A 115343-nucleotide genomic window follows, 5' to 3' on the forward strand; every position below is an offset into this window, starting at 1 on the left:
GACGTGGTTCCTGTGGGACGGCGATGCGATGGCCGGCGAGGTGCGGCGCACGGCGCGTCATGCGAGGGAAGCGCGGTTTTATGTGTATCGGCAGGATGGATTCGAGCCACTGGCGATGCAGGTGGATGATGGGGCGTGTAAGCGGGTTTATTTCTATCAGAATGATCCGAATGGTGCGCCGGTCAGGTTGAGCAGCGCGGACGGTGACATCGTTTGGGAAACGCACTACAGTGTGACGGGTGGGGTCGAATGGGTTGAAACGCGGAAGGTCGAGCAAGCGATTCGGTTGCAGGGGCAGTATTTCGACGAAGAGTCAGGGCTGCATTACAACCGATATAGATACTTCGATCCGGGTACGGGTATCTTTGTATCGCAGGATCCGATTGGATTAGTGGGGGGGCTGAATCCCTATCAGTTCGCGCCGAATATATGGGCGTGGTTCGACCCTCTCGGGTTGAGTAGAAGGAAGGGCAAAAACAAGGGAGCTAGACTGCCCACCAAATGTGAATTAGAAAAAGGTGTAGAAAATGAGCATGCTTTTGAATCATTCAATGCTGCACGACAAAACGCTAAGGTCATGTCAGGCATACAAGACAACGCTGTGAATTTTATTCAGGAAATTGGACCCTTTAAGGGACGGGTGACGGGTCGAATGTCCCCTGATGGTTTGCAAGGATGGCGTATTGATTTTGATGATAAAAAGAGCTTTCATGTTAATTGGTGGGACCGGACTGGCGGAGCTAAACGCCAGGATTGGTTGTTCGGTGCGAATAAAGTTAGCGGTGGGACGAAAAATACTTACTTGGATTTGTTGCAGCATTTTCCCTGAATGAGCAAGCGCGTGAATTACATAGATTATCCACATTTAAAAGCTTGGATTGATTGTGGCGCATCGATTTTATCGGTCAGTGATTCGAATGCTTTTGATGACTACTTGTCTAGTCTCGAATGGAAGATTGACGGAGGGTTATCCGAAGAGTTTTATTTCATTGAAAATAAATTGTCAGATTTCGAATTGGATGGTTTTTTTGATTCGATTGCTGCTGTCAAATGGCTTGATGGATCGAAGATAGGCGGCGATTCGCATATTGTATTCTGGTATGTGAGAGGGCAGCCAGGACTGATCTGTGATAAAGAATTTGCAATCAAAAACGTGGATGTTGCTTATTGGAGGGCTCCTGGGAAAAGAGTTATGTTTGGCGCGACATTTGTCGATGGAAAATTTAAATTGTCTTTTGATGATTTTTTGATTTACAGTGGGGCCGATAAGATAAGCGCGCTTGTTTAATGTGAGATAGGTTGCAGGGGCAGTATTGGGATGAAGAGTCAGGGCTGCATTACAACCGATATAGATACTTCGATCCGGGTACGGGTATCTTTGTATCGCAGGATCCGATTGGACTGCGGGGAGGGGTTAATCCATATCAACTAGGCCTAAACACAATTGCATGGAGTGACCCCCTTGGTCTGATTAAAATATTTCGGGCAATGAAAAAAGAGAATGGGAGTTTTATATCCAGCCCGTTGTTTGGGTCTCCAAACATGAATCAGAAAGGCGCCAGAACAAAATTCAGCAACCCGAAGCATAACGACTTCAAAGGTGTAATGAGCCCGGATGATATGGTAGGGCCGTCCGCTACAGGAAAGTGTGGTTTAAGCTCTAGTCAGATACCCAATGATTTGCGCGAAGGACAAGTAGATGCGGTGTTTGATACGAATAAACTGCCCGCAGGCTTGGCATGGTTAAATGACCATGATGAACATGTTTCGATCTATCCGGCAAGAGATATGAAATTCTCAGAGTATCAAACCTTGCTTAACGGCCTTGGCTGGGAGGGCTAAATGGATCCCAATCGATATCAGAGTGCGTTGATCACCTTGAACGATATTCTGAGAAATTGGTCCGCTGGATCGCAGGAAGCAGTTGACCTGTTTCTGATGAGATTAGTTGAATCTCAATGGCAGAGAGGATGCGTTTATAAACTGCTTATGGATTCGGGAAAGAATGACAAGCGAATTTCCGAAGAGGCCAATAATTACATCGACGATGTCGTAACAAGCGTTACGGGTTTCTGTTCGCGCGATTCAATAATGACATTTCCTAATGATCCGACCGAACCGGATTCGCTCTTGAAGTATGTGCGAGGAAATTCATGGCGAATTAAGTGAATTAGGGCCGCTGGAAAAGCGGCCCCCCGCATGTTTATTCGGAGGTAATCACAAGCTTACCGTGCTCAACGTTAATCTTGACGCGCTGTCCTGCATGGAACCCGGCTTGCTCGATCCATCGTCCGGCGAGCTTGAGCCACGGATAAATCGGCGGTTCTTTGCGTTGCCAATGCGGCTTCTTCGAACGGCTGTCGCGTTGGATCTGCTGAACGGTCACGAATCGTTCCGTGACGATCGGGCGTGCTTTAAGATTGGCGTCAGCCATAAAATCAAGGGTCCACAAAAGCGACCCCTTGTTTTTCTATTCAGCCGTAATCACAAGCCGTCCGTGCCCAACGTTGATTCTCACGCGTTGCCCTGGGCTGAATCCGGCTTGCTCGATCCACCGTCCGGCGAGCTTGAGCCACGGATAAATCGGCGGTTCCTTGCGCTGCCAATGCGACTTCTTTAAACGGCTGTCGCGTTGGGTCTGCTGAATGGTCACGAAACGTTCCGTGGTGGTGAACGTGATTGAGGATTGGAGTCAACCATAGGTATCGCTACGATCCGCTGAAAGAATCGTCGCGCATACGGATCCCGGGGCAGCGGCTGCGGCGGTACGCGTATGACGCGCAAGGCGATCGGTTCTCGCAGGTGCGCGCGACTGAGCAAGGCCGGGAGTGGCGCCCTCCGGACGGCGCGCGCTGGTGGCCTGATGCACTGGTGTTTTCTTCTCATCTACCATCGCGCGGTGCATGCCGTCAGCCCCAGAGAGGAGCCGGCGGAAAATCAGACAAACCAACTGGTTTGTGGTGGGGCTGCTCGGCTAGACTTACGTCCATATACAGATTTGCGAAGAACGATCGGGATTTAGTGCGCAAGAAGCAACTTCCTCCTACTGTCTATGAGGTATTGTAAGAATGGATAAACTGAAACTCCGTTTCGACACTCTCAATGCTCAAATGAAAGAGTTTCATGAGCTGAAGTTTGCTTCAGATGCTGACGAATTAGAGAAGAATAAAGAGATAAAATCAAATATCGCTCAATTGCTTATCGATGCAAAGAGTCATGGAGATTACAAGATTTTCGAGGACGGAGTTAATTTGCTCTTCGATAACACTGTGCGTGAGCAAGATTTTGATATTCTAGGGGATCTACTTCGCCAGCTGTTGGACATGGGGGTGATTGATAGACAATTACTTGGGGATCAACTAAGACAGGCTCAACTGTCTCGATTGAATTGAGTCAGGAAGCGGCTGAATCGGCCCTTGTTCTTAGCAAGTGGCCGTTACACATCGCTCATATCGGGCCTGTCAGCAATTTCGTGTTTGAGGCATAACATGCTCACAAGGAGAATTTATGCCTCGCAAACCGAAAACGCAGCCGGCGGATCTGCTGACGATTCCAGCCGAGCTGCTTGAGCAGTTTGGCAGCGGTCCAATGACGGCTGAAACCATCAATTCAGCAACGATGGCGCTCAAGAAGGCTCTGATCGAGCGCGCTCTGGGCGGCGAGATGAATCGCCATCTCGGCTACCTGTCCGGTGCAGCCAAGCCAGCCAACGTCACGAATCAGCTAAACGGCCGGGGTGCCAAGACGGTCCTTACTGAGGACGGCCCGATCCGTATTGAGGTGCCGCGTGACCGGGATGGCAGCTTCGAATCCATCCTGATTCCCAAGCACGAACGCCGCTTTACTGGCTTCGACGACAAGATCGTCGCCATGTATGCCCGGGGTATGACCGTACGCGAGATTCATGGCTTCCTGTTGGAGCATTACGGCACCGAGGTCTCGCCGGACTTCATCAGCTCCGTGACCGATGAAGTCATGGCCGAGGTGACAGCCTGGCAAGCGCGGCCGCTCGAGCCGATGTATCCGGTCGTGTTCTTCGACGCACTACGGGTCAAGATTCGCGAGGATGTCGTGGTGCGCAACAAGGCGGTATATCTGGCGTTGGGCGTGCTGCCTGACGGCACGCGCGATATCCTGGGGCTGTGGATCGAGAGTACCGAGAGCGCCAAATTCTGGATGAAGGTGTTCAACGATCTGAAGACGCGCGGCGTTCACGACATCCTGATCGCCGTGACCGACGGTCTGAAAGGCATGCCCGAGGCACTGGCAGCCGTGTTTCCGGCGACGACGCTGCAAACCTGCATCGTTCACCTGATCCGCAACAGCCTTGATTACGCCAGTTGGAAAGACCGTCGTGGATTGGCTGCGGCGATCAAACCGATCTACGCGGCCGCCAGTGCGGAAGCTGCGCAGGCTGAACTTGATGCCTTTGCGGATGGTCCATGGGGGCAGAAATTTCCCACTGTCAGTCTCGGGTGGCGCAACGCCTGGGATCGCGTGATCCCGTTCTTTGCCTTTCCCCCGGGCGTGCGCAAGATCAAGACCCATTGGGGCAGTGCTGCCCATGACTGGAAGACGGCCATGAACCAATTCGCTATCCTTTATGCAGGTCGATTCGTTCGACCTTCCGTGTAACTACTCAATCTGCCTCGAACACGGAAATACCGACACCCCTCTCATATCTGACGCGGGTTCGCACGTAGTGCCCTACAAAGTTGAACGCCCATGACCGCGAGCCTGAGCCTCGAATCAGCGGTCTTTGCAAAGCTCGTACCGCCTCTTCAAGCGGCTGTCCTCTTCCATTCGCGGCTCCCTTTGCACGCGCTTCGCGCAGGTCGCTCTCGCATTCGGGCACGCGGCCTATTGTGCATTGTGCCGCACTCTGATGATTGATGATCAGGCCATCAATTACATAGACACGACTTGCTGCTCCGACATCCGCGCGACGGAACGAACTGATAGCGCAGTACCCCATCAGGGCCGCCCACCTCCCGCAAAACCTGACGTACCTGAATCAACCGAGCGTCGCCGCGAAGCGACAAATGACGTCGAGCATGGCCTGAGAGTCAGCGGCGGATCTGAAACTCGGACAAGCCCTAAGGGTTAACGATCCGCGCGGTTCAGATTAGTCGTGTATTCGCCGTCCGAGCCGACTCATAAAATCACGCTCATAAGAAAAGCTTTGAAGGCAGAGCGCGTGTTGGTTTGAGAGGCGAACCAACTAGGGATAGCGCCCCGCATAAGCGGGGCGCGCGTCCTGACCATTGATGGAATGAGCATCTGGAACAATCACCAGCGCCATTCGCAAAAAGGATGGCTACGTCGCAAGAGCTGCCTCGCTGAGATAACTGTCCAAAAGAACGTGAACGGACCTCACCCCAAACCCAGGACTCAAGCTTCCTGACGCAGCTTCTCCGCCGCCGCGACCATATTCCTGAGCGCCGGAATGACTTCATCCCATTGACGCGTCTTGAGCCCGCAATCCGGATTCACCCACAGGCGTTCCGCCGGAATCCGCTCCGCCGCCTTCCGCATCAGATTGACGATATGTTCCTGGCTCGGAATGTTCGGCGAATGGATGTCATACACACCCGGTCCAATCTGATTCGGATACTTGAAGTCATCAAAGGCATCGAGCAGTTCCATATCCGATCGTGACGTCTCAATGGTGATCACATCGGCATCCATGTCCGCGATCGAGGCAATGATGTCATTGAACTCCGAGTAGCACATATGCGTGTGAATCTGCGTTTCATCCTGCACGCCATTGGCAGTAATGCGAAACGCCTCTACCGCCCAACGCAGATATTCATCCCACTGCGCGCGCCGCAACGGCAAGCCCTCACGAAGCGCCGCCTCGTCGATCTGAATGACTCGCACACCCGCCCTCTCAAGATCAAGCACTTCCTGACGAATAGCGAGCGCCAACTGCTGACACGACACCGAGCGAGGTTGATCGTCGCGCACGAAAGACCAGTTGAGAATCGTGACGGGCCCGGTCAGCATGCCTTTCATCGGCTTGCTGGTCTGCGATGCGGCGTACCGCGTCCATTCCACCGTCATGGCCTTCGGACGGCTGATGTCGCCAAACAGAATAGGCGGCTTGACGCAGCGCGACCCATACGACTGCACCCAGCCAAACTGACTGAAGGCATAGCCATCCAGTTGCTCGCCAAAATATTCGACCATGTCGTTGCGTTCGGCTTCGCCATGCACCAGCACGTCCAGCCCCAGTGCTTCCTGCTCACGCACGGCGCGGGCGATTTCCTTCTCCATCGCCGCGCGATATTCCGTGGCGTCGAGCTCGCCGCGCTTGAAAAGGCTGCGCGCCTGACGGATCTCTACAGTTTGCGGGAACGATCCGATGGTCGTCGTCGGGAACGCGGGCAGGCCGAGTATCGCGGCCTGCTTCCTTGCCCGTTCTTCATAGCCGTGTTGACGTTTGCCGAGCGTCGGGTCGATGCCTGCCAAGGCCGCCTTCACCGCCGGCTTGTTCACGTGCGGAGACCGATGCCGGCTGTCGATAGCGGCGGCGTTCGCGCGAAGTTCATCGGCGACGGATTCACGGCCATGATTCAGCGCGCTGGCGAGCAGCTCCAGTTCGACGAGCTTTTGCAGCGCGAAGGCGAGCCACGACCTGATCTCCGCGTCGAGTTGAACTTCCGTACCGAGGTCGACCGGCACGTGCAGCAGCGAGCAGGACGGCGCGATCCACAAGCGATCGCCGAGTTGCTGATGCAGCGGCGCGAGCCATTCGAGCGTGGCGTCAAGGTCGCTTTTCCAGATGTTGCGTCCGTTGATCACGCCGACGGACACCACAGCCGCGTCCGGCAACTGAGCGGCCGCGGCGGCGATTTCTTCACGTGCGTTGATCGCGTCGAGATGCAGTCCGTCGATCGGCAATCGGCATGCGAGCGAGAGGTTCTGCTGCAACTGACCGAAGTACGTGGCGAGGAGTAGTCGCACGCGGCGGGCGGACAGCGCGTCGTAGGCGGTGACAAAAGCGGCGCGCCACGCCTCGTCGAGTTCGGTGACGAGCGCGGGCTCGTCGATCTGCACCCAGTCCACGCCCTGCGCCGCGAAATGATCGAGCAGCGCGGCATAGACCGGCAGGATTCGCGGGAGCAGCGCGAGCCGGTCGCTGTCGTCCTTTGCTTTGCCAAGCCACAGATACGTCACCGGCCCGATGATGACCGGCTTCACGTTCACGCCGAGCTTGCGCGCTTCCGCGACCTGTTCGACGAGGCGCGCGGGATCGAGCCTGAAGCGCGTGTTCGCGTCGAACTCAGGGACAATGTAGTGATAGTTGGTATCGAACCACTTGGTCATTTCGCCGGCGGCGACGCCCGCGCAGCAGGCGGCGTGAGCCTCGTCGCCCGCCGCCGAGCGGCCGCGCGCCACGCGGAAGGTGTTGTCCAGCGTGTCGCCGTGGAAGTCGCGCACGCGCTCGGGCAGATTGCCCAGCGTGAAGCTCATGTCGAGCACTTGATCATAGAACGCGAAATCGCCTACCGGTACATAGTTGAGACGCGCTTGCTCCTTCCAGTGATGCTCACGCAACTGCGCGCCGGTCGCCTTGAGTGCCTCGCGCGACGATTCGTTCTTCCAGTACTTCTCGAGCGCGAACTTCAATTCGCGCCTGGCGCCGATGCGCGGAAAACCCAGGTTATGTGTCGTGACCATCGTGCGTGTCGTCCATGAATGTGTCGGTAGCGGCGATGATAAAATTTCCGATGTATGAATAAAAATGGTAATTTTTCATACAACGATTAGATTTGTTCATGGAGAGCGTCATGCTGGAGCGCAGTCATCTGCTCGTGGTGCGTGAAGTCGAGAGACAGGGGTCGCTAACCGCCGCAGCGGAGGTCCTGAATCTCACGCAGTCCGCGCTGAGTCACACGGTCAGGAAACTCGAACAGCACCTGGGCACGGCGGTCTGGACGCGTGAAGGCCGTTCCATGCGGCTGACCCAGGCGGGTCAGTACCTGCTGAGGCTTGCGAATCGCCTGCTGCCGCAGTTCGAACATGCTGAGGCGCGCATGAAGCAATACGCGCAGGGCGAGCGCGGCACCTTGCGCATCGGGATGGAATGTCATCCCTGCTATCAATGGCTGCTGCGCGTCGTCTCGCCGTATCTCGCAAGCTGGCCCGACGTCGATGTGGATGTGAAGCAGCGCTTCCAGTTTGGCGGTATCGGTGCACTGTTCGGATTCGACATCGACATTCTGGTGACGCCGGACCCTCTTAAAAAAGAAGGTTTGCGCTTCGTGCCGGTGTTCGATTACGAACAGGTTCTCGTGGTCCCGGAGGACCATGCGCTGGCATCGGCGGCCCATGTCACGCCTGAACAGATTGCATCCGAAGTGCTCATCACCTATCCGGTGGAAACCGACCGGCTCGACATCTATACACAATTCCTCACGCCGGCCAACGTCGTGCCGCGCCGGCACAAGGTGATCGAGACGACCGACATCATGATGCAGATGGTGGCAAGCGGCCGGGGCGTCGCGGCGCTGCCACGCTGGCTCGCGGAAGAGTACGCGGACCGGATGCCCCTTGCGCCGCTCAAGCTCGGCAGGAAAGGCATCGCGAAGAAGATCTATCTGGGCATGCGCGAGTCGGACCGCGGCATCGATTATCTGGCTGCATTCGTCGAACTGGCGCGCGGGGCCGACGGTGCGCGCGCACGCATGCGGGCGTGAGCCTCGGCTTCACGCATCGATATGAAAGCTCACCACCTCTTGCACGCGTTCCAGCGCGAGCCGCAACGTCTCCACATCCACTGACCCCAGCGCCAGCCGCAATGCATGCGGCACGTGCGCCGTCGTGCAGAAGGGCTCGGCCGTCGATACCGAGATTCGCTCCTGCATCAGCGCCTTCGCGATCCGGTCCGCACGGACGTCTTCCGGCATCGGCAGCCAGATGAAATAGGAAGCGGGATGCGCCAGGCGTTTCAGACGGCTCAACGCGCGGGCCGCCACTGTCTGGCGCATCGTGGCATCGGCTCGCTTTTGCGCTTCGAGTCTTTCAACCGTACCGTCTTCGAGCCAGCCGCAGGCCAGCGCTGTCATCACACCGGGCGTGTTCCACGTCGTCACCCGGATCGCGCGTTCGATCTTCGCCACCCAGTCGCGCGGCGCCACGACAAAACCGACGCGCAATCCCGTCGCCACGCTCTTTGAGAAGCCTGAAACGTACACCGTGATGTCCGGCGCGAGGGCCGCAAGCGGGGGCGGCGCGTCATCGGCGAGAAAGGCATAGGCGGCGTCCTCGATGATGAACAGCCCATGCTTGCGCGCGATCGACACCAGTTGCCTGCGTCTGCTCGCCGACATCACCCAGCCGAGCGGATTGTGCAGCGTGGGCATCGTGTAGATGGCGCGCACGCGACGCCGCTTGCAGAGCGCGTCGAGCGCATCGAGATCGGGCCCGGCGCCAGACGCGGCGAGCGGCGCGAGTTCGAGCCGCTGCGACTGCGCCAGCAACTTGAAGCCGGTATACGTGAGCGCGTCCAACGCCACCACGTCGCCGGGTTTGAGCAAGCCCATGACGGTGGTTGCCAGGCCGTGCTGCGCGCCATCGACGAGCAGGACCTGTTCGGCGTCTGCCGAAAGCCCGCGGCGTTCGAGATGACGCGCCACGCACGCGCGTTCGTGCATGCGTCCGGCATGCGGCTGATAGCGCAGCAGCGCCTCCAGATTGCCCGCCGATGCCAGTTGTCGCAACGCCGTGCGCAGCAATTCCGTCTGGCCGGCAAGCGCGGGATAGTTGAAGTTCAGATCGACCGTATCCGAGGCGATGGCGACCTGATCGATGCCCAGCCCGTTCGGCAGACCGGCTTCCTTCACGAAGGTGCCGCGCCCGGTCTCGCCGCTGACGAGTCCCATCGCGTCGAGTTCGGCATACACGCGCGTAGCCGTGACAATGCCGAGGCCCTCGCGCACAGCCAGTTCGCGATGCGTCGGCAGACGCGTGCCCGGCTTCAGCCGGCCCGAAGCGATGTCTTCAGCAAAGCGGTCGACAATCTGTTTGTAGCGTGCAGGCTGCGGCATAAAATCAGTCCGGAACAGGATGTATCCATGACAATCGTTTGATTGTATTCGAGATTGACCGTAGCATGCCTGAACGCTCCCCGCCATGAAAGGTCGTCGCCATGCATATCGCCATTCTTACGTTCGATGGGTTCAACGAACTCGACTCGCTGATCGCGCTCGGCATTCTGAATCGCATCAGGAAACCGGGCTGGAAGGTCTCGATTGCGTGTCCGTCGGCTGAAGTGACCTCGATGAACGGCGTCATCATCCGGGCGCAGGCCACGCTTGCGGAGGCAAGCGCGGCGGACGCCGTGATCGTCGGAAGCGGCATGCGAACACGCGACGTCGTGGCCGATGCCGATCTGATGGCGCGCATCCGCCTCGACCCGAGCCGCCAGTTGCTGGCGGCCCAGTGTTCGGGAACGCTGATCCTTGCAAAACTCGGCTTGCTCGACGGCACGCCCGCCTGCACCGACGTCACCACGAAGCCGTGGGTTCAGGAAGCCGGCGTGCGCACGCTGGATCAGCCTTTCGTCGCGAAAGGCAATGTGGCGACAGCAGGCGGATGTCTTGCATCCCAGTATCTGGCTGCCTGGGTGATCGCGCGTCTTGAAGGACTGGATGCGGCATGCTCGGCGCTGGACTATGTCGCGCCGGTCGGCGAGAAAGACGAGTATGTGGAGCGCGCGATGAAAAATATTCTGCCCTTCGTGAACGCTGCCGCGCCGGTCTGAAGCTTCAGGAATCGTGCACTGCAAAGCCCGTCGCCATGGGCGCGACGGGCTTTTTCATGCTGCATCCGCGCATGGGGTACAACTCCGCGGAAGCGAAGAACCGTCCGGGAAAGTCCCGAGAGAAACATCAGACGTCTGATGTACATTTCAGTGACTGCCAACCGGGAAACCGTCATGCGCCTGAGCGTCGAGCGTTCGATGAGCGACAAGATCCAGGCGTCGCTTCTCGACATGATCCATGAGCGCAAGCTCAAGCCCGGCGATCAGATTCCCACTGAAATAGAGCTTTGCGAGCTGCTCGGCGTTGGCCGGTCCAGTCTGCGCGAAGCCGTGGCGCAAATGATCTCGCATGGGCTGTTGTCGCGTCTGCAAGGCAAGGGCACCTTCATCAGACAAATTTCGCTGAAGCTGCATGGCGGGCTGGATGATCTGATGTCGGTGACGGACATGATCCGCAGCGTCGGCGCCGTGCCTTCGACGAGCCGCAAGCAGATGGAGCATGTGGCGGCGTCGGAGAGCCTGGCGGAGAAGCTGGGCATCCAGCCCGGCGATCCGTGCGTGCGCATCGAGCGCGTGCGGCGCGCGGACGACGCCATCGCGGCGTATTGCATCGATACCATCCCGAAGCACGTCTTCGACGGCGCGGAGGGCGAGTTGGGCGAATCGCTGTTCGGCATGCTGGAGCGCACCGGACGCCGGCTGTCGCATACGCATACGTCGATCCAGCCGACCATCCTGACGCCGCGCGACCTGCCCGAACTTGGCGATGGCTTCGGCTTGTTCCTGCTGCTGGACGAAGTGGATTTCGGTCAGAGCGGCGAGCCGCTCTGCTACAGCAACGACTACTACAACACGAGCATCTTCAAGTTCGATCTGGTGCGCAAGCGTCGTTGAGCGCGCGGGCCGGAACACATCGGAGGAGGCACCGATGGAGTTTGAAGCTTTCACGGCGCAGGAACTGACCGCGTATCTCGGCGGCGTGCCCGATGTGCGCGCGCTGCTGGGCGATCCCGCGGATCTGGCTGTCGCGGAGGTCGGTGACGGCAATCTGAACTATGTGTACTTCGTGACCAATACGAGGACGCCGCAGCGCAGCGTCGTCGTGAAGCAGGCGCCGCCGTTCCTGCGTCTGGTCGGCAAGACCTGGCCGCTGTCGTGTCAGCGGATGGAGCATGAAGTTGCCGCGTTGCGGCGCTTCGGCGCGCTTTGTCCGCAACATGTGCCCAAGGTCTATCACGCCGACAGCACGCGCTTCCTGATGGTGATGCAACATCTCGCGTCGCATCGGATCCTGCGACAGGGCCTGATGGACGGCACGGTCTATCCGTTGCTCGCGCAGCATCTGTCGGCGTATCTCGCGCATACGCTGTTCTACGGTTCCGACCTCTTTCTTGCGCCCGATATCAAGAAGCAGGCGGCCGGCGCGGCTGTCAATCCGGAGCTGTGCAAGATCACCGAGGATCTCGTCTTCACGTTTCCGTTCGAGGCGCATCCTTCGAACGTCTACAGTCCCGCGCTGCCACAGCCGGCGATTGAAAGGCTCAGGACGCACGAACCGTTGCGCGCGGCCGCCGCCGACATGAAGTGGGCCTTCATGAACCACGCCGAAACGCTGCTGCACGGTGACTTGCATACCGGCTCGATCATGGTGAACGCGGAAGACACCTTCGTGATCGATCCTGAGTTCGCGTTCTATGGCCCGATGGGCTTCGACATCGGCGCACTGATTGCGAACCTGCTGCTCGCCTACTTCTCGCGCGACTGGCACGGACGTCTCGAAGGACGTGATCCACTCGACTATCAGGAATGGCTGCTCGACCAGATGACGCGCATCTGGAACGGCTTCAGCGCGCAATTCGTGGCGCTGTGGCGCGATCACGAAAGCCGCAGCAAGCGGCCGTTCATCGGCGGCGGCGCGGAGAGCCGGGCCGTTGCGGCCTATCGTGCGCACTTCATGCGCCGGTTGCTTGCCGAGTCGCTCGGCTTCGCGGGTTGCAAGATGATCCGGCGCATCGTCGGCATGGCGAAGGTCGCGGAGATCACGCGCATCACCGATGCCGAAGCCCGGGCACGCATCGAAATGCGCTGTCTGCGCTGCGCGGAGACCTTGCTCGTGCAGCGCGCGGCGCTGAGCGATATCGAACAGGTGGCGACGCTGGCGCGCGAGCTTCAGCGCGATGCAGTGTCAATGTAACGGCGGCTTGTTTCGCACAGGGAGAGTTCATGGTTTCGCAGCGCTTGTTCAGCACGCTTCCCCCGACAATCGAATGGCGCGACGGCGATCTGCTCCTGCTCGATCAGACGCGTCTGCCGCATGAGATCGTGGTGGAGAACGTGGCGGACGTGCAGGCCGTCTGGCGTGCCATTCGCGAGTTGCGCGTGCGCGGTGCGCCGGCCATCGGCGTGGCGGCGGCGTACGGGCTGTGCATTGCGATGCGCGACTCGACCGCACTCTCCATCGCGGAGTTTCGCGCGGCGCTCGAACGTCAGGCGGTGTGGCTCGAATCCGCGCGGCCCACGGCGGTCAATCTGAGCTGGGGGCTGCGGCGCATGCTGAACCACGCTCGCGCGACGGACGCGCACGATGCCGCGACGCTGTATCAGGCGCTGGTCGAAGAAGCGCGGCGCATCCACGAAGAAGATGTGGCGCTGTGCGAGGGCATCGGCGTGCATGGCATGCCGCTCATTCGCAAAGGCAGCGGCGTGCTCACGCACTGCAATGCCGGCGCGCTTGCAACTACCGGTCTCGGCACGGCCACCGCGCCGATCTACGCGGCGCATCGCGCGGGCCGCGCCTTCAAGGTCTATGCCGACGAAACCCGCCCGCTGTTGCAGGGCGCGCGCCTCACGGCGTTCGAATTGCAGCAGGCGGGCGTCGATGTCACGCTCATCATGGACAGCGCGGCGGCATCGATCATGTCGCAAGGACTCGTGGATCTGGTGATCGTCGGCACCGACCGCGTCGCGGCGAACGGCGATTTCGCCAACAAGATCGGCACGCTCGGGGTCGCCATCGCGGCGCATCACTACGGCATTCCGTTCTATGTCGCGTGTCCGTCGTCCACGCTGGACCTGCATACCGCGGGCGGTGCGCGCATCGAAATCGAGGAACGCGCGGCGGAGGAGGTCACGCATCTCGCCGGACGGCGCGTCGCGCCCGAGGCCATCCAGACGCGCAATCCCGCTTTCGATGTCACGCCGCATGCGCTCGTGACCGGCTTCATCACGGAGCGCGGCATCGTGAAGCCGCCGTTCGAGCATGCGCTGCGCAGACTGTTCGCGGCCGAGGGGAATGCCGCATGAGCGCGGCGCAGGAAGACGCGCTGCGGCGGGGCATCGTCGAGACGGCGCTCGAGATGGAACGGCTGGGCATCAATCAGGGCACTTCCGGCAACGTGAGCGCGCGGCATGGCGACGGTTTCCTGATTACGCCGAGCGGTGTCGCCGCGCGCGATCTCGACGCGGGACAGATCGTCCGGCTTCCACTCGATATCGCTGACGACGCCGAGGTGCTGCGCACCGCGCGGCCTTCTTCGGAATGGCGCATTCATCGCGACATCCTGCGCGCGCGGGACGACGTGCACGCGGTTGTCCACACGCATTCGATCGCGGCCACGGCGCTCGCCATTCACGGCCGCGAGATTCCCGCGCTGCACTATATGGTGGCGGCAGCAGGCGGCAACTCCGTGCGTTGCGCGCCCTATGCGCTGTTCGGCAGTCAGCAACTGTCGGATCACGCGCTCGCCGCGTTGCAGGACCGCCGCGCGTGTTTGCTCGCGCATCACGGCGTGATCGCGTTGGGAACGGACCTGTCGCGTGCCGTCTGGCTCGCGCATGAAATCGAAGTGCTCGCGCGGCAGTATCTGCTGGCGTTGCAGATTGGCGCACCGCCGGTGCTTTCGGATCAGCAGATGGATGAAGTGCTGGAGAAGTTCAAGACTTATGGCAGGCGCAGCAACGAAGCTCGCTGACCGCAACCTGGAGCAAAAAAGCCAGCGCAGCGCTCACCGCAACGTCATCGCATTGAACCACTTGTACAACGGAGACAACCATGGCCTGGAGTTCAGCAAGATTCGACAGTTGGGGCACGTTCGGCAAATCCACGGGCGCCGTCGTGCTGTGCGCGGCCGCCGCGTTGACCGGATGCTCGAAGAGCGACAACTCATCGTCCACAAGCAGCACCAGTTCAGCGGCGAGCGCGAGCGCGCCCGCCAGCGCACCCGCGAGCGCGGCGACGACGAGTTCGGCGGGCGGCAAGCCGAAGATCGGCTTCTCGATCGCGACGCTCAACAACGCGTTTTTCGTCGGTTTGAAGGCGGGCGTCGAGCGTGGCTCGAAGGAGCAGGGCTTCGAGCTTGTGCAGACCAACGCGAACGGCGACGCCCAGCAACAGGTCAACGACGCCCTCAACCTGCTGAGCCAGGGCGTGACGGCGCTCGTGCTGAATCCGATCGATTCGAAGGCGATCATCCCGGCCGTGCAAAAAGCGAACGAGATGAACGTTCCGGTCTTCACGCTGGATCGCGGTTCGGACGGCGGCAAGGTGACGTCGTTCGTCGCGTCGGACAACGTGGCGCTCGGGCAGACCGGGGCCAAGTGGATCGCCGAGCAACTGAAGAAGCGCTACGGCGAGGAGAAGGGCAATGTGGTGGATCTGATCGGCCTCGTCGGCACGACAGCGGCGACGGACCGTGAGAAGGGTTTCAGCGAGGAGATCGCCAAGTATCCGAACATCAAGGTCGTCGCGCGTCAGGAAGGCGCCTTCGACCAGGAGAAGTCGCTCAACGCGATGACCAACATCCTGCAGAAATTCCCACAGATCGATGCCGTCTTCGGCGCCAACGACGACAACACCGTGGGCGCGGAAAAGGCCATCGACAATGCCGGGCGCTACAAGCCGCTCGGCGACAAGGAGCATATCCTCGTGATCGGCGCCGACGGCACCGCGCAGGCGCTCTCCGCGATCCGCGCGGGCAAGCAGGACGCCACCATTTCGCAGAATCCGATCATGATGGCGGCGAAGTCGCTGCAGTTCATCGCGGATTACAACGCGAAGAAGGACGTGCCCGCGAACTATGCGTGGCCGACGATGCTGATCGACAAATCCAACATCGACTCGGATGAAGTGAAGAAGTACGGGCTGTGGTCCGAGGAAGTGAAGCAGTAAGGGCAACCGGCGGCCGTGTGTCCTTCCGGGACATGCGGCCCGCACACGGAATGCGGATCATGACAGTCGAAACACAGAGTCACGCGCGTGCCCCCGCCACTTCGGCCAAGCCGTTGTTGCGCATGCAAGGCATTGTGAAGAGCTTCCCTGGCGTGAAGGCGTTGCGCGGCGTCAGCCTCGAACTGCACGCGGGCCACGTGATGGCGATCGTCGGCGAGAATGGCGCGGGCAAGTCGTCGCTCGTGAAGACGCTTTCAGGCGCCTACGAGCCCGATGAAGGCGCGATCGAGATCGACGGCATGCCGCTCGCGCGCGGCACGAATGCCGCCATCGAAGCAGGCGTGGCCGTGATCTATCAGGAGCTTTCGCTCATCAACGACATGACGGTCGCGGAGAATCTGTTCCTTGGCCGCATGCCCGCGCGCAATGGCTTCGTGAGGATGCGCGAAGCGAATCAGATGGCGCGCGAAGCGCTCGCACGCGTCGGGCTGGACAACGTGCCGCCGTGGATGCGCCTCGGCGATCTGCCGCTGAACAAGCGTCAACTGGTCGAAGTCGCGAAGGCGATTGCGCGCGACGCACGCATTCTCGTGATGGACGAACCCACCGCCGCGCTCCAAAGCCACGACATCGCGAATCTGTACGCGGTGGTGCGGCGTCTGCGCGCGGAAGGCATGGGAATCATCTTCATCTCGCATCATCTGGAAGAGGTGTTCGAACTCGCGGATTCAGCCGTGGTGATGCGCGACGGCGCGACGGTCGGCGCGCGCCTGATGTCCGAATGGACCGAGGCGGATCTGGTGCAGGCCATGGTCGCGCGCAATCTCGAATCGTTCTATCCGTGGGAGCCGCGTGGATACGGTCCCGTGGTGCTCGACATTCGTAATCTCGCCAGCGCGCCGCTGCTGCGCAATGCGAGCTTCTCGGTGCGTGCGGGGGAGATCGTCGGCATTGCGGGGATCGCGGGCGCGGGGCGCACGGAGTTGCTCAAGACCATCTTCGGCGCGCTGCCCGTAACGGGCGGCGAGATTCACGTACGTGGCAAGAAGGTGACCAATCACTCGCCGACGCAAGGCGTTCGACATGGTCTCGTCTATACGTCGGAGGACCGCAAGCTCGAAGGGCTGGTGCTGGAAGCGAACATCGAGGAGAACATCGCGCTGTCGAGCCTGAAGGCGCTGGCAAGCGGCGGCTTCGTTAGCCGCGCGAAGAAACGCAAGCTCGCGCACGACGCCAGCGCGCGTTTCGGCGTGCGGGCTTCGTCGGTGTTGCAGATCACCGGAACGCTTTCCGGCGGCAACCAGCAGAAGGTGATTCTCGGCCGCGCGACGGCAACGAGCCCGTCCGTCATCATGCTCGATGAACCGACGCGCGGCATCGACGTCGGCGCGAAGTCGGAAATCTACGCGCACATGGTGACGATGGCGCGCGCAGGCGCAGCGGTCGTCATGGTGAGTTCGGAACTGCCGGAACTGCTCGGCATGTCGGATCGCGTGCTGGTGATGTATCGCGGCAATATCGTGACCGAGATTCCGCGCGAGCAGGCGAACTCGGAAACCGTCATTCAGTGGGCAACGACAGGAGCAGGCGCATGACCTCCACAGCAGCCGATCGTGCGGATTCGGAGGCGCTCTCGCGCCGGGTGATCCGCCAGTTGCGCAGCGGCATCGGGCCGTTGTTCGCGGCGCTCGTCATCATATGCGTGGCGCTGTCGATTGCGTCGCCCGAGTTTCTCACCACCAACACGCTGACCAACATCATGGTGCAGGTGTCGGTGGTAGGCATCGCGGCGGTGGGCGGAACCTTCGTCATCATCACGTCGGGAATCGATCTCTCGGTCGGCTCGCTCGTGGCGCTGAGCGGCATGGTTGCCGCCACCGTGATGGCCGGCTCCAGTCCCGGCGCGGTGGGTCTCGGCGTCGCGGGGCTGTGCGTGGCGCTCGCAGTCGGCGCGGGCGCGGGCGCGCTCAACGGCCTCGCAGTCTCGTGGCTGCGGCTCGTGCCGTTCATCGTCACGCTCGCGGCCATGGCCATGGCGCGCGGCCTCACGCTCGCCATTTCCGATGGCCGCACCAAGTTCGATTTCCCGAGCGCGTTCACGCTGTTCGGCGCGAAGACCGTCGCCGGCCTGCCCATGCCGATGGTCGTCATGCTCGTGGTCTTCGTCATCGGTCACGTATTGCTGCGCAAGACGACCTTCGGACATCAGGTGTTTGCCGTCGGCGGCAATCAGGAAGCGGCGCGGCTCGCGGGCATCCCGGTGCGGCGCGTGGTGTTCTTCACCTACATGCTGGCCGGCGTCACGGCGGCGATCGCAGGCATCGTGCTCGCCGGACGGCTCAATTCCGCGTTGCCTTCCGCTGCCAATGGACTCGAGTTGCAGGTGATCGCGGCCATCGTGATCGGCGGGACTTCGCTGGCGGGCGGGCGCGGGTCGATTGTCGGCACGTTCATCGGCGTGGTGCTGATCGGCGTGATCAATGTCGGCCTGTCGCTGCTTGGCGTGAATCCCTTCTGGACGCAGTTCATTCAAGGCGGCGTCATCTTCGCCGCCGTGCTGCTCGATGCGCTGAGCCAAAGGCGCAAGCCCTGAACATATTGGAGACGCCCCAAATGAAGAAGATCATCAACCAGCCCGACGTGTTCGTCGATGAGATCATCGAGGCGCTGCTGCTCGCTCATCCGCACTGGATTCGCGCCGCCACCGCCGATCAGCGCGCGCTGGTCCGCGCCGATGCGCCGGGCGAAGGGCGTGTCGGCATCGTGACGGGTGGCGGCTCGGGTCATCTGCCGGGCTTCCTGGGTTATGTAGGCGAGGGCTTGTGCAGCGGCGTCGCGGTGGGCAACGTATTCTCGTCGCCGTCGTCGGAGCAGATTTTCGAAGCCACCAAGGCCGTGAGCGGCGGCGCGGGCGTGCTGTATGTCTACGGCAACTACGGCGGCGACGTGCTCAACTTCGACCTCGCGGCGGACCTGGCGGAAGCCGAGGGCATCGACGTGAAGACGGTCGTGCTTACCGACGACGTCGCCTCCGCGCCGAAAGACCGCGCAGCCGACCGGCGCGGCGTCGCGGGCATGGTGTTCGCGTTCAAGTGCGCGGGCGCGGCGGCCGAGCGCGGCGATTCGCTCGACGACGTGACGCGCATCTGCGCGAAGGCCAATGCCAACTCCCGCACGATGGGCGTCGGCCTCTCGCCTACCATCCTCCCCGCTGCCGGCAAGCCTACCTTCACGCTGCCCGAAGGGGAAATGGAGATCGGCATCGGCATTCATGGCGAGCCGGGCACGCATCGCGGCAAGCTCGAATCCGCCGATGCAATCGCGGAGCGCATCATCTCGCAGATCACCGGCGATCTCGCCGCGCCGAAGGGCTCGCGCGTCGCGCTGCTGGTGAACGGTCTCGGCGCGACGCCGCTGGAAGAACTGTATCTGCTATACCGGCGCTCAGCGAAGCTGATGGCGGATCAGGGGCTGAAGATCGTGCGCTCGTATGTCGGCGAATATGTGACGAGCCTGGAAATGGCGGGCGCGTCGATCACCGTCATGCTGCTCGACGACGAACTCGAAGCGTTGCTCGACGCCCCCGCGCGCTCGCCTTTCTTCCGCGACGGCACCGAATCCTGAAGGAGCGAGCCATGAGTGTGACGAGCCAGCAACTCCGCGACATCCTCACGCGCACGCTGAACGCGCTGCCTGCCCACGCCGACGAACTGCGCGATCTCGACGCGGCGCTCGGCGACGGCGATCTCGGCATTACCGTGCAGTCGGGATCGGTGGCGGTGGTGAAGACGCTGGCCGCGCTGCCTGCCGAAGCGACGCTGAACGAAACGCTGCTGGCGGCCGCAAAGGCGTTTTCGACGGCGAATCCGTCGACGTTCGCGGCGCTGGTCGGCGGCGGGTTGATTGCGGCGGCGAAGACGGTGACTGGCAAGGACGCATTGAATCGCGATGACGTACTCGCGATCGGTCAGGCGATGGCCGGTCGCATTGTCGAGCGCGGCAAGAGTCAGGTCGGCGACAAGACGGTGCTCGATGCGCTCGTGCCGAGTCTCGACGTGCTGGCCGCGTCGCAAGGCAGCGCCATTGACACGCTCGACGCGATGATCGCGAAGGCCGACGAGCAGGTCACCGCAACGGCTGCGATGCAGTCGAGGAAAGGGCGCGCGGCGTGGGTGCAGGAACGCAGCATCGGTCATGCGGACCCGGGCGCGACCGCGTATCTGCGCTTTCTCCAGTCCTTGCGACAGACCCTCGCAGCCTGAGCGAGAGCCAACCTAAGCGCGCTTCTTCTTCAGCACGACTTCGCCCTTGCCCGAATGCACGACCTTGAGTTTCGTGCGGGCGAGGGCAAGCGCTTCTCCCTGCGTGCCGACACACGGCCCCGAGCCGGGCAACGGCTTGCGCGCGCTTTCGCGCAGCGCGAACACGGACAGCATGCCGATCACCGACGCCGCCATCAGATAGTAGGCGGGCATCATCAGGTTGCCGGTTGCATCGACGAGCCATGCGGTGACCAGCGGCGTCGTGCCGCCGAACAACGACACCGACACATTGAAGCCGATGGCCAGCGCGCCGTAGCGGATGCGCGTCGGAAAGAGCGCGGGCAAGGACGAGGGCATGACGCCGGTGAACGTGGACAGCAGCGCGCCGAACATCAGCAGGCCGAGAAACACCAGTGAAGGCGCACCTGTGCGCACGAGCAGCAACGCCGGAATGGAGAGCGCGAACAGGCCGATGCAGCCCGCCATCATCACGGGCCGGCGGCCGAGACGGTCGGAGAGATGGCCTGCACAGAGCGTCATCGGGATCATCAGCAGCATGACGAGCAGCACGAGCAGCAGGCTGCGGGTCTCGGCGAAATGCAGCGTCGCCGACAGATAGCTCGGCAGATACGAGAGCGCCATGTAGTCGGTGACGTTGAAGATCAGCACGAGGCCGACGCATTGGAGCATCGGCTTCGCCTGATGCGACAGCAATTGCACGAACGATTCCTTGGGACGCGAGCGCTCGTCTTTCTCGCGCGCCTGTGCTTCCTTCTTGAACGCGGGCGTTTCCTCCAGCTTCATGCGGATGTACAAGCCGACCAGACCAAGCGGCCCGGCGATCATGAACGGCACGCGCCAGCCCCACGAGAGCAGCGCTTCGTGCGGGAGCAAGGCTGTCAGCAACGCGACGGTTCCCGCGCCGAAGATATAGCCCATCAGCGTGCCCACTTCGAGGAAGCTGCCGAAGAAGCCGCGCCGCGCATCGGTGGAGAACTCGGCGATGAAGGTCGCCGCGCCGCCGTATTCGCCGCCGGTGGAGAAGCCTTGCACGAGCCGCGCGAGGAGCAGCAGGACGGGCGCGAAGATGCCGATCGACGTATAGGCCGGAATGAGGCCGATGCAGAAGGTGCCGACGGCCATCATGATCATCGTCATCGCGAGCACGCGCTGGCGGCCGATGCGGTCGCCGAGCGGGCCGAACACCATGCCGCCGATCGGCCGCACGAGGAAAGCTGCCGCGAAGGTGCCGAAGGTCGCGATCAGCTGCGCGGACGGACTGCTCGACGGAAAGAACACCTGGCCCAGCACGACGGCGATATAGCTGTAGACGCCGAAATCAAACCATTCCATGGCATTGCCCAGCGCCATCGCGCCGACCGCCCGTTTGAGCAGCGCGTGATCGACGACGGTGATGTCGTCCAGCGTGACGGGCGGTGACGGCTGCAAGGCGGGATGGCGTTCGTGCGTGATGCTCACTTGTCTCACTTCTTTAGTGCAGGCTAGGGAGTGTGCGGATCATCGGCCTTGCGTGCCTTCGCTCACGCGTCTGGAAACCGGCGGGAAACGACACGGCGCGTGGCGGTGTTGGAGGCGCGCGAACAGGGGCGGCTTTGGAGCGTCGCCGTGCAACCGACAGACGGGGCAGGCGGCCGGCGCGTGCGCTGACGCGCTCGCCCTTTCATGGCGGGCTTTGCGGGCATCCGCCGAGCGAACTGGCATAGGCCATGCAATTCGGGCCGTGTGACGTCATCGACCCGCGAAGGAAGCCGCCATGAAATCCCAGATCATCATCATTCTTCTCACCGCGAACGTGGCATGGTCCGCCGTGCCCGCGCTGGCGGGCGATTGCAGCACGTCGAAACGCGTCTGCCGGATTTCGCATGCGGAGCGGACCGCCGGCCCCAAGGCGTCGCCGCGCGCGGTGCGCGGCGTCGACGCCTACCGCACGCCGCCCATCAAGCGCGAGCAGCGCGACAGCATCGACGCCTGGTATCGCGGAGGCTGAACTCCGCGTGCGGCGCTCAGTCGAGCGTGATGCCGTCGAAGCGGTGTCCGCCAAGCGGGCTGATCAGATAGCCGTGAACGCGCTTCGAGATCGGCTGGAAGATGTTGGCATGCGCGAGCGGCGTATAGGGCACCTGATCCTTGAACACCACCTGCGCTTCCTCGTACAGCTTCGTGCGCGCGTTCTGGTCCGTGATGAGCCGGGCCTTCGCGAGCAGGTCGTCGAATTGCTTGTTGCACCACTTCGCCATGTTACTGCCGTGCACCGCGTCGCAGCCCAGCGTGGTGCCGAGCCAGTTGTCCGGGTCGCCGTTGTCGCCGAGCCAGCCATAGAGAATGGCGTCGTGTTCGCCGTTGGTCTTCGCGCGCTTGTTGTACTCGGCCCACTCGTAAGTCACGATGTTCGCCTTCACGCCGATCTTCGCCCAGTCGGACTGGATCAGCTGCGCCATCAGGCGCGCGTTCGGGTTATAGCCGCGCTGCACGGGCATGGCCCACAGCGTGATCGTGAAACCGTCGGGAAAGCCTGCTTCCTTCAGCAGCGCCTTCGCCTTCGCGGGGTCGCGCGGCGCGTCCTTCAGCGCCTTGTCATAGGACCATTGCGAAGGCGGCATCGGGTTGGTCGCGACGGTGGCCGCGCCTTCGTAGACGGTCTTGATGATCGCCTGCTTGTCGATGGCCATGTCCAGCGCGCGGCGCACCTTCACGTTGTCGAGCGGCTTGTGGGTCGTGTTGTAGCCGACATAGGCCACGTTGAAGCCGACGCCCGACAGCACCGTCAGTTTCGCGTCCTGTTTCGATGCGGCGATATCGGCGGGGCGCGGGAACGACGTCACCTGACATTCGCCGCTCGCGAGCTTCTGCTGACGCACGGCCGCGTCGGGGGTGATCGAGAAGACGAGCTTGTCGATATGCACGTCCTTGCGATTCCAGTAAGTCGGATTCGCTTCGTAGCGGATGGTCGAATCCTTCTGGTAGTCGCGGAACGCGAATGCGCCCGTGCCCACCGGCTTCTGGTTGATATCTTCCGGCTTGCCTTGCTTGAGCAGTTGCGCCGCGTATTCGGCCGAGACGATCGACGCGAATTCCATCGCGACGTTGCGCACGAACACCACGTCCGGCGTCTTCAGCGTGAAGCGCACCGTGTTGTCGTCGAGCTTCTCCACCGAGGCGATGTTCTTGTCGTAGCCGAGATCGGTCAGATACGGAAAGCTGACCGGATGCGCCTTCTGGAACGGCTCGTTCGGATCGATCATGCGCTTGAACGTGAACACCACATCGTCCGCATTGAAGTCGCGTGTCGGCTTGAACCAGGGCGTCGACTGGAACTTCACGCCGCGTCGCAGATGGAAAGTGAAGGTCTTCGCATCCGGCGATTCGTCCCATTTCTCGGCAAGACCCGGCGTGAGGTCCAGCGTGCCCCGCTTGAATTCGACCAGTGTGTCGTACACGGCGTGAGCGCCCGCGTCGAAATCGGTGCTGGTGGTGTACTGCGCGGAATCGAAGCCGGCGGGGCTGCCTTCGGAACAGAACACGAGCGTCTTGCTCGCAGCCGATGCGGCCTGCGAAGACAAGGCGAGCGCGGCGAGAAGGGATACGGCGAGAGTGCGTCGTCGGTCGATCATTGTTCTTGTTGCCCGGAAGAGTTGGCAGGCCGCCTGGCGGCGGACGCGAACCCTACTCTACCCGAGCAAACTTTTTTTCTCGCGACGCGGCCCTCATGGTCCTACAAGGCCCGCAATGCGAAACGCTTGAGCTTGCCGGTTTCCGTGCGCGGCAAGGCGGCGAGGAAGGTCACCAGACGCGGGTATTTGTAAGGCGCGACGTTGCGCTTCACGAAGGCCTGCAACTCGGCGGTGAGCGCATCGTCGCCGATGAAGCCCGGATTGAGCACGACGAACGCCTTCACGATCTGGCCGCGCGTCTCGTCCGCCACGCCGATCACGCCGCACTCCGCCACGGCTTCATGCTTCATCAGCACGCTTTCCACTTCGGGCCCGGAGATGTTGTAGCCCGCCGAGACGATCATGTCGTCGGCGCGCGCCTGATAGAAGACATAGCCGTCTTCGTCGATCACGACGGCATCGCCGGGCAGGTTCCAGCCGTCGCGCACGAAGTTCTGCTGACGCGGGTCCGACAGATAGCGGCAACCCGTCGGCCCCCGCACCGCGAGCTTGCCGAGGGTGCCGGGCGGCACGGGCTGCGTGGCGTCGTCGACGGCCTGAACGACATAGCCGGGCACCGCGCGGCCGATAGCCTGCTCGCGCACCTCCGCACCCGCCGACGAAATGAAAATATGGATCATCTCCGTGCCGCCGATGCCGTCGATCATTTCGATGCCGCTCGCGTCGCGCCATAACGCGCGGGTGGAGGCGGGCAAGGCTTCGCCGGCGGAGACGGTCTTGCTCAGGCTCGATACATCGAAGCGGCCGATCAGCGGCGCCATCTGCCGATAGAAGGTCGGCGCGGTGAACACGATGCTGGCCTTGAAGCGCTCGACCGTATGCAGCAAAGACTCGGGCGTGAGCTTTTCGAGCAGCACGGTAGATGCCCCGGCACGCAATGGAAAGCACAACAGCCCGCCGAGACCGAATGTGAACGCGAGCGGCGGCGTGCCGCAGAATACATCGTCGGGTGTGGGCTTGAGGATATGGCGCGGGAACAGGTCGCACATCGCGAGCACATCGCGATGAAAATGCATGCAGCCCTTCGGCGGGCCCGTCGTGCCGCTCGTGAACGCGATGAGGCAGACATCGTCGGCGGCGGTGTCGCAGGCGTCGAAATGATCCGGCTTCGATGCCGCCAGCACGTCCAGCGCGTTCGGCGCGTCGTCGTGGAAAGTGAACACCTGCGCGAGCGTAGCGCAATGATGTTCGCCCGGCTCGCGGCAGCGCGCGAGTTCTTCGGTCAGGCGCACGTCACACAGCGCGGCCGAGATGCACGCCTTGTCGATGATCTGCTTCAGTTCCTTTGCACGCAGCAGCGGCATGGTCGGCACGACCACCAGACCGGCCTTCAGCGCCGCGAGGAAGGCGACCGCCATCTGCAAGGTATTCGGGCCGCGCAGCAACAGCCGGTTGCCGGGGCGCAGGCCCATGTCATCGACGAGCACATGAGCGCTGCGATTCACGAGCGCGTGCAGTTCACGATAGCTCGTTGCGCGCGGCTCGCCGTTCACCCCCGACCAGATGGCGGGACGCTCGCCATGTCCGGCTTCGATGGCCCGGTCCAGCAGTTCGGTCGCGCAATTCACGCGCGCCGGATAGGCGACATCGGTATTGTCCAGCAGAAGTACGGGCCATTGATCCTCTGGCGGCAACGAATCGCGCGCGAAGGTATCGACGTGGGCTGACGGTTCCATGGCGCGCTCCGCTTAGTCGGGAATGACAGCCGTTGCTTCGATTTCCACCAGCGCATCGTCTTCGATCAGCGCAACGACCTGCACGGCGCTCATCGCGATGTCGTAGTCGCCGATATGCTCGCGAAACGCCGCGCCAATCTCCTTCGCCGCCGCAAGATACGCGCGCTTGTCGGTCACGTACCAGGTCATGCGCACGATGTGCCGCGGCTCGCCGCCCGCCTCGCGCAGTACGGCCGCCACATTGCGCAGCGCCTGCGCGGCCTGCGCGCCGAACTCGCGGCTGACGAAGCGCGCCTGTTCGTCCCAGCCAATCTGGCCGGCGATATACACCTGCGTGCCGCGCACGGCGACGCCGTTTGCATAGCCGCGCGGCTTGATCCAGCCCGGAGGCAAGAGCGTTTTCTTCATGTGTCCGATTCCTCCTGCAAGGCGCGGCTCGTGCCTGGCGCGAACTGCTCGATGGCGCGGGCGATGTCGCCGGGAATGTCGATTGAACGGCCATCGTCGAGCGACGTGGTAACGAGAACCTGTCTGGAGCGGAAGCGCACTTCGCCGTTGCACTGGCAGACGATCTCGATACGTATCGAACGCTGCCCCACCGAATCGACACTCAGCGAGAGCGTTACGGTTTCGCCGAGGCGGCTCGGCCGCGCGAACTCGCAGTTGAGCTTCACGATGGGCAATCCGACCCGGCGCACCGAAATCATGTGCGCGTACTCGATGCCGAGCGCGTCGTCGAACCAGTCTTCGACCAGCGCGTTCGTCATCACGAGGTATTGCGGGAAGTAGACGATGCCGGCGGGGTCGCAGTGTGCGAAGCGGATGCGTACCGGCATCTCGAAGGTTCGCGTCATCGCGTGCTGTCTCCTTGCGCCTTCAGCAGATCGCGTCCGACAATCAGTTGCTGGACTTCGGTGGCGCCCTCATAGATGCGCAGCGCCCGGATCTCGCGATATAGCGATTCCACCGTCGTGCCGCGCTTTACGCCCAGCCCGCCCCATAGTTGCACGGCCGCGTCGATGACCTGCTGCGCGCCTTCGGTGGCGTGCCATTTCGCCATGGCGGCTTCGCGCGTGACGCGCTCGCCCTGATCCCGCAGCCACGCCGCGCGATAGACAAGCAGCGCGCTCGTGTCGATGGTCAGCGCCATCTGTGCGATCTTGGCTTGCGTCAGCTGGAAGTCGCCGAGGGTCTGGCCGAACATCTGGCGTGATGTCGCGCGTGCCAGTCCTTCTTGCAGCGCGCGGCGAGCAAAACCCAGCGAGGCCGCCGCGACCGAGGTACGGAAGATGTCGAGCGTGCGCATCGCCAGCCTGAAGCCTTCGCCGGGCGCGCCCAGCATCTGGCTGCGCGGTACTTTTAGCGCGTTGAAACGCAGTCGCGCGAGCGGATGCGGCGCAATCACGTCGATGCGCTCGGCGATCTCAAGCCCGGCCGTGTCCGCATCGACGATGAACGCGCTGATGCCGCGCGCGCCTGGCGCCTCACCCGTGCGCGCGAACACGATATAGAAATCCGCGATGCCGCCGTTTGAAATCCACGTCTTGTCGCCGTTCAGCACGTAGGTGTCGCCATCGGCGTGGGCTTGCAGCGACATCGCCGCGACGTCCGAGCCGGCTTCAGGCTCGGAAAGCGCGAAGGCCGCCAGCGCCGTGCCGGCTGCGACACGCGGCAGATAGCGCTGCTTCTGTGCATCGGTGCCGGCGAGCGTGATGGCGCCCGAGCCGAGCCCTTGCATCGCGAAGGCGAAATCCGCGAGACCGTCGTGCTTCGCGAGGGTCTCGCGCAGCAGACAGACGGCGCGCGTATCGATCGTGTCGCCCGAGGCGCCGTAGCCCGTGCCGCCGATGCAATGCTTGAGCCAGCCCGCCTCGCCGAGCATGCGCACGAGCTGTTTGCAAGCGGTGTCGGGATCGGCGTGATCGATATGTTTCAGATGCGCCGACGCCCAGGCATCGGCCTCGCACGCCAGCCTACGATGACGGTCCTCGAAGAAAGGCCATGCGAGCGCGCTGTGCGGATCGACGTCCAATTCAGTCTCCCTCGAACACGGGGCGGGACTTGGCGGCGAAGGCGCGGTAGGCGCGCTCGAAGTCGCGCGTGCTCATGCAGATGGCCTGCGCCTGCGCTTCGGCTTCGATGGCTTCATCGATGCCCATGTTCCATTCCTGATGCAGCATCTTCTTCGTGATGCCATGAGCGAAGGTCGGTCCCGCGACGAGATCGGCGGCGAGTCGCGCGGCTTCGTCGCGCACAGAATCCGGTTCGCACAGGCGGTTGTAGAACCCCCAGGCTTGCGCTTCCTCGCCCGACGCCGAGCGGCCCGTAAACAGCAGTTCCGACGCGCGTCCCTGCCCGATGATGCGCGGCAGAATGGAGCACGCGCCCATGTCGCAGCCCGCGAGCCCGACGCGCGTGAACAGGAACGCCAGCTTGCTGCGCGCGGTGCCAAGACGCAGGTCCGATGCCATCGCGAGAATGGCGCCCGCGCCCGCGCAGACACCGTCCACCGCCGCGATCACCGGTTGCGGGCAATGGCGCATGGCCTTGACGAGATCGCCGGTCATGCGCGTGAAGAGGAGCAGTTCGGGCATCGGCAGATCGATCAGCGGCGCGATGATGTCATGTACATCGCCGCCGGAGCAGAAGTTCTCGCCTGCGCCCTGGATCACGACCGCATGCACGTCCGTTGCATACGCCAGCTGGCGGAACAGGTCGCGCAGCTCGGCATACGATTCGAAAGTCAACGGATTCTTGCGTTCGGGCCGATTCAGCGTGATCGTCCCGACGCCGCCCGCCACGGACCAGAGGACATGTTGCGCGCGATACCCCGCGAGTTCGACGCGATTGCCGGCGAGAAGCGCAGCGGCGGCGGATGAGGTCATCGATTGCTCCTTCATTCCTTGAATGTCTTCAACAGATGCTGCTTGAGCTTGCCGAGGCGCTGATGCGTCTGCGACTTCTCGTTCAGTTCGAGTCCGCCAAATAGCTCGACGACCCATTGTTCGTGAGCGGCAGCCATCTTGTCGAACGATGTGCGGCCTTGCGGCGTCAGGCGAACGCTGATCGAGCGACGGTCGTCGGGATCGGCGTAGCGCGACACGAGCCCTTCCTTTTCGAGCTGATCCGTAATGCCGGTCACGTTCCCGCCTGTCACCATCATGCGGCGCGAGAGTTCGGTCATCCTGAGCCCTTCCGGATGCCGTTCGAGTTGCGCCATCAGGTCGAAGCGCGGCAGCGTGGTGTCGAATTCCGCGCGCAGGCGCTTGCGCAGTTCTGCCTGGACCAGATTGGTCGTGGTCAACATGCGCAGCCATAGACGCAAGCCCATGTGGCTGTCCGCGCCGGTGCTCATCTCAAGGTCGACGACATTGTCAGCCGGCTTTTCGACGCCCTTGCGCGGGGTCTTCGCGTCGCTCGATGCGGGCGCCTTTCGGTTGCGTGCGGCTTGCGTCACGTCACTTCTCCACCGGAAACGGACAGGGACTGACCGTTCATCGAAGCCGATGCAGGCGCGCAGAGCCACAGCACGGCACTCGCGACTTCTTCGGGCTGGATGAAACGGCGTTGCGGGTTGGTGCGCATGAGTGCCTCGCGTGCGTCGTGCTCGCTGCGCGAGGTCTTCGTCATGATCTGGTCGAGCGACGAACGCAGCAAGTCCGTCTCCGTATAGCCGGGACAGACGGCGTTGACCGTGACGCCTTTGGTTGCCACTTCGGCGGCCAGCGCGCGCGTGAGGCCAATGACGCCGTGCTTCGCGGCGCAATAGGCGGCGACATATGCATAGCCGGTCTGTCCCGCCGTGCTCGCGACGTTGACGATGCGGCCGAAGCCGCGTTCGAGCATCGAAGGCAGCGCGGCGCGGGTGCAGAGGAACACGCCTGTGAGGTTCACGTCGAGCATGCGTTGCCACAACGCGGCATCGGTTTGCGCGAAGGGCGCGGCTTGGGCGTGGCCCGCGTTGTTGACGAGCACATCGACCGGGCCGTGGCGTTCGACGGCCCGCGCGAAGGCAGCGGCGACAGCGGCTTCATCGGTGACGTCCACCGGCACGCAGGCTATGTCTGCGTAGGCGCGCATCGCATCGCGCTGGGCTTCCAGGCGCGCAAGGTCGCGGCCCATCAAGGTGATGCGCGCACCGGCTTGTGCCAGCGCTTCCGCGCAGGCCGCGCCGATGCCGCTGCCGCCACCGGTCACCACCGCATGTTTGCCGTTCAGAGAGGACATGGTCAGACGCTTCCTTCGGCGCGTTGCGCGCGTTCTTGCGGACTGAGGCGCGCGTTTTCGGCGGCGCCGGCGCGCTCGCGTTCCAGATTGCGTTCGAGTTGCGACTTCGCGGCGACATATTGCCGGGGCCACGCGATATCGAAATAACCGATCTTCGCGGCTTCGTTCAAGGTCCACGACGGATTGGCGAGATGCGGGCGCGCCACCGCGCACAGATCGGCGCGTCCGGCAGCGATGATGCTGTTGACGTGATCCGCCTCGGAGATCGCGCCCACTGCGATGGTGGCAATGCCCGCTTCGTTACGGATGCGATCGGCGAAGGGCGTCTGGAACATGCGGCCATACACCGGCTTTTCGTCCTTGCTGACCTGGCCCGAGGAGACGTCGATCATGTCGGCGCCCGCAGCCTTGAAGGCGCGTGCGATCTGCACGGCATCGTCCGGGGTCGTGCCGCCGTCAACCCAGTCGTGCGCCGAGATGCGGACCGACATCGGCTTGTCCTGTGGCCAGACGGCGCGCATCGCGCTGAACACCTGCAACGGGTAGCGCAAGCGGTTTTCGAGCGAGCCGCCGTATTCATCGGTGCGACGGTTTGTCAGCGGCGAAAGAAAACTCGACAGGAAATAGCCGTGCGCGCAATGCAGTTCGAGCCAGTCGAAGCCTGCTTCAGCGGCCATGCGGGTGGCGCGCACGAATTGCGCCTCGATCTCGCGCAGGTCGTCGTGTGAAGCTTCGCGCGACCACTGGCTCACGTCGCGCAGATATTGCTGCGGCGATGCGGAGACGAGCGGCCAGTTGCCGTCCGGAAGCGGTTGATCGATCCCTTCCCAGGCCACTCGCGTCGATGCCTTCGCGCCCGCGTGGCCGAGTTGCATGCCGATCTTCGCGTCCGATTGCGCATGCACGAACGCGACGATGCGCTGCCACGCCGCAAGATGCCCGGGCGTGTATAGGCCCGGGCATCCCGGCGTGATGCGGGCCTCGGGCGACACGCAAGTCATCTCCGTCATCACGAGCGCGGCGCCGCCCATGGCGCGCGCGCCGAGATGCATCAGATGGTAGTCGCCCGCGATGCCATCGACGGCGGAATACTGCGCCATCGGCGATACGACAATGCGGTTCTTCAGCGTGACGCCGCGCAGCGTGAAGGGCGTGAACATCGGCGGGATGGCGCGCTGGTTGGTGTCGCGCACGATGCCCGAGCGTTCCGCGAGCCAGTCTTCGAAGGACGCGAGATAGCGTGCATCGCGTTCGCGCAGGTTTTCGTGCGAGATGCGTTGCGAGCGGGTCAGCAGCGAGTAAGCGAATTGCTCCGGCTCGAAGGACGCGTAGCGATCGACGTTTTCGAACCATTCGGTCGAATTGCGCGCGGCGTTCTGGATGCGCAAGACATCCACGCTGCGCACCCGGGTGTAGTGATCCAGCGCGCCTTCGAGATCGCCTTCCCGCGTGGCGAACGCGGTGTCGATGCTGTTCGCCAGTTCAATGGCATCTTCCAGCGCGAGCTTCGTGCCCGAGCCGATGGAAAAATGCGCGGTGTGCGCGGCATCGCCCATCAGGACGACGGGCGTGCGCTTGCCGTTCGCGTCGTCTCGCCAGTGAACCCACTCGCGATTCACGACGCGCGGAAAGCGTATCCATTGCGCGGAGCCGCGCAGATGCGACGCGTTGGAAATCAGCGGATGGCCGTCGAGATAGCGGGCGAAGAGCTTTTCGCAGAACGCGATGCCTTCTTCCTTGCTCATGTCGGCGAGGCCTGCCGCGCGCCATACGCGTTCCGGCGCTTCGACGATAAAGGTCGAGGTGTTTTCGTCGAAGCGGTACGCATGCGCCTGGAACCAGCCCCATTCGGTCTTTTCGAACGCGAACGTGAAGGCTTCGAAGCATTTGTTCGTGCCGAGCCAGACGAAGCGGCAGTCGCGCAAGTCGATATCCGGCTGATACGTCGACGCGTATTTCTGACGGATCGCGCTGTTGGCGCCGTCGCAGGCGACGATGAGATCGGCCTCGTAGTCTTCGTCGTTGACCACGTGCGTTTCGAAGACGAGCTTGACGCCGAGTGCTTCACAACGCGTCTGCAGGATATTCAACAGACGTTTTCTTCCAATGCCGCAGAAGCCGTGACCCGACGAGCGGACCGTGCTGCCGTTGATACGGACCTCGATGTCGTCCCAGTGACTAAACGCATCGAGGATGGCTTCGGCGCTTGGAGTGTCCGCGGCGCGCAGGTTGCCCAGGGTTTGATCGGAGAAGACGACGCCCCAGCCGAAGGTGTCGTAAGGGCGGTTGCGCTCGACCACGATGACCTCGCTGGCGGGATGCCGGCGCTTCATCAACAAGCCGAAGTACAGACCCGCCGGGCCGCCACCGATGCAGACAATGCGCATGCCGGGTTCTCCAGTTCGCGTGTGCTCGTGGAGATAATTTAGAATCGAATAGTTTAGATGTCAAGTAAATGGGCGGGAGGGGTTTCCCGGTACGAACGCGTCGAGCGCTCAGTCCAGCCGTTCCCTCGTGATGAGGCCACTCGCCGCATCCCACTCCTTCGGCGTCATCCTCTTCACCAGCACGCCGATCACCCAGATATGTCCTTCCGGATCTTTCGCACGATACGTCCGCTCGCCGTAGAACTGTGTTTCCGGCTCCGCGACAACCCGCGCGCCTGCCGCGCGGGCGTGTTCGCAATGTGCGTCCACGTCCTCGCCTTCCTCAAGTTGCACATGGACCGATTGCGTATTCTTGCCGTCGATGGAACTCGGGCTGCGATGATCGTCGCTCCATTCCCGGCCGATCATGACAACCGAGTCACCAAAGGTCAGTTCGCCGTGCACGAAGTCATCGTTGGCATCAAGGATCACGAATAGCGGTTTGAAACCGAACGCCGCTTCGAGAAAGCGAAAGCCGAGCGTCGGATCGCGATAGGACACCGCGCTCGACAAACCTTTGGGGCGATAGAGTTCGTCCATGTCGCTGCTCCCGGGTGAGGGTTGAATGGAAAGCGTGAACGCTTGCTCATTCTATGCCTCGCGGCCGGGAGGTTTTTCGTTGGTCACCGCCGCGCATAGTCCCTTGCGGAACACAGCGAAGCAGCGAGGGCGAGCTTCGTTTCATCCTCGCCACGCAGACGAGCGAGCCAGCGGTTCGCGTCTTTCGTCATTGCCGTGATGGGACTGGTCAGATGTTGCATGAAGGCTTGCCCCTTGGAAACCACTTGCACGTTTTCCATCATGCCGCGGTCTTCGTGATCGAGGATATGGCAATGCATGACGAACTCGCCGGTGTAATCCTCGTAGACGGTCCGCATGGTGAGCGTATAACCCGCCTTGATGAACAGCGTATCCCGCACCACGCCCTTCAGATGGCAATACTCGGTATCGGTGCCCTCCGAGGCGTTGCAGTCGCCGTTCTGATCGAAGATGGACGTCGTGCCATTCTTGATGTCCATGATCTTGAACTTGTTGATATGGATATGGAACATGTGCGGGGCAAACGTAGAGGCCTTGATATTCCATTCATCGATCGTGCCGAGCGTACCTGTCACAGGGATGTCGGCGGGATCATAGCCTGCGCCATTGATGGTGAAGCCCGTCGGAAGCGTGATCTCGAACGTTGCATTGTTCACCTGTTCGATTGGCCCATCCACTTCGGCAGTCGGCGCGAAGGCGGTCAATTGAAGCGAATTCAACTGGCTCTTGACCGTGGACGGCAAGCCCGGATTGGCCGCGACAAGTTGATTGCGGATGTAGACCCAGTACTTCGAGTGACTGCCTTCCGTTGTGTTCGGGATGTTCACGCCGGGGCCCACCCGCGCGAGGGACAACAAGCGGCGATCCTTGACCTTGGTCGCGGTAGGGCGGAAGTTGATGGTCTGCGAACTGGGCGCGGCTTCATCGAGAATGCAATAGAGTCCCGGCGATGGAAACGCCACGAGCACGTCGCTGCGATAGCCGGGATTCATCGCGTTGACGTCTTTTTCCAGCATGTTCGTCATGGTGATGCCGTCTTCGGCGAATTCCAGTTGCTTGACGACTTCGCCGCTGCACACCTGATCGAGCGTGATGGTTTGCGATGCCTTGGTGCGCGAATTGGAAAGCGCGTTCGCCGCAGTGTTGGTGGCGGTGTTGACTTGCGCGGCGCTCACCGAAGTCGAGTCTGCGACACCGAGCACCGCCAGATTCGCACGCACGATCTTCACGTTGATCGTGTCGCGATTGCCGCCATGAACCATGCGGAAGCGGCGCACCTCGCCCGCCGGGACGAAGGTCAGCGCACTGGGAAAGACCGGCTGCACCACGCCGTTGATCTGCGTGTAATGCCCCGAGACGATCCACGATGAATTCGCGCCGGGCGGCTGGCCCACGCGCGTATCGAAGATAAAGCCGAGTTGATTGTTATAGCCGCGAATCTGCCCGATCTTGCCCGCCGGGCAGGTCCACTCGCCGGTCGTCGAATCGAGCAGGGGCGTGGTGGAGGTGGCATCGGAGAAGCACGCGTACTCGATCTGCTGGAACAGCAAGACGTGTTCACGCAGCGGCAGCGGGAGCAGACGCCGCTTGAGTATCGTGTCGATATCCGCGCTGCCCGCCTGAGTGCTGCGCGCCTGCCGCGAGCCGCGCACGATCAGCACGCCGGCCATGCCGCTCGATACGTCGATTGCCGTCGAGCCATGCAGGTGCGCGTGATACCAGAACGTCCCTGACGGATGATCGGAAGGAATCTTGTACACGTACTTGTGCTGATAGGCGCCCAGCGAAGGATTGGCCTGTACATCGGCTTTCGGATGGACCGTGAGCAACACGTTGTCGGCGGGGTCCATCGGCGAGACATGCAGGCCGTGCGTGTGGATGTTCGTGTCGTTGAAGCAATGCGGCGTGATGTGCTCGGTCTTCGGATCGGTGCTCGCCGGGCACGTGTCGGTCGGATTTTGCGGAAGGTTGTTCGTGAAGTTGAGCGTGAGTGTCGACCCGGTCTTGATGCTGATGGTCGGTCCCACCGGACAGCCGTTGTACGAGCGCATGTTCACCGTATCGAATGCGTTCGTCGACGGGTTGTAGAGCGAGTAGGTCGCCATTTGCGCCGTCAGCGAAACGCTTGCTGTATTGCCCGAGGGATTCAGCCCCGCTGCGCATTGCAGGCGCTGGATGATCGAAGCGAGTCCGCTCGAGGTCGATACGGCGGTGTTGTCAGCCGTGCTGTCGGCGGAGTCGTCGACATCGGTGAATGAACGTGCGTTCAGGTTAGCTTGGGCGAAACATAAGCCGGGTATCACCAGGAGCGAGAAGATCAGAGCGTGACATGCCCGGAACATCGACAGTACGGTTTTCATCACCCTCTCTCCTCGTTGCGATTCATTGCGATCGCTCAACCACGCAAGTGGAGATTAGGTAATTACAAAATCGATCGCGGGGCTATCGAATCGCTAACGTGGGATACCGCACATAGCTTTTTCGTGCACCGCGACGCGGCTATGTTTTCACTCTTTTAGTGCCATCTTTTTTGCGCGTGCGTTGTCCTCATGAAGCTTCTCAACTGCCTCCCCGATAAAGCTCGCGCATCTCCGCAGCCTGGGCGCTGTTTTGAAAGTCGGCCAGTTCGTGCATGACCTGCTCACGAGTGAGGGGAGCGGGGGTGTCGGATTGCATGGAGGTAGCCGTCGAGGGGGCGGGCTGATCCGTCGCGGACTGGGCCAGGCACGACACTGCCGTGACCATTGCCACGAATGCGATACCTGCGGCGATGATTCGATTGCATTGCATGATGTTCTCCCGGGACGTTTGCTTCGTCGCCCTGATTGGCCCGTGCCGATCAGGTTCTGTGAAGTGTCGGCCGATGCCGCCATGCTTTGAAGCCACACAGGTAGGCGTATCGCGCTTCCGGGCGCGAAAGATGTAGATATCAGCAATCGAAAGGGCTCATTCGGATCGCTACATTTGTGTATGTCCCTTCGAATGGCAGGCTGCTATTCTGGTTTGATCGGCATGCGCCCGCATTCGCGGACAGTGGAATTTCTGACCGGGCATCGTCATGAAATCGTCAGGTTTCGGGGTGCGCAAGTTCAGATCGGCGGCTCAGGAACGGGCGTTCCGGAAAGACTATGCGCGCCGCTTCTCTGCGCAGCGCCTGTTGGCCATTGCCATCTTTACCGCGTTGTGGATCGTGTTCTCTTTCATCGATTCGCGGCGCCTCGACGTGCTCGATCCCGCGCATCTGCACCATGGAGAAATTCTGCTGCTGAGGGCAGGCGGGGCGATCGGCATGTTGATTCCGGTCCTGGCGTGGACACCGCGCGCACTCGACGAACGCTGGGCCGTAGCGCTGCTCAGCCTCTGGACCTTCAGCGGGTGGTTCTCGGTCGTGAGACTGCTGCAAATCTATCCGGGTGACTTTCCCTGGCGAGAGGCGTATTCCATTCTGACGCTCTCCCTTTTCATGGTGTTCACGGCGTTCCGGCTGCGCGCCATCACGGCCGCATGGCTCATCGGAACATGTGTGGCAACGTATTCGTTGATGCTTCTTTTTGCGCCTCCTGGCCGGCAGCCTGGCTGGCATCCCGATGCCATGTTGGGCCACGGCGCGAACATCATCATGACCTATGTGATCGGCGTGGTCGTGAGCATTCCGCTCGAACGCGCGGCACGGCGCGAATTCATCTATCGGCGGAACCTGCGCGCGGCCCGGGCGCGTGTCGAAGCGGCCTCGCGTGCGGTGAACGAGCAGAACCAGCGCATGCAGGCGTTGCTCAAGGAAAAAGAACGGTTCTTTTCAGCGGCCTATCACGACATTCTGCAGCCGCTCGCCGCGATCAATCTCTTCATACGCAGTGCGCGATCCCGGATCAAGGACGGAGAGGCGGCAGCGCGGGATCTCGCGGTGGTGGAGGAAACGGCTTCCGACATTCTCGGCATGTTCAAGGACATCCAGGACTACAGCGAGCTGGGACTGTATGTGCCGCGACTGGCGCCCGTCAGCACGCACGACCTGCTGACCGAAGTAGCCGGGCAGTTCCGCGAAGCGGCGCGTGTGCAGGGCATCGGCCTTGCCATCGCCGCGCGCCGGGAGCATCCGCCTTTCATCGAGACCGACCGGCTGCTGTTCAAGCGCGCCCTGTCCAATCTCGTGTCCAACGCGATCAAGAACACGAGGTCGGGCGGCGTCGTGCTCGGCTGGGTACGGCTCGGCGACCGGTTGCGCATCGATGTGCGGGATACCGGAATCGGTATCGCGCTCGTGCATCGCGAGGCGATCTTTTCCGAGTACTTCCAGATCAACAATCCGGGTCGCGACCGCTCGAAGGGATTGGGTTTGGGGTTGTCGATCGTGCAGCGTGTGATCGGCATTCTGCCGGGCCATGAGATGAGCTTCGCATCGAGGGAAGGGCGCGGGTCGCGCTTCTCGCTGTACGCAAACATGTCCGAAGCGACGCCCACAGCGTGCGCGAGCGAGGCGGCCATCTCCGCCGATGCGCCCGATCTCGACGGCCTCTACGTGCTGCTGTGCGACGACGAACCCGCCGTGCTCGAAGGTCTGCGACGTCTGCTGTCGAGCGCGGGCGCACGCGTGCATGCCGCCGAATCGATGGCGGGCTTCGAAGCCATCCTCGCCGATGACACCCGCATCCCCGATCTCATCGTGACCGATATCCGTCTGCGCGACGGCGTCACCGGTACGGACGTGGCGCGGCGGATCCGTCGCCACTTCGCATGGACGGGCTCAATCCCGGTTGCGTTCATCACTGGCGAACTGCTGTCCGATCACGTCCTCCAGGACTTCCCGCAACCGTTCGTGCTGTTGCGCAAGTCGACCGCGCCAGCGGCGCTGCTGGCCTCGATCAGCGAATACGTCGCGGCCCGGCGGCAGGTCAAGTTCGATCTTGCGAAGGATGCGTGACGGGCGGCAGGCCGAGCGTGATGCCCTTGTCGGCCATCATCACGATAAGTTCGGTCCGCCGCCGCACGTCGAAGTGCGCCAGCAGGTGACTGATGTATTTGCGCACGGTGATGTCTTCGAGTCCCATCTTCGCCGCAATGGCTTTCGACGGCAGGCCGCGCACGAGCCACGCGAGCGTTTCGAATTCCCTGGGCGTGAGTCCGAGTCCGGGCGCGTTCCACGGCGCGTGTGCTTCCCGCCTCGGCGGAATCGGCTCCTGACCGGCTTCGAACGCGCGTCTCATCCCGGCGATGCTCATGGCCGGCAGGAACACGCCCCCTGAGAGCACGGCGCCGATCGCGGCATGCAGCGCCGAAGGCGAGGACGACTTCGGGACATAGCCCATCGCGCGCAGTTCGATGCAGCGGCTGACTGTCTCGACGCGTTCATCGGCGGAGATCACGACGACGGGCAAAGCCGGCCGCGCGTCCTTCAACCGGACGAGACCGTCGCAGCCGTGGCCGTCGGGGAGTTCGAGATCGAGAAAGACGATGTCCGGATGATCCTGCGTCGCGAGTTGCATGCCTTGCGCCAGGGTGCTGGCGTGCAGCAACTCGACATCCGGAAAGCGCTCCGTGACGAGCAGCGCGAGTCCGGCTCTGAAGAGCGCGTGATCGTCGATGAGCAATACGCGCATCGCATCGTCTCCCGTTCACACGTGCGAGTTATCCCGACGCTCGAAGCATGGTACACGCGCATCGTCCTCGCAGCAGGACGATGCGCCGCATGCTCAAGACTATGCCGAATTCGTCAACCCTTGCGAGGCGATCGCGCAAGACGGGGTCAATTCGGCTCCTTACTATCCGTTTTCATCGAAGGACATCCGTCCTGAATCAACATCCCTATTCGAGACCATAGGTTATGGCAAACGGTATTTCGCAGAAGCCGCACGATGAGAAGGCGCTCGCCTCGTATCGCCGTCGCGCCATCTTTGCAACGATCATCGGCAATGGCTTCGAATGGTTCGACTGGACCGTCTACAGCTTCTTCGCGGTGACCATCGCCAAGCAGTTCTTTCCCACCGGCGACGATTTGTCCTCGCTGCTGATGGCCGTCGCCACGTTCGGTGTGGGCTTCGTGATGCGTCCGGTGGGCGGCATCGTCCTCGGCGTGCTGTCGGACCGGGTCGGCCGCAAGTTCGCGCTCTCGCTGACCATCGCGCTGATGGCGCTGGGCACCGGCATTCTTGGGCTGACGCCTTCGTATGAATCGATCGGCATCGCGGCGCCGTTGCTGATCGTCGTCGCGCGGCTGCTGCAAGGCTTCTCCGCAGGCGGGGAAATGGGCGGCGCCACCGCGTTCCTCACCGAATATTCGCCGCCCGGGAGCCGCACCTACTATGCGAGCTGGATTCAGGCGAGCATCGGCTTCGCGGTGCTGGTCGGGACGGGTATCGGCACACTGGTGACCTCCTTGCTCGAACCCGCGGCGCTCAATGCATGGGGCTGGCGCATCCCGTTCCTGCTGGGCATCCTGATTGGTCCGGTCGGCTACTTCATCCGCAGCCGTCTGGAGGAAACGCCGGTCTACAGCGCGATGAGCGAGAAGGAAAAGACCCATTCGCCGCTCACCGAGATCGTGCGCACCTATCCGCGCCAGACCTTCGCCAGCTTCTCGATGGTCATCCTCTGGACTGTCAGCAGCTACGTGTTCCTCTACTACATGCCGACCTATTCGGTGCGTGCGCTGCATCTGCCGCAATCGGCCGGGCTGATCTCCGGCATGCTGGGTGGACTCGTGTTGTTCGTCGCGTCGCCGATCGTCGGCAAGCTCGCGGACCGTTTTGGCCAGCGCCCGTTCCTCGCCGGCGCGGCCTTCGCGATCATGCTGCTCGCCTATCCGATGTTCGCCTGGGTGGTCAACGCGCCGAGCCTCGGTTCGCTGCTCGTGTTCCAGGCGGTGTTCGGCTTTCTCATCGCGGTCTATACCGCGCCAGTCCTCACGGCGATGGCCGATCTGTTCCCGGCACGCGTGCTTTCCACGGGGCTTGCCGTGGCCTACAACTTCGCCGTGATGATGTTCGGCGGCTTCGCGCCGTTCTTCATCACCTGGCTCATCGCGAAGACGGGCAGCAGCATGGCGCCCGCGTTCTACGTGATGTGCGCCTGCGCCGTCAGTCTGGCGGGAACGTTTTATCTGGGCGACAAGCGCGACCGCTTGGCCGTCGCAAACTAGGAGAGTGCATGTCCATTACGGTGTTGAAGAACGGTAACGTCCTCGATCTGGAGAAAGGGACGTACCTGGAAGGGTATTCGGTGGTCATCGAGGACAATCGCATCGTCGAGGTTACCGATGGCCGCGCCGAATTCAACGATGCGCAGGTCATCGACGTGAAGGGCAAGACCGTGATGCCCGGCTTCATCGATTGTCACGTGCACGTGCTGGCGTCGAACGCGAATCTCGGCAGCAATGCCGCGCAGCCGAACATTCTCGCGACCATTCGCGCATTGCCGCTGCTCGACGCAATGCTCACGCGCGGCTTCACGACCGTGCGCGACGCGGGCGGCGCGGACTGGGCGCTCATGCATGCGGTCGAATCGGGGCTGATTCCCGGGCCGCGCATCTTCCCGTCGGGCAAGGCGTTGTCGCAGACGGGCGGTCACGGCGACTTCCGTCCGCGCAGCGACTCGTTCGAGCCGTGTTCGTGCTGCTTCCGCGCGGGCGCCATTGCGCGCGTGGTGGATGGCGTGGACAACGTGCGGCTCGCGGCGCGCGAGGAAATCCTGCGTGGCGCGACGCAGATCAAGATCATGGCGTCGGGCGGCGTGGCGTCGGAGTTCGATCCGATTGCCAACACGCAATACTCGGAAGACGAAATCCGCGCCATTGTCGCCGAAGCGGAGGCGGCCAATACCTACGTCATGGCGCACGCCTACACGGGTCGCGCGATTGCGCGCGCGGTGCGCTGCGGCGCGCGCACGATCGAGCACGGCAATCTCGTCGATGAGGCCGCGGCCAAGGTCATGAAGGAACACGGCGCGTACGCGGTGCCGACGCTCGCCACCTATGACGTGCTGGGCGTGTATGGCGAGAAGCTCGGGCTCTCGGCGGATTCGATCGCCAAGGTCGAAGGCGTGCGCGTGGCGGGCCGCGAGTCGCTGAAGATCTTCCGTGACGCCGGCGTGCCGATGGGCTTCGGCTCTGACCTGCTGGGCGAGATGCAGGAGTTCCAGAGCAACGAGTTCCGCATTCGCTCGGAGGTCATCGGCAATCTGGAAACGCTGCGTTCGGCGACGATCATCGGCGCGCAAGTGCTGAACCGCGTGGGTCAGCTGGGCGTGATCGCGGCAGGCGCGATTGCGGACGTGCTGGTGGTCAACGGCGATCCGCTGGTGGACATCGAAGCCGTCGCGAACGGCGCCGAGCGCATCGAGTACGTGTTCCAGAACGGCAAGCTGGTGAAGCACGCGCCGCCGATGTAACGCGGCCATCTACGTTTGCCGCAAGGCCTGCGCCGCCCGCATCGTCCGATCTCGTCGGGCATGCGGGCGGCGCAGTTTGAAGGATGCCGTGCGGCGTCGCCGCTGTGCCGAAATCGTTATCGGCGCGGGTGTGTTCGGCCAAGACCGCGCGCTGGCCGTTGCTTATGATTTTCGCCATGAAAACACTCTCTCACATCGACATCGTCGATTCGCATACCGGCGGTGAACCCACGCGCCTCGTCATCTCCGGCGGTCCTGATCTCGGTCAAGGGCCGCTCTCCGAACGGCTCGCCCTCTTTCAGCGCGACTTCGACCGCGTGCGCGAAGCTGTCGTCAACGAGCCGCGCGGCTCGGACGTGATGGTCGGCGCGCTGCTGTGCGAACCGCACGATCCATCATGTTCGGCGGGCGTGATCTTCTTCAACAACGTCGGCTATCTCGGCATGTGCGGGCACGGCACCATCGGCTTGATTGCTTCGCTCGCGCATCTCGGCAGGATCGCGCCGGGCGTGCACCGGATCGAGACGCCGGTTGGCGTGGTCGAAGCCGAGCTGCATGACGACGCCAGCGTGACCGTGCGCAACGTGCCTGCGTATCGCTATCGTGCCGACGTGGCGCTCGACGTGCCGGGCGTCGGCCGCGTGCATGGCGATATCGCGTGGGGCGGCAACTGGTTCTTCCTCGTCGCCGATCATGGCCAGGCGCTCGATTACGCGCGCGTGGAAGCGCTTACCGAAGTCACATGGGCCATCCGCGCCGCGCTCGAAGCGAACGGCGTGACGGGCGAAGGCGGGGCGCTCATCGACCACATCGAATTGTTCGCGGACTCGTCCACGCCTGGAATCGACAGCCGCAATTTCGTGCTCTGTCCCGGCAAGGCCTACGACCGTTCGCCCTGCGGCACGGGCACGAGTGCGAAGATCGCCTGCCTCGCGTCGGACGGGCTGCTCGCGCCGGGCGTGTCCTGGCGGCAGGAGAGCATTGTCGGCAGCGTGTTCGAGGCGCGTCACGAACCCGACGACACGCTCGCGCCCGGCTTCATCCGGCCCAGCATTCGCGGCGCCGCGCACGTCAATGCCGAAGCCAGGCTGATCTTCTCGAACGACGATCCCTTTGCATGGGGCATCCGCACGTGAACATGAGTGCCGGCTTGGGGCGTCAGCATCCGGATGTGATCGTGGTGGGCGCGGGCATTGTCGGCGCGGCGTGCGCGCATGAACTCGCGCTGCATGGCGCGAATGTGCAGGTGCTGGATCGCGCGGGCATCGGCGGCGGCGTGACTGCGGCGGGCATGGGCCATGTCGTGGTCATGGACGATACGCCGGCCGAATTCGCGCTGTCTTCGTGGTCGCGGCGCTTGTGGCTGGATCTCGCGCCGCGCCTCGATGCGCGTCAGGCCTTCGTGCGTTGCGGCACCGTCTGGGTTGCCGCCGATGAAGAGGAATATGACCTCGCCGCCGAACGCCGGGATGCGTTGATGCGGCAGGGCATCGCGTGCGAGATGCTCGATGCGCAGCAGTTGCGCGAGGCGGAGCCGTTCCTGCGGGACGGCTTGCGCGGCGGCATGATCGTTCCGGACGATGCCGTGGTCTATGCGCCCTCGGCGGCCGCGTGGCTGCTTGCCAATGTGCCGGACGGGAATGCGTCGGGACGCGGGCGTATCACCTGCCGGCTCGGCGCGCATGTCGCGCGATTGACCCGCGACGGCGTGATGCTCGCCGATGGCGAACAGCTTCGCGCGGGCGCGGTGCTGCTTGCCAACGGCTTGCAGGCCATGGAGCTGCTGCCCGGTCTGCCGATGCAGGCCAAGAAAGGGCATCTGCTCATCACCGACCGTTATCCCGGCACCATCCGGCATCAAATTCTCGAACTCGGCTACATCAAGAGCGCGCACAACACGACCGGCACCTCGGTGGCGTTCAATGTGCAGCCGCGTCCTACCGGACAGTTGTTGATTGGCTCCTCGCGCCAGTTCGACAGCGTCGATCCGGCCATCGAGCCGGCCATTCTGGCGCGCATGCTGCGGCGTGCGAGCGAGTTTCTGCCGCAACTGCCGTCGCTCAACGCGATCCGCGCGTGGACTGGTTTTCGGCCCGCCACGCGCGATGGCTTGCCGTTGATCGGCCCGGTGGATGGCGCGCAGAACGTGCCGCTATGGCTCGCGACGGGTCACGAAGGACTTGGCGTGACCACCGCGCTCGGCACCGCGAAGCTGATTGCCGCGCAGATGACGGGCGCGCAGACAGACGTGACCATCGACGCGACGCCTTTCCTGCCGGCGCGCTTTGGCGATGCGCGTTCGGTGCACAGCACGAGCGAAGGAGTCGCGCATGTCTGACACGCAGTTGACGGTGCTGATCGACGGACAGCGGATCAGCGTCGCGCGCGGCAGTTCAGTTGCGGCGGCGGTGGCGCTCGCGGCCGGCGGTGCGAATGGCGTCACGCGACGCTCGGTGAGCGGCACGGCGCGAGGTCCGCTGTGCGGCATGGGCGTGTGCCAGGAATGCCGGGTCACGATCGACGGCGTGCGGCACAGACTCGCCTGTCAGACCGTGTGCATGCAGGACATGTCGATCGAGACGGGACACTCACTGGGATGAAGGTTGACATTCTGATCGTCGGCGCGGGGCCGGCGGGATTGCAGGCTGCGCGTGTGGCGGGCGAGGCGGGCGCGAAGGTCGCGCTCGTCGATGACAATGCGTTGCCCGGCGGGCAGATCTGGCGGCAAGGTCCAAACCATTCGGCGAAGGGCGCGGCGCGAACGGCCATCGAGGCGGTCACGCGCTCTGGCAACGTCACGCATCTCGGCGGGACGCGCATGGTGCAGGCGTTGCCGAAACGACAGCTTCTCGTCGAGGATGCGTCGAACGGATACCGGATCGGCTATGAGAAGCTGATCGTGGCGACGGGCGCGCGCGAGCGCTTCTTGCCATATCCCGGCTGGACGTTGCCGGGCGTAACGGGTGCAGGCGGATTGCAGGCGCTCATCAAGGGCGGCATGCCGGTGCGGGGCGAGCGGATCGTGATCGCCGGGACGGGACCGCTGCTCTGGGCGGCGGCAGTCACCGCACGTGAGCAGGGCGCGCAGGTGGCGGCCATCATCGAACAAGCCGCGTTCGGCGACGTGAGACGTTTCGCCATGGGACTGGCGAGCACGCCGGCGAAGCTCGTTCAGGCGTTGCGCATGCGCTTCGATCTGCGTGCGACGCCTCATTATTGCGGCGCTCATGTTGCGGAGGCGGAAGGCAAGTCGCACGTCACACACGTGCGCGTCCGGCGTGGCGACAAAGACATTAGGATCGAATGCGACCGGCTTGCGTGCGCCTATGGCCTCATGCCGAACACGCAGACAGGAGTGGCGCTCGGTTGCGAACTGACTGCCACGATGGACGGCGCAACCGCGTTTCGCGTCGACGAATGGCAGGCGAGTTCGGTGCCGCACGTCCATGCGGCAGGCGAATGCACGGGCGTGGGCGGCATGGAACTGTCCGCGCTCGAAGGCCGTATCGCGGCGTATGCGGCGCTCGGTCAACGCGATGAAGCACGTGCACTGTTCAGGCAGCGCGAACGCTACCGACGTTTCGCACGGCGCCTGCACGCAGCCTTCGCGCTCGATCCGGCACTGCGCGCACTCGCCGCTCCCGATACGATCCTGTGCCGCTGCGAGGATGTCCGCTTCGGCGAGGCGGCGCAGCATCGGACGTGGCGGGACGCGAAGTTACAGACCCGCTGCGGCATGGGGCCATGCCAGGGCCGGATCTGCGGCGAGGCCGCCGCGTTCTGCTTCGGCTGGGGACCGGAGGGACAGCGTCCGCCGTTCTCGCCCGCGCGCATCGCGACCTTGCTCGAGCATGATGACCGAAGGCATAATCGCCGCTCACTGATTCGTCCATAAGCGCAATGCCCGACATGCTTCTGCCCGCCGCCACGGAACACCACTCGATGCAGCAGATGGTGGCGCATTTCTCACTCCTGGAGCCGCTCTTTGACGCAATGCCCGACGTCGTGTTCTTCGTCAAGGATAACGAGGCGCGCTATCTGATCGTCAACACCACGCTGGCGGTGCGTTGCGGCCTGAAGAAAAAGGACGCCTTGCTCGGCAAGACCGCCGAGGAGGTGTTTCCGGCGCGCTTCGGCGAGATCTACACGGCACAGGACGCGAATGTCGTACGTTCGCAAAACCGCCTCGTCGATCAGCTCGAACTTCATCCTTACCCGGGTCGGCGTCCCGGCTGGTGCCTGACCTCGAAGGTGCCGCTGCACGATACGCATGGCCGCATACTCGGCGTGGCCGGTATTTCGCGCGACTTGCGGGCGGCGGAGGACACGCATCCCGCGTATCGCCGCCTCGCCGTGGCCGCGCAGCATATCCAGGAAAACTACGCACAGCCTCTGAGACTCGCCGATCTGGCGACGCTCATCGACATGTCGGTCGCGCAGATGGAACGCTACTTCGACAAGATCTTCCATCTCACGCCACGCCAGATGCTGCTCAAGACGCGTCTCGATGCCGCATCGAGACTGCTTGCAGGCGACGACAGCATCACCGGCGTCGCCACGCAATGCGGCTACAACGACCACAGCGCCTTCACGCGTCAGTTCAAGGCGACGGTGGGCATCACGCCGAGTCAGTATCGCGCGCTGCTGCGCACCGCCGAGCGTCGCTAGGGGCAACGAAGGGCGTGCGCCACTGTGCCGATTTCGTCTTTTCGTGGCGCGAATGCACGCAAGCCGCAGGCGTTCTGAATGGCGATACTTCAGATCATGGCGGAGCGCATGAACACCCCGCCGAATCATCACGCGGGCATGCCCGCCATGCAGAATCATTCAACGTCCAGAGGAAGCACATGAGCACAAACATTTTCACGGGCGCCATTCCGGCTCTCATGACGCCGTGCACGGCCGAGCGCACGCCCGACTACGACGCACTCGTCGCGAAGGGGCGCGAACTCGTCGGCCTGGGCATGAACGCCGTGGTCTACTGCGGCTCGATGGGCGACTGGCCCCTCCTGACCGAAGCGCAGCGCCAGGAAGGCGTCGCGCGCCTCGTGGCCGCGGGCGTGCCGACCATCGTCGGAACGGGCGCGGTGAACTCGAAGGAAGCGGTGTCTCATGCGGCACACGCGGCCAAGGTCGGCGCACACGGCCTGATGGTGATTCCGCGCGTGCTGTCGCGCGGTGCGTCGCCGGCCGCGCAGAAGGCGCACTTCTCCGCGATTCTCGAAGCGGCTCCCACGCTTCCGGCCGTGATCTACAACAGCCCATACTATGGCTTCGCCACGCGCGCGGACCTGTTCTTCGAACTGCGCGCAAAGTACCCGAATCTGATCGGCTTCAAGGAATTCGGCGGCGCTGCGGACATGCGCTATGCCGCCGAGCACATCACCAGTCAGGACGACACCGTCACGCTGATGGCAGGCGTCGATACGCAGGTCTTCCATGGCTTCGTCAACTGCGGCGCCACGGGTGCGATTACCGGTATCGGCAACGCACTGCCGCGTGAAGTGCTGCTGCTGGTGGAACTGTGCGGCAAGGCGGCGAAGGGCGACGTCACGGCGCGTCGCCAGGCGCGGGAACTCGAGGCGGCGCTTGCCGTGCTGTCGTCGTTCGACGAAGGCACCGACCTGGTGCTGTACTACAAGTATCTGATGGTGCTCAACGGCGACAAGGAATACACGCTGCACTTCTACGAAACCGATGCGCTCAGCGAAGCCCAGCGCCGTTATGCCGAAACGCAGTACGATCTGTTTCGCAAGTGGTTCGCGGGGTGGTCGAAGGAAGCGATCGCCTGACGCGTGTTATTCGTGCGGGCCGCGTGGTGTGTCCACGCGGCCTGCCGCTTCGACAGGAGCCGTCTCTTGAACACGACCATCAAGGCAATTGCACTCGGCATCGCTCTGCTACCTGTGGTGTGCCACGCGCAGACAGGCGGCTGCGACGCCAAGCGCCGTTCACTGGAGCAGGAAATCGCCTACGCACAGGCGCATGGCAACAAGCAGCGCGTCGATGGACTGGAGACCGCGCTCGCGCAAATGAACGCGAATTGCACTGATGCGCTGCTGCACGACGAGGCACAACGCAAGGTGACACAGGCTCAACGGAAACTCGCTGAACGCGAGCGCGATTTGCGCGAGGCGAAAGCCGACGGCAAGAGCGCGAAGAAAATCGCCGAGCGCCAGAGAAAGGTCAATGACGCGCACGCGGATCTCGAACGCGCGCAGGCAGAGGCCGCGCAGTAACGCTCGCTGCCAACGCCTGACAAGGCCACCGTCATTCGGGCGCCTTCATATCCAGATCGAAATGCGGCGCGTTGCGGCTTTCGAGCAGATGCAGGAAGCGATCCTGCGTCGCCCGCGCATGCACGGGCAGGTATTGCACCAGCGCCGCGCGATCCTTGCGCTTCACGATATCAATGATCTGTTCATGCTCGCGCAGGTTCAGATCGAACTGTGCGTTCTGTTCGTCCGGCGTCGCTTCCGCTTCCATCTTGTAGAGATGCACCAGCAGCCGTCTGACATGACGGTGCGTCGATTGCGCGAACTCATAAAAGAAGCCGTTGCGCACCGCCTGGTTCATGCGCATATGAAAGCGCTCGTTCAACGCAGTGATGTTGAGAAACGCGCGCGCTTCCACCTGCTTCACATACTGCTCCTGGATGGCTGACAGATCGTCGGCCAGTCCCGGTTCGAACCGCATCAGTTGCGCGAGGATGTTTTCCGCCAGTTGATGCGCGACCAGAATCTCGCCGATCTCCTCGAAGTCCAGCTTGCGCACAAAGGTCCCGCCGCGATTCGGCAGGATGTTCACGAAGCCTTCCGCCACCAGCCGGCTGACCGCCTCGCGCGCGGGCGTGCGGCCGAGCATGAAGTCGTTGAGCAGCATCGGTTCGTCGATCCGGCTGCCCGGTGGAATCGACAAGTCGATGATGCGCGACCGGATGGCGTTCACCGCGGCATCGGTCTGACTCATCGACGCTTCTCCGGCCGCGCCGTCGACGGCGTCTTCCGCCAACGCTTGCGCCTTCTCATCGCCCTTCTTTCGCGTGGTGGTTTTACGCGCGCTCTTGACCGTTGCGGCACGTGTTCTCGGCATGACCTTGCTCTCCTCCACTTAATTGTCGGAATTTACATATACGGCAAGTATATAGAAATTCTGTATCGATCCGAAATCCTCGTCCCAAAAGCGTTATGGCAGAGTTAGAGCACATGATTTTGAAAAGTATACGCCACGTATATTAGCGTGCTATGTTTGTTCCGACGGTGCTGCGGAGCGGCCTTCCAGTTCGCTTCAACACCGCAACCACGACTTGAAGAACAGGGACATCGCATGAGTGAAATCATTGAAGGCATCGAAACGCTCGTCGGACAAAAGGTCCGGCGCGACATCAGCCGTCTCGTGGCATTCGCGAAGGGCAACCTCGCCCGCGCCGCGGAATCCATCGCGACGCATGCTTCGCCGCATGTCGGCATCGTGTGCGGGTTCTTCGTGCGCCACGCCGAGCCGCCTTCGCCGGAAACCGACGGACTCAACGGCATGGCGCAACTGGCCGCGGGTCTCGTGGAAGCGGGCATTCGCGTGACGGTCATTACCGACGCGCCCTGCGCAAAAGCCGCATGGGCCGTGACGAAAGTGCTGCCGGGCAAGGTAGGCCTGGAAGTCGTGGCGGTTGACGATACGGCCGTGCGGGAACTCCGCGCGCGGCTCGAAGCGGCGGACCATCCCCTCACGCACCTGATCGCGATTGAACGCTGCGCGCTCGGCTCGGACGGGCGCGCGCATCGCGAGCATGGCTGGGACATCTCCGACGACACCGCCGCGCTCGACTATCTCTTCACCGATGAAGGCTGGACCGCGCCGTGGAAGACCATCGGGATCGGCGACGGCGGCAACGAGATCGGCATGGGCGTGTTGCCGAAGGAGATCGTCGAGCAGGACATTCCGAACGGGCCGCTGATCGCCGCGCGTACGCCCGCCGACTATCTGATCGTGTCGGGCGTCGCCAACTGGGGTGCCTACGGACTGCTGGGCGCGCTTGCGGGCTTGCGGCCCGAACTCGCCACGCGCCTGCTGACGCACTTCAACGGCGCCTTCGAACATCAGGTGCTGGAGGCGGCGGTGCAGATCGGGCAGGCCATCGACGACAGCCGTGTCGACCGGCTCGGGCAGTTGCAAATGACGATCGATCGCCTGCCGCTGGAGGATCACGTTGCGATCATCGACGGCATCAGCGCATTGGTCGCGCGCGGTGCGGCGCCGCGAGCTTCCGTCTGAGGCGACGTTCATGCGACCTGACCCGTCCATTGTCCTGCTGCACGCCACGCCGGTGGCGATCGAGCCGATCGTGCGGGCGTTTGCGTCGGCGTGGCCGGAAGCGCGCCTGTCGAACCTGCTCGACGACGGCCTGACCACCGCCCGCGCGCAATCCGAAGAACTGACGCCGGCGCTCGCGCAGCGCTTCGTCGATCTCGTGCGTTACGCCCACGACACCGGCGCGGACGCGATCCTCGCGACGTGTTCGGCGTTCGGGCCGGCCATCGAGGCCGCTGACCGTGCGCTGCCGGTGCCGGTCTGCAAGCCGAACGACGCGATGTTCCAGGATGCGCTCGCGTGCGGACGCCGCTTCGCGATGCTCGCCACGTTCGCGCCCGCGTTGCCGACGATGCAGGCCGAGTTCGCGGAGGAGGCCGCGCGGCTCGGCGTGAAGGCGACGCTGGACACCTTCGTCGTCGCCGATGCAATGACCCGCCTGCGCGCCGGCGATGCCGACGCGCACAACGAACTCGTGACGCGTGAAGCTGCGAAGCTCGAAGGCTACGACGCCGTGTTGCTCGCGCACTTCTCAACGTCGCGCGCGCTGGAGCAGGTCAGCGCAGCGGTCCGCGTGCCGGTGTTCGCCGCGCCGGAGAGCGCGGTGCGGCGTCTTAGAAGCCGTCTCGGACTGTAGGGGAGGCATCGCCATGACGAACCTGACCCGTTCTCGAACGCCGCTCGTGCTGATGAGCACGCTGGCCGTGCAGGGCGCGCTGGCGGCGGAGGTGCTGCCGGCGTTCGCAGCGCATCTTGGCGCAAACGTCGAGCCTGTCTTCGACCCGACCAACGTCCTGATCCAGCGCATCGCGCAAGGCCAACGCGCGGACGTGATGATCGCGGTGAGCGCATGCATCGAGGATCTGATCGCGCAAGGGGTGTTGAGCCCGCATGGCGCGCGAGAGATCGTGCGCACGGGCATCGGCGTCGCGGTGGCGGATGGCGCGCCGTTGCCGCCGCTCGGCACGGCCAGCGATCTTCGTCACGCACTGCTGGACGCGCGTTCCGTGGCGTACTCGCGTACCGGTGTGAGCGGGGTGTACTTCGCGGGCTTGCTCGAACGTATGGGCATCGCGGAACGCATCAATGCGACGGCGACGGTGATCCCGAAAGGCTTGACGGGTGAATGCATCGTGCGCGGCGAAGCGGACCTCGCCATTCAGCAACTGAGCGAACTGGCGATCGTGAAGGGCATTCGCCTGGCCGGCCCGTTGCCCGACGAGGTCCAGTCCCATACCTGCTTTTCCATCGCCGCGTTCGCGAACCCGACGCGGCGACCGGAAGCCGAAGCCCTGCTGAACTGGCTGGATGCGCCGCTTGCGCGCAGCGCCTATGTCCGTTACGGCCTCGAATGTCTCGACCGATCTTCATCGGAGCGTCCATCATGAACTATCACTTCGACTTCAGTTTCCTGCATGAGTATTGGGGCGATCTGCTCTACGGCGTCTGGCTCACGATACGCATGACGCTGATCGCCACCTTGCCCGGTTTCGTGCTCGGCATCGTGCTGGCTGTGGGGCGCCTGCACGGAAGCGCGGCGGTCTCGCGTGCGATCCGCGCCTATGTCGAAGTCATCCGCAATACGCCGCTCGTGCTGCAAGTGTTCTGGATCTTCTTCGGACTGGCCGCGATCCGTCTGCACGTTCCGGCGTTTGGTGCGGCCATCGTGGCGCTCGTCGTCAACGTCAGCGCCTATACCGCCGAGATCATGCGCGCAGGGCTCGAAGCCGTGCCGCACGGTCAGATCGAAGCGGCCTCGTGTCTGGCGATGTCGCGCCGCCAGGTGCTGTGGCACGTCGAGATTCCGCAGGCCATCGAGAAGATGTATCCCGCGCTGGTGAGCCAGTTCATTCTGATGCTGCTGGCCACGTCGATCATGTCGCAGATTTCGGCGGAAGAACTGACGGGCGTCGCCGATCTCATCCAGTCCATCACCTTTCGCGGCTTCGAGGCGTATATCGTTATCGCCGTCGCTTATCTTGCGCTGGCCAGCGCGCTGCGCTGGCTGCTGCTCGCGGCGGGCGGCGCGCTGTTCCCGCGCCTGCGCATGACCGGCGCGCGGGGAGCACGCTCATGAGCTTCTTCAATCTCACCGACGCGCAACTGGCCTTCATGCTCAAGGGCGCACTTTCCACGCTCGAACTGTCGGTCGCGGGTGCGCTGGGCGGCGCGCTGATCGGGCTGCCGGTGGCGTTGATGCTGGTGTCGTCGCGCGGCGTGGTGCTGGGATTGAGCCGCGCTTACGTTCACATATTGCAGGGCATTCCCTTGCCCGTGGCGATGTTCGTCGCGTACTTCGGCATCGGGCTTTTCGGCTTCGACGTGCTGCCGGTGATCGCGGCTTCGGTCGCGCTCGCCATCAACGCGGGTGCCTATCTCGCGGAGATCTGGAAAGGCGCGATTCTCGCCGTGCCCGCGACGCAGTGGGAAGCAGGCGAATCGCTCGCGCTCTCGTACATGCAACGCATGCGCTACGTGATCCTGCCGCAGGCATTGCGCATCTCGGTGCCGCCAACAGTCGGCTTCATCGTGTCGCTCATCAAGAACACGTCGTATGCGGTGGTGATCGGCATGGGCGAGCTGACCTATTCGTCGCGCATGGTCAACAACACCACGTTCGAACCGTTCCTCATCTTCACGCTCGCGGCGGGCGTGTATTTCCTGCTCTGCTATCCGGTCGCGCGCATCAGCGTGCATCTGGAGCGTGCCGGCCGCTTCGGCGCGCGCTCCACGGGAGACTCCACACAATGAACACCATGGTCAGTTTTCGCGGCGTGCGCAAGGCGTACGGCTCGACGGAAGTGTTGAAGGGCATCGATCTCGACGTGCAACGCGGCGAGGTGATCGCGCTGATCGGCCGCTCCGGTTCCGGCAAGAGCACGGCGCTGCGCTGCGTCAACGGCCTGGAGCGCATCAGCGGCGGTTCGCTCGACGTCTGCGGGCACCGGCTCGATGCTGCCGATGTGGATCTCCGCGCGCTGCGGCTCGATGTCGGCATCGTGTTCCAGAGCTACAACCTGTTTCCTCATCTGACGGTGCAGCAGAACATCACGCTCGCGCCGCTCAAGGTCAGAGGGACCGCACGCGCGGAAGCGAACGAGCTCGCGGCGCACGTGCTGGATCAGGTGGGACTCGGCGCGCGCGGGGCGGCGTATCCGCATGAACTGTCGGGCGGTCAGCAGCAGCGCGTGGCCATTGCACGGTCGCTTGCCATGCAGCCCGCGGTGATGCTCTTCGACGAAGTGACCTCGGCCCTTGATCCGGAATTGACCGGGGAAGTGCTGCGCGTGATGGAGCGGCTGGCCCACGACGGCATGACGATGCTGATCGTCACGCACGAGATGGCCTTCGCGCGCTCGGTGGCGCGCAAGGTGGTCTTCATGAACGACGGCGTGATCTGGGAGCAGGGCGGTGCGGAGATGCTCGCTTCGCCCCGTTCGACCGAGCTTCGGTGTTTCGTCGGCAACGGCTTGTAGTTCCTGTTTATCCCTCTTTTATAAGGCACATGAAATGACGTTCAAAAGCAATCTCAAAGGCCTGTTGACGATCGCGCTGGCCGTGTGCGTGACGGCTGGCGCGGCTCGCGCGGACACGCTCTCGGACATCAAGTCGCGCGGCACGATCAATGTCGGCATTGACTTCACGCATCCGCCCTACGGCATGATCGACAAGAACGCCGTGCAGACCGGAACCGACCTCGATATCGCGCGCCTGATCGCGAAGGACCTGGGTGTGAAGCTCAATGTCGTGCCCGTCAACGGTCCCAACCGGATCCCGTTCCTGCTGACGGGCAAGGCGGATATCGTGGTCGCCTCGTTCTCCGTGACCGACGAGCGCAAGAAGGTCATCGGCTTCAGCCGCGCCTATGCAACCGAGCCGATCTTCGTGGTCGCGCCTGGCAAGAACACGCTCAAGGACGTGTCGAGCCTGTCCGGCAAGACAGTGGCGACCGCGCGCGGCACCACCGCCGATCTCGATCTCGTCGCGGCCATCAAGGACAAGAACGTCAAGGATGTCAACATCGTGCGTTATCTCGACGAAGCAACGGAACGCACCGCGGTTTCATCGGGCCAGCAGAGCATCTTCGTGGCCGCGCTGGCGGACGCGCTGGCCGTCAAGCAGGCCAGCCCGGTTGCCAACTTCGAATATCAGTTCCAGGTGGCGGAAGATCCGCTGGCCATCGGCCTGAAGAAGGATGACGCGGCCATGCAGGGATGGCTCGATACATGGGTCGCGAGCAATCTCCAGAACGGCAAGCTCAACGCGATCTGGAAGCAATACTTCGGTATCGACCTTTCACGCTCCGTCTATTGAGGCCCGACGCCATGACAGCTTCGAATGCGCAGGCGCCGAGCACGCTGCTCGCGCCGGTGAGGGTCGTCGGCACGCTTGCGTTCGTCAGCGGGCAATTGCCGCGCGAACAGGGCGAGTTGAAGTTTCGCGGCAGGGTGGGCGATGCCGTGAGCCTGGAGGACGCCGAGTCCGCCGCGGCGCTTTCGGCGAGAGCGTGTCTTGCCGCGCTCGAACGCGCGTTGGGCTCGCGCGAACGCATCGCGGCGATCGTCAAGCTGACAGGCTTCGTCGCGTGCACGAGCGAGTTCACGGCGCAGGGCAAGGTGATCGATGCCGCATCGCGCGTGTTGATCGACGAACTCGGCAGCACGATCGGCGCGCACGCGCGCAGTGCGATCGGCGTGCAGCAGTTGCCGCATGGCGCGCCGGTGGAGATCGAGCTGATCGTCGCGCTGCGTGAGGCAGCATGATGGTGGCCGCGAGCGAAGCAGGCGTCTTGCGATTCTGCGCGAATCTCAAGTGGCTGTTCACCGAGCTTCCTTTCATCGAGCGCTTCGAGGCCGCGGCCAAGGCGGGCTTCGCCGCGGTGGAGTACGCGTCGCCTTACGAATTCGATGCCGCCACGCTGCGCGCGAAGCTCTCCGCGACCGGCCTCGAACAGGTGCTCATCAACACGCCGGCCGCGATGCCGGGCCAGCCAGGCGCCAATGGCTTCGCGTGCATGCCGGGAGAACGCGAGCGCTTTCGCGAGGGCGTGCGGCGGGCGCTGTGTTATGCATCGGAGCTGCGCTGTCCGCTCGTTCATGTGATGGCGGGACTCGTTCCCGCAGACGTGTCGCGCGAACAGGCAGGCGCTACGTTTCGCGAGAACCTGCGCTGGGCGTCCGATGCCGCGCAAGGCAGCGGTGTCACGCTATTGCTCGAATGCCTCAACCAGACCGATGCGCGGGGCTATGTCCTGCGTGACCTCGATCATGCGAGCCAGATGATCGAAGAGAGCGGGGCAGCGAACGTGCGTCTGCTCTTCGACGCCTATCACTGCCGCATGATGGGCCAGGATGTGGTGGAGCAGTTCGCGCTTCATGCGCGGCATATCGCTCATGTTCAGTTCGCCGACGTGCCGGGCCGCCACGAACCCGGTTCCGGCGACATGCCGTGGAAGGAACTGACGGCGTGCATCCGCGGTCACGGTTATGGTGGCTGGATTGGTTGCGAGTATCGGCCTCGGGGATCGACTGTCGAGGGTCTCGGATGGCGCGCCGCGCTTTCTTGCAGTCCGTAACGAGGATGACATGAACGTACGTGCTGGCGTCGACACGGCGCTTGCGTCAAGTTCGGTATCCAAGCCGAAGCGGCGAGAAACGAATCGCGCCGCGCGCAGTCCATCGTTTCAATCGACCTCGTAAATTTCACAATACGCGTACTCGAGCGTGCATGGGCGGAACGCATCTGTTTCGCCCGTGCTGCCCATTGCGCGCTTCACGCAACGCCCACGCAACAGCGGTTCACAATTCTTCGTATGAAATCCGGTGCGCCCGGGGTGGCAAACGTTTCAACTCGTGCCCGATTGTTGCTTCCGAACTCGCCGCGCCACGAAGCAGTGGGCATCCTCAGAACTGATGAATACGTCATCCAGGAGTCTAGATGGAGAGACCATCCGCCAGCGCGCCGCGTTCGCCTGAACTTGCACCGAACGCTTCCATGCCCGTTTCGTCCGGCCGTTCCGGTACCTTCATTCAAGCGTTCCTGTGTGGAAGCAGGCCGTTGTCCCGCCGTACGTTCTGGGGCATCTGCATCGCGATCGGCCTGCTTGCGCTTGCCTTGCGTCTGATCACGCTGGGAAGCCGCTCATTGCAGATGGACGAGGCCTACAGCGTATGGTTCGCCGCGCGGCCGTGGTACGAGCTCTGGCATGTCGTCCCGCTGTATGAGATTCACCCGCCGATGTACTACTCGCTGCTCAAGATATGGATCGGATGGTTCGGCGACTCCGAATTCTCGGTCCGTGTGCCATCGGTCATCATCAGCGTGGCAACGGTGCTGGTTGTTGCCGTGAGCGGCAGGCTGTTGCGGGCCGGGGCCGTGATCGAACGCGCGGGGCTCATCGCGGGTCTGCTCATCGCAACCAACAAGGGCAGCATCCTGTATGGCGAACTGGCGCGTCCCTATGCGTTCGAAGCCTTTGCGGCGACGGTCGCCATCCTGTGCTCCGTCATCGTGCTGCGGCAGCTCACCGACAGCCGCGCACCCGATGAAGGCAACGCTGCACCTCAACGGGGACGGCTGTTGCCCGCGCTGGTGGGGCTGTCGCTTGCCGCATGCGCAACTTTGTGGTCGCACAACACGGCGGTGCTTGTTGCGTTCGCAGTCGGACTCGGACTGCTGGTCGCGACGCTCGGCTGGGCGCGCGGCAACCGCCTCATGGCGGCCTCGATCATCGCGGCGCCGTTCGTGGTGGCGCTGGCGCTCTGGTCGCCATACGTTCACTTCCTGATTGCAGCGACCAAGTATGTGCAGTCGTCGTTCTGGGTCAAGCTCGAATGGATCGACTTCCTCAAGGCATGGTCGCTGGCCGCCGGCGCCCGGCTCACGCTGCTGCCCGTACTGCTGCTCTGTGCCGGGGCCTGGCTGATCCTGTGGCGTAGATGCCGCGCAGTGGCGGTGCATGTAGCGATCGTTCTCGTGTTGCCCTTCGTGTTCATCGTTGCCTACAGCGTGCTGGTACGGCCCATCTTCATGGACCGCCTGTTCGAGTGGATGGCCGCGCCCATCATGTTCCTGACAGCGCTTGGCATCGTGTGGGCATTGCCGCGCAATCGCAGCCGACTTGGCGTGCTCGTGCTGTTGTTGCTGCTGTCGGGCGTGCAGGCAATGCAGCTTTATCGCGGCGTACAGGAAGACTTCCGGGCAAGCGTGGCGGAAGTCGCGAATCATCGCCGCAGCGGCGACCTGCTGATCGTCAGTCCGAATGAAGTCGATGTGGCCGTGCAGTATTACGCGAAAAACTATCATGACTTCCCGGACGTGCTCGTCATGCCTTCGCCGTTTCCTGCGATCGGACTGAAGCGGCCGTATATGAGCAATGTCGCCGCGCCCGGGATCATCCCGGCGGATCGCGAGATTGTCAGAGCCGCGCTCGCGACGCACGGACGCGTCTGGCTGATCCAGCGCAATCCCGCCGGCTTCGATCCCGACTCCGTGGTGCGCAATGAAATCCTGTCGCTGCGCAAGCCGGTTCAGGTTCACGACGAGCATTCACCCGAGCTGCAACCCGAGCTGTTTCAGTGACTTCGAAAGAAGCGCGAGTTATGTGCGACAACGCACATAACTCGCGAGACACATTCGCTTTCCGCCGACAGAGGCTAGCAAACGATAGTGCGGGAATGAGGATTGCAAAGATTCGCAGCGCGTGAATCGTCGCCATGCGATGAACGTTTTCATTTCGTGGGTGTCTTGTAAGACAGCCCATCAGGACGAGCCAGTATTGCTGATGAAACTGCAACGCAAGGCAACCTGAGCCATTGCAGGTTCGCCAACTTACCGAATAGCACGCGCGAGCTTCTTTCAGCGCTGCTCATGATCGGTCATCAGCCACGGTAAAGGAAAGTCATGAACACTCCTGTTTTCGAGGCCGTCCGGCTGGACGATGTTTTGCTGAAGCCCGATCCGATCGATCCGGCCTGGATCATAGAAGGACAGCCGGTCGCGCGCAGCGGCCAGTGGTCGCGCAGCCGCGATACCACCACATCGTCGTGGGTCTGGGATTGCACGGCCGGCCGTTTCAGATGGTATTTCGATGCCGACGAAACCATCTACGTGATCGAAGGCGAAGTCATCGTCACATCGGAGGGGCAGGCGCCGCGTTCACTGCGCGCCGGAGATGCTGCGCTGTTTTATGCAGGCACCTGTTCCGAATGGTACGTGCCTAAGTACGTGCGCAAGCATGCCATCCTGCGTCCGCATATTTCGAAGCCGGTGTTGCTTGCGCTCAAGATGAGCCGCAGGCTCAGGCGCAGGCCAAGCGGTTATCTGCCGCGCTCATCGCTCTGAACGAAGGTGCGTTGCAAGCGACCAGGCCGGACCCTGTACAGGTCCGGCCTGGTCCATCACTGGAAGTGCTTCAACGCAAGCGTCAGAAGTTGAACTCGGCGGACAACAACACTGTGCGCGGCGCGGCATTCGAGATATACGTACCTTGCTGGATCCAGTAGCGGCTGCCGAACAGGTTCTCGATGTTCGCGCGGAAGATCACATCCTTGCTCGCAATGCGCGTGCTGTAGCGAAGGCCCGCGTCATAACGCGTCCATGAAGGCAGACGCAGCGTGTTGGTCGCGTTGTAGTACTGCGCGCCGGTGTGGATGATGCGTCCGTTCACGCTCAGGCCCGGCACCCACGGCAGGTCGTAGTCGGCGCCGAGATTGAGGGCGAACTTCGGCACGCCGGCCGGATCGTTGCCGTCGTTGGCGCCGCCAGCCGTGCCTTCGAGCTTCGGATCGTAGAATGTCGCGCTCGCCATCAGACGCAGGTTGCGGAACACTTCGCCATACGCCGAGAGCTCGAGACCGCGCACCTTGGTGCGGCCGTCATAACCGTAGACCAGCGTCGTCGGGTTCAGGACGCCATTCGGTTGCGAGATCTGGAAGACCGACACCGAGGTCATCACGCGTCCCCAGTCCGCCTTCACACCTGCTTCGTACTGGTTCGACTTGTACGGCGCGAAGACCTGGCCCACGTTCACCGCACCGGCAGGCGCGCTGCCGCCGTTGGTCAGCCCCGAAGTGAAGTTGCCGTACACCGAGATATTGTTGAGCGGCTTGAACACGATACCCGCGAGCGGCGTGATCGCCTGCTGGTCGATCGTGCCGGTGCGCGAACCCGACGATACATCGTAGTTGTCGAGGCCGATGGTCTGACGGCGGAGGCCGCCCGTGATCAACAGACGGTCATTGAAGAACGACATCGTGTCGATGACCTGCTGGCTGTTCAGACGCAACTGCGCGCTGCGTTGCGCGTCGCCGCGCGGCGTGGTCATCGGCGGGAGCGGCGTCGGGTTGTACAGGCTCGACGGCACCGCCTGGGCCGCCGTCCCGAGTGCGTAGAAGTAGCCGTCTTCCTTGTTCAGGCTCGTGATGCCGGTGACGAGCGTGTGCTTCACGCCGAAGGTGTCGAAGTGGAAGCGCAGGCCCGCATCGATCGTTTTCGTGCGGTTGTAGGCGTCGTAGTAGCCGTTGCGAACCGAGAAGTTGCCCGCGTTGGTCATGCCGCTCGCCGACGGAAAGTTCTGCGCCGATGTGCCGTAGTGCTCGCCTGCCGCGCCGTAGACGGTCACATGCGGGTTGATGTCGTATTCGAGGCGCGTCATGACGGCCGAATCGCGCAGCTTGAGCTTCGAGCCGGGATAGAGGTTGGCATAGCCGGACGGCACGGCGGGCACCGCGGTGGCCGTGCCCAGGCCGATCTGCGAGCGGAGCTCGTCCGTGTTCTCGGAGACGTTGTAGGCATCGAACGACCAGCGCAGGTTCTTGCCGCGATAGTCGAGGCCCACGGCGCTGTCGCCCTGCAACTGATTGCCGTGCGCGATGCTCGTCTGGCCATCCTTGATCTGGCCGTTCACGCGAATGCCGAACTGCCCTTCGTCGCCGAAGCGCCGGCCGACGTCAGCGGCAACGCCAAACTGTCCTTTCGACTGATACAGCGCGGTGAGACGCGTGATCGGGGTGTCGTCGGCGCGCTTGGTGACGATGTTGATCGCACCGCCGACGCTGCCCGACGGTCCCATGCCGTACATCAGCGAACCCGGGCCCTGCAGCACTTCGACGCGGTCCAGCAGGTTCACCGGCACGCGCGCCGTCGAGACCATGCCGTAGAGGCCGTTCAGGGCGACATCGGTGGCCTGCACCGCGAAGCCGCGAATCTCGAACACGTCGCCGAAGCCGCCGCTGCTTTGCTCGGTACGCACCGACGCGTTGTTCACGACGACGTCGCCGATCGTGCGTGCCTGCGTGTCCTGGATGAATTGCTCGGTGTAGTTGGTCGTGTTGAACGGCTGGTCCATCACATTCGACGTGCCCAGCACGCCGATGCCGCCGCCCCGCGCCACCTGGCCGCCGGCATAGGGCGCGGGCAGGTCGCTGGTGGACGTGCCCTTGACCACGACGGCGGGCAGCGAAGTCGGCTGAACCGACGAAGCCGCCTCCGCGCTTTGCGCGTGAGCGATGCCCGCTGTTGCCGAGGTGGCGATGAAACCGAAGAAGAGATGCTGGACCGCGCGGGATACGGCGGTGCGTCGGCAATTCGACGCCTGGCTTTGGCGATGAGACATGACGTGCTGGATCTTCTGGCTGGAGGGGTGAGGGCGACGCAACGTGAAACGTTCCGAATGAGAATCGTTCGCAAGTGTAAGTTAAGCGTTCACTGGAGGAAACGGTTTGTTACGAATTTTCTGAGGAGAATGGATTTGTTTCGGAGGAAAACGTTTGCGCGCAGAAAATCTGTTGCGCCGTGATTACACCCGATGTAATTGGCACGCCGCGCCCGCGTCATTACTGTGGGGTCATCGCGTGGCCATTCCGGTCGCGCCGGCCAACAGGAGAGCTTCATGTCCAGCCATGTCATTCACACGCCGGCATCCGCACCGGCCCAATTGCGGCCCGTGCTCGAGCAACTGCAACAACGCTTTGGCCTGATTCCGAACATCGCGGGGGCGATGGCCGCATCGCCGGTATTGATCAACGGCTTTATCGGGCTGTTCGAGCGCGTGCACGCGAGCAGCCTGACCGAACCGCAGATCCAGACGCTGCTGTTGACCAATGCGGTGGTGAACGCGAGCGAATGGCCGGTTGCGTTTCACACGGCGCTCGCGCTGAAGGAAGGCGTGCCGCCCGCCGATGTCGACGCCATCCGCCACGGCGCCTTGCCCGCCGACGCCACGCTTGCCGCGCTGTCGGGGCTGGCGCGGGCGCTGATCGAAAGGCGTGGGCGGATCAGCGCGCACGACCAGGAACGCTTCCGCGCAGCAGGTTTCAGCGACGAGCAGATACTGGAGGTCATCGCGGTGGTGGCGGCATCGACGATCACGAACTACGCGGGCAGCATCGCGCAGCCGCCGCTCGAAACGCAGTTCGAAGCATTTGCATGGCATCCGACCCCGGAGATTCGATGAACGACACGCGTCCCGACCGCCCCCCGCCGCCGTCCGGCCTCGGCGACCTGCTGCGCTACTGGCGCGACGTGCGTGGCGTCAGTCAGCTCGATCTGTCGCTGGAGGCGGGGATTTCGCAGCGGCAGATCAGTTTCATCGAGAGCGGACGCAGCGTGCCGGGCCGCGACACGCTGCTGACGCTCGCCCAGACACTCGATGTGCCGCTGCGCGAGCGCAATGCATTGCTGCTCGCAGCGGGCTATGCGCCGATGTATTCGGAAGCGCCCTGGAGTGCGCAGGAGATGCAGGGCGTGATTCGCGCGCTTGAACGCGTGGTGCGCCAGCACGAGCCGTTTCCGGCCATCGTGATGGACCGGCACTGGAACGTGCTGATGACCAATGACGCGGCGCCGCGCTTCTTCAGCAGTTTCATCGACATGGCTGCGCGCAAGGGGCCGCGCAACATGCTGCATCTGATGTTCGATCCGCACGGCATGCGGCCGCACATGATGCACTGGGAGGAGCTTGCGCGGAGTCTGCTCCAGCGTGTGCAGCGTGAATCGGTGGGCCGCGTGCTGGACGCGGGCACCACGCGGCTGCTGGATGATCTGCTGGCCTATCCCGGCGTGCCGCAGGACTGGCGCACGCATCACGAGCCATCCGCCACGCCGGGCGCGCCGGTCATTCCGATGGTGTTTTCACGCGGCGCACGCGTGCTGCGCTACTTCTCGCTCGTCACGACGGTGGGCACGCCGCAGAGCGTGGCGGCGCAGGAGTTGCGCCTGGAATGCATGTTCCCCGCCGACGATGAAACCGAGGCGCATCACCGGCAATTCCTGGCCGATGATGCGCATCATCGCGGGACCACTACCAGCGCACGTTGAACGTGCTGCACAGCTCGTCGATGGCGGATTGCTCGAGCGGTGCGGGACGCGGCGTGGTCATGAGCCACAGGCGCGCGGTTTCTTCCAGTTCTTCCAGCGCCCACGACGCGTGCGAGACGCTGCGTTCCCATACCACAGGACCGAGACGCTCCAGCAACACGGCGCGCACCGAGGCCGCGCGCGCCGCGATCTCGGCGGCCACCTGCGGATCGCCCGGACGCCGATAGCGCACCAGCGGCACATGTCCGACCTTCATCACGTAGTACGGCGTGATCGGCGGCAACACGTCTTCATCGCTCCACACGCCCGCGAGCGTCAGCGCGACCAGCGACGTGGAATGGGTATGCACGACGCCGCGCGTGTCCGCATTGCCCGCATAGATGCGCCGATGCAGCTCCAGCGTCTTCGAAGGCCGGCCGCCGGAGACGTGCTGACCTTGCGCGTCGACCTTCGCGATATCGGCGGGATCCATGCGGCCGAGACAGGCGTCGGTCGGCGTGATGAGCCAGCCGTCCTCGCAGCGCGCGCTGATGTTGCCCGCGCTGCCCACCGTATAGCCGCGCGCATAGAGACTCGCGCCGACCGTGCAGATTTCCTCGCGCAGCTTCGCGTCGCTGCCGGTGTTGATCATCGCGCTGCTCATGAACGTTCTCCCTCGGCATAACGCAGCGCCTTCGCGAAGAAATCGCGTGCGCCGAAATTGCCCGACTTGAGCGCGAGCACCAGCGGCGTCTCGCCCAGCGCGACTGTCACGGGGACGCCCGGGTCGATCGGCGGTCCGATCTGCAGCATGTTCACGTCGAGCGCCTGCACCACTGCACCCGAGGTCTCGCCGCCCGCCACCACGAACTTGCGCACGCCGCGCGCTTTCGCTTCACGCGCGATGGCCGCGAGCGCGTCTTCCACGAGCTTGCCCGCCGCCGCGACGCCGAGTTCGCGTTGCACTTCGCCCACTTCCTCGGGCGCGGCCGTCGCGTAGATCAGGACGGGCTGTCCGGCGTTGCTGTCGATGAAAGCGAGCGCCGCTTCAACCACCGCCTCGCCGCGCGCGAGCGAACGCGGATCGACGCGGAAGGCGGGACGCGCGGCCTGCCATTCGGCCACCTGCGCATTGGTCGCCTTCGACGCGCTGCCGGCCAGTACGAGCGCCGGCCCGCTGACGGACGGCAGGTCGGCGGCCTGTTCGTTCGGTTCGATCAGCCCCGCGCGGCGGAAGTTCTCCGGCAGCCCGATGGCGACGCCCGAACCGCCGGTGACGAGCGGCAGGTCGGCGCAGGCTTCGCCAAGCGCGCGCAGGTCGGCGTCCGTGAGGGCGTCGGCGATGGCGAGGCGCACGCCGTCCGCACGCAGCCGCGCGATGGCTTCACGCACCGCCGCAGCGCCGGCCACGACGGTGGCGCTGCCGATCAAGCCCACTTTCGACTTCGACTGCCGCTGCAACACGCGCACGAGGTTGGGATCGCGCATCGGCGTGAGCGGATGGTTTTCCATGCCCGACTCGTTCAGCAACGCATCGCCGACGAACAGATGCCCGCGATACACGGTGCGCCCGTTCTCCGGAAAGGCCGGACAGGCGATGGCGAAGTCGCCCTCGCTGCCGTTTTCCGCGAGCGCATCGAGCAGCGCTTCGGCGACCGGGCCGATATTGCCCGCGTCGGTCGAATCGAAGGTCGAGCAGTACTTGAAGAAGAACTGGCGGCAGCCCTGCGCGCGCAGCCAGTCGAGCGCAGCGAGCGATTGCGCGACGGCGTCTTGCGCGTCGATGGTGCGCGATTTCAGCGCGACCACCAGCGCGTCCACGTCCTCGACCACGGCGGATGCGGGCACGCCGATGGTCTGGATCGTGCGCATGCCGCGGCGCACGAGGGTGCTGGCGAGGTCGGTGGCGCCGGTGAAGTCGTCTGCGATGCATCCCAGTACGGGACGGCGTGTGCGTGTGTGCATGGTGTTCCTCCGTGCATCGATTGTACGGCGCGATGAACGGTTCGTGTTAATCGGTGTTAAAAAAATTGACGTGAATGGTAAAGAGCGTTAACGTCTGCGGTATTCGACGTAGACGATGTCCGCGTTCCTTTTTTCCCTTTATTTCCCGTTCGTCGGCGGAAAAATCTGCCGGCCACGCTTTTTTTGCGCGGATCCCAAGATGAATTTCGAGCTTCTCTTTGCCTCGCCGTCGTCGGCCCAGACAGTCCAGCCGGTGCGCTATGCGCTGACCGGCGCCAAGGGCGGTTTTGCCCGCACGCTGCTGGCGCAGACGCGGCTGATCGAACGGCTGGTGCCCGCCGCACTGTGCGATCTCGACGTTCCGGGCCTGCGCGCGATGTGCCTCGAACTGGGCTTCGCCGAGGCGTCGCTCGTCGACTGCACCGACGCGGCCAGCGTGGCAGCGCTCGCCGCCGGTCAGATTGCGCTGGTCGCGGATGTCGCGCTGCTGGCGTCGTCGGAGTGGGACATTCTTGTCGAGGCGACTGGCAATCCGTCGGTGGGATATCGCGTGGCGGTGGCGGCGCTCGAAGCGAAGCGCCACGTCGCGATGGTCAGCAAGGAAGTCGATTCGGTGGCGGGCGTCGCGCTCGCGCGGCTCGCGGAACGCCAGGGCGTCGTGTACACCACGGCGGACGGCGACCAGCCGTCGAACCTGATCGGCTGGGTGACGTGGGCGCGCGTGCTGGGGCTCGACGTGGTCGCGGCGGGCAAGTCGAGCGAATACGACCTCGTGTTCGATGCCGACACCGGCAACGTCACGCAGCTCGACCAGACCTTTGCCGCGCCGGAACTGGCTGGGCTGATGACGCTCGGCGACGACATCGCCGCGACGCTCGCCGCACGCCGCGCGGCATTGCGCGGCCGCAAGACCTCGGCGACGGCGGATTACTGCGAGATGAGCGTGGTCGCGACCAACACGAACCTCGTGTCGGACGTCGAACTGCTGCACTACCCGGTTGCACGCACCACTGAACTCGCGGACATCTATGCGCTGCGCGAAGACGGCGGCGTGCTGTCGCGCGGCGGCGTCATCGAAGTGTTCAACATGCTGCGCCGTCCTGACGAAGCGAGCTTCGCGGGCGGCGTGTTCGTCGTCGTGCGCACCTTCGATAAGCCGACCTGGGAACTGCTCGCGCAGAAGGGCCACGTGGTGAGCCGCAACGGCCGCTACGCGTGCATGTATCTGCCGTATCACTTCATGGGCGTCGAAACGCCCATTTCGCTGCTCGACGCGGTGCTGCACGGCCGGCCCTCGGGCGCTGCGAAGCCGGCGCAATGCATTGTGCTGGCGGGCCGCGCGAATGTGGACATCGCGGCGGGCACGGTGCTGCACATGGGCGGCCATCACCACGACGTGACCGGCGTGCAGGCCGTGCTGCTCGATCGCAGCAGCGCGCCGGGCGACGTGTCGCCGCTCTATCTCGCGGCCCACACCACACTGGCCCGCGATGTGAAGGTGGGCGAACTCATCACCATCGCCGACCTGCGCAATCCCGACGAAGCGCTGCTGCGCGCGTGGGAAGAGGGCTGCGAATAAGCGCAGCGGGCTACGACACACACTGAAACAGAAGGAAGGGGAGACCATGCGGGGAGAATTTGGAACGATCACGATGGCGGTGATCGCGATCATCGTGCTGATCGTATTGATTGCGCGATTCAAGCTGAGTCCGTTCATCGCGCTGACGCTGACGGCGCTCGGACTCGGACTTGCGGCAGGCGTGACGCCGGAGCATGCCATCGACAGTTTCACCAAGGGCTTCGGCGGCGCGCTGGCGCGTACCGGTCCGGTGGTCGGACTGGGCGCGGTGCTGGGCGGCATCATGATCGGCACGGGCGGCGCGGACCGCATCGCCAATGCCTTCGTCGGCAAGCGGCCGCTGTGGCTCGCGCCGTGGACGGTCTGCGCGGCGGCGCTGCTGATCGGCATGCCGCATCTGTTCGACGTGAGCTTCATCATGCTCGCGCCGCTGGTCTATACCATCGCGCGCCGCACCGGCAGCCATCTGCTGTATATCGGCCTGCCGCTCGCCGCCGGCCTGTATGTGTCGCACGGTTTGCTGCCGCCGCATCCGGCGCCGACGCTCGCCGTCAACGCCTATCACGCGAACACCGGCCTCACGCTGCTGTACGGCCTGATGATCGCGATTCCGGCGGCCGTCATCACCGGCCCGCTTTTCACGACGCTCGCGCGCCGCTTCTTCGGGCCGGCGCCGGATCTCGCGAAGGGTCCGGGCGGCACGCGCACCGACGCGGAAAGCAACGGCGAAGTCTCGCTCGCGTTGTCCGTGCTGTGTCTGCTGATTCCGCCGGCGCTGATGCTGATCGGCACCGTCGGCATGGACTACAGCGTGAAGGGCAGCGGGCAGTATGTATTCTTCCAGTCGCTCAACGACCCGATTCTTTCGCTGCTCGCCGCCGTGATCTTCGCGTTCTTCGCGCTGGGCATCAAGGGACGCTTCCCGCTGGCGGATATGCAGAAGATGATCAGCAAGGGCATCGCGCCGCTGTCCGCGATCCTGCTGATTCTCGGCGCGGGCGGCGGCTTCAAGCAGATGCTGACGTCGATCCATCTCGACACGATCATCGTTTCGCACACGTCGACGTGGGCCGTGAGCCCGCTCGTGCTGGCCTGGTTGATCGCGGCGCTGCTGCGCGTCTGCGTCGGCTCGGCGACGGTCGCGACCGTTGCGGCGTCGGGCATCGTTGCGCCGTTGCTGATGTCGCATCCGGGCGTCTCGCCGGAACTGATGGTGCTGGCCACGGCGTCCGGCGCGGTGATGCTCTCGCACGTGAACGACTCCGGCTTCTGGCTCTTCAAGGAGTATTTCCAGCTGACGGTGGCGCAGACGCTGCGCACCTGGACGCTGATGCTGTGCGTGCAGTCGCTGGTGGGACTGGGCGGCGTGCTGCTCATCAATATGTTCATCGGCTAAGATAGGCGACCCGCGACCCGCCGCGCACGCTGCGTCGCGCGGGATGCCTAACCCAGAACTCTTCATGTCGAGCCAAGCCAAACCCGATGCCGCCGAAGTCCCGCTGATTCCCGATCAGCGGCGCGAGGCCATGCTGCGTCAGTTGCGCCGCGACAAGGTGCTCTCGGTGCATCAGTTGATGGAATCGTTCAACTGTTCGCACATGACGGTGCGGCGCGACATCGCCGCGCTGGAAGAAGCCGGCTTCGTCTATACGGTGCCGGGCGGCGTGCGCATTGCCAGTCACCTGAACACCGAGCCGAGCCATCAGTCGAAGGCGGTGGTCGAGCAGCCGCAGAAGCAGGCCATCGCGCGCCGCGCCTGCGAAGGTCTGCGCCCCGGCATGTCCATCTATCTCGATGCGGGCACCACGATGCTGTCGTTCGTGCCGCATATCGTCGAACTCTCGAACATGACGGTCGTGACCAACGACTTCGAGATCGTGCGCGAACTCGCGAGCGCGCAGCATGTGAACGTCATCCATATCGGCGGCCAGCTCGATCACAAGAACCTGTCGAGCGTCGGCACGCTGGCCGCGGCCACGCTGCGTCAGGTCGTGCTCGACGTGGCCTTCATCTCGGCGAGTTCATGGGATCTGCGCCGCGGCGTGACTACACCCTCGGCGCCGAAAGTGGAAGTGAAGCTCGCGGCCATGGACGCCGCATCGCGCACCGTGCTGACGGTCGCGAGTTCCAAGTACGGCACGGTCGGGCTGTACAAGGTCGCGAGTCTCGAGCACTTCGACCAGGTCATCACCGACGACGGCCTCGCGCCCGCCGCGGCGACAGGCATCCGGCAATCGGGCATCGATCTCGCGCTGGCTTCGGTGGCGTGACACGCTGCGTTCGCCGCATTCTCTGCTTCAATGCGGCCTGGCGCGCTCCGCACGCCTGATTAACCCCACTACAATGACCGCCGCACCCGGCGCGTCGATTCGAATGGCCTGAGGAATCGGGCGGACGCGCCGCGCATGGCGACCGCGTTCGCCCCCTTCCTGGAGCGTCCATGTTCGGTAACTTGCGTATCGAAAGAGGCCCTGACTGGCAGGTCCACGTCTCCACGGACAGCTGGATGGTCGCGACGCTGCTGGTCGTCGCGTTGCTGCTGGGCATCCTGCTCGCCAGCGCCGTCTGCTATTACCTGACGCGCTGGATCATGCTGATGATCGTCAGCCGGCTCGCGCGCAAGGAAGGGCGCAAGTGGCTGGTCGCGGCGGAGCGGCATCGCGTGTTTCACCGGCTCGCGCCGCTCGTGCCTGCCGCTATCGTCTTCTGGGCGGCGCCGCTGCTCACCGGGCTGACCTTCCCGGTCATCCCGGCCCTCGGTCAGCCGCTCGCCATCCTCGCTGCGTGCTTCATGGTCGTGACGCTGGTGCGCGCCGCGCTCGCGCTGTGCGACAGCATCGAGGAACGCTATAGCCACGTTCCATCCGCGAGCGAGCGGCCCATCAAAAGCTTCCTGCAGATCGCGACCATCGTGGTGTATCTGGTCGCGCTGATCGCCATCGTCTCGATCGTGCTGGAACGCTCTCCGGTGTATCTGCTGACGGGCCTCAGCGCGATCACCGCGCTGCTCATCATCATCTTTCGCGATTCGCTGCTGGGCTTTGTCGCCAGCATCCAGCTCACGGCGTACGACATGCTGCGCGTCGGCGACTGGATTGAAGTGCCCGGCTTCGTCGCTGACGGCACGGTGATCGATATCGCGCTGAACACCATCAAGGTCCGCAACTTCGACAACACCATCGTGATGTTGCCCAGTCAAGTCCTGCTGACGAACAGCGTGAAGAACTGGCGCGGGATGACGGAAGCAGGCGCGCGGCGGCTGCGGCATGCCATCCATTTCGATGTGGACACGATTCGCTATCCCGACGATCGCCTGCTTGCGCAATTGCATGAAGCATTCGACCTGCCGCTCGCCGTGCCCGACGGCGAACGCCGCACCAATCTCGGGCTGTACCGCCGCTACCTCGGCGCATGGTTCAGGGCGCATCCCGCGGTGCGGCGCGACATGCCGGTGGTGATCCGCCAGATGCAATCGTCGGCGCCCGTGCTGGCGCTGGAAATCTGCGTGTATATCGCGGAAATTCGCTGGGAGCGCTACGAGGCGCTTCAGTCCGACATGCTCGATCACGCCTATGGCGTTGTGCCGATGTTCAGCCTGCGCTGCTGGCAACCGGAACGCGGCGTTGCCGCTCCGCAATGAGATAAAGCTCGCTTCAGTCTTGCGACGCATGTCATTGCGGCAGTGCGGCATTTTAAACGGCGCCTTATCGGGTCATGTCGCTCGATTAAAACTTTGAATCGAAGCTTATCAGATCTGGGAAAGCGAATTGCTGACGCTAAATAAATTGCCGATCGCATGATTATCCCGGGTTATTTTTTCTGCATGTTGTCTTTTACTCAAGTTTCTAGCCGTTAAAAAAACGGGGATGCAAAAAGAATGAAACTGGATGATTAAAAGAGAAATGGGTCGGACGATTTCGTTTATTGAAACAATATCAAGGTTTGATTGATATGATCATTGGATTGAGGAGAATAATTTTCCTCTTCAAGGCGTCGGTTGAGAGACAACCAGGCTTGAAGGCGAAAGAGAGGGTGGCCTATGCTTGCGCTAAGCCGTTAAGAGAGAAGCTCGACGAAACAGGAGTCCTGGCTTGTTTTGAAGCGGGTGTGAAGCGAAAGCGCCGTCAGCCTGAGGAACGACGCAAACGTTTCCACAACCCGTGCTAAAAGGACCCGTTTGTCGGCTCATAACCTGAGAGAACTGCGTGCGCCTGAAAACCGCTCCCGCCATGTCGGGAGCGGTCGACGATGCGCGCAAGCCGGAGCTGACGATGGCCGTCGAAAACAGCTTTGCAAGAAAAAATGATTTGGTCGCACGCACCCGTTTCGGTCGATTTAACTCCCTTCCCTTATTCATCTCTTTTTCCCTGGCGATTATCGCGGGCCTCGCGAGCACCAGCGCGCAAGCGCTTTGCCTCGGCACGACTTCGGTGTCCTGCACGGGCGTGAATGGCGCCTTTGTCGGCACGACGCCCCAACAGACAGTGACGGTCCAGCCGGGCGCGACGCTCACACCAGGCCTCGGCACGGCGCTGAGCATGTCCGGCGCGAATCCGACGCTCGTCAACAACGGCACCGTCGATCCTTCGCTGCTCGGCGTGCTAAGCGTGCTGGCGACGGGCGCGGTGGTGGGCAATTCGTCGGCGAACACGGTCGGGATCACCAACACCGGCACGATCAGGGGTACCACCGGTCTGCTCGGCCTCAATCTCGCCGACCTGACCGGCCTGGCGCTGGTCGCACAGAACGGCACGGGCGGCACCACGACGATCAACAACAGCGGCACGCTGGGCTCGGCGGCGCTGCTGGGCATCACTCTGATTCCCAACGATGCGGCCGTGGCTGCGTCCTATGGCGGCGCGCGCACCGACTTCACCAACACGGGCACCATCAACGGGCGGGTCGCGCTCCAGGCGCCGACCTCGGGCCCGGGCAACACCTTCGTCAATGGCGGCACGATCAACGGCAGCGTGTCGATGGGCGCGGGCACGACCAATACCTTCACGGCGCAGACCGGTTCGTCCGTGAACACCGCGCCCGGCGCGAGCCTGAACGTGCTGGGCATCGCGGGGCTGTCGCTGGGCTTCGCCGTGCCGGGCATCGTGGACGGCGGCGCGGGCGGAAACAACACGCTCTTGCTGACGCAGGCGGGGGGCGGTCCGACGGCGGGCACCATCAATACGTCGAACTACATCAACTTCCAGCATCTCGGCTTGAACAGCGGCACCTGGACGCTCAACGGCGCCTCGACGGTGCTGGACACGACGCTCCTCGGCGGCTCGACGGCCATTTTCAACGACGGCGGCGCGTTCGGCACCGGCACGATCACCTCGACCGGCGGCACGATCCAGGCGGGGACAGCGGGCCTGACGGTCGGCAACGCGGTGACCCTCGGCACGGGCGGCCTCACGGTGCAGGGCGCGAACGGCACGACGCTCTCAGGCGTGATGTCGGGCACCGCCGGCCTCACGAAAAACGGCACGGGCACCTTGACCCTTTCGGGCGCGGATACCTACACCGGCGGCACCAGCATCAACGCGGGTACGCTGGCGCTGGGCGCGGGCGGCAGCCTGGCGCCGGCCGGCGCGGTGACGCTCACGGGCGCGGGGGCGGGCTTCAATATCGCCGGGGCGAGCGGGCCGCAGACCATCGGCGGGCTGAACGGCGTGACGGGTTCGTTGATCGGACTCGGAGCCAACACCCTGACATTCGGCGATGCCAACAACGGCGCGTTCGGCGGCACGATCAGCGGCACGGGCGGCATCGTCAAGAATGGTGCGGGGACCGAAACCCTGACCGGCGCGAACACCTACACCGGCGGCACGACGATCAACGCAGGCGGCATCGCCCTGGGCGCTACCGGCAGTCTCGCTCCGACAGGCGCGATCGATCTCGCCGGAACCGGCGCATCGCTCGACCTGACAAACGCAACCGGCGCGCAGACGATTGGCGCGTTGAGCGGCGTCGGCGGCACGTCGGTGTTGTTGGGCGCGAACCCGCTGACCTTAGGCGATGCGACCAACGCCACCTTTGGCGGCACGATCAGCGGCACGGCCGGCATCGTAAAGAACGGTACGGGTACCGAAACACTGACCGGCGCGAACACCTTCACCGGCGGCACCAACGTCAACGCGGGCACGCTGGCCATCGGCGCGGGCGGCAGTCTGGCCGCGACCGGCGCGCTCACGCTCGGATCGAACACCGGCTTCGACATCAGCGGCGCAAGCGGACCGCAGACCGTGGCAGCGTTGAACGGCGCAGCAGGCTCGGTCATCGGCCTGGGCAACAACACGCTCGCATTCGGCGACGCCGCCAACGGCACGTTCGCCGGCACGATCAACGGCGCGGGCGGCATCGTCAAGAATGGCGCGGGCACCGAAACGCTCACCGCCGCCAACACCTTCACGGGCGGCACCGCCATCAATGCCGGCACGCTCGCATTGGGCGCGGGCGGCAGCCTGTCGCCGACCGGCATCGTCAACCTGGTGAACGCGGGCGCGGCGCTCGACGTGAGCGGCGCCACCACGGCGCCGGCCATCGGCTCACTCGCGGGCGCGGCCGGTACCAACGTGACGCTGGGCGCGAACACGCTGCAACTCGGCGACGCGAACGACGCCACCTTCGGCGGCACGATCTCCGGCACCGGCGGGCTGGTCAAGACCGGCACGGGCACCGAAACCCTCACCGGCGCGAACACCTTCACCGGCGGCGCGACCATCAACGACGGCACGCTCGCGCTGGGCGCGGGCGGCAGCCTCACGCCGACGACGTCCGTCACGCTGACCGGCCCCGGCGCAGGCTTCGACATCGGCGGCGCGAGCGGACCGCAGACGATCGGCGCATTGAACGGCGTGAGCGGCTCCGTCGTCGGCCTCGGCAACAACACGCTCGCCTTCGGCACCGCCGCCAACGGCACCTTCGCGGGCGCCATCGACGGCGCGGGCGGCATCGTCAAGAACGGCGCAGGCACCGAGACGCTGACCGGCGCGAACACCTTTACCGGCGGCACGACCGTCAATGCCGGCACGATCGCGGTGGGCGCGGGCGGCAGTCTCGCTCCGACCGGCGCGGTGAACCTCGCCAACGCCGGCACCGCGTTCGATGTGAGCGGCGCAGGCGCGCCGCTGACGATCGGCGCGCTGAGCGGCGTCGGCGGAAGCTCGGTCGCGCTCGGCGGCAACACGCTCGGCTTCGGCGATGCAGGCAACGCCACCTTCAACGGCACCATCGGCGGGACGGGCGGCATCGTCAAGCTGGGCACGGGCACGGAAACGCTCACCGCCGCGCAGACCTTCACGGGCGGCACGAACATCAACGCGGGCAGGCTGGTGCTCGCGAGCGCGGGCGACCTCGCGCCGGGCAGTGGCGTCAATCTGTCGGGCACGGGCGCCGAACTGGACCTGAGCGGCGCGAACGGCGCACGCACGATCGGCGCGCTGAGCGGCGTCGGCGGCACCGCGGTCACGCTGGGCAACAACGCGCTGACGCTCGGCGACGCCAACAGCACCACTTTCGGCGGCGCGATCAACGGCGCCGGCGGCGTCACCAAGAACGGCAGCGGCACGCTCACGCTCACCGGCGGCAACACCTTCAACGGCGGCACCACGGTGAATGCGGGCACCGTCGCGGTCGGCGCGGGCGGCAGCCTGGCATCGACCGGCGCGGTCAACCTCGCGAACGCCGGCACCGCGCTCGATGTCAGCGGCGCGGACACGCCGCAGACCATCGGCGCGCTGAGCGGCGTGGGCGGCACTTCCATCGCGCTGGGCGACAACACGCTGGCTTTCGGCGATGCGAACAACACCACGTTTGGCGGCACCATCGGCGGCACGGGCGGCATCGTCAAGCAAGGCAGCGGCACGCAGACGCTCACGGCCGCGCAGACCTTCACCGGCAACACGACGATCAACGCCGGCACGCTCGCACTCGGCGCAGGCGGTTCGCTGGACAGCGCGAGCGTCGTCGATATCGGTCAGCCCGGCGCCGTGCTCGACGTGAGCGGCGCGAGCACGAATCCGACGCTCGGCGGCCTGTCCGGCGTCGCGGGCGGCAGCGTGCTGCTGGGTTCGCACAGCCTGTTTCTGGCGGTCAACGGCGACTCGGTCTATGGCGGCACCATCAGCGGCACGGGCGGCATCGTGAAAACCGGCGCGGGCACGCAGACGCTCGACGGCGCCAACACCTTCACCGGTGGCACCTCGCTCGCGGGCGGCACGCTCGTGCTCGGCAATGCCGGCGCGCTCGGCTCCGGCGGCCTGACAGTCGATGCCCCCTCAACGCTCGATACCTCCACGGCGCTCACCATCGGCAACGCGGTCACGCTGAACACGGGCGCGACCTTCGGCGGCAGCAACGACCTCACGCTGACCTCGCCGGTCACGGGCGGCGGCGGCATCACCAAGGACGGCGCCGCCAACCTGACGCTCGCCGGCAACAACAACTACAGCGGCGGCACCACGCTCAACAGCGGCACGATCACCGCGAACACGGGCACCGCGCTCGGCAGCGGCACCGTCACCCTCAACGGCGGCGCGCTCAACACGGGCACCACGCAAGTGGCCATCTCGACGCTCAACGGCGTGTCCGGATCGGCGGTCAATGTGGGCACGGGCGGCATCGCGGTGGGCGGCGGCGACTACGGCGGCACCATCGGCGGCGCGGGCGGCGTCACCAAGACGAGTCCCGGCACGCTCACGCTCACCGGCGAGAACACCTACACGGGCGGCACGACCATCAACAGCGGCACGCTGCAAGTGGGCAACGGCGGCACCAGCGGCAGCATCACCGGGCCGATCAACAACAACGGTTCGCTGGTGTTCAACAGCTCGGACAACGTGACCTATGGCGGCAGCATCAGCGGCAGCGGCACGGTGACGAAGGTCGGCGATGGCACGCTGTCGCTGACCGGCACCAACACGAGCACGGGCCCCGTGGCGGTGGGCGGCGGCACGCTCGACGTCTCCGGCGCGATGCCCGCCGCACCCGTCACGGTGGGTTCAGGCGGCACAGTGTCGGGCAGCGGCACGATCGGCAGCGTCGTGGTCCACAACGGCGGCACGGCAGCCGCCACGACGCCCGGACAGGCGCTCAACGTCGCCGGCAACGTCACCTTCGAACCCGGCTCGAACTACAACGTCGGCGCGAATCCGCAGCAGCAGAGCGGCCAGATCCTGGCGGGCGGCACGACCCAGATCCAGGGCGGCACCGTCAACGTGCAGGCAGGCGGCGGCAAGTGGGGGCTCGACAACAACTACACCATCCTCACGTCGCAGGGCGGGGTGAACGGAACCTTCACCAACGCGACGTCGAACCTGGTGTTCCTCACGCCGACGCTCGGCTACGACGCCAACAACGTGTATCTGTCGCTGGTGCCGAACGGCGTGCTGTTCCCGTCGATCGCGGCAACGCCGAACCAGCGCGCGGCCGCTACGGCCATCGCTCAGCTCGGTGTCGGCAACCCGGTGTTCAATGCCATCTTCCTGTCCGACGCGCCGAGCGCCCGCTGGGGCTTCGCGACGCTCGCCGGCGAGATCTACGCGAGCACGCGCAGCATGCTGGTCGACGACAGCCGCCTCTTGCGCGACGCCGTCACCGACCGTTTGCGTCGCGGCTTCTCGGTGGAGGACGGACCGCTGGCGGCATTGTCGTCATCGCAAGGCGCGATGTGCGACGACACTTCGACGAGCGCGGGCGGCACGACGCACCGCGGTTCCAGCGCGGCTTGCGCCGAGCGCGCGCCGTGGCGGCCGACGGTCTGGGCGCAAGGTTACGGCGCGCATGACCGGCTGAACGGTTCGAATGGCGTATCCGATGTGACGCAGACCACGAGCGGCTTCTTCGCCGGTGTCGATACGGCCGTGAACGATCACTGGCGCGTGGGCGCGGCCGCGGGCTTCGGTCACGGCTCGATCAGCGACGACCTCAACGCCAGCGCGTCGGTGGACAGCTATCACCTCGCGCTGTACGGCGGCGCGCAGTACGGCCCGCTGGGCGTGCGCATGGGCGGCGGCTACTCGTGGAATCATGCGGACACGGATCGCACGATCGGTTTCTCGGGCTTCAACGCGAAGGAAAGCTCGGGTGAGACGACCAAGATCGGACAGGTCTTCGGCGAAGTGGGTTACGGTTTCGCGGCGGGACCGGTCGCGGTGGAACCGTTCGCCGCGCTGGCCTACGTGAACGTGTCGTCGGACGGCTTCGAAGAAAGCGGGCCCGCTGCGCTCAAGGGCGATTCCGACAACCAGGGCATCACCTATTCGACGCTCGGCGCCCGGGCCGCGTGGCGCTTCTATCCCGGCGCGCACGGCATGCTGACCGCGCGCGCGATGGCCGGCTGGCGGCACGCGATGGGCGACACCACGCCGGTCTCGCGCGTGGCGTTCGTGGCGGGCGGCAGCGGGTTCGACGTGACGGGCGTGCCGATCGCACGGGATGCCGCTGTGGTCGAACTGGGCGTGGATGCCGCGATCACGAAGAACCTGAGCTTCGGCGTGCAGTACTCCGGCCAGTACGGCGGCGGCGCGCAGGATCACACGCTGACGGGCAACCTGCAGTGGAAGTTCTGAAGCATGGAGGCCGCGCGTCCGGCGCGCGGCCTGTCCGGTACGCAGGACGCCCTACAGCGCCACTTCCGGCGGCGCCTGCCGGAAGAACTTCGTGATCCAGCACAGGTAGGCGATCCCCACCACGAACCAGACGCCGCCGAGCACGAGCGCCCGCGTTTCGAGGCTCGCGAGCAGCCAGATATCGGCGATTGCGCCAATGGCCGGAAACACCAGCCCGCCCAGCATGCCGATACGGCGCTCGCCATGATTCCCTGACAGCCAGATGCGGATCACGCAGAGATTGACCGCCGTGAACGCGAGGAACGCGCCGAAGTTGATGAACGACGTGGACGTCGCGACATCCATTTTCAACGCGATCAAACCGACCACGCCTGCAATGGCGATGTTGAACGCCGGCGTCTTGAAGCGCGGATGCACGAAGCCGAAGATGCGCCGCGGCAGGATCTCATCGCGTCCCATTGCATACAGCAGGCGGCCGACGCTCGCCTGCGCCGAGATGCCCGAGGCGAACTGCGCGAGAATCAGGCCCGCGAGGAACACGCTCACGAAGAGATCGCCGCCGATCATCTTCGCGACTTCGAACGCGGCCGAGTCCGTATCCTTGAACTCGGCACCGGGATGCGCGAGCTGCATCGTCCAGGCCGCGATCACGAAGATGGCGCCGCCGATCAGCGCAATCAGCACGATGGCGCGCGGCATGTTCTTCTTCGGATCGATGGTTTCCTCGGTGAGCGTGGAAACCGCATCGAAGCCGAGATACGAATAGGCGGCAATCGCGGCGCCCGCCATGGTTACGCCGAGCGGCACGTGCGGCTTGAAGAACGGCTCGGCCATCGCGATGCCGCCCGGTCAGGCAACCGCCGCCGCGTAATGCCAGCAGAGCGCGACGAACAGCGCGACGATCACGAGCTGCACGATCATCAGCACGATGTTGAAGCGCGCGGCCAGTTCGATGCCGACGATGTTCAGTCCGCTCGTCAGCACGATGAACGCGACGATCCACACCCACGACGGCACATGCGGGAACGCGGCGTTGAGATAGGCCGCGCCGATCAGCCAGATCACCATCGGCAGGAAGAAATAGTCGAGCAAGGTCGCCCAGCCGATCATGAAGCCGAGATGCGCGTTGAAGGTCTTGCGCGTGTAGGTGTAGGCCGAGCCCGCCACCGGAAAGATCCGGGCGAGCTTGCCGTAGCTCAAGGCCGTGAAGACGATGGCGATGAGCGCGAGCAGATAGGCGAGGGCGGCCGTGTCGCCGCTGGCTTTCGCGAGCACGCCATAGGTGCCGTAGACGATCAGCGGCGCCATGTAGGCCAAGCCGAACAGCAGCACCGACGGCAGGCCGAGCGTGCGTTTCAGATGCGTGGGTTCGGAGGATGAAGTCGACATGATGTCTCCTGGCCGCAGCGGCGGCCGGTGGTGTTGTGTTTCGATTGGAGCGCGGTGCCTTCAGCCGGCTTTACGGGCGCGCGCGTCGATCAGCAGCGCGCGCGTGCCATCGGTTTCCTGCACGGCCGTCAGGCCCAGCGGAACGCGCGCGTCATGGTGATAGTTGTAGTGCTCGCGGCTGGCTTCGAGACGCTTCAGGTCGATGTCCGCCTTCGCCACGGTCTCCGCGCTGCCCAATTCGGTGACGATCTCGCCGAAAGGATCGACGAGCGCGGACAAGCCTGGAAACGTCAATGCTTCGTCGCCGGAACCGCAGCGGTTGACCATCAGCGCGAACATCTGGTTTTCCATCGCGCGCGCGGCAATGGCGCGTCGATGCATGGGACCGAACGGATCCATGTTGCCGTTCGTCACGAGCAGCAGGTCGGCATCCAGCGCGCCAATCGCACGCGCGGTCTCGGGAAACTCGATGTCGTAGCAGATCAGCAGCCCCACGGTCAGGCCGTTCCACATGCAGGTGCAGAAGCGGTCGCCCGGCGTGTAGATGCCGATGTCCGACGCCCACAGATGCGTCTTGCGATAACGCAGAGCAATCTCGCCGCGTTCGTCGATGAGCACCGTCGTGTTGTGAAAACGCGCGCCCTCGCGCTCGGTGAACCCCACCGCTGCGGCCACGCGCCGTTGCCGGGCGGCGTCGCGCACCGCGGTCAGCGCGGGGCCGTCGAGCGCCTGCGCCAGTTGCGCCACGTTCTCGCGCACCGGAAAGCCCGACAGCGTGGTCTCGGGAAACACGATCAGCTTCGTGCCGCCGGAGGTGTCGGCGTTTGCGATCGTCTGCACGACCTTGCGCGTGTTGTGCGCGAGATCGCCGTCGATCAGTTGCAGTTGCGCCAGTTCCACTTGCATTGCCCGTCTCCTTCCATATTCCTTTCAGACGCTCTCGATCCAACGGATGCGTCGCGCCATGGGATGATTCGCGCCTGGACTGCCGGCGTCACGGCCGATTATCAAGGTAATATTTTTGGCGAGAAATTACCCATCCGGGGTACCCCACAGGAGCACTGCATGGAGTTGGAATGGCGGGATCTCGCCTTTCACCGGGAGATCGGCTCGGCCATCGAGGCCCTCGACGGCCCGCAATTCTGGGCGCGTCTCACGCGCGTGCTCGAACGTCACGTCGCGTTCGACAGCTGGGTCGCGCTGCGCTTCCTGCGCGATGACACGCCGCAGGTGCTGGCCGAGCAGGCTTTGCCCGACGGCAAGATCGACGTGCTGTTCCAGCACTATCTGGCCGCGATGTATCAGCTCGATCCGTTCTATCTCGCCGCCTTCGAGATGCGCCAGTCGGGCTTCTATACGCTTGCCGACGTCGCGCCCGACAACTTCCGCATGACCGAGTACTACCAGCGCTACTTCAAGCGCAATATCGTCGGCGATGAAGTGCATTTCAACGTGTTCATCGGGCAGAACGAGACGATGGGTCTGTCGCTGGGCAAGACGAGCCGTTATGACGATCGCGAGACCGCGCTGCTCACGCTCTATGCGCCGTGGGTGCTGGCGCTGATGCAGCAGCGTGTACGCTTCGAGCGCGGCGCGGCGCACGATGCACCGGCGGCCGTCGAAGGCGATGACCAGCACATGGCCGCGCGCTTCGGCACGCTCGGCAGCCGGAGTGGACGAAGCGTGCTGACGGCGCGCGAGACCGAAGTGGCGATGCTGATCCTGCGCGGCTTTTCTTCACGCGCGATCTCCGGGAAACTGGCAATCTCGTTCGAAACCGTGCGGGCTCACAAGAAGCATATCTATGCGAAGCTCGGCGTGAGTTCACAGTCCGAACTCTTCGCGATGTTCTATGAGTCCGAGATGGATGCGAAGTGAGCCTTGATGATCAACCCATTGCACACGACACCCGTCGCGCAGGCGCAGCTGCGCTTGCAACAGGCGCGCCGCCTGCTCGCGATTGCCCAGACCGGACTTCACTACGCCACCGGCGATTTCGACCGCGAGCGTTACGAGGAAATCGCGCAGATCGCGCATGCGCAACTCGCGGAACTGGCGTCGATGGACACGCAGCATGTCGCGCAACTGTTTGCGTTTGAGTCTGGCTACGCGAATCCGAAGCTCGACGTGCGCTGCGCCGTGTTCGATGACGGCGGGCGCATTTTGTTGGTGCGCGAAATCGCGGATGGCCGGTGGTCGCTACCGGGCGGATGGGCTGACATCGGCGTGTCTCCGGCTGCGAACGCGGCGAAGGAAGCACGCGAGGAAAGCGGCTTTACCGTCGATATCGTGCGCCTGCTCGCTGTGTGGGACATGAATGCGCATGCGCACCCGCCGTCCGTGTTCCATATCTGGAAGCTGGTGTTCCTCGGGCGCATTGCGGAGGCGGGCGAGATCATCGGCAGCGAGACGAACGAGACCGGCTTCTTCCCGCTGGATGCGCTGCCGCCGCTTTCACTGGGCCGCATCCTGCCCGAGCAGATCAGGCGGCTCGATGCATTGCGCCGCAGCGATCAGGTGGACTTCGACTGAAGCGTCTGCGCACCCGGACCCACTCTATGGATGTTGGCGGCATACACCCAATCGCGCGCATGATGCGCGATGAAATCCATGAATGCCGGCGGGCCGCTGCAATAGATCTGCGTGTTGGCGCGCGCCGGGCTCAGCGCGTGCGTACACGCCTGTTCGAAGAGCGCATGAGGCAGATCCACATGACGATGCACCTTGCCGTGATGACGCAGGGCATCGATCTCGTCGTGCTGCGCGCCGCGTTCCATGGACCGCACGAAATGATGCAGCTCGAAGCGTTGTCCCGCCACCGCAAGCCGCCGTGCAATGCCGGCAATCGTCCGGGTGCTCGTGCCTCCCGCGAACAGGATGGAGCGCGTGTGCTGCTCCGCAATGTCCGATGTGTCTGCCCCGCCTGCGATGACGGAACTCAGGGTGTCGCGCATGTCTTCTCCATGGATCGTTCGTTGGTGTGCCACGAATCGAGGCGGCATCGACGGCAATGCGCCTTCTGACCGAGAGTATTGGCAGACCAGGACGGCAACAAGGCGCGTGGCCGAATGTCTGTCATATAGGGATGCTGATAAGCGCTTCATCCGATTCATCTGATCGAAGAGCTGGACGCATCTCCCGGTGATACGCGAAAAGCCGTGCGTTTTTGCTTCATCGTTCGGTGAAGTCTGCCTACACTACGTGCTTCGGCTCACGTCAACGGGAAGCGATCATGTCTCTTCAGACACATGGCTATGACGTCCTGCACAATCCGCGCTTGAATCACGGGACAGCATTCACACTCGAAGAACGCAAGGCCTGGCGAATCGAAGGGCTGCTGCCGCCCGGCGTGAGTTCGCTCGAATTGCAGATTGCGCGCACGCATGCCGAGCTGTCGCATCTCGATAGCGATCTGCAGCGATACCTGTTCCTCTCCGACATGCAGGCGCGCAACGAAACACTCTTCTACGCGTTGCTGATGTCCGACCCGGCCGCCTACATGCCGATCGTCTACACGCCGACGGTGGGCGAAGCGTGTCAGAAGTTCGATCAGATCTTCCGGGCCACGCGCGGCCTCTACATTCCGATCGATGCACGCGGGCGCGTCAGGGAACTGCTCGGCAACTGGCCGGAAACGGACGTTCGGTTCATCGTCGGGACGGATGGCGAGCGCATTCTCGGACTGGGCGATCTGGGCGTGGGCGGCATGGGCATTCCCATCGGCAAGCTGGCGCTGTACACCGCCTGCGCAGGCGTGCCGCCCATACATTGCCTGCCCGTCATGCTGGACGTCGGCACGAACAATCAGACCTTGCTTGAAGACCCGCTCTATCTTGGTCTGCGACGGGAGCGCGTGCGCGGCGCCGACTACGACGCGTTTCTCGACGAGTTCGTGACCGCGGTGCAGGACGCCTATCCGAAGTGCTGCATCCAGTGGGAAGACTTCGCGAACTTCAACGCAGTGCCGTTGCTGGCCCGCTACAAGGACCAAATCTGCACCTACAACGACGACATCCAGGCACGGCGGCCGTCGCACTGGCCGGCATCTATGGCGCACTGCGCATCTCCGGACAGAAGCTGACCGAGCAGCGCTTCCTGTTCCTCGGCGGCGGCTCGGCGGCGACGGGCATTGCCGAACTCATCAGCCAGGCGATGGCGCTCGAAGGCCTCGACATCGACGCGGCCCGCCGGCGCAACAGCCTCTTCGACATCAACGGTCTGATGGTCCGCTCACGCACGGATCTCGCGGCGTTCCAGCAACCCTTCGCGATCGATCACGAACCGCTCGACAGTTTCGTCGATGCGGTGCGCGCGCTGAGGCCCACCGGCATCATCGGCGTGAGCACGGTACCCAAGCTCTTCAGTCAGCCGGTGATCGAAGCGATGAGCGAGATCAACGAACGCCCGATCATCTTCCCCTATTCGAATCCGACCTCGCGTTCCGAATGCACCGCGGAGGAAGCGTATCGCTGGTCGAAAGGGCAGGCGATCTTCGCGAGCGGCAGCCCGTTCGGACCGGTCGAGATCGAAGGACGGCAGTTCGTGCCGGGACAAGGCAACAACGTGTACATCTTCCCCGCGATGGGCATGGCGGTCTTTGCCACCGAAGCGACGCGCGTAACCGAAGACATGTTCATCGTCGCGGCGAAGGCGGTCGCCGAGCAGGTCAGCGACGAGAGTCTCGGCAAGGGTTTGATCTATCCGCCGCAGAGTGGAATCTTCGAGGCGTCGATGCACGTGGCCGCCAAGGTGGCGGAATATATCTTCGAACAGGGACTGGCGCGCGTGAAGCGGCCGGACGATCTGCTTGCCCACATGAAGGCGGTCGCCTATGTGCCCGCGTATCGGCCGTTGTAGTACGGACTGGACGGGCCGAAAACGCAACGAGCGACCGCAAGGGTCGCTCGTTAAACCTTGATGCACGCGGGATCGGCCGATCCCGCGTCATGCATTACATCGGGTGGGACGCAACGAAGTTCTTGTAGGCCGTGTAAGCCGGCTTTTGCGTCTTGCCGTCGCCGCGCAGCAGGCCGAAGTTGCCTTCGCTGTCGTCATACAGTTCGAATTGCTGGATCGACTGGATGTTGTACTTCGACGCCACGCTCTGGAACTGGGCCATCATCGTGTTGCCGGCCATGTAGTTCGCGATCTGCTGATCCGAGCCGTAGTTCGGACGGACGCCGAATTCGTTGATCCAGATGGGACGGCCCATCGACTTGAGCACGGCCAGCATGTCGTAGCAGCCCGAGCCGCCGCATGCGTGCGTCATGTCGCCCTGATCCGAGTACCAGTGCCACGCGGTGATGTCCCAGTTGACCGTCGGGTGGCCATGCGTGCCGTCGGGTTGCGAACCGTCGAGGAGCATCTGGAAGAACGAGTAGTGCAACCAGGTGCCGTTGATGATGATCTTCGCCGAGCCGTTCACCGACTTCACACCGGCGATCAGGCCGCGATACACGCCGCGTGCGACGACGAACGGCTGGTTGTTGTAGTGCTTCCAGTTGGTGCCGTCGACATTGCCGTTCAGCGCCTGCGCTTCGAGCTCGTTGGCGACTTCGTAGTATTGCCAGTTGTAGGTCTGCGCGACCTGGCGGCCGAGCGTGTAGCCCGCGTTGTAGGCGTCCTGCTCGTTGTTGTAGTTGGCGCCGAGCATCAGCACCGGATAGACGGTCACGCCGCCGGCGGCCATCGTCTGCGTCATCTTCGCGACCACAGCGGCCGACGCCACGTTGTACACGTCATTGCGATAGATCTTCGCGCCGAGGTCCTTCAGCTGCGCCAGCTGGGTGGCCACCGGCGTGCCGTCGTAGGCGCCGCCGTTGGTGTTGCGGCCATTCACGCCGTAGAAGATGGAGGTGCTGGTCGCGGCTTTCGCGGTCGAGTCCGGCAGGTCGCCGGCCTTGGCGGTGGCGGCTGCGTCGAGGGCGGAGTCACCGCCGCCGCAAGCGGCGAGCAGGACGCTGGTGAGAACGGCGGTGGCGACGGCCGTGATCTTGCGTGCGGAGAAAACGTTGAAGCGGCGAACGGAGGTTTGGTTACGATTCGTCATTGCGATCAGCATGGCTAATGGGTGAGCGCAACGATCGTGAATTCATACACGCTTGATGGACCTGTCAGTGCGCGATCAAAACTGCGTTGAATCGCTTCAATCCATTCTCATCGTGGAGATGACATTGATTAGTCATCCGGAAGATGAGCGCACCAGTCCTGTCTGCCGCGCTCATCGCGCTGGCGGACGGTTGGGACGACACGGATTTTTTACCGACAAGTTCCAGTGCGTGACACGACTAGCGCTCTGGATGGCAGATTCGAGCAAATGAAAGGGTCATTCGCCCGGTTAAGCCTCGTGAAATAACATCAGATCATTTTCAAGGCTACGTCGACGGAGCTGGTACAACGTTTGCGCGCTACCGGTAAAAAAATCCGATTTCTCGGAGGTCTTGTCCCGATTCAGCAAGCATTGCCGAAAACCTGATCAACGGAACGAACTTTATCTTCTTATGAGATGAATGTAAACGCTTGTCTCAGTAAAAAAATCTTTTGTCGTACTTGAGATGCAGCAAGAATTGCAGCAATGCCGCAAGATATTCACCGTAGAAACCCTGAGCGCGAACGCGCGTGCGGTATCGAAGGAGTATTGAATAAAATTTACCGGGTCAGAATTGCGCCAAGCCAGTTGTTGTCAGCGTCATTGGCTTTCGCATAACAGGTATTCGAGCGTCCCTGAGACGCCGGTACTAAGCTCGGAACTCGTCGTTTCGGAAATCGCGAATCGACATGGCAGCGCCATCGAAACTGGCGTGCTCAGCCTGATACCCCTCCCGCTCGAAAGCTTCTGCATTGCCGTTTTTATTTCGGCCATGCGTCGGGTTGCGTTCGTCCGTTCGGGTGACATCAACGCTGAAACCGCTTGCCTCGTGGCGCAGACAATAACGAAGAGTGGCAGGAGACAAGCATGGTCGATAACAACGATATCCGGCGCGTCGCATGGTCGAGTGCGATCGGCGCGACGCTCGAGTGGTACGACTTCTTCATCTTCGGATCGGCGGCGGCGCTGATCTTCAACAAGCTGTTCTTTCCGGCCTTCGATCCCGTCGCGGGCACCATCGCTTCGCTTGCGACGTTTGCGGTCGGCTTCATTGCGCGGCCGCTGGGCGGCATTGTGTTCGGTCACTTCGGCGACCGCATCGGCCGCAAAGCGATGCTCGTCATGAGCCTCACGATGATGGGCGGCGTGACCTTCCTCATCGGTTTGTTGCCGACGTATGCGCAAGTCGGCGTCGCGGCGCCGATCCTGCTGACGGTGATGCGTTTCCTGCAAGGCTTCGCTGTGGGCGGCGAATGGGGCGGCGCCACGCTGATGGTGATCGAGCATGCGCCGGCGAAGAAACGCGGCGCATTCGGCAGCTGGCCTCAGTGCGGCATTCCCGCTGCCTTGTTGTTGTCGACCGGCGTCATGGCCCTGACCACGGCGATGTTCTCGAACGAGCAATTCGCCGCGTGGGGATGGCGCATTCCGTTCCTCGTGAGCGGCGTGCTGGTGGTATTCGGCATCGTGCTTCGGCGCAGCGTGTCCGAATCACCCAGCTTCAGGAAGCTGCAGAAGGCCAATGCGAAGGATCGTCTGCCCATCGCAACCGTGCTCCGGACCGAGAAGCGCAAGACGCTTTCCTTGCTGGCCGCGCAAGCGGCGGAGAACACGAGCTTCTATGCCATCGCGGTCTACTCGCTCGTGTATCTGACGCAGGACCTGCACGTGCCGCGGCCGCTCGCCTTGCGTGCCCTGATGATCGGCGCATTGCTGCAAACCGTCACGCAGCCGATCTTCGGCGCGCTCTCGGATCGCATCGGCCGCAAGCGGGTGTATATGGGCGGCATGATCTTCATCGGCCTGTTCATCTTTCCTTTCTATGCCATGCTCCACACCGCGAGCTATCCGATGATCGTCGCGGCCATTTCGATTGCGCTGATCGGTCAGGGCAGCACGCAAGCCACGCAACCCAGCCTGATGGGCGAGCAGTTCCATGCGGCTATCCGCTACAGCGGCGTGTCGGTGGCGTATCAGTTCGCCACCGTCGTGTGGAGCGGTCCCACGCCGATTCTCGCCGCGCTGATGGTGGGCTGGGCAGGCAGTTACTGGCCTCTGGCGGCGTACATCGCGCTGGCCTCGGTCATCTCGGTGATCGGCATCACGCAACTGCGCGAGGCCGCCGGCCAGGAACTGGGCGCGGCGGAACCCGCGGCCGTCCAGGACGATACGGCTCGGCGCGAAACCGCCGCCGCGTAACCACACCCTTCATCAGGAGACAACCCACATGATTCGATTCAGGATCGGCAAGATTACGGCGACGCTCGTCGAAGAGATGGTGGATCACTCGTTCAACTTCCTGAAGTTCTTTCCGCTGGCGACCGAAGAGGCGCTGGCCGAGAATCTCTCATGGATGACGCCGGGCCACTATGACGCGGCCTCGGGGCGCCTGTTGCTCAGCATGCATTCGTGGCTGCTCGATACCGGCAAGCACAAGATTCTCATCGACGGTTGCGTCGGCAATGGCAAGGACCGGCCCGGCCGGCCCGACTGGTGCGGACTCGACACGCCGTTTCTCGATCGCCTCGCCGCCGCCGGCGCGACGCCCGAGGAGATCGACTATGTGCTCTGCACGCATCTGCATGCCGATCACATCGGCTGGAACACGCGGCTCGTCGGCGGACGCTGGGTGCCGACGTTCGCGAACGCGAAGTATGTGTTCTCGCGGCGCGAGCACGCGTTCTGGGAAGCGAAGTGCGCAGCCGACGCGGGCAAGGGCGGCCCGCATCTGATCGCGTATCAGGACAGCGTGCTGCCCGTGATCGAAGCGGGTCAGGCGATGATCGTCGATGACTACGCGGAGCTTGCCGATTGCCTCACGCTCGAACCCGCGCCGGGGCATACGCCGGGGCATGTGGCGATCTGGGTCAAGTCCGACGATGCGCGCGCCGTGTTGACAGGCGACATCATCCATCATCCGGTGCAGGTCCGGTATCCGCAGTGGAGTTGCTTTGGATGTATCGATCCGGTGCAGTCGGCGCAGACGCGCGAGCGGGTCCTGCAGGCCAGCTGCGAGCATCGCGCGTTGCTATTGCCCGGGCATTTCATGGCGCCGCATGCGGGCTATATCGACGAGGCGCGCAACGGCCTCGCGCTGCGCTGGGCCGATCCGCAGGCTTAGTCAGTGCTAATGCGCGGCGATAAACTCGACGACATCGGCCAGCACCGGAGAGGGCTTGCCCGGCTTGGCCGAGAATGACTCGACGATCGTCACGTGTCCGAGCCCCGGGTACTTCTTCAACTCCACCCTGTCGTGATGCGCGCGCAGGACCTCGGCAAAGCGGTCGCTGTTGCGCGGATCGACGTCCTTGTCATCGGTGCCGGCGGCCAGGAACACAGGCGGCTCGTTGCCGTCGACGAAAGCCAGCGGAAGCGCCTGCGAACGCAGCGCGGCAGGGAAGATTTCGTCCATGTGCGGGTCCGTCGTCGGAATGACGGCGTACGGTCCCGCCAGCCCGATCATGCCGGCAAGCGTCCGGTTAGACAGGCCGTGCGCCGCCAGATAGCGCGGATCGGTCGCGAGCATCGACGCCATGTGCGCACCGGACGAATGTCCCATCACGAACAGGCGCTGCGGATCGCCGCCGAATTCATGCGCGTGATCGTATGCCCAGCGCACGGCAGTGGCAGGGTCGTCGAGGAAGCTTGGGAACACCGTGTCCGGATACAGGCGATAGTCCGCCGCGATGGTCACGATGCCCTGTGCGGCAAGCGCCTGCGCCACGCCATGCGAGTCCGAGCGATGGCCGCTCTGCCACGCGCCGCCATAGAAGTACACGACGATTGGCTGCTTTGAACCGGCATCGGCGGCCGGGGCGTATAAATCGAGCCGCTGGCGGCGCGCGTTGCCATAAGGGATGCCGCCCCCTTCGTCATGTTCGCGCGCACGCGGCGCGATGACGCCGACCGCACAGGCGGCCAATGCCACGGAGATGAATCGTCGTCTGGTGATGACACGCATGGTGCTGTCGACCCGCAATGGTTCCGAACCAGCCGTGATTAAACGATGTCTCGCGCAACGCTGTACGTGCGCAAGACATCGCTCACACCATTTGTCCGGATCGGCAAGAGGATCGAAGCGCTCGATACGCGTGCTGTGTTCGGTACCACACCGAACGGTGGGCGTCGTGGCAGAAACGACAAGTCCCGGTGGACGGCTTTGTGCCGTGCGCCGGGACTCTGCTCACATCAAGCCGAAGCTTAGTGCGAAGCTTGCACTGCCGCCTTCATGGTCGCGTAGATCGCCTTCTTCTGGCCGCTGTTGGTGAGGATGCCGTAGTCGCCGGTGGGATCGTCATAAAGCTCGTACCACTGGAAGCCCACGACGCCATACGTGTTACGCGCCGCGTACAGTTCCGGAATCGTCTTCGTGATGTAGGCCTGCGCCTGCTGCGTCGTGAAGTCGAAGTTCACGCCGATTTCCGTGAACATGATCGGCAGGTTATAGGCGTCGTGAAGGATCTTCAGCACGTTGTAGTTGGTGCCGTCCTTGCCCCAGGTGTTCTGCGGATCGAGACCGTCCGAATACCAGTGCAACTGGATGATGTCGGTCTTCACCTTCGGGTGTCCGGTCGAACCATCCGGCTGCACGCCCGTCAACATGCCCTTGTACCAGCCGAGATAAAGGAAGCCCGCCGATGCCGTCGAGATGACCTTCGTCTGGCCCGCCGTATCCACCGAACGCCAGCCGTCGTAATAACCACGCAGCGCGCCGCGCCAGATCGGCCAGGTGCTGTTGTCGTAGTCGGAGACATTGACGCCGTCGTTGGCAATACGCTTGTTGTGAACGTCGAGATCGTATTCGTTGCCGAACTCCACCACCGGCACGCCCTTGAGCTTGGTCGCAGCGTAGGCCGCCATGTTATAGGCGTAGGTGTAGGCGCTCGATTCGGTCGGCGTCTTGCCGTTCAAGGTCGGATCGTCCCAGGGGTAGGCATCGATCAGCGGCATCACCGTGACACTCGAACCCAGACCGGGGATCACTTTTTCCGCAAGCGTGTCGATCTGATCGTAGCCGTGCACGTCCTGACGAATGCCGGTGAGACCGAGGTCGACCATCGTGGCTGCCTGGGTGCTCAGCGGAGTCTGCGAATAGACGCCGCCGTAGGCGTAATGCTCGTTGACGCCGAAGAAGGGCATGCCCGGCGCGCCAGACGTGGACGTGCCCGTGGACGCCGCGCTCGTGGACGATGCACCCGACGGCGCTGATGCGCCCGTCGAAGTCGATGCCGGCGAAGAGGCTGCTGTCGAGCCGGATGCTGCGCCTGTCGTGCTACCGGAGGTCGAGCCTGAGGTCGAACCGGTCGAGGTCGAGGAGCCGCTGGAAGTGGCCGGACGCGGGTCGGCCGAAACGACCCAGGTGTTGTTCTGCCAGACCCACCACAGCTTGTTCACGTTCTGCTGATAGATCTTGCCTGCGTACCAGAGCAGCGAGATCACGTCCTTCGAGAAGCCGGCTTTCACATTCGCGCGATAGATGACACCGCTTTTCACGGTCCACACGGCGCCGCTGGAGTCGTTGAGCGATGTGGCGGGCGGAATGGTCGTGCCGCTCACGGAAGCGGGATGCCGGTTGATATCGATGACCGTGGCGGGATCAGCGCTGTTGGCAACGCTCGACGGGCCGCCGTTGTCACTCCCGCCACCGCAGGCTGACAACATGAGGGCACCTAAACAGTACGCATATGCGCTCGTACGGAGATTTTTCATTTCTTTTAGATCCGGAAATCGTTGATTGGAATCGCCGGAAAAAAACGTCCCCACCGCTTTCGAATGGCCATTCGAAGCAGTCGGAAAAGTGGCGATCGGGCTAGGGCGCTCGCGAGAGAAAAGCGATGCGAGGCGCGCTTTCGTCGGTTTGTTGGCGACTTGAAGAAATGTTACACAGCTGAATCAAGATGCGTATGACGTGAGAAGTAACTTCTTGTAACGAACATGGACGATGCGAAATAATTGCATGTCATTCCATAATACAAATGTAATTGGATGCCGTACAGGGGCTTGCAATATGGCTTTTGACTCGTCCCCGATATCTTTTATATTTGTTCTACAAAACAGGATGAACCAGTGCGGTAATTCTGGCAAATCACGGTTTTGTATCGTTCAGGAAACATGTTTGTGAAAGTTTGACGACAGCTAGCGCTTCTTTAGCCGGGTTATCGCGCAAACCCAATAAGCTGCCATCTGTCGATTTGCGCTTCGCTGAATCGTCGTCGTTGTATCTCCAACCCGTCCTGCGAAAAGGAATCTCCCATGGCCACCGGAACTGTCCACCTGCACCGCGTCTTGCGTACGCCGCCTGAGCGCGTCTATCGCGCGTTCCTCGAACCCGATGCCATCGCGAAATGGCTTCCGCCCTATGGCTTCACCTGCCGCGTTCATCACCTGGATGCGCGCGTCGGCGGGACGCACAAGATGTCGTTTCATCAATTCGGCACGAGCAACGGGCATTCATTCGGCGGCGAGTATCTTGAGTTGGTTCCGAGCGAAAAGCTCTGCTACACCGACCGTTTCGACGATCCCAACCTGCCCGGCGAAATGCGCGTCACGGTGTCCTTGCGTGCGGTGTCCTGCGGGACCGAATTGAGTGTCGTGCAAGAGGGCATTCCGGAAGTCATTCCGGCGGAGATGTGCTATCTCGGCTGGCAGGAATCGCTGCTGCAATTGGCGAGACTGGTCGAGCCGCAGATTCCGGAGTGATGAGCGCATCGGACAGGTGAAGAGAAAGAAGTGCGCGGCATTGAGCCCGAAGTGCGTCAGCACGGCCGCGCGCAAGCCGCCGTATCGATACCTCACGCCATTACCGGGAAGAAGGCGATCCAGTGAAGAAAGAGTTGCATGTCGCGCGCGGCAGTTTTTAATTCGAGGGCGTAGCGGGTTACGATGCGTGAAGAGAGCAAGATCGATTCTGACGGACGTGGGCTTGCCCGCCTGTCGCACGACGAGAAACAGCTGCCATGCAAACGAACCGGATCGTCCTGACGCTGTACGTGGATGAAGAAGCCGCGGCCGCCTCGATCACGGCTGATCTCCTGCACCGACTCGAGCGTTCGGTCGATCATGTCGTGGTCGAGGGAAGCGTTGAATCACGCGAGCCGTCGCGCACGGCGACCTTACTCGTCGCCGTGCTCGGCCCGCGGGACGTCACGGAGTTTGCTCATCAAGTGCACGACTGGCTTGCCCGAAACGGGTCGGCCGCCATCGAGCTCGGCATGAATCCGATGACGCCATGCCGTGGGTTATCTGCCGGGCAATTGCGCTTGCTTCTCGCGAGCGCCATCGAGGACGAGCCCGCGCCGCGCTAGTGGATCCGGCGTTCATCTCCAGTAGCCGACGGCGTAGCGCGGCCCCCACCAGCCGGGATGTCCCCAGTACCCGACCGCGACAGGCGGCGCATACACGGGCGGCGGCGCATACACGGGCGGCGGTGCGTAATAGGCGGGCGGCGGCGCGTAATAGGCGGGAGCCGGGGCGAAGGGCGCCACGGGCACGACAGGCGGAGCCATCAAGACGGGCGCGACTGGCATCATCGGCATGCCGACACTCATCCCGACGAAGACATGCGCCTGAGCCGCGCTGATGCATCCAAGGCTCAGCACCGTGGCGGCGACAACATAACCGATCTTCTTCATGATGGTTCTCCTCAGAACGCGGTGCGGCTTGAGTGCGCATCGGTTGAGGGTCATTCTCGGCGTCATGAATGAGCCGGGAATGAGGGCAATGCGGGACCGTCATGCAGCCTGTGCGACATCGTGCAGCGGCGCCGAACGCATGTTTCGTTTCCGCTCACCGCATTAAACCAGTCGAGGCCCATTCTGCTTTCCTACTATGACCATGCAGGCCTGAAGTGCTTGAGGAAGCGTGTTCAACACAACAACCTCTGTTGCAAGGAAAGCCATGAAGCCATCCGATGTTCCGATGACCCTGACGTGTGCCCTCGCTGTTCAATCGGTGTTTGCGGACGGCGAGCCAGTCGCGCCGATGAAGATGCGCTGCGAGCCATTCTCCCAGCTCGATGAAGCCTGTCGCCGCGCGCTCGTCTAATGGGTCGGAGGCGTGGACAAGCTCGGCGTGAAGGCTACGGACAGCGTCGTGGCCGATGCCTGTGCGCTCACGACTCGAGCGGCACCGCACTGACGCACTTGAGCTCGTCGAGACAGACGCTGGACTTGACGCCGCTGACGCCGGGAATGCGCATCAACGTATCGAGCAGGAATTCCGACAGCCCCTTGAGATCGCGCGCGATCACCTTCAGCATGTAGTCCACGTCGCCGGCCACGGCGAAGCATTCCTGGATCTCGGCCAAACGGCTGACCACGCCTTTGAACTTGGCCAGGTCGCGCACGTGGCCGCGCTCCATCGTCACCTGAATGAATGCCACCACGCCGAAACCAAGCACTTGCGCATCCAGACGCGTTTCATAGCCCTTGATGACGCCCAGTTCCTCCAGGCGTCGATGCCGCCTGAGTGTCTGCGCGGGTGAGAGACTGATGGCTTCGGCCAGTTCGAGATTGGAAATGCGTCCGCGCAACTGAAGCATGGCGAGCAGGCGCAGGTCGATGCGATCGATTTCGCTGGTCTGCAATTTTATTTCTCCTGTGGAGCAAACGATGAAACCCGCAAGCACAAAGGCCGGACTCAACGCGGCGAATGCGACATCATAGCGTGTCCCTGCCCGACACCGAGCGCATACGGCTCGATGCGCTGCTGGATGGAATCGTCCGGCGCTATCGGCTGACGGAGATCGGCGCGACGTCGTGGCCGCGCGACGCGGCGCACCCCGCGACGACGCTCGCCCTTGTCATCGAACAGGCACGCGCGGCTAGCGCATGCGGCGAGGCGCCCGACGCCGCTTGCCGTCTCCGTTTCCTGCATACGCTCGCGCACCTGATTCACGATGCCATGCATCCCGATTCCGGCGACGCCGCATTCCAGGCCATGGTGCTGCGCCATCGAACGGCATGGGTGGGCGAATACGCTTCGCTCTTGGCGCATGCCGCTGAGGATCGCCGGCGCATCCGCACGGACGTGGCGGCGATCGCGCATCCGGCGAAGCTGGACCGTGCGCCGGCGAGTGTCCGGCGAGGCTTGCTGGCACATTTGCACGCGGTGGCTTCCGGCGCGCTTCCGGCCGACGTGCGCGATGCCGTGCAGGCGTTGCTGGCGCTTCCCGACGTCGCCGCCGATGCTTCCTTGCGCGAGGCGCTGGCGCGTCTCCAGCACAGTGCGTCGCTCGAACGGCTCGACCGTCTCGACGCGCTGGAGCAGGATGAGCGGGTGCGCCGCTACCGCGCGTTGTCGGACCGCCAGGGACCGTCGCCGGGCAGTGCCCAGGCGATCGAGCGCGGCGCGCAATCGCGAGCGCGCGGGGCGAGCGTGGAGGCCTTGGCGGCGGAGGCCCTGGGCGCGCTGGCACGGCGGCTCGACCATCTGGACGCAGGGCGGGCGGAGTATCGCATCGTGACCTCCCTGCGCGTGCCGGCCACGATTCCCGGCAGTGCGGCGCGCGCCAAGAGCGAGTGGGATGCCGTGCTGTTGCGGCGCGCGTGTCCGGGCGCGGCGGCTGCGGCCTGGGACGTGTGCCTGCTGGTGGAGGCAAAATCCTCCGTCGATGCCGTCGCCACCGACTTCCCGCGGCTGCTGCGCGGCGTGAGACTGCTCGCGTGCGCTGAAGCGGACGTCGAGTACGCCTTTGGTACGCGGGAGGGCGAAGTGCGCCTGCGCGGCACCTCGCTGGCCGCGTTGCGGACCGACGAAACCGCATTGCGGCGTTCAATCCTGTATTGTTGCGATGCGCCCGCGGAGTCCGCCATGCGCCTGCTGAATGCGGCGGCCCGCATGCAACTCCTGACCGCTCCCGCCAGTCTGAACTTTGCCGCGCGGCTGGATCAAGGCTTCCTGGCGGAACCCGTCGAACTGGAACCTGTATGGAAGGAGTTGCTGTCCTCGCCCCGCTGGGCTACCGTGCTGAATCAGTACCCGATGCTGCGTCAGGTCCGGGAGTTGATGGTTCATCCGCATGATCTGCTCGCCGTAGCGGGCGATGCGGCCGACAGCCGCTGATTGCGGCGCGCCGGGCGGCGATAATGTCCGTGTTGCCGATGAACCGGCCACCCGATACGCACCAACCAAAGGCATGTGGACTGCTGGGCTCTATGTGCGTCACGTGGGCGCCAGCCAGGCCATTCCTGTTTAATTACCGATCGAGCTTGCCATGTCAGAAGCTGTTACAAATCCGCAAAATGATTTCCTGAACGCGTTGCGCAAAGAGCGCAAGCGCGTTGCTATTTTTCTTGTCAATGGGATCAAGCTGACGGGCCACATCCAGTCGTTCGATCCTTACATGGTCTATCTCAGCTCGACAGCCGGCGCGCAGTCCATCTACAAGCACGCCATTTCCACGATTAGCGAAGATCACGACCGTCCGCATCGCACGGATCGCCCGGATCGTACGGATCGCCCCGAGCGCCGTCCGCACGGGCCGGCCCGCTGAGCGGCGCGGCTGCTTCTTTCCTTTTCTTCCCTTCCCGTTGCGCTGACAGCGTCGCGAGCCCCGATCGCCGGGGCTCGCCCGAACGCGCGTTCCAGTGCTCGATCTCGCGCCGGATCCGGCGCGATACAATTTCCTTTCTCGAAGCGGGCCGCCGATGAAATTCTGATCGCTGAATCAGGGTTTGTCTGCGTCCGTTAGGAAATCATATTGTGCGGCAGGAAATCTACACTGATTCCCCTGAAATGGGCGGCGCGTGCTTCGCTGGCGCCGCGTCAGGTTCAACCGCATAACGAGGGAGAGGGCACTTGGCATTGCAAGAAGACGGCACGCTCAAACGCGGCCTGAAGAATCGTCATATTCAGTTGATCGCGCTCGGCGGGGCGATCGGCACCGGATTGTTTCTCGGTATCGCGCAAACCATTCAAACGGCCGGGCCTTCGGTGCTGCTCGGCTACGCCATCGCCGGCGTCGTGGCGTTTTTCATCATGCGCCAGCTGGGCGAAATGGTGGTCGAGGAACCCGTCGCGGGCTCGTTCAGCCATTTCGCCGACAAGTACTGCGGCCAGTATGCGGGATTCCTGTCAGGCTGGAATTACTGGGTGCTCTACATTCTCGTGTCGATGGCCGAGCTTTCGGCCGTCGGCATCTACGTCCAGTACTGGTGGCCGGGCATGCCCACGTGGATCTCGGCGCTCGTCTGCTTCTGCGTGATCAACGCCATCAACCTCACGAGCGTGAAGTCGTACGGTGAACTGGAGTTCTGGTTCGCGATCGTGAAGGTGGTCGCGATTGTCGGCATGATCGGCTTCGGCGGCTATCTGCTGTTGTCCGGCAGCGCGGGACCGGAGGCCGGCGTGTCGAACCTGTGGCGCCACGGCGGCTTTTTCCCGAACGGCGTCTCGGGGCTCGTGATGGCCATGGCCGTCATCATGTTCTCGTTCGGCGGACTGGAGCTGGTGGGCATCACGGCGGCGGAAGCGGACGATCCGTCCCGCACCATTCCGCGCGCGACCAACCAGGTCATCTACCGCATTCTCATTTTCTACGTGGGCGCGCTCGCCGTGCTGCTGTCGCTGTATCCGTGGCAGAAAGTGGTGACCGGCGGCAGCCCGTTCGTGCTGATCTTCCACGCAATGAACAGCAATCTCGTCGCGCACGTGCTCAACGCAGTCGTGCTGACGGCGGCGCTGTCGGTCTACAACAGCGGCGTGTACTGCAACAGCCGCATGCTCTACGGCCTCGCGCAGCAGGGCAATGCGCCGCGCGCGCTGCTGCGGGTCAACGCGCGTGGCATTCCGCTTGCCGCGCTGGGCGTTTCGGCGCTCGCGACGGCCGTCTGCGTGCTGATCAACTACCTGATGCCGGGCAAGGCATTCCAGCTGCTGATGGGCCTCGTGGTGTCCGCGCTGATCATCAACTGGGCGATGATCAGCCTGATTCATCTGCGGTTCCGTCGCGCGAAGGCGCTCGCCGGCGAAACGACCACGTTCCGCAGCTTCGGCTATCCGCTGACCAATTATCTGTGTCTCGCGTTCCTCGCCGGCATTCTCGTGGTGATGTGCATGATTCCCGACCTGCGTATGTCGGTTTATCTGATTCCGGTGTGGCTCGCGGCGCTCGGCGTGGGGTATCTCGTGCGCAACCGGCGGGCGCGGGCGGGGTTGGCGGTGTCGCGGTGAAGATTCATTCGCGCAGTCCCATGGCGCGCAACAGCGCGTCGATCTGCCCGAACGCGTCTTGCTGCCACTGGTCGGGCGTGCGATCGCCCAGCGCTTGCGTATCTTCGACGAAGTGCCTCACGCAGGTGGGGCCGTGCGCATTGAAGGAAGCGAATTTGTCGGCGATGTGACCGAAGCCCCGCGCGCCGCTCGCATGCTCCAGCGGCGGCCGGCACTCGGCCGCCAGCGTCCGATGCCGCCGGGGTAGTTGCGCACGCGATAGTAGATGTCGTACGCATCCTTCTGCTTGTAGCGGCCCGCGAGCGCGTGGCCTTTCATGGCCAGCAACGCCGGGATCGAACATACGGCGATCTCCGCGCGGTTCGTGCCGCCGTTCGGCATCGGTCCCGCCACGGCCACCCGTTGATAGAAGCGCAGGGCGAGGTCGGCGCCGTCCGCGCGTTGCACGGCGAAGTCGCTGATCAGCGGCGGCACGTTCTTGACGATCTCGGCGTCGCGCGGCATCAAAAAATCGACGATGACGTTGATCGCTTCGCCGCCGTCGCGCACCGCAACCTGCCGCACCAGATGGAAGCGCCGCAGTCCGGCGCGCTGGGTGTAGCCGTGGCCTTGCAGCGTGCCGACAAGCGTGGCGTACTCGCCGTCGCCGAGCGCTTGCGCATCGAGCCCGACGTCCACATCGAGCGTGCCGACGTGCGGCAGTCCTCGTTGGCCAGCAGCAGCCAAGGCACCGCGCCGCCGATGATGGCGAACTTGCCCTTGAAGCTGCCGAGGATCTGACCCATTTCGACCAGCACGGACTTGACGGCGGCGGTGGTGCGGTCGTCTTAGTCGGCGGCCGATTGCGGTTCGTGCGGAGGTGTCATCGGGACCATGGCAGCTTTTCCTGGCGCAGGTGGTCGGCGGCTTCCACGCCGCGTTCGCCGGCGATGCTGAGGTCGAGCCAGGTCTGGACCGGACTGGTGCAGACTGCGCCCAGGGCGGGCTCGATGGTGTCGGCCAGCAGCGCCGGGTCCTTCGGCACGAGGATGCTCACGTTCTCGCCCGCTGCAGCCGGCGCCAGCTTGAGCGCGGTTTGCAGCGTGCGCAGGCCGGTTTCATCGGCGTAGAAATAGTGGGTGCCGGTGCGGCCGTAGGGCGCCAGCCACTGCGCCGCCGAAAACGACGCGAAGGCCGCATGCCCGGAAGCGTCCGGGGCGCGGAGCGCGTCGCGGGCCGCGTCTTCGAGCGCGCTGCCGTGCAGTGGCGTGTAGAAGCGCAGCTGTTCGCCTGCCGGCGCGGTATAGCTGTCGCGCCATGCGTCCAGCAGCGCGGCCGGCGCACAGAGCACGAGTCCGTCATCCGAGGTCCGCGCCCATTCGCGATCCAGCAAACCGTTGCGGACGTTGCTGACATGCCCGAGGCTGACGCCCGACATGTCAGCCAATTCGCTGACGCGCCACGCACGGCCGGGCTCGCGCAACATGGCCCGCAACACTTGCGCGGATTTCGGCCTGAACAGCGACTTGAGTTCGCGTTGTTCCGCCTGCGGTTTGTCCGCCACGATGCGTTCGATGAACACGCCGTCAAACGCTATCCGGGTGTTGCCCTGCAGGTCGAGATAGCTCGCGTGTTCCTCGCTGCACAGCTGCCTGACTGCGGGCGAGATATAGGGGGCGATGAAGACCGGTGTGGCGCCGGGCGGATGGCGCGCAACATGACGGCGCAACTCCAGCAGCGCGCCGCGGGCATAGCGCGGTTGCCCGCTCGGCTTGAGGACGCAAATGAGCAAGTGCGTCTGGTCCTTCACCGTGATCCGGACGACCAGGTTCGGTTTCCAGTCGTCCAGCGCGGAAACGTCGTTGATGCTTTCAATCCTGAGAGCCGGGACATGCGCGAGCATCTCCCGCAAGGCCTCTTCGGCTCGCAGCAGACTGGGATCGAATTCCTGGGTTGGAAAGGGTACTTTCATCAAAATGCCCGGTTTCAGCATTCGTGGAAAGCATCATATTCACTGAAATCCATCCGGTTTTCACCGTTTCAGGCGGTTTCAACATTTGCTGAAACCCGCCAATTTACTGAAATTGCTGAACAGGCGTCCCTTTTCAATCGCGGTGCACGGGCCAGTCCCATGGCGGCCCGCTCGCACTCAATGAATCGACGAAGGATGTTTCGCGAGCGCGGTCACCTTGACCGTCATATACGGAAACAGCGGCAGCGCCGAAAGAAGGGTGTGCAGTTCGTCGTGCGAGTCGACGTCGAAGACACTGTAGTTCGCATACTCGCCGACCACGCGGTGCAGTTGCTGCCACTTTCCCGAGCGCTGCAGTTCCTGCGAGTATTCCTTCTCGCGCGCCTTGATTGAATCGGCCGTAGCCACGGGCATGTCGTGTGGAAGATGCACGTCCATTCGTACCAGATAAAGCATGTCGTTCCTCCGGAGGGTTGGAGACATCCCCGCCGTTCCAGCCGTGCGCGGATGCCGTCGTGATGGAGCCGTACTCAGGCGCGCTTGTCGCGGCGATAGAACGCGAGCTTGTCCTCGTCGATCTGCAAGCCGAGACCCGGCCCTTCCGGCAGATGGAGATCGAAGTCGCGGTAGTGCGGGCGCAAGGTCACGATGTCATCCTTCAGCAGCAGCGGTCCAAAGAGTTCGGTGCCCCACGCAAGCTGCGGCAGCGCGCTGAAGCCGTGCGCCGAGGCAATCGAGCCGATGCTGCCTTCGAGCATCGTGCCGCCGTACAGCGAGACGCCGGCCGCGTCCGCGATGGCGGCGGTGCGCAGCATGCCGTAGATGCCGCCCGACTTCGCAATCTTCAGCGCGAACACGTCGGCGCAGGCGTTGCGCACGAGTTCGAGTGCGTCTTCCGGCCCGGTCACGGCTTCGTCGGCCATGATGGGCACGATGAAGCGCGCCGCGAGCCGCGCCAGCGTGTCGCGCTGTTCGCGCGGCGTCGGCTGTTCGATCAGGTCGATGCCCGCCGCCTGCAGCGCCTCGATGCCGAGCGTCGCGTCCGTTTCGTTCCAGGCCTGGTTCACATCCACCGTGACCTTCGCGCGATCGCCGAGCGCCGCCTTGATCTTCGACACGTGCGCCACGTCGTCACGCACGCCGCGCCGGCCGATCTTCAGCTTGAAGGTGTGATGGCGGCGCTCGGCGAGCAGCATCTCGGCTTCCTCGATGTCGCGCCCGGTGTCGCCGCTCGCGAGCGTCCAGAGCACCGGCAGCGTCTTGCGCACCGCGCCGCCGAGCAGCTCGTTCACCGGCACGCCGAGGCGCTTGCCCTGCGCATCGAGCAAGGCGGTTTCCAGCGCGCACTTGGCGAAGCGGTTGCCGCGCGCGACCTTGTTCAGCCGGAGCATCGCCGCGTTGATGTTGGTCGCATCCTGACCGACGAGCGCAGGCGCCAGATAAGTATCGATGGTCAGCTTGATGCCTTCGGGACTCTCGTCGCCATAGGACAGGCCACCGATCGTCGTGGCCTCGCCGAGGCCTTCGATGCCGTCGCTCGAACGCAGGCGCACGATGACGAGGGTTTGCTGCTGCATCGTCGCCATGGCGAGCTGATGCGCGCGGATGGTCGGGAGATCGACCAGGATCGCTGAGACGGACGTGATGTGGGCGTTCATACCTGAAATGTCGGGAAGGAAGGGTTGCTGAAGTATTGCGCGCCCGATATTCGCCTGTCCAAGACCATCGACGTCTAGTCTCATACCCTCGAGGTATGAGCGTGTCACGTGCCCCGGTCAGTGCGCGGGGTATAGGCGACGTGCTCCTCCTCGTACAGCCGGTAGATGAGTTCGAGCATCTCGCGGATGTCGCGCGACTCGTCGAGCGCGCGCATGCTCATGATGATGGGCGAGACGAGCGTCGGATCGTCGAGTGCCTGGTAGCTGACGTCGTCGCGCTTGAGGCCATAGACGCTGCTCGGCACCACGGAAATGCCTTCGCCCGCCGCGACCAGGCCCAGCGCGATCTGCAACTCGCGCACTTCGTAGGTCTTGCGCGGCGCGAGCCCGCGATCCTGGAACGCGGCCAGCACCTGATCCGCGTAACTGGGACGCGGAGCCTTCGGAAAGATGATGAGCGTTTCGTTGATGAGATCGCGCAGCGCGAGCACCGGCTTGACCAGCGACAGCGGATGACCCTCGGGCAGCGCGACGATCATCTTTTCCTCGCGCAGGATCACCCGGCGAATGTTGGCGTCTTCATGCCGGATCCGCCCGAACCCGACGTCGATGCGCCCGTCCTTCAGCGCGCGGATCTGGTCCATCGTCGACATCTCGTGAAGACTCAGTTCGACGGTGGCGTTCTCGTCGCGGAAGCGGCGGATGATCTTCGGCAGCATGCCGTACAGCGTCGAACCCACGAAACCGACCGAAAGACTGCGTTCGATGTTGCCCACGCGCCGCGTCATCGATTCCAGCTCGGAGGTCTGCGCCAGCAACTGCACTGCGTGGGAATAGAAGAACTTGCCCGTCTCGGTCAGCTTGAGCGGACGCGACGCGCGTTCGAACAACTGCACGCCGAGCGTTTCTTCGAGTTGCTGAATCTGCCGGCTCAACGGCGGCTGGGCGATATGCAGCCGCTGCGCCGCGCGCGTGAAGTTGCGCTCTTCGGCCACGGCGACGAAATAACGAAGATGCCGCAATTCCATTTCGATACCTCCAGGATATAGCCCAATACTAAATCAGTGTTGGACCGGGCGTTCTGGCGTCGACTATTCTGCTTTCACGCTCTGTTTCAGCACCCGATCATACCTTCCGAGCATATCTGTCTCGGCGCTGGAGCAGGGGTTAACCCCCACGAAAAAACAGCGAGACACAGGAGTAGACATGAACGTCAACGTGTTCGATACGAAGGAAGTGCAGGACCTGTTGAAGGCCGCGTCCAATCTCGGCGGTCAGGACGGCAATGCCCGCGCGAAGCTGATTACGCACCGCTTGCTGGGCGACCTGTTCAAGGCCATCGACGACCTCGACATGACGCCCGATGAAATCTGGGCCGGCGTCACTTACTTCAACAAGCTGGGTCAGGACGGCGAGGCGGCCTTGCTCGCCGCCGGCCTCGGCCTGGAGAAGTTCCTCGACATCCGCATGGATGCGGCGGACCGCGAAGCCGATATCCACGGCGGCACGCCGCGCACGATCGAAGGCCCGCTGTACGTGGCCGGGGCGCCGCTGCGTGACGGTGTGTCGAAGATCGATCTCGACGCCGATGCCGACGCCGGCCCGCTCGTGATTCGCGGCAAGGTGACGGGTCCGGACGGCAAGCCGGTGGCGAACGCGGTGGTGGAATGCTGGCACGCGAACTCGCACGGCTTCTATTCGCACTTCGACCCGACCGGCGCGCAGAGCGACTTCAACCTGCGCGGCGCGGTCCGGACCGGCGCCGACGGCGTCTACGAATTCCGCACGCTGATGCCGGTGGGCTACGGCTGCCCGCCGCATGGCGCGACGCAGCAACTGCTCAACGCGCTCGCGCGTCATGGCAACCGTCCGGCGCACGTGCATTTCTTCGTCTACAGCGACAAGCATCGCAAGCTGACGACGCAGATCAACATCGAAGGCGATCCGCTGATCTGGGACGACTTCGCCTATGCGACGCGCGAAGAACTGGTGCCGCATGTCGTCGAGAAGAGCGGCGGCGCCGCGCTCGGACTCAAGGACGATGCGTACCGCGAGATCGACTTCGACATCCAGCTGACCGCGCTCGTGCAGGGCAAGGACAACCAGCTGGTGGAGCGTCCGCGAGTGATCGTCGCAGCTTAAGCGCCTCGCCATGCCACGGCGGCGCGCGAACTGCGCGACCGCCTTCAAACCCCCGAATCAATCTTCACCGATGCACGGGCTTCGCTTGCCGAAGCCCGCATAGGGAGAGCACTCATGTCCGCCATCAACGACCGCGCCCGGCAACTGGACGACCTGCTGCAAACCGCCGTTCAGGACGACAAGGAAAGCGGTGTGTACCGCTGCCGCCGCGACATCTTCACGAACGCCGACCTGTTCGATCTCGAGATGAAGCACATCTTCGAGAGCAACTGGGTTTATCTGGCGCACGAAAGCCAGGTTCCCGCCAACAACGATTACTACACGACGTGGATCGGCCGGCAGCCGATGGTCGTGACGCGCGACAAGACCGGCGAGCTGCATGCGGTCATCAACGCCTGTGCCCACAAGGGCGCGATGCTCTGCCGCCGCAAGCACGGCAACAAGGGCAGCTTCACGTGCCCGTTCCACGGCTGGACCTTCTCGAATACCGGCAAGCTGCTGAAGGTGAAGGACGAGAAGACCACCGAGTATCCGGTGCAGTTCAACAAGCAGGGCTCGCATGATTTGCGTCGCGTGCCGCGCTTCGAGAACTATCGCGGCTTCCTGTTCGGCAGCCTGAATCCGGATTCGATGCCGCTCGAAGACTATCTCGGCGAAACCCGCGTGATCATCGACCAGATTGTCGACCAGGCGCCGGACGGGCTCGAAGTGCTGCGCGGCAACTCGTCCTACATCTACGACGGCAACTGGAAGATGCAGATGGAAAACGGCTGCGACGGCTATCACGTCAGCACCGTGCACTGGAACTATGCCGCGACGATGGGCCGCCGCAAAGTCGAAGGCACGAAGGCCGTGGATGCCAACAGCTGGAGCAAGTCGGTAGCGGGCGTGTACGGCTTCGAGCACGGCCACATCCTGCTGTGGACCCAGACGATGAACCCGGAAGTGCGGCCGGTGTATCAGCATCGCGAGGAGCTCAAGGCGCGGGTCGGCGAAGTGAAGGCGGACTTCATCGTCAACCAGACCCGCAACCTGTGCCTGTATCCGAACGTGTTCCTGATGGACCAGTTCAGCACGCAGATCCGGGTGGTGCGTCCGCTCGGCGTCGACAAGACCGAGGTCAGCATCTTCTGTTTCGCGCCGAAGGGCGAGAGCGCGGAGCAGCGTGCACTGCGCATCCGTCAGTACGAGGACTTCTTCAACGTCACCGGCATGGGCACGAGCGACGACCTCGAGGAATTCCGCGCGTGCCAGGCCGGTTACGCGGGCACGACGGCGCTGTGGAACGACCTGTCGCGCGGCGCGCCGCTGTGGGTCGAGGGCGCGGACGACAACGCAAAGCACATGGGCCTCAAGCCGCTCATCTCGGGCGAGCGCAGCGAAGACGAAGGGCTGTTCGTCTGCCAGCACGAGTACTGGGTCGAGGTGATGCGCGACGCGCTGAAGAAAGAGCAAGCGGAGGTGCCGGCATGAACTTCGATTACCCGACCATCTGTGCCGCGCTGTATCGCGAGGCACGCTTTCTCGATGACCGCCAGTGGGACGAATGGCTCGGCTGCTACGCGGAAGACGTGAACTACTGGATGCCCGCGTGGGATGACGACGACCAGCTCACCCACGATCACGAAAGCCAGATCTCGCTGATGTACTACCCCGACCGGGGCGGACTGGAAGACCGCGTGTTCCGCATCAAGACGGAACGCAGCGGCGCCTCGCTGCCCGAGCCGCGCACGAGCCATAACGTGACCAACGTGGAAGTGCTGGCGGCGCGCGGCAATGAAGTGGACGTCCGCTATAACTTCGACACGCTGAATCACCGTTACAAGATCACCGACCATTTCTTCGGCACGATCTTCGTCACGTTCCGCAAGGTCGACGACATTCTCTTGATCGCGAGAAAGAAGATCGTGCTCAAGAACGACACCATTCGCCAGGTGCTCGACGTGTATCACGTCTGAGTGCCGCGATGAGAGACAGCACGCAGGAGGCAACATGACCAGCTTCAACATTGCACTGAATTTCGAGGACGGCGTGACCCGCTTTGTCGAATGCAAGGCGGGCGAGAAAGTGCTCGACGCCGCATTCCGCGCCCGCATCAACCTGCCGATGGATTGTTCCGACGGCGTCTGCGGCACCTGCAAATGCCGCGCCGAAAGCGGCCGCTACGATCTCGGCGACGAGTACATCGACGACGCGCTCACCGAAGACGAAAAGGACAGCGGTCTCGTGCTCACCTGCCAGATGATTCCGGAGAGCGATTGCGTGATTGCGGTGCCGGCATCGTCGACGGCCTGCAAGACCGGGCAGAGCACGTTCGCGGCGACGGTCACCAAGATCGAGCCGCACAACGACGCCGCCGTGGTGCTCGAACTGGACGTGGACGCCGCAGCGCCCGTGTTTCTCGCGGGCCAGTACGTGAACATCGACGTGCCCGGCAGCGGGCAGCATCGTTCGTATTCGTTCTCGTCGGCGCCGGGTGAAACGAAGATCAGCTTTCTCATCAAGAAGATTCCGGGCGGCGTGATGAGCACCTGGCTCGAATCGGCGCAGCCCGGCCACAAGGTCGAACTCACCGGGCCGCTCGGCAGCTTCTATTTGCGCGCGGTGGAGCGGCCGCTGTTGTTCCTCGCGGGCGGCACCGGGTTGGCGCCGTTCCTGTCGATGCTCGAAGTATTGGCGCGTGCGGACTCGCAGCAGAAGGTGCATCTGATCTATGGCGTGACGCGCGATCTGGATCTGGTGCAGGTTGAAGCGATCGAAGCCTTCACCGCGAAGCTGCCGAACTTCACGTTCAGCACCGTGGTAGCCGACGCGGCTTCGGCGCATCCGCGCAAGGGCTGGGTCACGCAGCACATGCCGGCCGAGTCGCTCAACGACGGCGACGTGGACGTGTACCTGTGCGGTCCGCCGCCGATGGTCGATGCCGTGCGCAAGCACTTCGACGACAACGGCGTGAAGCCGAACAGCTTCCACTACGAGAAGTTCACGCCCAACGCCGCGCCGGTGACCGCATGAGCGCGCCACGTTTCGAAGGCAAGGTGATGGTCGTGACCGGTGCGGCGCAGGGTATCGGGCGCGGGGTGGCGTTGCGCGCGGCGGCGGAGGGCGCGAGGGTGCTGTTCGTCGATCGCGCGGATTTCGTCGCCGAGGTAGCGGCCGAGGCGCAGGGCGCGCAGACCGCGGGCTTCGTCGCGGATCTCGAAACCTACGAAGGCGCTGCCGCTGCGATGGCGTTCGCGGTGCGCGCATTCGGCCGTATCGATATTCTGATTAACGGGGTGGGCGGCGCGATCCGCATGCGTCCGTTCGGTGACTTCGAACCGGCGCAGATCGACGCGGAGATCCGCCGTTCGCTGATGCCGACGCTTTATGCCTGCCACTCGGTCCTGCCGCATCTGCTCGACAACGGCGGCGGCGTCATCGTCAACGTGTCGTCGAACGCCACGCGCGGTATTCGCCGCGTACCGTATTCGGCGGCGAAGGGCGGCGTCAATGCGATGACCCAGGCGCTCGCGATGGAGTATGGCGAACGCAACATCCGCGTAGTCGCCGCCGCGCCGGGCGGAACCGAGGCGCCGCCGCGTCGCGTGCCGCGCAATGCCGCCGGCGATAGCGAGCAGGAAAAGACCTGGATGAACGAAGCGGTGCAACAGGTCAGGGAATCGACATTCTTCAAGCGATACGGCACGCTGGACGAACAGATCGCGCCGATCCTGTTCCTCGCGTCCGATGAAGCCAGCTATATCACAGGGGCCGTGCTGCCGGTGGCGGGCGGCGACAACGGCTGAACATGTGGGACGGCGAGGTTGCAGCCGCTTAAGCAAAAGCACTGCAAGTACACTAAAAAAATGGCTTAAGCGCGCAGTCGCTTCGCTTGGAATTTCATCGCGTTGAGCGAGCTTCCTTTAGCGCAGGATATCGCCGGCTCGATGCCCGGCCTCGACGCCGTCTATCAAGATCACCGCACCCCGCGCGTTGTTCGTCCTCAGCGGCAGAATCACCTGATAAGCGTCCGATCCGTACCACGCGCGAGCCTTGGCCGGCGACGGAAACTCAATGATGATCAGATCGCCCTGCCACTCGCCTTCGCGCACATCGGGCGGCGCGCCATGCACGATGAAGCGGCCTTCGAATGGTGCAAGCGTTGCATCGATTTCTTCGAGATACCGAACGATATCTGCGTTGAGGTCGACATCGTGCAGCAGCGCAACGGCATAGGCGGACATAACGGCGGCTCCATTAAGCGTGTATGTCCATCTTCGCGGTAAGACTGAGGCGATGTCGATTACCTGACAGGTAAAAAGCACGCGCTTGCGATATTGCATTCGTCATACCTAGCACAACTTTTTTAAATCACTTGGATAAACAGTAGCGTAGTCCCGATCATCTTTATTATTCTTAAGCCTTCGCAGGCAATAATCGCGAAAGCATCGAGCTTGACTTCTCAAGAACCGGAGGTTCGCAGATGAAAGGGCACTCGACGTTTGGCGTGATGGCATTCGCTTTCGCACTATTGCTTGCCGGGTGTAGCGGCGGCAGTTCAAGTTCCGATTCGGGATCGTCCACGGGCAGTGCATCCAGCCCGTCGGGTGCGTCCACGCCATCCGGCGCCAGTTCGCCCTCGGGCGCGAGTACGCCCTCCGGCGCCAGTTCACCTTCCGGCGCGAGTTCACCTTCCGGCGCGAGTTCACCCTCCGGAGCGAGTTCGCCTTCCGGCGCCAGTAATCCCACGACAAGTCAGCCGTCGGCAGCAACGCCCGCCGACGTCACCACCTATCACAACGACATCCGCCGCACCGCCCAGCAACTGAGCGAAATCCGGCTGGCGCCGGCCAACGTCAACGCCAACACCTTCGGCAAGCTCGGCTTCTATACGGTGGATGGCGCGGTTGACGCGCAACCGCTCTTCCTCGGCAGCGTGCCGATCGCGGGCGGCACGCACAACGTGCTCTACGTCGCCACCGAGGCCGGCAGCGTGTACGCGTTCGATGCCGACACCGGCACCGTGCTGTGGCGCGTGACCACCTTGCCTACCGGCGAAGTGCCCAGCGACGACCACGGCTGCAACCAGACCACGCCGACCATCGGCATCACGTCGACACCGGTCATCGACCGCACGCGCGGACCGAACGGCACGATCTACGTGGTCGCGATGTCGAAGGACACGGGCGGCGCTTATCATCAGCGGCTGCATGCGCTCGACATCGCCACGGGCGCCGAACTCCTCAACGGCCCCACGGAAATCACCGCTTCCTATCCGGGCACGGGTTCGGGAAGCGTCAATGGCGTCGTGCCGTTCACGCCGGGCCAATACATCGAGCGCGCTTCGCTGTTGTTGCTCAATGGCGTGGTCTACACGGCGTGGAGCTCGCATTGCGATGCACTGCCCTACACCGGCTGGGTCATCAGCTATAACGCGGACACGCTCAAGCAGGCCGGCGTCCTGAACGTCACGCCGAATGGCGAAATGGGCGGCATCTGGATGAGCGGCGCCGGTCTGGCATCGGATGGCACGTCGGTCTATTTCCTCGACGGCAACGGCACCTTCGACCCCACCACCAACGCGCAGGACATGCCCAACAAGGGCGACTTCGGCAACGGCTTCCTCAAGGTCTCGCCGACGCCGACCCTGCACGTCGCGGATTATTTCGAGCCTTCGGATACGGTGGCGCAGTCGAACGCCGATCTCGATCTCGGTTCGGGCGGCGTGCTGGTCCTGCCCGATCTCACCGACATCAACGGCAATGTGCGGCATCTCGCCGTGGGCGGCGGCAAGACGCGCGCGCTGTTCATCGTCAACCGCGATTCGATGGGCAACTTCGATTCCAACGGCGACCACATCTACCAGGAGCTTTTCTCGACCATCTTCGGCCCGATGTTCAGCGCGCCCGCGTTCTACAACAACACGGTGTACGTGGGTCCGGCCGGGGATCATCTGAAAGCGATCCCGGTGGTCAACGCGGTGTTCGCGACCACGGCGTCGAGCCAGAGCTCGCAGACCTGGAGCTTCCCGGGCCTCGCGCCGGTGATCTCGGCGAACGGCAATACGAACGGCATCGTGTGGGGCGTGGAGAACGGCACGGCCATCGGCATCCTGCACGCCTATGACGCGAGCAACCTCGCCACGGAGCTTTACAACAGCAATCAGTCGGGTACACGCGATCAGTTCGGCAGCAACAAGTTCATCTCGCCGATGATCGCCAACGGCAAGGTCTATGTCGGCGCCAAGACGGGCGTGGCCGTATTCGGCCCGCGTTGATGACGCAGCGATGACCACAGGCGGGGGCTGCATCGATATAAGATCGCAGTTTCCCCACCTGTGGAGCGCTTCATGCAATTGACCCGTCTTCTGGTCCCGACCTTCGTGCAGACGCTGAACAATTTGTCTGCATGGATGGACAAGGCCGCCGGGCCCGACAAGGACAAGAGCGGTGAATGGGCCGCCGGCCTCGACATGCTGATGACGCTGCGTCTCGCCCCCGACATGTTCCCGCTCGCGGCGCAGGTTCGTTTCGCGTGCTTTCAGGCACAGGAGCCGGTGTATCGCTTGCGCGGCGAGGACGTGCCGCAGGCGTTGCGGCAGGTGCGGGAAGAAGGGGTGAAGTCGAACGAAGCGCCGGGCACGTTCGCCGACGCCAAGGCGCGCATCAACGAAGCGGTGTCGTTCCTGTCGCTGCTGACCGCCGATGCGCTCGATGCCGCCGCGAACAGCCCGATCGCGCTGGATCTGCCGAACGGCGTCATCTTCGACATGACCGGCGAGGAGTACGCGCGCGACTGGTCGCTGCCACAGTTTTATTTCCATGCGGTGACCGCTTACTCGATCCTGCGCAGTCACGGCGTCGCGCTCGGCAAACCGGATTACGTCGCGCACATGTTCCCGTATATCCGGCCCGGCACCTTGCCGCAGTCTTGACGCATCAGGCGTTCGACATCACGCGTAAGCCGGAGATTGGGCACAATGCTTGCCTCCGAGCCTGTGCTTTGATTGAGCCCGATCCTTTCGCATGAAACCCGCCGACCCCGACGTCTCTCCCGCCCTCGAATGCCGCCGCCTGACCAAGACCTATGAAGGCGGGCGCGTGGTGCTCGACGCGCTCGACTTCGCGCTCGGCGCGGGCGAGTTCGTCGCGGTGATGGGCGATTCGGGCGTGGGCAAGTCGACCTTGCTGAATCTGATCGCGGGACTGGATCACGCGGACGGCGGCGAAGTGCTGATCGACGGCTCGGTGATCTCCAGCCTCCCCGACGACGCCGCCACGCGCCTGCGGCGGCAGAAGCTGGGCTTCGTGTTCCAGGCGTTCCACGTGCTGCCGCATCTGACGCTGTTCCAGAACGTCGCAGTGCCGTTGCTGCTGAACGGCGCGTCGCCCGATGCCGCGCATGCGATGCTCGCGGCGGTCGGTCTGGCGGGCCGCGACGGCGACATGCCGCGCCAGCTGTCCGGCGGCGAACTCCAGCGGGTGGCAATTGCGCGGGCGCTGGTGCATCGGCCGCGTCTGTTGCTCGCCGACGAACCCACCGGCAATCTCGACCCGCAGACCGCGCATGAAGTGCTCGGGCTGTTGCGCGCGGAAACGCAATCGACCGGCGCGGCCACCGTGATGGTCACGCACTCGGAAGCGGCGGCGGCGTTCGCGGATCGCGTGGTGATCCTGAGCGACGGCGCCTTGCACGCCGCAACGCTGCAACGATGAATAACGCCGGAACGAAGCGCCGCTTCGACACGCTCGCGCGCTGGCTGCTCGCCGCGCAATGGCGCAGTCATCGCGGCCGCGCGCTGGTCGCGGTGCTGACGATCGCGCTGGGCGTCGGTCTGGGTTACGCGGTGCAACTGATCAACGGCGCGGCCTTCAACGAGTTCTCGGCCGCCGCGCGCAGTCTGTCGGGGCAGGCGGACTTGCAGGTGCGGGGCGCACAGCCTTTCATCGACGAGCAGCTCTATCCGCGGCTGGCGACGCATGCGGGCGTGGCGGTCGCGAGCCCGGTGCTCGAAGTCGATGCCGCCGTGCCCGGCAAGAGCGCGCCGCTCAAGCTGCTGGGTGCGGACGTGTTTCGCGCGCGGCGCATTGCGCCTGACCTGACCGGCGTGCCGTCGCCGCAAGCGCCGCTCGATGTGCTCGCCAGCGACGCCATCTTCCTGTCTTCCGCCGCGCAGACCTGGCTCGGCGCACGCAACGGCGCGCCCGTCGAGTTGCAGAATGGCACGGCGCCCGTGACGCTGCGCATGGCGGGCGGGATCGCGCGGACGCGGCCCGGCCAGCGCATCGCGGTCATGGACATTGCCGCCGTGCAGACGCACTTCGCACTCGCAGGCAAGCTCTCGCGCGTGGACCTGCAACTGGCGCGCGGCGTGGACCGCGAGGCATTCCGGCAGACGTTGCAACGCGAACTCGGCGCACGCTTCGTCGTCACGGAAACGAGCGATATCGAAAGCCGCACGGACCGGCTCTCGCGTGCGTATCGCATCAACATGAACGTGCTCGCGCTGGTCGCGCTGTTCACCGGCGCGTTCCTCGTCTTCTCGACCCAGGCGGCGGGCGTCGTGCGCCGCCGCGCGCAATTCGCGTTGTTGCGCGTGCTCGGCATGACGCGCGCGGCGCTCGTGCGGCAGATCATGGTCGAGGGCGCGTTGCTCGGCGTCGCGGGCGGTGTGCTTGGGATCGCGCTCGGCTTCACCGTTGCGGCCTTCGCACTGCGTTTCTTCGGTAGCGATCTCGGCGGCGGATACTTCCCGGGCGTCGAACCGCGCGTCACGTTCGAACCGCTTGCGAGCGGCATCTTCCTCGCGCTTGGCATCGGCGTCGCGCTGGCAGGCACGCTTGCGCCTGCGCTCGAAGCGGCCCGCACCCGCCCCGCGCCCGCGCTCAAGGCCGGCAGCGAGGAAGCCGCGCTGACGCCGCTCGGCACGCCGTGGCCCGCGCTTGCCTGCCTCGTGCTCGGCGCGGCGCTCACGCAGGCGCCGCCGCTGTTCGAGACGCCCATCGCCGGTTATGTGGCGGTCGCGCTGCTGCTCGTCGGCGGCATTGCGCTGATGCCGCGTCTCACCGCCAGCGCCTTCCGCCGCGCGCCGCGTTCCCGGAGCGCCGTGGCGACGCTCGCGCTCGCGCGCCTCGCGAATGCGCCGGGGCAGGCGTCCATCGCGATGGGCGGGGTGCTGTCGAGCTTCACGCTGATCGTCGCGATGGCGATCATGGTGACGAGTTTCCGCGTCTCGGTGGAAGACTGGCTCGCGCATCTGCTCTCTGCCGATCTCTACGTGCGCATGGCGGCCAGCGGCGACACCGGCGGCCTCGGTCCCGCTCAGCAGGCGCAATTGGCGGCGGCCGACGGCGTCGCGCACGCGGCGTTCACACGCACCTCGAAACTGACGCTCGATGCCGCGAAGCCGCCCGTCGTCCTGATCGCGCGCGAACTCGATGCCGCCGATCCCGGCGCGACGCTGCAAATGACCGGCGCCGTGTTGCCGCCGTCCGCGTGGCGTGCCGACGAGACGCCGGTGTGGGCCTCGGAGGCAATGGCCGATCTTTACGGATACCGCGTCGGCGAGCGCGTGATGCTGCCGGTCGGCGGGATGGACGCGCGGGTGGTCGTCGCGGGAATCTGGCGCGACTACGTGCGCCAGACGGGCGCGTTGCAGATGCGCATCGGCGACTATCGCAGGCTCACCGGCGACCTGACCGCGACGGATATCGCCATCACGCTGCGCGCCGGTTCGAGCGCCGCGCAGGTGATCGGTGCGCTCAAGCGGCTGCCGTTCGGCGGCACGCTCGAGTTCTCCCAGCCCGGCGAGATTCGCGCGCGCACACTCACCATCTTCGATCGCAGCTTCGCGGTGACGTATTTGCTCGAAGCGGTGGCGATCGTGATCGGCTTGTTCGGCGTCGGCGCCACCTTCTCGATGCAGACGCTGGCGCGCGCACGCGAGTTCGGCATGCTGCGGCATGTGGGCGTGACGCGCGCGCAGATCCTGGCGTTGCTCGCCTCCGAGGCCGGCTGGCTGACGCTGCTCGGCATCGCGCTGGGTTGTCTGCTGGGCTTCGCGATCAGCCTGATTCTCGTGTTCGTCGTGAATCCGCAGTCGTTCCACTGGAGCATGTCGCTGCATGTGCCGTGGACGCCGATCGCGGTCATCGCGTGCGTGATGCTGCTGTCGTCCTGTGCGACGGCGGTGCTGTCGGGCCGCCGGGCCGTGTCGGTCGATGCGGTGCGCGCCGTGCGGGAGGACTGGTGATGCGCGCATGGATCGCCGGAGGATGGCTTGCGTGGCTGAGCCTGTCGAGCGTATGCGCCGAACCACCGGCGTTCGCGCCCGTCGTGCCGGGGCAGGGCATCGACTGGCCGCGCGACAGCGGCGCGCATCCGCCGTATCGTACCGAATGGTGGTACGCGACAGGCTGGCTCGACACGCCGGAGCATCAGCCGCTCGGCTTCCAGATCACGTTCTTTCGCTCGAATACGGGCAGGGGTCAGGCGGACAGCAAGAGCGCGTTCGATCCGTCGCAGTTGATCATCGCCCATGCGGCGCTGTCCGATCCCGCGTACGGACGGCTCGTGCATGACCAGAACATCGCGCGGCAGGGCTTCGGTCTGGCGTATGCGCGGGAGGGCAACACCGACGTCAAGCTCGACGGCTGGCGCATGACGCGCGCAGCGGACGGCAGCTACGCGGTCGTCTCGGATGCCGCGAATTTCGCGCTCAATCTCACCTTCACGCCGACGCAGCCGCCGATGCTCCAGGGCGAGCGCGGCTATTCGCAGAAGGGGCCGTTGCCGGAGCAGGCGAGCGACTACTACAGCGAGCCGCAATTGAAGGTGTCGGGCAGCGTGGTGCGGCCGGCGGCCGATGGCCGGGCGCGCGCGGCGACCGCCGTGACGGGGCGCGCATGGCTGGATCACGAGTGGTCGAGCACGCTGCTGTCGCCGGATGCCGCCGGCTGGGACTGGCTCGGCGCGAATCTCGACGATGGTTCCGCGTTGATGGCCTTCAAGGTCCGCGCGCGCGATGGTCATGCGGTCTGGGCGCATGCCGCGCTGCGCGAGCGCGATGGTCGCACCACGCAGTACGGGCCCGGCGACGTGGAGTTCACGCCGCTGCGGCAGTGGCGTTCTCCGCGCACCGACACCGTGTATCCGGTTGCGATGAACGTGCGGGTCGGCGCGCTGCACTGGCGGCTGAATCCGCTGCTCGACGATCAGGAACTGGACTCGCGCGAGTCCACCGGTGCGCTGTATTGGGAAGGCGCGGTGACGCTCGACGGCAACCCGCGCGGGCGCGGCTATCTGGAGCTGACGGGCTATGCGGGTGCAATCGGGATGGAGAAGCGTTGATGCCTGTGCGCTCAACTATAGATAGGGCGCAAGAACGTCTCCGCTTTTGCTTCCGAGTCGCTCGCTGAAGGTGGAGACATCGACAGGCTCGCCCGTGCGCATGTCGAAGACGTTGCCGGGGAAGGCAATATCGGAGCCCAAGAATCCTCGTGCGAGTTGCAGCTTGGGATTCAGTGCGGGCGGAAGTTCGTCGAGCGAGACGTAAGCGTACGGTTGAAACCTGTCGCCGCTTTGCGCGACTTCGCGTGAAATGCTTCTGATCACGAATGCGAGTCCGGGCCGGACCAACGACTCCGCCTCGTAAAACGGATCCTTGCTGCGCATCGAGAACGGCGCGAGCGCCTTGATGGACCGATGCCGGCCGACTTCGAACACCACGGAGCTTTCATCGATCTCCGGCCCGGCGAAATCCCGAACAATGTGCGGATTCTCGGTGAAAGACGTGAAGTCGGTGTTGACCGGAATATGGCCTTCCCGAATGAGCCCAAGCCGGATGGCTCGCCAGATTGGATAATTCTCGCCCTTGCTGCCCCGATACAATGCGATGTCTCCCGTGGAAGGCAACGCGTCGATCAGGTCGATCATTGCCTCGACGCGCTCCGGACTGTCCATTGCCACTTGCGCTTCGGCCGGAAAGTAATGCGCGGAATAACGTTTGTTCTCGCCGTGCCGCAGATACAGGTTGACGAAGTTCCACGACTCGTACGAGTACGCGAGGAGATGCGTTTGCGCGCGGGCATCGAGGTGGATGCCGCTTGCATTCGCGATGATCTCTTGCCGCTTCAGCGCGGCCATGCCGCCGTGCTTCTTGTTCGCGATGTAGTCTTCGATCCGGATTGCCGTACCCAAAATCTCCGCCGCCGGACTTCGATCCGCATGGCGCAACGCGAATTCTTCGTCCTCGGGCGCTTCATCAGATTCGGGCAAGCTTGCGAGATAACGAGCGAGCGGCAAGACACGGCGCTTCGTTCGCGGGGCGGAAATGCTGCTTCGGGTTGCCAGTGCCTTCAGCATGACGCTCCCTTTTGCTCCTCTTCGCTTCTTGTGCCAGGCAAGCAGCACAGTTCGATGTAACGCGATCAGTGTAGGTCGCGCGGCCTCGCTGCCGATGCCGTTCGCAAAATGTGACAAGCGGCGTCGAGCCGCCTTCGTTCACACGCCCGGAGGCTTGTCCGGCCGCACGTCGAGCAAATGCATGGTCTGCGTGGCGATATCGACGAACGGCGGCCCGGCCACCGCGCCGCCGAAGTGCGAGCCGCGCAGCGGCCGGTCGATCGATACCGCGATGACCACGCGCGGCGCCTTCGCCGGCACGATCCCGACGAACGATGCGCGATACTGATGCCGGTCATATCCCTTCGACGTCCACTTGTACGCGGTGCCGGTCTTGCCGGCAACCGTGTAGCCCGGCACGGCCGCCTGCGGCGCAGTGCCGTCCTTGCTGACGACGCTTTCCATCATCGTGCGCACTTCGCGCGCAACGCGCGCCGTGAACACGCGACGGCCTTCCGGCGGTTCCTGATGTGCGTCGCGGCGGTGAATCGACGCGCGCACCAGCCGGCCGTCGTTGGCGAAACTCGTATAGGCCTGCGCCAGTTGCAGCAGCGACGCCGACAGCCCGTAACCGTAGGACATCGTCGCCTGCTCGATGCGCCGCCAGTTGCGATACGGTCGCACGCGGCCCGTCGAAACACCGGGCAAGCCCGCGCGCGGCGCATGCCCGAGTCCAAGCGCGCGGAAGTTGCGATACATGTCACGCGCCGGAATCAGCAGCGCGATCTTGGTCGTGCCGACGTTGCTCGATTTCTGAATGACGCCCGCCGTCGTCAGCGTGCCGAAGTTCTTGTCGTCGTGGATCGTGCGGCCGTCCAGGCGCAGGCGGCCGCCGTCGGTCGGCACGACGGTATCGGGCGTGATGCGGTGCTGTTGCAGCGCGAGCGCGATAGTCAGCGGCTTCATCACCGAGCCCGGCTCGAAGATGTCGGCGACCGCGCGATTGCGGACCGCCATGCCGGTGCGGCGCGTGTGCTGGTTCGGGTCGTAACTCGGCCAGTTGGCCATCGCGAGGATTTCGCCGGTGTGCGCGTCCAGCACGATGGCCGAGCCCGAGCGCGCATTGCTGCGCTCAACCGCGCTTTGCAGCGCCTTGAACGCAGCGTACTGGATCGGCCGGTCGATCGACAGCGTCAGGTCCTGGCCGTTCTGCGGCGGCGTGGTGTCGAGGGTATCGATGACTTGGCCGCGCGCATTGCGCAGCACGCGGCGGTGACCGTCGGCGCCGCGCAGCGTCGTTTCGGCAAAGCGTTCGAGGCCTTCCTGACCGTTGCCTTCGGCGCCGGTGAAGCCGGTGATCTGCGCGGCGATCTCGCCTTCCGGGTAGTAACGCCGGTAATCCTCCTGCATCGACAAACCGGGAACGTCCAGACGCATCGCGCGTTCAGCGACATCGATGGGGACCTCGTGCTTCAGATACGCGAAGCCGCGATGCGCTGCGTAGATTTTCTCGATGTCAGCGGGAGCGACGTCGAGCAGACGGGAAAGCGCATCGATCTGCTGTTGCGACACGCGTTCATCCAGGTTCGATGCATCCACGAACAGGGTGCGCGTCGGCAGGCTGACGGCGAGCGGGCGGCCATCGCGGTCCAGGATGCGTCCCCGGGAAGCGTGCATCGGCCAATCGCGTACCTGGCGGATGTCGCCCTGACGGCGATAGAAGGCGTCGTCCACGCCCTGCACCCAGAAGGCACGCACCGTCAGCGC

At 63.8% G+C, this 115343-nt stretch carries 102 protein-coding genes and 3 pseudogenes (1 of these 105 cut by a window edge); 67 read left to right on the forward strand and 38 right to left on the reverse strand.

The features are described 5' to 3' along the window. The 4 genes and pseudogenes from QCE63_RS21060 to QCE63_RS21075 all read left to right on the forward strand — a co-directional run. A partial coding sequence (locus QCE63_RS21060) for an RHS repeat-associated core domain-containing protein (RefSeq protein ID WP_309835746.1) occupies window positions 1–829 on the forward strand: 829 nt, incomplete at its 5' end. Continuing rightward, window positions 830–1288, forward strand: coding sequence for a hypothetical protein (locus QCE63_RS21065; protein WP_309835748.1), 459 nt, complete (start codon window positions 830–832; stop codon window positions 1286–1288). An 8-nt stretch (window positions 1289–1296) separates the two neighbouring features. After that, window positions 1297–1470, forward strand: a pseudogene (locus tag QCE63_RS21070) (RHS repeat-associated core domain-containing protein); the annotation flags it as partial. A gap of 72 nt (window positions 1471–1542) precedes the next feature. Beyond that, window positions 1543–1842 carry a hypothetical protein gene (locus QCE63_RS21075; RefSeq protein WP_309837365.1) on the forward strand — a complete coding sequence of 100 codons (300 nt, stop codon included), beginning with the start codon at window positions 1543–1545 and terminating at the stop codon, window positions 1840–1842. A gap of 361 nt (window positions 1843–2203) precedes the next feature. Here the strand turns inward: QCE63_RS21075 and QCE63_RS21080 are convergent, their stop codons facing one another. After that, entirely contained in the window at window positions 2204–2434 is a 231-nt protein-coding gene (locus tag QCE63_RS21080; RefSeq protein ID WP_309835749.1) for a SymE family type I addiction module toxin, read from the reverse strand. 36 nt (window positions 2435–2470) lie between these two features. Beyond that, entirely contained in the window at window positions 2471–2653 is a 183-nt protein-coding gene (locus tag QCE63_RS21085) for a SymE family type I addiction module toxin (RefSeq protein ID WP_309835750.1), read from the reverse strand. A 415-nt stretch (window positions 2654–3068) separates the two neighbouring features. Here QCE63_RS21085 and QCE63_RS21090 point away from each other — a divergent pair, with 415 nt between their 5' ends. Both QCE63_RS21090 and QCE63_RS21095 read left to right on the forward strand, forming a co-directional pair. Next, window positions 3069–3392 (forward strand): hypothetical protein, encoded by a 324-nt coding sequence (locus QCE63_RS21090; protein ID WP_309835751.1) that lies wholly within the window; start codon window positions 3069–3071, stop codon window positions 3390–3392. A gap of 115 nt (window positions 3393–3507) precedes the next feature. Next, a complete protein-coding gene (locus QCE63_RS21095) occupies window positions 3508–4635 on the forward strand; it encodes an IS256 family transposase (protein ID WP_309835753.1) in 1128 nt (375 codons plus the stop codon). Window positions 4636–5391: 756 nt separating this feature from the next. Here QCE63_RS21095 and metE read toward each other — a convergent pair. Beyond that, window positions 5392–7683, reverse strand: coding sequence for a 5-methyltetrahydropteroyltriglutamate--homocysteine S-methyltransferase (metE, locus tag QCE63_RS21100; protein ID WP_309835755.1), 2292 nt, complete (start codon window positions 7681–7683; stop codon window positions 5392–5394). Window positions 7684–7793: 110 nt separating this feature from the next. Here metE and QCE63_RS21105 point away from each other — a divergent pair, with 110 nt between their 5' ends. After that, window positions 7794–8702, forward strand: coding sequence for a LysR family transcriptional regulator (locus QCE63_RS21105; RefSeq protein WP_309835756.1), 909 nt, complete (start codon window positions 7794–7796; stop codon window positions 8700–8702). A 9-nt stretch (window positions 8703–8711) separates the two neighbouring features. Here QCE63_RS21105 and QCE63_RS21110 read toward each other — a convergent pair whose 3' ends face one another. Then, the gene (locus tag QCE63_RS21110) at window positions 8712–10052 is read right to left on the reverse strand and encodes a PLP-dependent aminotransferase family protein (RefSeq protein WP_309835758.1); all 1341 of its coding nucleotides are present in this window, start codon (window positions 10050–10052) and stop codon (window positions 8712–8714) included. 101 nt (window positions 10053–10153) lie between these two features. On the opposite strand from QCE63_RS21110, the gene QCE63_RS21115 reads away from it, so the two are divergent. The 10 genes from QCE63_RS21115 (at window position 10154) to QCE63_RS21160 (ending at window position 20197) form a co-directional block, all read left to right on the forward strand. Beyond that, entirely contained in the window at window positions 10154–10768 is a 615-nt protein-coding gene (locus QCE63_RS21115) for a DJ-1/PfpI family protein (RefSeq protein ID WP_309835759.1), read from the forward strand. Between the two features lie 138 nt (window positions 10769–10906). Beyond that, window positions 10907–11662, forward strand: a complete 756-nt coding sequence (locus tag QCE63_RS21120) for a GntR family transcriptional regulator (protein WP_309835760.1) — start codon at window positions 10907–10909, stop codon at window positions 11660–11662. A 34-nt stretch (window positions 11663–11696) separates the two neighbouring features. Continuing rightward, on the forward strand, window positions 11697–12962 hold the full coding sequence (gene mtnK / locus QCE63_RS21125; protein ID WP_309835762.1) for an S-methyl-5-thioribose kinase: 1266 nt from the start codon (window positions 11697–11699) through the stop codon (window positions 12960–12962). Window positions 12963–12991: 29 nt separating this feature from the next. Further along, window positions 12992–14071 carry an S-methyl-5-thioribose-1-phosphate isomerase gene (mtnA, locus tag QCE63_RS21130; protein ID WP_309835763.1) on the forward strand — a complete coding sequence of 360 codons (1080 nt, stop codon included), beginning with the start codon at window positions 12992–12994 and terminating at the stop codon, window positions 14069–14071. Next, a complete protein-coding gene (locus tag QCE63_RS21135) occupies window positions 14068–14739 on the forward strand; it encodes a class II aldolase/adducin family protein (protein WP_309835765.1) in 672 nt (223 codons plus the stop codon). Before mtnA ends, QCE63_RS21135 begins: the two co-directional genes overlap by 4 nt. A gap of 80 nt (window positions 14740–14819) precedes the next feature. Continuing rightward, window positions 14820–15935, forward strand: coding sequence for a sugar ABC transporter substrate-binding protein (locus tag QCE63_RS21140; protein ID WP_309835766.1), 1116 nt, complete (start codon window positions 14820–14822; stop codon window positions 15933–15935). Between the two features lie 50 nt (window positions 15936–15985). After that, complete coding sequence (locus QCE63_RS21145) at window positions 15986–17530, forward strand: sugar ABC transporter ATP-binding protein (protein WP_404990162.1); 1545 nt, start codon at window positions 15986–15988, stop codon at window positions 17528–17530. Then, on the forward strand, window positions 17527–18528 hold the full coding sequence (locus QCE63_RS21150; protein WP_309835769.1) for an ABC transporter permease: 1002 nt from the start codon (window positions 17527–17529) through the stop codon (window positions 18526–18528). Before QCE63_RS21145 ends, QCE63_RS21150 begins: the two co-directional genes overlap by 4 nt. 20 nt (window positions 18529–18548) lie before the next feature. Then, complete coding sequence (locus QCE63_RS21155) at window positions 18549–19559, forward strand: dihydroxyacetone kinase subunit DhaK (protein WP_309835770.1); 1011 nt, start codon at window positions 18549–18551, stop codon at window positions 19557–19559. Between the two features lie 11 nt (window positions 19560–19570). Next, window positions 19571–20197, forward strand: a complete 627-nt coding sequence (locus QCE63_RS21160) for a DAK2 domain-containing protein (protein ID WP_309835771.1) — start codon at window positions 19571–19573, stop codon at window positions 20195–20197. A 12-nt stretch (window positions 20198–20209) separates the two neighbouring features. On the opposite strand, the gene proP is transcribed toward QCE63_RS21160, so the two are convergent. Next, complete coding sequence (proP, locus tag QCE63_RS21165; protein WP_309835772.1) at window positions 20210–21676, reverse strand: glycine betaine/L-proline transporter ProP; 1467 nt, start codon at window positions 21674–21676, stop codon at window positions 20210–20212. Between the two features lie 295 nt (window positions 21677–21971). Between proP and QCE63_RS21170 the strand changes: the two genes are divergently transcribed. Continuing rightward, window positions 21972–22205, forward strand: coding sequence for a hypothetical protein (locus QCE63_RS21170; protein WP_309835773.1), 234 nt, complete (start codon window positions 21972–21974; stop codon window positions 22203–22205). Window positions 22206–22221: 16 nt separating this feature from the next. On the opposite strand, the gene QCE63_RS21175 is transcribed toward QCE63_RS21170, so the two are convergent. The 12 genes from QCE63_RS21175 to QCE63_RS21230 form a co-directional block, all read right to left on the reverse strand. After that, window positions 22222–23829, reverse strand: coding sequence for an ABC transporter substrate-binding protein (locus tag QCE63_RS21175; RefSeq protein WP_309835775.1), 1608 nt, complete (start codon window positions 23827–23829; stop codon window positions 22222–22224). Window positions 23830–23930: 101 nt separating this feature from the next. Next, complete coding sequence (locus tag QCE63_RS21180; protein ID WP_309835777.1) at window positions 23931–25565, reverse strand: AMP-binding protein; 1635 nt, start codon at window positions 25563–25565, stop codon at window positions 23931–23933. Between the two features lie 12 nt (window positions 25566–25577). Beyond that, on the reverse strand, window positions 25578–25973 hold the full coding sequence (locus tag QCE63_RS21185) for a RidA family protein (protein WP_309835778.1): 396 nt from the start codon (window positions 25971–25973) through the stop codon (window positions 25578–25580). Next, the gene (locus QCE63_RS21190) at window positions 25970–26419 is read right to left on the reverse strand and encodes a thioesterase family protein (RefSeq protein WP_309835779.1); all 450 of its coding nucleotides are present in this window, start codon (window positions 26417–26419) and stop codon (window positions 25970–25972) included. Before QCE63_RS21190 ends, QCE63_RS21185 begins: the two co-directional genes overlap by 4 nt. Further along, the gene (locus QCE63_RS21195; protein ID WP_309835780.1) at window positions 26416–27597 is read right to left on the reverse strand and encodes an acyl-CoA dehydrogenase family protein; all 1182 of its coding nucleotides are present in this window, start codon (window positions 27595–27597) and stop codon (window positions 26416–26418) included. Before QCE63_RS21195 ends, QCE63_RS21190 begins: the two co-directional genes overlap by 4 nt. 1 nt (window position 27598) lies before the next feature. Further along, window positions 27599–28450 carry an enoyl-CoA hydratase family protein gene (locus QCE63_RS21200; protein ID WP_309835782.1) on the reverse strand — a complete coding sequence of 284 codons (852 nt, stop codon included), beginning with the start codon at window positions 28448–28450 and terminating at the stop codon, window positions 27599–27601. A gap of 11 nt (window positions 28451–28461) precedes the next feature. After that, window positions 28462–29022, reverse strand: coding sequence for a MarR family transcriptional regulator (locus QCE63_RS21205; RefSeq protein WP_309835783.1), 561 nt, complete (start codon window positions 29020–29022; stop codon window positions 28462–28464). Then, window positions 29019–29792, reverse strand: coding sequence for an SDR family NAD(P)-dependent oxidoreductase (locus QCE63_RS21210; protein ID WP_309835784.1), 774 nt, complete (start codon window positions 29790–29792; stop codon window positions 29019–29021). Before QCE63_RS21210 ends, QCE63_RS21205 begins: the two co-directional genes overlap by 4 nt. A gap of 2 nt (window positions 29793–29794) precedes the next feature. Then, window positions 29795–32179 carry a bifunctional salicylyl-CoA 5-hydroxylase/oxidoreductase gene (locus QCE63_RS21215; RefSeq protein ID WP_309835785.1) on the reverse strand — a complete coding sequence of 795 codons (2385 nt, stop codon included), beginning with the start codon at window positions 32177–32179 and terminating at the stop codon, window positions 29795–29797. Window positions 32180–32287: 108 nt separating this feature from the next. After that, the gene (locus tag QCE63_RS21220; RefSeq protein ID WP_309835787.1) at window positions 32288–32758 is read right to left on the reverse strand and encodes a VOC family protein; all 471 of its coding nucleotides are present in this window, start codon (window positions 32756–32758) and stop codon (window positions 32288–32290) included. Window positions 32759–32841: 83 nt separating this feature from the next. Beyond that, window positions 32842–35118 carry a multicopper oxidase domain-containing protein gene (locus tag QCE63_RS21225; RefSeq protein WP_309835788.1) on the reverse strand — a complete coding sequence of 759 codons (2277 nt, stop codon included), beginning with the start codon at window positions 35116–35118 and terminating at the stop codon, window positions 32842–32844. A gap of 199 nt (window positions 35119–35317) precedes the next feature. Continuing rightward, window positions 35318–35548: a DUF4148 domain-containing protein gene (locus tag QCE63_RS21230; protein WP_309835789.1), complete on the reverse strand. Its 231-nt coding sequence runs from the start codon at window positions 35546–35548 to the stop codon at window positions 35318–35320. 268 nt (window positions 35549–35816) lie between these two features. On the opposite strand from QCE63_RS21230, the gene QCE63_RS21235 reads away from it, so the two are divergent. Further along, complete coding sequence (locus QCE63_RS21235) at window positions 35817–37679, forward strand: hybrid sensor histidine kinase/response regulator (RefSeq protein ID WP_309835790.1); 1863 nt, start codon at window positions 35817–35819, stop codon at window positions 37677–37679. Here QCE63_RS21235 and QCE63_RS21240 read toward each other — a convergent pair. After that, window positions 37651–38355, reverse strand: a complete 705-nt coding sequence (locus tag QCE63_RS21240; RefSeq protein WP_309835792.1) for a response regulator transcription factor — start codon at window positions 38353–38355, stop codon at window positions 37651–37653. The two genes, QCE63_RS21235 and QCE63_RS21240, sit on opposite strands and share 29 nt — an antisense overlap. A gap of 224 nt (window positions 38356–38579) precedes the next feature. On the opposite strand from QCE63_RS21240, the gene QCE63_RS21245 reads away from it, so the two are divergent. The 9 genes from QCE63_RS21245 to QCE63_RS21285 all read left to right on the forward strand — a co-directional run bounded on the left by QCE63_RS21245 (window position 38580) and on the right by QCE63_RS21285 (window position 47379). Continuing rightward, window positions 38580–39893 (forward strand): MFS transporter, encoded by a 1314-nt coding sequence (locus QCE63_RS21245; RefSeq protein ID WP_309835794.1) that lies wholly within the window; start codon window positions 38580–38582, stop codon window positions 39891–39893. Window positions 39894–39901: 8 nt separating this feature from the next. Continuing rightward, on the forward strand, window positions 39902–41140 hold the full coding sequence (locus tag QCE63_RS21250; RefSeq protein ID WP_309835795.1) for an amidohydrolase family protein: 1239 nt from the start codon (window positions 39902–39904) through the stop codon (window positions 41138–41140). Between the two features lie 176 nt (window positions 41141–41316). Continuing rightward, the gene (locus tag QCE63_RS21255; protein ID WP_309835796.1) at window positions 41317–42276 is read left to right on the forward strand and encodes a 4-hydroxyproline epimerase; all 960 of its coding nucleotides are present in this window, start codon (window positions 41317–41319) and stop codon (window positions 42274–42276) included. A gap of 2 nt (window positions 42277–42278) precedes the next feature. Beyond that, window positions 42279–43478: an FAD-dependent oxidoreductase gene (locus QCE63_RS21260; RefSeq protein ID WP_309835798.1), complete on the forward strand. Its 1200-nt coding sequence runs from the start codon at window positions 42279–42281 to the stop codon at window positions 43476–43478. Further along, window positions 43471–43740 (forward strand): 2Fe-2S iron-sulfur cluster-binding protein, encoded by a 270-nt coding sequence (locus QCE63_RS21265; RefSeq protein WP_309835800.1) that lies wholly within the window; start codon window positions 43471–43473, stop codon window positions 43738–43740. Before QCE63_RS21260 ends, QCE63_RS21265 begins: the two co-directional genes overlap by 8 nt. After that, window positions 43737–45035 carry an FAD-dependent oxidoreductase gene (locus QCE63_RS21270; RefSeq protein ID WP_309835801.1) on the forward strand — a complete coding sequence of 433 codons (1299 nt, stop codon included), beginning with the start codon at window positions 43737–43739 and terminating at the stop codon, window positions 45033–45035. Before QCE63_RS21265 ends, QCE63_RS21270 begins: the two co-directional genes overlap by 4 nt. Before the next feature lie 5 nt (window positions 45036–45040). Next, window positions 45041–45808, forward strand: coding sequence for an AraC family transcriptional regulator (locus QCE63_RS21275; protein ID WP_309835802.1), 768 nt, complete (start codon window positions 45041–45043; stop codon window positions 45806–45808). Window positions 45809–45987: 179 nt separating this feature from the next. After that, window positions 45988–46932: a dihydrodipicolinate synthase family protein gene (locus QCE63_RS21280; RefSeq protein WP_309835803.1), complete on the forward strand. Its 945-nt coding sequence runs from the start codon at window positions 45988–45990 to the stop codon at window positions 46930–46932. A gap of 66 nt (window positions 46933–46998) precedes the next feature. Next, window positions 46999–47379, forward strand: coding sequence for a DUF1090 domain-containing protein (locus tag QCE63_RS21285; RefSeq protein WP_309835804.1), 381 nt, complete (start codon window positions 46999–47001; stop codon window positions 47377–47379). Between the two features lie 31 nt (window positions 47380–47410). On the opposite strand, the gene QCE63_RS21290 is transcribed toward QCE63_RS21285, so the two are convergent. Next, the gene (locus tag QCE63_RS21290; protein ID WP_309835805.1) at window positions 47411–48232 is read right to left on the reverse strand and encodes a GntR family transcriptional regulator; all 822 of its coding nucleotides are present in this window, start codon (window positions 48230–48232) and stop codon (window positions 47411–47413) included. Window positions 48233–48466: 234 nt separating this feature from the next. Between QCE63_RS21290 and QCE63_RS21295 the strand changes: the two genes are divergently transcribed. The 11 genes from QCE63_RS21295 to QCE63_RS21345 all read left to right on the forward strand — a co-directional run bounded on the left by QCE63_RS21295 (window position 48467) and on the right by QCE63_RS21345 (window position 57790). Then, window positions 48467–49411 carry a glutamate cyclase domain-containing protein gene (locus QCE63_RS21295; RefSeq protein WP_309835808.1) on the forward strand — a complete coding sequence of 315 codons (945 nt, stop codon included), beginning with the start codon at window positions 48467–48469 and terminating at the stop codon, window positions 49409–49411. 10 nt (window positions 49412–49421) lie between these two features. Next, window positions 49422–50084, forward strand: coding sequence for an aspartate/glutamate racemase family protein (locus QCE63_RS21300; protein ID WP_309835810.1), 663 nt, complete (start codon window positions 49422–49424; stop codon window positions 50082–50084). Window positions 50085–50097: 13 nt separating this feature from the next. Next, the gene (locus QCE63_RS21305; protein ID WP_309835811.1) at window positions 50098–50835 is read left to right on the forward strand and encodes a substrate-binding domain-containing protein; all 738 of its coding nucleotides are present in this window, start codon (window positions 50098–50100) and stop codon (window positions 50833–50835) included. After that, entirely contained in the window at window positions 50832–51524 is a 693-nt protein-coding gene (locus tag QCE63_RS21310; protein ID WP_309835813.1) for an amino acid ABC transporter permease, read from the forward strand. The genes QCE63_RS21305 and QCE63_RS21310 overlap by 4 nt, the downstream gene beginning before the upstream one ends. After that, window positions 51521–52198 (forward strand): amino acid ABC transporter permease, encoded by a 678-nt coding sequence (locus QCE63_RS21315; RefSeq protein ID WP_309835814.1) that lies wholly within the window; start codon window positions 51521–51523, stop codon window positions 52196–52198. The genes QCE63_RS21310 and QCE63_RS21315 overlap by 4 nt, the downstream gene beginning before the upstream one ends. Further along, on the forward strand, window positions 52195–52923 hold the full coding sequence (locus tag QCE63_RS21320; protein WP_309835815.1) for an amino acid ABC transporter ATP-binding protein: 729 nt from the start codon (window positions 52195–52197) through the stop codon (window positions 52921–52923). The genes QCE63_RS21315 and QCE63_RS21320 overlap by 4 nt, the downstream gene beginning before the upstream one ends. A gap of 34 nt (window positions 52924–52957) precedes the next feature. Continuing rightward, window positions 52958–53761 carry a transporter substrate-binding domain-containing protein gene (locus QCE63_RS21325; protein WP_309835816.1) on the forward strand — a complete coding sequence of 268 codons (804 nt, stop codon included), beginning with the start codon at window positions 52958–52960 and terminating at the stop codon, window positions 53759–53761. 11 nt (window positions 53762–53772) lie between these two features. After that, on the forward strand, window positions 53773–54210 hold the full coding sequence (locus tag QCE63_RS21330) for a RidA family protein (protein ID WP_309835817.1): 438 nt from the start codon (window positions 53773–53775) through the stop codon (window positions 54208–54210). Next, entirely contained in the window at window positions 54207–55022 is an 816-nt protein-coding gene (locus tag QCE63_RS21335) for a TIM barrel protein (RefSeq protein WP_309835818.1), read from the forward strand. The genes QCE63_RS21330 and QCE63_RS21335 overlap by 4 nt, the downstream gene beginning before the upstream one ends. Before the next feature lie 482 nt (window positions 55023–55504). Further along, window positions 55505–57028, forward strand: a complete 1524-nt coding sequence (locus tag QCE63_RS21340) for a hypothetical protein (RefSeq protein WP_309835819.1) — start codon at window positions 55505–55507, stop codon at window positions 57026–57028. 321 nt (window positions 57029–57349) lie between these two features. Next, the gene (locus QCE63_RS21345; RefSeq protein ID WP_309835820.1) at window positions 57350–57790 is read left to right on the forward strand and encodes a cupin domain-containing protein; all 441 of its coding nucleotides are present in this window, start codon (window positions 57350–57352) and stop codon (window positions 57788–57790) included. An 82-nt stretch (window positions 57791–57872) separates the two neighbouring features. Here QCE63_RS21345 and QCE63_RS21350 read toward each other — a convergent pair whose 3' ends face one another. Then, window positions 57873–60062, reverse strand: a complete 2190-nt coding sequence (locus QCE63_RS21350) for a TonB-dependent siderophore receptor (RefSeq protein ID WP_309835821.1) — start codon at window positions 60060–60062, stop codon at window positions 57873–57875. A gap of 276 nt (window positions 60063–60338) precedes the next feature. Between QCE63_RS21350 and QCE63_RS21355 the strand changes: the two genes are divergently transcribed. Together QCE63_RS21355 and QCE63_RS21360 are read left to right on the forward strand one after the other, a co-directional pair. Beyond that, the gene (locus tag QCE63_RS21355) at window positions 60339–60902 is read left to right on the forward strand and encodes a carboxymuconolactone decarboxylase family protein (RefSeq protein WP_309835822.1); all 564 of its coding nucleotides are present in this window, start codon (window positions 60339–60341) and stop codon (window positions 60900–60902) included. Then, entirely contained in the window at window positions 60899–61765 is an 867-nt protein-coding gene (locus tag QCE63_RS21360; protein ID WP_309835823.1) for a helix-turn-helix transcriptional regulator, read from the forward strand. The genes QCE63_RS21355 and QCE63_RS21360 overlap by 4 nt, the downstream gene beginning before the upstream one ends. On the opposite strand, the gene QCE63_RS21365 is transcribed toward QCE63_RS21360, so the two are convergent. Both QCE63_RS21365 and otnK read right to left on the reverse strand, forming a co-directional pair. Next, window positions 61749–62408, reverse strand: a complete 660-nt coding sequence (locus QCE63_RS21365; RefSeq protein WP_309835824.1) for an aldolase — start codon at window positions 62406–62408, stop codon at window positions 61749–61751. The genes QCE63_RS21360 and QCE63_RS21365 overlap by 17 nt on opposite strands. Continuing rightward, on the reverse strand, window positions 62405–63709 hold the full coding sequence (gene otnK, locus QCE63_RS21370) for a 3-oxo-tetronate kinase (RefSeq protein ID WP_309835825.1): 1305 nt from the start codon (window positions 63707–63709) through the stop codon (window positions 62405–62407). Before otnK ends, QCE63_RS21365 begins: the two co-directional genes overlap by 4 nt. A gap of 199 nt (window positions 63710–63908) precedes the next feature. Here otnK and QCE63_RS21375 point away from each other — a divergent pair, with 199 nt between their 5' ends. The 5 genes from QCE63_RS21375 to QCE63_RS21395 all read left to right on the forward strand — a co-directional run bounded on the left by QCE63_RS21375 (window position 63909) and on the right by QCE63_RS21395 (window position 75853). After that, a complete protein-coding gene (locus tag QCE63_RS21375; RefSeq protein WP_309835826.1) occupies window positions 63909–65288 on the forward strand; it encodes a homoserine dehydrogenase in 1380 nt (459 codons plus the stop codon). 46 nt (window positions 65289–65334) lie between these two features. After that, window positions 65335–66684 carry a gluconate:H+ symporter gene (locus tag QCE63_RS21380; protein WP_309835828.1) on the forward strand — a complete coding sequence of 450 codons (1350 nt, stop codon included), beginning with the start codon at window positions 65335–65337 and terminating at the stop codon, window positions 66682–66684. Between the two features lie 64 nt (window positions 66685–66748). Then, window positions 66749–67558: a DeoR/GlpR family DNA-binding transcription regulator gene (locus QCE63_RS21385; RefSeq protein ID WP_309835829.1), complete on the forward strand. Its 810-nt coding sequence runs from the start codon at window positions 66749–66751 to the stop codon at window positions 67556–67558. A 170-nt stretch (window positions 67559–67728) separates the two neighbouring features. Then, complete coding sequence (locus tag QCE63_RS21390; RefSeq protein WP_309835832.1) at window positions 67729–68928, forward strand: mechanosensitive ion channel domain-containing protein; 1200 nt, start codon at window positions 67729–67731, stop codon at window positions 68926–68928. Window positions 68929–69718: 790 nt separating this feature from the next. After that, on the forward strand, window positions 69719–75853 hold the full coding sequence (locus QCE63_RS21395) for an autotransporter-associated beta strand repeat-containing protein (RefSeq protein ID WP_309835833.1): 6135 nt from the start codon (window positions 69719–69721) through the stop codon (window positions 75851–75853). 51 nt (window positions 75854–75904) lie between these two features. On the opposite strand, the pseudogene QCE63_RS21400 reads toward QCE63_RS21395, so the two are convergent. After that, a pseudogene (locus QCE63_RS21400) lies at window positions 75905–77242 on the reverse strand (APC family permease). A gap of 60 nt (window positions 77243–77302) precedes the next feature. Beyond that, window positions 77303–78148: a carbon-nitrogen hydrolase family protein gene (locus tag QCE63_RS21405; protein ID WP_309835834.1), complete on the reverse strand. Its 846-nt coding sequence runs from the start codon at window positions 78146–78148 to the stop codon at window positions 77303–77305. A gap of 159 nt (window positions 78149–78307) precedes the next feature. Here QCE63_RS21405 and QCE63_RS21410 point away from each other — a divergent pair, with 159 nt between their 5' ends. Next, window positions 78308–79120 (forward strand): helix-turn-helix transcriptional regulator, encoded by an 813-nt coding sequence (locus QCE63_RS21410; protein WP_309835835.1) that lies wholly within the window; start codon window positions 78308–78310, stop codon window positions 79118–79120. A gap of 6 nt (window positions 79121–79126) precedes the next feature. Beyond that, the gene (locus QCE63_RS21415; RefSeq protein WP_309835836.1) at window positions 79127–79774 is read left to right on the forward strand and encodes an NUDIX hydrolase; all 648 of its coding nucleotides are present in this window, start codon (window positions 79127–79129) and stop codon (window positions 79772–79774) included. Here QCE63_RS21415 and QCE63_RS21420 read toward each other — a convergent pair. Then, complete coding sequence (locus QCE63_RS21420; protein WP_309835837.1) at window positions 79756–80196, reverse strand: hypothetical protein; 441 nt, start codon at window positions 80194–80196, stop codon at window positions 79756–79758. The genes QCE63_RS21415 and QCE63_RS21420 overlap by 19 nt on opposite strands. Window positions 80197–80474: 278 nt before the next feature. Here QCE63_RS21420 and maeA point away from each other — a divergent pair, with 278 nt between their 5' ends. Both maeA and QCE63_RS21430 read left to right on the forward strand, forming a co-directional pair. Further along, window positions 80475–81323, forward strand: a complete 849-nt coding sequence (gene maeA, locus QCE63_RS21425) for an oxaloacetate-decarboxylating malate dehydrogenase (RefSeq protein ID WP_309835838.1) — start codon at window positions 80475–80477, stop codon at window positions 81321–81323. Beyond that, window positions 81320–82099 (forward strand): malic enzyme-like NAD(P)-binding protein, encoded by a 780-nt coding sequence (locus QCE63_RS21430; protein ID WP_309837290.1) that lies wholly within the window; start codon window positions 81320–81322, stop codon window positions 82097–82099. The genes maeA and QCE63_RS21430 overlap by 4 nt, the downstream gene beginning before the upstream one ends. Before the next feature lie 94 nt (window positions 82100–82193). Here the strand turns inward: QCE63_RS21430 and QCE63_RS21435 are convergent, their stop codons facing one another. Further along, window positions 82194–83291 carry a lipopolysaccharide biosynthesis protein gene (locus tag QCE63_RS21435; protein WP_309835839.1) on the reverse strand — a complete coding sequence of 366 codons (1098 nt, stop codon included), beginning with the start codon at window positions 83289–83291 and terminating at the stop codon, window positions 82194–82196. Between the two features lie 906 nt (window positions 83292–84197). Here QCE63_RS21435 and QCE63_RS21440 point away from each other — a divergent pair. Together QCE63_RS21440 and QCE63_RS21445 are read left to right on the forward strand one after the other, a co-directional pair. Continuing rightward, window positions 84198–85529: an MFS transporter gene (locus QCE63_RS21440; protein WP_309835840.1), complete on the forward strand. Its 1332-nt coding sequence runs from the start codon at window positions 84198–84200 to the stop codon at window positions 85527–85529. A gap of 28 nt (window positions 85530–85557) precedes the next feature. Beyond that, entirely contained in the window at window positions 85558–86451 is an 894-nt protein-coding gene (locus QCE63_RS21445) for an MBL fold metallo-hydrolase (RefSeq protein ID WP_309835841.1), read from the forward strand. Between the two features lie 6 nt (window positions 86452–86457). On the opposite strand, the gene QCE63_RS21450 is transcribed toward QCE63_RS21445, so the two are convergent. Continuing rightward, entirely contained in the window at window positions 86458–87291 is an 834-nt protein-coding gene (locus tag QCE63_RS21450; RefSeq protein ID WP_309835842.1) for an alpha/beta hydrolase, read from the reverse strand. Window positions 87292–87530: 239 nt separating this feature from the next. Then, window positions 87531–88991, reverse strand: a complete 1461-nt coding sequence (locus QCE63_RS21455) for a glycosyl hydrolase (RefSeq protein ID WP_309835843.1) — start codon at window positions 88989–88991, stop codon at window positions 87531–87533. Between the two features lie 591 nt (window positions 88992–89582). Here QCE63_RS21455 and QCE63_RS21460 point away from each other — a divergent pair. Together QCE63_RS21460 and QCE63_RS21470 are read left to right on the forward strand one after the other, a co-directional pair. Beyond that, the gene (locus tag QCE63_RS21460; RefSeq protein WP_309835845.1) at window positions 89583–90029 is read left to right on the forward strand and encodes an SRPBCC family protein; all 447 of its coding nucleotides are present in this window, start codon (window positions 89583–89585) and stop codon (window positions 90027–90029) included. 257 nt (window positions 90030–90286) lie between these two features. Further along, entirely contained in the window at window positions 90287–90634 is a 348-nt protein-coding gene (locus QCE63_RS21470; RefSeq protein WP_309835847.1) for a hypothetical protein, read from the forward strand. 12 nt (window positions 90635–90646) lie between these two features. On the opposite strand, the gene QCE63_RS21475 is transcribed toward QCE63_RS21470, so the two are convergent. Continuing rightward, window positions 90647–90961 (reverse strand): hypothetical protein, encoded by a 315-nt coding sequence (locus QCE63_RS21475; RefSeq protein WP_309835849.1) that lies wholly within the window; start codon window positions 90959–90961, stop codon window positions 90647–90649. Window positions 90962–91440: 479 nt separating this feature from the next. Next, window positions 91441–91914 carry an Lrp/AsnC family transcriptional regulator gene (locus QCE63_RS21480; RefSeq protein WP_309835850.1) on the reverse strand — a complete coding sequence of 158 codons (474 nt, stop codon included), beginning with the start codon at window positions 91912–91914 and terminating at the stop codon, window positions 91441–91443. 80 nt (window positions 91915–91994) lie between these two features. On the opposite strand from QCE63_RS21480, the gene QCE63_RS21485 reads away from it, so the two are divergent. The 3 genes from QCE63_RS21485 (at window position 91995) to QCE63_RS21495 (ending at window position 95501) form a co-directional block, all read left to right on the forward strand. Further along, complete coding sequence (locus QCE63_RS21485; protein ID WP_309835851.1) at window positions 91995–93392, forward strand: 3-deoxy-D-arabino-heptulosonate 7-phosphate synthase; 1398 nt, start codon at window positions 91995–91997, stop codon at window positions 93390–93392. A 151-nt stretch (window positions 93393–93543) separates the two neighbouring features. Beyond that, entirely contained in the window at window positions 93544–93822 is a 279-nt protein-coding gene (hfq, locus tag QCE63_RS21490) for an RNA chaperone Hfq (protein WP_309835853.1), read from the forward strand. Between the two features lie 305 nt (window positions 93823–94127). Beyond that, entirely contained in the window at window positions 94128–95501 is a 1374-nt protein-coding gene (locus QCE63_RS21495) for an amino acid permease (RefSeq protein WP_309835855.1), read from the forward strand. 4 nt (window positions 95502–95505) lie between these two features. On the opposite strand, the pseudogene QCE63_RS21500 reads toward QCE63_RS21495, so the two are convergent. The 5 genes and pseudogenes from QCE63_RS21500 to QCE63_RS21520 all read right to left on the reverse strand — a co-directional run bounded on the left by QCE63_RS21500 (window position 95506) and on the right by QCE63_RS21520 (window position 100138). Then, window positions 95506–96376: pseudogene (locus QCE63_RS21500) on the reverse strand (hypothetical protein). Further along, the gene (locus QCE63_RS21505) at window positions 96364–97452 is read right to left on the reverse strand and encodes a hypothetical protein (RefSeq protein ID WP_309835857.1); all 1089 of its coding nucleotides are present in this window, start codon (window positions 97450–97452) and stop codon (window positions 96364–96366) included. Before QCE63_RS21505 ends, QCE63_RS21500 begins: the two are co-directional and overlap by 13 nt. Window positions 97453–97629: 177 nt before the next feature. Next, the gene (gene catC, locus QCE63_RS21510; RefSeq protein ID WP_309835858.1) at window positions 97630–97908 is read right to left on the reverse strand and encodes a muconolactone Delta-isomerase; all 279 of its coding nucleotides are present in this window, start codon (window positions 97906–97908) and stop codon (window positions 97630–97632) included. A 74-nt stretch (window positions 97909–97982) separates the two neighbouring features. After that, window positions 97983–99110, reverse strand: coding sequence for a muconate/chloromuconate family cycloisomerase (locus tag QCE63_RS21515; RefSeq protein ID WP_309835859.1), 1128 nt, complete (start codon window positions 99108–99110; stop codon window positions 97983–97985). A 104-nt stretch (window positions 99111–99214) separates the two neighbouring features. Next, window positions 99215–100138, reverse strand: a complete 924-nt coding sequence (locus QCE63_RS21520; RefSeq protein WP_309835860.1) for a LysR family transcriptional regulator — start codon at window positions 100136–100138, stop codon at window positions 99215–99217. A gap of 178 nt (window positions 100139–100316) precedes the next feature. Between QCE63_RS21520 and catA the strand changes: the two genes are divergently transcribed. From catA to benD, 5 genes are all read left to right on the forward strand, one after another. Beyond that, window positions 100317–101252 (forward strand): catechol 1,2-dioxygenase, encoded by a 936-nt coding sequence (catA, locus tag QCE63_RS21525; RefSeq protein WP_309835861.1) that lies wholly within the window; start codon window positions 100317–100319, stop codon window positions 101250–101252. A gap of 114 nt (window positions 101253–101366) precedes the next feature. Further along, entirely contained in the window at window positions 101367–102725 is a 1359-nt protein-coding gene (locus QCE63_RS21530; RefSeq protein WP_309835862.1) for a Rieske 2Fe-2S domain-containing protein, read from the forward strand. Next, complete coding sequence (gene benB / locus QCE63_RS21535) at window positions 102722–103210, forward strand: benzoate 1,2-dioxygenase small subunit (RefSeq protein WP_309835863.1); 489 nt, start codon at window positions 102722–102724, stop codon at window positions 103208–103210. The genes QCE63_RS21530 and benB overlap by 4 nt, the downstream gene beginning before the upstream one ends. A gap of 34 nt (window positions 103211–103244) precedes the next feature. Continuing rightward, window positions 103245–104267: a benzoate 1,2-dioxygenase electron transfer component BenC gene (gene benC, locus QCE63_RS21540; RefSeq protein WP_309835864.1), complete on the forward strand. Its 1023-nt coding sequence runs from the start codon at window positions 103245–103247 to the stop codon at window positions 104265–104267. Continuing rightward, complete coding sequence (gene benD / locus QCE63_RS21545) at window positions 104264–105040, forward strand: benzoate diol dehydrogenase BenD (RefSeq protein ID WP_309835865.1); 777 nt, start codon at window positions 104264–104266, stop codon at window positions 105038–105040. The genes benC and benD overlap by 4 nt, the downstream gene beginning before the upstream one ends. A gap of 117 nt (window positions 105041–105157) precedes the next feature. Here the strand turns inward: benD and QCE63_RS21550 are convergent, their stop codons facing one another. Continuing rightward, window positions 105158–105478, reverse strand: coding sequence for a DUF1330 domain-containing protein (locus QCE63_RS21550; protein ID WP_309837292.1), 321 nt, complete (start codon window positions 105476–105478; stop codon window positions 105158–105160). A gap of 239 nt (window positions 105479–105717) precedes the next feature. On the opposite strand from QCE63_RS21550, the gene QCE63_RS21555 reads away from it, so the two are divergent. From QCE63_RS21555 to QCE63_RS21575, 5 genes are all read left to right on the forward strand, one after another. After that, the gene (locus tag QCE63_RS21555; protein ID WP_309835866.1) at window positions 105718–107511 is read left to right on the forward strand and encodes a PQQ-binding-like beta-propeller repeat protein; all 1794 of its coding nucleotides are present in this window, start codon (window positions 105718–105720) and stop codon (window positions 107509–107511) included. Between the two features lie 72 nt (window positions 107512–107583). Beyond that, window positions 107584–108168: a DUF1993 domain-containing protein gene (locus QCE63_RS21560; protein ID WP_309835867.1), complete on the forward strand. Its 585-nt coding sequence runs from the start codon at window positions 107584–107586 to the stop codon at window positions 108166–108168. Between the two features lie 91 nt (window positions 108169–108259). Beyond that, complete coding sequence (locus QCE63_RS21565; protein WP_309835869.1) at window positions 108260–108949, forward strand: ABC transporter ATP-binding protein; 690 nt, start codon at window positions 108260–108262, stop codon at window positions 108947–108949. Beyond that, window positions 108946–111486, forward strand: coding sequence for an FtsX-like permease family protein (locus QCE63_RS21570; protein ID WP_309835870.1), 2541 nt, complete (start codon window positions 108946–108948; stop codon window positions 111484–111486). The genes QCE63_RS21565 and QCE63_RS21570 overlap by 4 nt, the downstream gene beginning before the upstream one ends. Next, window positions 111486–112583 carry a lipocalin-like domain-containing protein gene (locus tag QCE63_RS21575; RefSeq protein ID WP_309835871.1) on the forward strand — a complete coding sequence of 366 codons (1098 nt, stop codon included), beginning with the start codon at window positions 111486–111488 and terminating at the stop codon, window positions 112581–112583. The genes QCE63_RS21570 and QCE63_RS21575 overlap by 1 nt, the downstream gene beginning before the upstream one ends. Before the next feature lie 15 nt (window positions 112584–112598). Here the strand turns inward: QCE63_RS21575 and QCE63_RS21580 are convergent, their stop codons facing one another. Both QCE63_RS21580 and QCE63_RS21585 read right to left on the reverse strand, forming a co-directional pair. Continuing rightward, a complete protein-coding gene (locus tag QCE63_RS21580) occupies window positions 112599–113537 on the reverse strand; it encodes a hypothetical protein (protein ID WP_309835872.1) in 939 nt (312 codons plus the stop codon). Window positions 113538–113735: 198 nt separating this feature from the next. Continuing rightward, window positions 113736–115343, reverse strand: partial view of a penicillin-binding protein 2 gene (locus QCE63_RS21585; RefSeq protein ID WP_309835873.1) — the 3' portion only. 123 nt of this gene lie beyond the right edge of the window; only the last 1608 of its 1731 coding nucleotides appear in the window; its start codon lies beyond the right edge, outside the window; the stop codon is at window positions 113736–113738.

It is taken from the genome of Caballeronia sp. LZ065, assembly GCF_031450975.1.
GTDB lineage: Bacteria > Pseudomonadota > Gammaproteobacteria > Burkholderiales > Burkholderiaceae > Caballeronia.

Bases quoted from the DNA above. Each gene is read 5' to 3' on its own strand.
- QCE63_RS21065 (WP_309835748.1), top strand. From the start codon at position 830: ATGAGCAAGCGCGTGAATTACATAGATTATCCACATTTAAAAGCTTGG.
- QCE63_RS21075 (WP_309837365.1), top strand. From the start codon at position 1,543: ATGAATCAGAAAGGCGCCAGAACAAAATTCAGCAACCCGAAGCATAAC.
- QCE63_RS21080 (WP_309835749.1), bottom strand. From the start codon at position 2,434: ATGGCTGACGCCAATCTTAAAGCACGCCCGATCGTCACGGAACGATTC.
- QCE63_RS21090 (WP_309835751.1), top strand. From the start codon at position 3,069: ATGGATAAACTGAAACTCCGTTTCGACACTCTCAATGCTCAAATGAAA.
- QCE63_RS21095 (WP_309835753.1), top strand. From the start codon at position 3,508: ATGCCTCGCAAACCGAAAACGCAGCCGGCGGATCTGCTGACGATTCCA.
- metE (WP_309835755.1), bottom strand. From the start codon at position 7,683: ATGGTCACGACACATAACCTGGGTTTTCCGCGCATCGGCGCCAGGCGC.
- QCE63_RS21105 (WP_309835756.1), top strand. From the start codon at position 7,794: ATGCTGGAGCGCAGTCATCTGCTCGTGGTGCGTGAAGTCGAGAGACAG.
- QCE63_RS21110 (WP_309835758.1), bottom strand. From the start codon at position 10,052: ATGCCGCAGCCTGCACGCTACAAACAGATTGTCGACCGCTTTGCTGAA.
- QCE63_RS21115 (WP_309835759.1), top strand. From the start codon at position 10,154: ATGCATATCGCCATTCTTACGTTCGATGGGTTCAACGAACTCGACTCG.
- QCE63_RS21120 (WP_309835760.1), top strand. From the start codon at position 10,907: ATGTACATTTCAGTGACTGCCAACCGGGAAACCGTCATGCGCCTGAGC.
- mtnK (WP_309835762.1), top strand. From the start codon at position 11,697: ATGGAGTTTGAAGCTTTCACGGCGCAGGAACTGACCGCGTATCTCGGC.
- mtnA (WP_309835763.1), top strand. From the start codon at position 12,992: ATGGTTTCGCAGCGCTTGTTCAGCACGCTTCCCCCGACAATCGAATGG.
- QCE63_RS21135 (WP_309835765.1), top strand. From the start codon at position 14,068: ATGAGCGCGGCGCAGGAAGACGCGCTGCGGCGGGGCATCGTCGAGACG.
- QCE63_RS21140 (WP_309835766.1), top strand. From the start codon at position 14,820: ATGGCCTGGAGTTCAGCAAGATTCGACAGTTGGGGCACGTTCGGCAAA.
- QCE63_RS21145 (WP_404990162.1), top strand. From the start codon at position 15,986: ATGCGGATCATGACAGTCGAAACACAGAGTCACGCGCGTGCCCCCGCC.
- QCE63_RS21150 (WP_309835769.1), top strand. From the start codon at position 17,527: ATGACCTCCACAGCAGCCGATCGTGCGGATTCGGAGGCGCTCTCGCGC.
- QCE63_RS21155 (WP_309835770.1), top strand. From the start codon at position 18,549: ATGAAGAAGATCATCAACCAGCCCGACGTGTTCGTCGATGAGATCATC.
- QCE63_RS21160 (WP_309835771.1), top strand. From the start codon at position 19,571: ATGAGTGTGACGAGCCAGCAACTCCGCGACATCCTCACGCGCACGCTG.
- QCE63_RS21170 (WP_309835773.1), top strand. From the start codon at position 21,972: ATGAAATCCCAGATCATCATCATTCTTCTCACCGCGAACGTGGCATGG.
- QCE63_RS21175 (WP_309835775.1), bottom strand. From the start codon at position 23,829: ATGATCGACCGACGACGCACTCTCGCCGTATCCCTTCTCGCCGCGCTC.
- QCE63_RS21180 (WP_309835777.1), bottom strand. From the start codon at position 25,565: ATGGAACCGTCAGCCCACGTCGATACCTTCGCGCGCGATTCGTTGCCG.
- QCE63_RS21185 (WP_309835778.1), bottom strand. From the start codon at position 25,973: ATGAAGAAAACGCTCTTGCCTCCGGGCTGGATCAAGCCGCGCGGCTAT.
- QCE63_RS21190 (WP_309835779.1), bottom strand. From the start codon at position 26,419: ATGACGCGAACCTTCGAGATGCCGGTACGCATCCGCTTCGCACACTGC.
- QCE63_RS21200 (WP_309835782.1), bottom strand. From the start codon at position 28,450: ATGACCTCATCCGCCGCCGCTGCGCTTCTCGCCGGCAATCGCGTCGAA.
- QCE63_RS21210 (WP_309835784.1), bottom strand. From the start codon at position 29,792: ATGTCCTCTCTGAACGGCAAACATGCGGTGGTGACCGGTGGCGGCAGC.
- QCE63_RS21215 (WP_309835785.1), bottom strand. From the start codon at position 32,179: ATGCGCATTGTCTGCATCGGTGGCGGCCCGGCGGGTCTGTACTTCGGC.
- QCE63_RS21220 (WP_309835787.1), bottom strand. From the start codon at position 32,758: ATGGACGAACTCTATCGCCCCAAAGGTTTGTCGAGCGCGGTGTCCTAT.
- QCE63_RS21225 (WP_309835788.1), bottom strand. From the start codon at position 35,118: ATGAAAACCGTACTGTCGATGTTCCGGGCATGTCACGCTCTGATCTTC.
- QCE63_RS21230 (WP_309835789.1), bottom strand. From the start codon at position 35,548: ATGCAATGCAATCGAATCATCGCCGCAGGTATCGCATTCGTGGCAATG.
- QCE63_RS21235 (WP_309835790.1), top strand. From the start codon at position 35,817: ATGAAATCGTCAGGTTTCGGGGTGCGCAAGTTCAGATCGGCGGCTCAG.
- QCE63_RS21240 (WP_309835792.1), bottom strand. From the start codon at position 38,355: ATGCGCGTATTGCTCATCGACGATCACGCGCTCTTCAGAGCCGGACTC.
- QCE63_RS21245 (WP_309835794.1), top strand. From the start codon at position 38,580: ATGGCAAACGGTATTTCGCAGAAGCCGCACGATGAGAAGGCGCTCGCC.
- QCE63_RS21250 (WP_309835795.1), top strand. From the start codon at position 39,902: ATGTCCATTACGGTGTTGAAGAACGGTAACGTCCTCGATCTGGAGAAA.
- QCE63_RS21255 (WP_309835796.1), top strand. From the start codon at position 41,317: ATGAAAACACTCTCTCACATCGACATCGTCGATTCGCATACCGGCGGT.
- QCE63_RS21260 (WP_309835798.1), top strand. From the start codon at position 42,279: ATGAGTGCCGGCTTGGGGCGTCAGCATCCGGATGTGATCGTGGTGGGC.
- QCE63_RS21265 (WP_309835800.1), top strand. From the start codon at position 43,471: ATGTCTGACACGCAGTTGACGGTGCTGATCGACGGACAGCGGATCAGC.
- QCE63_RS21270 (WP_309835801.1), top strand. From the start codon at position 43,737: ATGAAGGTTGACATTCTGATCGTCGGCGCGGGGCCGGCGGGATTGCAG.
- QCE63_RS21275 (WP_309835802.1), top strand. From the start codon at position 45,041: ATGCCCGACATGCTTCTGCCCGCCGCCACGGAACACCACTCGATGCAG.
- QCE63_RS21280 (WP_309835803.1), top strand. From the start codon at position 45,988: ATGAGCACAAACATTTTCACGGGCGCCATTCCGGCTCTCATGACGCCG.
- QCE63_RS21290 (WP_309835805.1), bottom strand. From the start codon at position 48,232: ATGCCGAGAACACGTGCCGCAACGGTCAAGAGCGCGCGTAAAACCACC.
- QCE63_RS21295 (WP_309835808.1), top strand. From the start codon at position 48,467: ATGAGTGAAATCATTGAAGGCATCGAAACGCTCGTCGGACAAAAGGTC.
- QCE63_RS21300 (WP_309835810.1), top strand. From the start codon at position 49,422: ATGCGACCTGACCCGTCCATTGTCCTGCTGCACGCCACGCCGGTGGCG.
- QCE63_RS21305 (WP_309835811.1), top strand. From the start codon at position 50,098: ATGACGAACCTGACCCGTTCTCGAACGCCGCTCGTGCTGATGAGCACG.
- QCE63_RS21310 (WP_309835813.1), top strand. From the start codon at position 50,832: ATGAACTATCACTTCGACTTCAGTTTCCTGCATGAGTATTGGGGCGAT.
- QCE63_RS21315 (WP_309835814.1), top strand. From the start codon at position 51,521: ATGAGCTTCTTCAATCTCACCGACGCGCAACTGGCCTTCATGCTCAAG.
- QCE63_RS21320 (WP_309835815.1), top strand. From the start codon at position 52,195: ATGAACACCATGGTCAGTTTTCGCGGCGTGCGCAAGGCGTACGGCTCG.
- QCE63_RS21325 (WP_309835816.1), top strand. From the start codon at position 52,958: ATGACGTTCAAAAGCAATCTCAAAGGCCTGTTGACGATCGCGCTGGCC.
- QCE63_RS21330 (WP_309835817.1), top strand. From the start codon at position 53,773: ATGACAGCTTCGAATGCGCAGGCGCCGAGCACGCTGCTCGCGCCGGTG.
- QCE63_RS21335 (WP_309835818.1), top strand. From the start codon at position 54,207: ATGATGGTGGCCGCGAGCGAAGCAGGCGTCTTGCGATTCTGCGCGAAT.
- QCE63_RS21345 (WP_309835820.1), top strand. From the start codon at position 57,350: ATGAACACTCCTGTTTTCGAGGCCGTCCGGCTGGACGATGTTTTGCTG.
- QCE63_RS21350 (WP_309835821.1), bottom strand. From the start codon at position 60,062: ATGTCTCATCGCCAAAGCCAGGCGTCGAATTGCCGACGCACCGCCGTA.
- QCE63_RS21355 (WP_309835822.1), top strand. From the start codon at position 60,339: ATGTCCAGCCATGTCATTCACACGCCGGCATCCGCACCGGCCCAATTG.
- QCE63_RS21360 (WP_309835823.1), top strand. From the start codon at position 60,899: ATGAACGACACGCGTCCCGACCGCCCCCCGCCGCCGTCCGGCCTCGGC.
- QCE63_RS21365 (WP_309835824.1), bottom strand. From the start codon at position 62,408: ATGAGCAGCGCGATGATCAACACCGGCAGCGACGCGAAGCTGCGCGAG.
- otnK (WP_309835825.1), bottom strand. From the start codon at position 63,709: ATGCACACACGCACACGCCGTCCCGTACTGGGATGCATCGCAGACGAC.
- QCE63_RS21375 (WP_309835826.1), top strand. From the start codon at position 63,909: ATGAATTTCGAGCTTCTCTTTGCCTCGCCGTCGTCGGCCCAGACAGTC.
- QCE63_RS21380 (WP_309835828.1), top strand. From the start codon at position 65,335: ATGCGGGGAGAATTTGGAACGATCACGATGGCGGTGATCGCGATCATC.
- QCE63_RS21385 (WP_309835829.1), top strand. From the start codon at position 66,749: ATGTCGAGCCAAGCCAAACCCGATGCCGCCGAAGTCCCGCTGATTCCC.
- QCE63_RS21390 (WP_309835832.1), top strand. From the start codon at position 67,729: ATGTTCGGTAACTTGCGTATCGAAAGAGGCCCTGACTGGCAGGTCCAC.
- QCE63_RS21405 (WP_309835834.1), bottom strand. From the start codon at position 78,148: ATGCAAGTGGAACTGGCGCAACTGCAACTGATCGACGGCGATCTCGCG.
- QCE63_RS21410 (WP_309835835.1), top strand. From the start codon at position 78,308: ATGGAGTTGGAATGGCGGGATCTCGCCTTTCACCGGGAGATCGGCTCG.
- QCE63_RS21415 (WP_309835836.1), top strand. From the start codon at position 79,127: ATGATCAACCCATTGCACACGACACCCGTCGCGCAGGCGCAGCTGCGC.
- QCE63_RS21420 (WP_309835837.1), bottom strand. From the start codon at position 80,196: ATGCGCGACACCCTGAGTTCCGTCATCGCAGGCGGGGCAGACACATCG.
- maeA (WP_309835838.1), top strand. From the start codon at position 80,475: ATGTCTCTTCAGACACATGGCTATGACGTCCTGCACAATCCGCGCTTG.
- QCE63_RS21435 (WP_309835839.1), bottom strand. From the start codon at position 83,291: ATGACGAATCGTAACCAAACCTCCGTTCGCCGCTTCAACGTTTTCTCC.
- QCE63_RS21440 (WP_309835840.1), top strand. From the start codon at position 84,198: ATGGTCGATAACAACGATATCCGGCGCGTCGCATGGTCGAGTGCGATC.
- QCE63_RS21445 (WP_309835841.1), top strand. From the start codon at position 85,558: ATGATTCGATTCAGGATCGGCAAGATTACGGCGACGCTCGTCGAAGAG.
- QCE63_RS21450 (WP_309835842.1), bottom strand. From the start codon at position 87,291: ATGCGTGTCATCACCAGACGACGATTCATCTCCGTGGCATTGGCCGCC.
- QCE63_RS21455 (WP_309835843.1), bottom strand. From the start codon at position 88,991: ATGTTGTCAGCCTGCGGTGGCGGGAGTGACAACGGCGGCCCGTCGAGC.
- QCE63_RS21460 (WP_309835845.1), top strand. From the start codon at position 89,583: ATGGCCACCGGAACTGTCCACCTGCACCGCGTCTTGCGTACGCCGCCT.
- QCE63_RS21470 (WP_309835847.1), top strand. From the start codon at position 90,287: ATGCAAACGAACCGGATCGTCCTGACGCTGTACGTGGATGAAGAAGCC.
- QCE63_RS21475 (WP_309835849.1), bottom strand. From the start codon at position 90,961: ATGAAGAAGATCGGTTATGTTGTCGCCGCCACGGTGCTGAGCCTTGGA.
- hfq (WP_309835853.1), top strand. From the start codon at position 93,544: ATGTCAGAAGCTGTTACAAATCCGCAAAATGATTTCCTGAACGCGTTG.
- QCE63_RS21505 (WP_309835857.1), bottom strand. From the start codon at position 97,452: ATGAAAGTACCCTTTCCAACCCAGGAATTCGATCCCAGTCTGCTGCGA.
- catC (WP_309835858.1), bottom strand. From the start codon at position 97,908: ATGCTTTATCTGGTACGAATGGACGTGCATCTTCCACACGACATGCCC.
- QCE63_RS21515 (WP_309835859.1), bottom strand. From the start codon at position 99,110: ATGAACGCCCACATCACGTCCGTCTCAGCGATCCTGGTCGATCTCCCG.
- QCE63_RS21520 (WP_309835860.1), bottom strand. From the start codon at position 100,138: ATGGAATTGCGGCATCTTCGTTATTTCGTCGCCGTGGCCGAAGAGCGC.
- catA (WP_309835861.1), top strand. From the start codon at position 100,317: ATGAACGTCAACGTGTTCGATACGAAGGAAGTGCAGGACCTGTTGAAG.
- QCE63_RS21530 (WP_309835862.1), top strand. From the start codon at position 101,367: ATGTCCGCCATCAACGACCGCGCCCGGCAACTGGACGACCTGCTGCAA.
- benB (WP_309835863.1), top strand. From the start codon at position 102,722: ATGAACTTCGATTACCCGACCATCTGTGCCGCGCTGTATCGCGAGGCA.
- benC (WP_309835864.1), top strand. From the start codon at position 103,245: ATGACCAGCTTCAACATTGCACTGAATTTCGAGGACGGCGTGACCCGC.
- benD (WP_309835865.1), top strand. From the start codon at position 104,264: ATGAGCGCGCCACGTTTCGAAGGCAAGGTGATGGTCGTGACCGGTGCG.
- QCE63_RS21550 (WP_309837292.1), bottom strand. From the start codon at position 105,478: ATGTCCGCCTATGCCGTTGCGCTGCTGCACGATGTCGACCTCAACGCA.
- QCE63_RS21555 (WP_309835866.1), top strand. From the start codon at position 105,718: ATGAAAGGGCACTCGACGTTTGGCGTGATGGCATTCGCTTTCGCACTA.
- QCE63_RS21560 (WP_309835867.1), top strand. From the start codon at position 107,584: ATGCAATTGACCCGTCTTCTGGTCCCGACCTTCGTGCAGACGCTGAAC.
- QCE63_RS21565 (WP_309835869.1), top strand. From the start codon at position 108,260: ATGAAACCCGCCGACCCCGACGTCTCTCCCGCCCTCGAATGCCGCCGC.
- QCE63_RS21570 (WP_309835870.1), top strand. From the start codon at position 108,946: ATGAATAACGCCGGAACGAAGCGCCGCTTCGACACGCTCGCGCGCTGG.
- QCE63_RS21575 (WP_309835871.1), top strand. From the start codon at position 111,486: ATGCGCGCATGGATCGCCGGAGGATGGCTTGCGTGGCTGAGCCTGTCG.